The following is a 115,343-nucleotide window of genomic DNA, read 5'->3' as shown; positions in this document are numbered from 1 at the left end:
GAACGTATTAAATTCCTATCACTGCCTGTAGAAATGAAAGGTAAGAATAAGCGCAATACGTAACTAAAGAGGGTGCTTTAGATTTTTGAGTATCTTGGTGACTCGCAGTGGAAGGCGGTGACTCCGGGACGGTTAGCGACCGCCGTTCGGAAAGCATCTGCCTGAAACGGAGATACGCCAGATTTTCAAACTTTAACTTGCTTTTATCCACCACCTATTCTAAAATGACTCTTATCAAAACAATTAATATCTAAAGGCACTGACAGGGACACGAATCATTTACAGCTGATTATAAGAGAGAGAGGACCAGGCTGAAATCCTCTTATGAAGCGGAATGCATTTACCACCCTTGAGCCGTACGAGTGAACATTGCAGTAATTTGTACCGGATGCAGCCCGTTAGCTGAACCAGAGATTCTGAACAACTGTTCAGAAAGAAGGGTGGAACCGCGGGTTATCATAACTCCGTCCCTTTACCAGGGATGGGGTTTTTTATATGCAAAAATTTAATTGAAGGAGTGTTACCCATGGAAGAACAAATTAAAGTGACTTTTCCTGATGGAAACAGCAAGGAGTACCCTAAAGGCATTACAGTAGAAAAAATCGCTTCATCCATTTCTTCAGGACTGAAAAAGAAAGCAGTTGCCGGTAAAGTAAATGGACAGCTGCTTGATCTGCGTACACCGCTTGAGCAGGATGCAGAAGTAGCCATCCTGACACCTGATGATGAAGAATCACTTGACATTATGCGTCACAGTACAGCCCACCTGATGGCACAGGCAGTAAAACGTCTTTACCCGGATGCGAAATTTGGCGTTGGCCCTGTAATTGAAGGTGGCTTCTACTACGATATTGATACTGAATCTTCTATTTCAACAGAAGATCTTCCGAGAATTGAAAAAGAGATGAAAAAAATCACTGGTGACAATATTAACGTAGAGCGTGAAGTTGTCAGCCGCGATGAAGCCGTAAGCCGTTTTAAAGAGATCAATGATCCTTATAAGCTCGAATTGATTGAGGCGATCCCATCAGAAGAAGATGTATCAATTTATAAACAAGGCGAGTTTTTTGACCTTTGCCGCGGCATTCATGTGCCATCAACAAAGCATATTAAAGAATTTAAGCTGTTAAGCGTTGCCGGTGCATACTGGAGAGGCGATAGTGATAATAAAATGCTTCAGCGTATCTATGGAACTGCCTTCTTTAATAAAGAAGACCTTCAGCACCACCTTGATATGCTTGAAGAGGCGAAGCAGCGTGACCACCGTAAGATCGGGAAAGAACTGGATCTGTTCACAAGTTCTCAGCTCGTAGGTCAGGGACTGCCAATCTGGCTGCCTAAAGGCGCGACAATCCGCCGCACAATCGAACGTTATATTGTAGATAAAGAAATATCGCTCGGCTATGATCATGTGTATACACCTGCACTCGGCAGCGCTGAGCTTTATAAAACGAGCGGTCACTGGGATCACTATGAAGAAGGTATGTTCCCTCCTATGGAGATGGATAATGAAACACTTGTTCTTCGCCCGATGAACTGCCCGCACCATATGATGGTGTATAAGCAGGATATTCACAGTTACCGTGAACTGCCGATCCGTATTGCAGAACTTGGTCTGATGCACCGCTATGAAATGTCAGGTGCACTATCAGGACTTCAGCGCGTACGTGCAATGACACTGAATGATGCACACATTTTTGCACGCCCTGATCAGATTAAAGAAGAATTCCAGCGCGTTGTGCGCCTGATTGAAGAAGTATATAAAGACTTTGGTTTACATGATTATAAGTTCCGTCTTTCTTACCGTGATCCTGAGGATACTGAGAAATACTTTGATGATAATGCAATGTGGGAAAAGGCGCAGGCCATGCTGAAAGAAGCGATGGACGATATGGGCCATGACTACTTTGAAGCTGAAGGTGAAGCGGCATTCTACGGCCCGAAACTTGATGTTCAGGTGAAAACAGCGATTGGTAAAGAGGAAACACTTTCTACAGTGCAGCTCGATTTCCTTCTTCCTGAACGGTTTGATCTGAACTATATCGGTGAAGATGGTAAGCAGCACCGGCCGGTTGTTATTCACCGCGGCGTCGTGTCTACAATGGAACGTTTTGTTGCATTCCTGATTGAAGAGCATAAAGGAGCACTTCCTGCTTGGCTTGCTCCGGTACAGGTACAGGTTATTCCGGTATCTCCATCGATTCACCTTGACTTTGCTAAAAAAGTACAGGATGAACTGCAGCTTGCAGGTGCACGTGTGGAAGTTGATACACGTGATGAAAAGATGGGTTATAAGATCCGTGAAGCACAGATGAAAAAGATTCCTTATATGCTTGTTGTAGGAGATAAGGAAATGGAAAACCAGGAAGTAAATATCCGTAAGTATGGTGAGCAGGATACTGATACTGCATCACTTTCTGAATTCGCACAGCAGTTAAAACAGGAAATCTCAAGATAATAAAAAAATCTGCCGGAGCTCCCGGCAGATTTTTTATTCTCCTCTTTTATATTCTTTTTCAGTTCCATCACTGTACTTAACCTCAATTTCAATTGACTGAAAGCCATCTTCAACTTCAAATCCTTCGATGATGCTGTCGATCACTTCCTCATCAGGTGTATCAATTGTAAAATCGAATTCACTTAATACAGGCTGAATCTCCTGGTACGCATCATCACCGGACATCGTCAGCATATCGCGTTCATTTTCATAGGCAGACTCTATTTCACTGCCTTCACTGTCATAGGAGATTTCAAAATCGTTATCATTTCCTTCATAGTCAGCGTCCATTTCAAATGATAGAAAGGAAATACCGGTATCGTCCGGACCGGAAGCATTATCTGAATCAGGCTGTTCTTCCGCCTGATCAGCTGTTTCCTCAGGTGTAGGGTCTTCTACTGTTTCGCTTTCTTCACCGCAGGCAGCAAGCACTAGACTGAGGCTTGTCAGTGCAGCGAATGTATATCTTTTTTTCATCTTCATTCCTCCAGTGAAAGTTACGATTTGTTATCCATGCTATATCCTGTATACATTGCTTTAAAACATGAATACCTGTGAAATAAGTGAGTTTATGCGGAAATCTTTAAAAAAGTATTGCTTCCCTTTCATATATCTGATATCATCAGTTTTGTTGATTAAGAACTTGGATTGACATTCAACTCGGTATTTGCTACAATAGCAAGAGTGAATCGAATACGGATTTGTGTACAAGAAGAGGCACCCGCTTCTCACCTTCCCGGCCTTTAAGCTGGATGGTCACACGCATGTACCCCTAATAGGGCATTATGTGTATGGTAGCGGGAGACTTATGAAGTTTCCGGCTTTTTTTGTTGTCGAAAACACGTCACAATGGTATTCAAAATCAATCCGGAGGTGGATTACTATTAGCAAGGATAACACACAGATTAATGAAAGCATCCGTTCACGCGAGGTGCGTCTGATTGATCAAAACGGTGAACAGCTAGGTGTTAAATCAAAGAATGAAGCGCTTGATATCGCAGCGCGTGTCAACCTTGACCTCGTTCTGGTTGCGCCAAATGCTAAGCCGCCTGTTGCAAGAATTATGGACTATGGTAAGTACAAATTCGAACAGCAGAAAAAAGAAAAAGAAGCACGTAAAAATCAAAAAATCATCAATTTAAAAGAGGTTCGTCTGAGCCCTGGAATTGAAGAACATGATTTCAATACAAAGCTTCGTAATGCACGGAAGTTCCTTGAAAAAGGCGATAAAGTAAAAGCTTCAATCCGTTTCCGCGGACGTGCCATTACACATAAGGAAATCGGCCAGAGAGTGCTTGAGCGTTTTGCTGAAGAATGTAAAGATCTTTCTACAGTAGAAACAAAGCCGAAGATGGACGGCCGCAGCATGTTCCTTATGCTTGCACCAACGAACGAAAAGTAATGATTTAAGGAGGATACTACTCATGCCAAAAATGAAAACTCACCGTGGATCAGCTAAGCGTTTCAAGAAGACAGGTAAAGGGAAACTTAAGCGTTCACGTGCATTCACTAGTCACCTTTTCGCTAACAAGTCAACAAAAGCTAAGCGTAAACTGCGTAAAGGCTCACTTGTGTCTTCAGGCGATTACAAACGCATCAAAGATATGATCTAATTCTAAAAATAATGAACATGATTTATTAGGAGGTAATTTACTATGCCACGTGTTAAAGGTGGAATCGTTTCTCGTAAACGTAGAAAAAGAGTTCTTAAACTCGCTAAAGGTTATTATGGTTCAAAACACACGCTATACAAAGTAGCTAATCAGCAGGTAATGAAGTCAGGAAACTATGCTTTCCGTGACCGTCGTCAGAAAAAGCGTGATTTCCGTAAGCTATGGATCACTCGTATCAACGCAGCTGCACGCACAAACGGCCTTTCTTACAGCCGTCTAATGCACGGTCTTAAGCTTGCAGGTATCGAAGTAAACCGTAAAATGCTTGCAGATCTTGCTGTTGCAGATGAAAAAGCATTCGCACAACTTGCAGACGCTGCTAAAACTGAACTTAACAAGTAATAAACAAGGCTGTCCTTCACCGGGCAGTCTTTTTTAATGTCGTCAGGCAGATTGTGTTAAGATAGTTCCGTTCAACCGTAAATGCTTGAAAGAGGTGTAATGATGGATACGCTGTTTATTTTGTTTTACTTGATCATGACTGCAGCTGGATTCATATCGATGAGAAATGATAAAAAACGTGCGCAGAAAAATGAATACAGAATTGCTGAGAAGACGTTATGGACAATTGCAATAGCAGGAGGGTCTATGGGGTCATGGGTCGCCATGAGTGTTTATCGCCATAAAACGAAACATACGTCCTTCAGAATTGGAATGCCATTTATCGTCATTTTGCATAGCGCATTGATTATATGGGTGACTAGTTAATCCGGACGATCAGGCTGATGCTGAACTGAAGTGATTAGTGACAGAAATGAGCCTCCACAGCGTTATCTATGGAGGCTCATTTTTGTATAACGATCTATAAGGATGTAAACTTTACGCGTCTTCCTTTTCAAGCAGTTCCCGGATCGGACTCTTCCAGTCAATCTTTGCGTATGGGTAGTTGCTTTTGATTTCAGTCTCTATAAAACGGAAATCCTCCACTTTAAACCCCTGAAGATTAGCCGGATCATCCGGCCAGACGAATATACTCACCACGTCAAATGAACGGTCAGCTTCACCAAGGTATTTCTCCCCCTGGAACATAACGCCATTGTACGTAATGAAAAAGTTTTTTCTCGGATTGCGTGCATCATCATGGAAGTAATAGTCTTCTTTTTCATGAGCGAGCTCAAGTTTTCTTTTAGGATCAAACAAATATTTAATCCCTTTATATAGCAGATAGAGTATCAGTATAGTAATCAGTACCCTGAGCAGAATTAAGATCATGCGAAACCCCCTGTAACCTCTTTTACCCTTGTACGTATACAGGATCGTAAAAGTTTCAGTTTTTATATGATTTTTTGTTAAACTGAATCAGAAGGAGGGGATACGATGTTGAACTGGGATGAGCTGTATCACATGCAAAATGAATTGGATTCATTTATTGAAAGAGAAAATAACCTGACAGGTAAAGATCTGTTAAGAGATAAGCTGCTCGCTTTATCAGTGGAAGCAGGTGAGCTTGCGAATGAAACAAGATGTTTTAAATTCTGGAGCAGAAAAGGACCTTCTGAAAAAAGTATCATCCTCGAAGAATATGTGGATGGCATTCATTTTCTATTGTCTATTGGACTTGAAAAAGATTTCAGATTTTCGGGTAGCGCTGATGAAAAGGGAAGCCAATCGCTGACTGATTTGTTTATAGCATTTAACAGGTGTATCAGTGCGTTCGAACTGGATCAGACTAAAGATCATTATATTCAGATGTGGCATGTGTATTTAGCCATTGGTGAAAAGCTCAGCTTCAGTGCACAGGATACCATTCAGGCTTATATTCAAAAGAACAAAGTTAACGTAGAGCGTCAAAAGAAGGAGTACTAATTTTGTGAATACTCTGTCGAAGTGTTATAATGACTGTTGGAAATATGTTAGGGAGGCGAAGAAATGACAAAATATAATGAACAGCTGACAATGCTGAAAGATTTAACGGATGCAAAAGGAATTCCTGGTAATGAACGTGAGCCGAGAGAGGTTATGAAGAAATACATATCACCATTTGCTGATGAAGTGTCAACAGATGGTATCGGAAGCCTGATCGCTAAGAAATCAGGTGAAGAAGGCGGGCCGCGAGTAATGGTGGCAGGTCACCTGGATGAAGTCGGCTTTATGATCACACAGATTGATGATAAAGGCTTTCTGAAGTTCCAGACAGTCGGGGGCTGGTGGTCTCAGGTCATGCTGGCGCAGCGTGTAACGATCGTTACAAATAAAGGTGATATTACAGGTGTGATTGGTTCAAAGCCACCGCATATCCTGCCTCCGGAAGCGCGCAAAAAGCCGGTTGATATTAAAGATATGTTTATTGATATCGGTGCATCTTCTAAAGAAGAAGCGATGGAATGGGGCGTAACACCTGGTGATATGGCTGTTCCATATTTTGAGTTTACAGTGATGAACAATGATAAAATGCTTCTTGCAAAAGCCTGGGATAACCGTATCGGATGTGCGATTGCCATTGATGTGCTTAGACAGCTGAAAGATCAGCAGCACCCGAATGAAGTGTACGGTGTAGGGACAGTACAGGAAGAAGTCGGCCTGCGCGGCGCCCGTACAGCAGCTGCAACTGTAAAGCCTGATATCGGTATTGCAGTGGATGTTGGTATTGCCGGAGATACGCCTGGCGTGACGGCTAAAGAGGCAAGTTCAAAGATGGGTGATGGCCCTCAGATTATTCTTTATGATGCTTCGATGGTTGGTCATAAAGGTCTGAGAGATTTCATTACGAACATTGCTGATGAGCATGGCATTCCTTATCAGTTTGATGCGATTGCAGGCGGAGGAACAGACGCAGGTTCGATTCACTTATCAGCAACCGGCGCACCTTCTATTGCCATCACTGTTGCATCACGCTATATTCACTCACATGCAGCGATGATTCATAAGGATGATTATGAGAATGCTGTGAAGCTGATCGTGGAAGTCATTAAAAAGCTTGACCGCGACGCTGTTAATTCAATTACGTTTGATTAATGTGAAGGCTGGGGCAAATATGTCCCGGCCTTTCATTCTGTAAACGGTTCACTGCGCTGCAGGCGGTGCTTTCCAAGTGGATGGGCCGTTTTGTGGCCCCGGTGAGCCTCCTCGAGCTTCGCTCTGCGGGGTCTCACCTGTCCGTTTTATCCCGCTGGAGTCACCGTCTTCCGCTTCGTTCACCTCTGTATCAATATAAGAACCAAGCTTACTCTAAACTTTTAAGTTTAGTCCTAACAGGTTATCAAGTATGATAACTTTAACTACATTTAAAGGAGTCTATTATGCCAATTGTTGAATATGCGCTGTTGTTTCTGGCCGCTGCTACGCCGTGGCTTGAGATTGCGCTGGTTATACCGCTTGGGATTTTGAGAGGGTTGTCACCTTTTTGGGTAATGGTAACGGGGTTTGCAGGTAATCTGTTAACCGTATTTCTGCTGATTGTTTTATTTCAGAAAGTGAAGGAATACCTGGCAAAAAGAAAAGAAAAAAGTGAGGGTAAAAAAGAAGGGAAGCGACAGACGAGGGCGAGAAATATATGGAATAAATACGGTTTACCCGGCCTGTCACTTCTTGGTCCTATCCTGATCGGTACGCACATTGCTGCTTTTATCGCGCTGACATTAGGTGCTGATAAAACGCGCGTACTTATCTGGCAGGTGATCAGCATTGCGCTCTGGACACTTGCATTCGGCTATGCTGCAGTGTTTGGTGTGGACTTTTTAATTAATGCTTAAGTCCGCCTTCAAGCACCTGCAACATTTTTTGCTGTTCTGCTTCAGGACTTTCTTTCCAGATGATCTCAAACAGTACGCCAAGTCCAGGCAGGAGCTGTTCTTCCTCCCGTTGAATTGAATCAACAATCGTATCCTTCAGCTGCTCAACGTTGTTTTCTTTTACATTTTGCACGACGGTTTGTCTGATATTCAAATTCATCGTCAACCCTCCATTCAGAATGATAGTTTCTCCATCTTTACTTTATTTATTCACAAAACCAGGGCTATAATAAAGGAATCGATGAAACAGGGAGTTGTATACACGTGATTCAATCACTGCAAAATACAAAAGTGAAAGAGTGGAAAAAATTAACGACAAAAAAAGGTCGCGATAAGAGCGGATTATTTCTTGCTGAAGGATGGCATTTAACTGAAGAGGCAATAAAAGAGGGTGCGGCAGTTGAAGTGGTTATAAAAGAGGGAATAGAGCTGCCTGACTATCTTGAAGATGCTGCGATTCATTTTGTGACAGAAGAAATTGCACTCCTGCTTGCAGAGACTGAACATACTCAAGGTGTATTTACAGTCTGCAGACAGCCTTCTGCTGAATTCGAGACGATTAAGGCGACGAATATTCTGATGCTTGATGCTGTGCAGGATCCGGGTAACCTCGGAACGATGATCAGAACAGCTGATGCGGCTGGAATGGATGCCATAATATTAGGAAAAGGCACCGCGGATCCATATAATGCAAAAGTGCTCCGCTCCGCCCAGGGCAGTCATTTTCACCTGCCTTTGATCAGGCGTGACCTGTCATCAGCCATTGAAGCATGCAAAGAGTCAGGGATTCCTGTATATGGAACTTCTCTGCAGGATGCTGAGCCATATGGACATACTGCACCGCAGGAAAAGTTTGCATTGATTGTCGGTAATGAAGGCGCCGGTGTTAATCCTGAGTTCCTTGAACTGACAGATCAAAACCTTTATATTCCGATCTACGGAAAAAGCGAATCATTAAATGTGGCGATTGCTGCAGGGATCCTGCTTTATCATTTGAAAAAACAATGATTGTCTTTAAAATGAATTTCAAGTAGTATATACTTGTTGTGAAAAGAAATAAAAACGTTGACGGAGAAAAGTAATCTGGTCAATTTGTGTGACAGGGAAGGTGGGTCCTTGACTGAAAATCCGCCTGCACAAACCATGATGAAGTTCACCTCCAGAGTTGTCACCGGGACCGCATAATCGCGTAAAGGTGTACCGGCTAAACGCCGTTATCAGTCTAATGAGCGGATCTGTCTATTATGACGGATCAATCAGGGTGGTACCACGGAATCAAAGCACTTCGTCCCTTTTACCAGGGGTGAAGTGCTTTTTTATATTGATCCGGCTTTTTGGAGAATGTGAAATAAGCCGATGAACTAAAGGAGGAACGCATGTAATGGAACAACGATTACAGGAACTGAAGCAGGAAGCGCTTGAAAAAGTTCAGCATGCTGCTGACTTAAAAGAATTAAATGATGTCCGGGTTGCATATCTGGGCAAAAAAGGACCGATCACCGAAGTGCTGAAGGGAATGGGAAAGCTCTCAGCTGAAGAACGTCCAAAGATGGGTGCGCTTGCAAATGAAGTGCGTGACAATATTACAGGTGCGATCGAGGAAAAGCAGGAAGGACTTGAAAAGGAAGCAGTTGAAAAGCAGCTTGCAGAAGAGTCGATTGATGTTACACTGCCGGGACGTCCTGTACCTGCAGGTCACGCGCACCCGCTGACAACTGTGATTGAAGAAATTGAAGATCTGTTTATCTCGATGGGTTATACCGTGGAAGAGGGCCCTGAAGTTGAAAAGGATTATTACAACTTTGAAGCACTTAACCTGCCTAAAGGACACCCCGCAAGAGATATGCAGGATTCATTTTACATCACTGAAGACGTGTTGCTCAGAACACATACATCTCCTGTACAGGCCAGAACGATGGAGCGTCACGCAGGAAAAGGTCCTGTGAAAATTATCTGTCCGGGTAAAGTGTATCGCCGTGATAATGATGATGCAACGCACTCTCACCAGTTCATGCAGATCGAAGGCCTTGTAGTGGATGAAAATATCCGTATGAGTGATCTGAAAGGGACGTTGAATGTATTTGCGAAAAAGATGTTCGGTGAAGACCGTGAAATCAGACTGCGTCCAAGTTTCTTCCCGTTTACAGAACCGTCAGTTGAAATGGATATTTCATGTAAGATCTGTGGGGGAAAAGGCTGCAGCGTTTGTAAAGGAACAGGATGGATTGAGATTCTTGGAGCTGGAATGGTGCATCCAAACGTCTTGAGAATGGCTGGATTTGATCCTGAGAAATATTCAGGTTTTGCATTTGGAATGGGACCGGAGCGGATTGCCATGCTGAAATACGGAATTGATGATATCCGTCATTTCTACACGAATGATGACCGTTTCTTAAAACAATTCGCACGTAAGGAAATTCGCTAAGGAGGATCTGACATGTTTGTATCTTATAAATGGCTGGAAGAATATATTGACTTAACTGATGTAACCCCTGAAGAGCTCGCTGAGAAGATTACACGCTCAGGAATTGAGGTTGAAGGAGTAGAAGTACCTGCAGAAGGTATTAAAAACGTTGTCATCGGACACGTTGTCTCATGTGAAAAACACCCGGAAGCAGACAAGCTGAATATTTGTCAGGTGGATGTAGGTGAGGATGAGACCGTACAGATTATCTGCGGCGCGCCAAACGTTGGCCAGGGACAGAAAGTAGCTGTAGCAAAAGTTGGCGCAGTACTTCCCGGTAACTTTAAAATTAAAAAGGCGAAGCTGCGCGGTGAAGCTTCTCACGGGATGATCTGCTCACTTCAGGAGCTTGGCGTGGAAGCAAAGCTTGTTGAAAAGAAATATGCAGAAGGTATTTTTAACTTCCCTCAAAATGCAGAAGTCGGTGCAGATGCACTTGAAGCGCTGATGCTCGATGATGCAATTTTAGAACTTGGTCTTACACCGAACCGTGCTGATGCAATGAGTATGATTGGAGTGGCTTATGAGACAGGCGCTATCCTTGATCGCCCTGTAAAGCTTCCGGATCTGAGCTATGACACTGTCTTAGAAAAAGCGGAAGATGTGATTAAAGTAAGCGTGGAAGCAACGGAAGAAAACCCGATCTATCTTGCAAAAGTAGTGAAGGATGTAAAAGTTGGTGAATCTCCTCAGTGGATGAAAAACCGTCTCGTTGCTGCAGGCATCAGACCACACAACAATGTTGTTGATATTACGAACTATATTCTGATTGAATACGGGCAGCCGCTTCACGCATTTGACCTTGATCAGATTAAAACAGGCGAAATCGTCGTCCGTCTTGCCAAACAGGGTGAGAAGATTAAAACGCTTGATGAAGCTGAGAGAACATTAAGTGACAATCATCTGGTGATCACAAATGGAGAAGAGCCAATGGCGATTGCAGGTGTAATGGGCGGCTATGACAGTGAAGTGACTGATCAGACAGTCAATGTTGTCATTGAGTCTGCTTACTTTGCGCCGTCTTCAGTACGTCAGACGTCAAAAGAGATTGGCCTCCGCAGTGAAGCAAGCTCACGTTTTGAAAAAGGTGTGGATCCCAAGCGTGCAGCACTTGCAGCAGAACGCGCAGCCCAGCTGATGTCATTGTATGCAGATGGAAAAGTACTTTCCGGTACATCTGCTGCTGAGCATATGGACATCAAAGAAAAAGTGATCTCAATCAGCCTTGAGAAAATCAATCGTGTAACAGGTACAGATCTTTCTGAAGCTGATGTGCTCGATATTTTCCGCCGGCTTCAGATTGAAGCTGATTCACAGGACGGTTTGATTACAGTGTCAGCTCCAACGCGCCGCGGGGATCTTGAAATTGAAGAAGACCTGATTGAAGAGGTTGCACGACTGTACGGCTATGACAATATCCCAATGACACTTCCTGTTCATGAAACAAATCCGGGCGGACTGTCCCCAAGACAGCAAAAGCGTCGTCTGATCCGTCAGACAATGGAAGGCGCAGGACTTGTTCAGGCTGTCACGTATTCACTGACAAACCAGCAGAAAGTCACTGAGTTTGCGCTTGAGGTAAAGACACCTGTAGAACTTATGATGCCAATGAGTGAAGAGCGAAGCCAGCTTAGACAAAGCATTATCCCACAGTTGCTTGAAAGTGTTTCATACAACAGTGCGAGACAAAAAGATTCTTCTGCCTTCTATGAAACAGGATCAGTATTCCTGTCTGAAGGCGGCGAACTGCCGAACGAAGAAGAACATCTTGCAGGTGCGCTTACAGGGCTGTGGCAGCTGCATCCATGGCAGGGCGAGAAAAAGCCGGTTGACTTCTATGTAGCAAAAGGAATTCTGGATGCTCTTTGGGAGAAACTTGGCGTAGCTGAAGATATCCGCTATGAAGCTGCTCAGATGGATCATATGCACCCGGGCAGAACAGCTGCAGTTATTTATAAGGGTCAGCAGATCGGACTTGTTGGACAGGTTCACCCTGTCAAAGCAAAAGAGCTTGATCTCAAGGAAACGTATGTATTTGAAATCAAGCTTGAAGCGATTTATCAGGAAGAGTCTGTACCGCTTAAGTACAACGTCATTCCAAGATACCCTTCTATCTCGAGGGATATTGCGCTTGTAACAGATAGAACCGTTGCAGCAGGTACACTTGAAGCGATTATTAAACAGGCCGGCGGAACACTGCTGAAGCAGGTTCAGCTATTTGATCTATATCAGGGAGATAAAATGGAGGAAGGCAAGAAATCCCTTGCATTCTCACTGACGTATATGGATCCTGAACGTACGTTGACTGACGAAGAAGTCGTCAAAGCACATAACAAAGTGCTTGAAGCGGTTAAGCAGGAAACAGGCGCAGAGCTGCGTTCATAAGATAGTAAAAAAGCTGAGACAAAGTAAAATGTCTCAGCTTTTTTAAGTATTACACAAGCTTCTTCGCTTTCACCGTATTTGCAAAGTGTTCTTTCGTAAAATGATTCAGACTTTCTTCGCCTTTCAAGCGGATCAGCCTGGCAGCAGCCTGATCAACTTTTGAGCCTGCTCCTTTAGGAAGCGTGAATCCGGCTTCTTCACTCAATTGATCCATCGCTTTAATAAATGCATATCGTGCAATAATAGAGGCAGCTGCAACAGCCAGGTGAATGCCTTCAGCTTTCGTGCTGAAATATACTTTTTCTCTGTATATCGCTTTTTCTCCGCTGACATGGCGGAAGTACACCTTTTCCTCAGCAAACTGATCAATCAGGACACATTCCGGCCTGATAGGTGCGATTTTTTTATTCAGGTGTAAAATCGCCTGATTATGAAGAACTGCTTTGATTTTCCCCTGTGTCCAGCCCTGTTGCTGTTTTGCATTATATTTTTCGTTCGGAAGTGTGAGCAGACTGTAAGGAATTGTATGGATCAGGTTTTTCGCAATTTTAACGATGGTATCATCTGTTAAGTGTTTTGAATCTTTTACACCAAGTTCCTTAAGTAAAGGAATCTGATCTTTTGATACATAAGCAGCAACAACTGTGATCGGACCAAAATAATCGCCTGTTCCCACTTCATCAGTTCCGATAATCGACATATTTGCAATATTTCCCGGAAGAGCCTGGTCAGAAGGAGAAGACACCTTTTTTGCCTTTTGTTCAGACTTCCCCCATTTTGCAGCCTCCTGTTCGCCAGTCTGTCCCTGAAATAATACTTTACCGGATTTGTAAGCAGTAATCGCATAAGTAGGTCCTTTAGCTGAGAACAAAGCACCTGCGGGAGGATTTGGTTTTAAAAATTGCTGGTAGTGTAATTTCATTTCATTAATCTTTGAAATTGGTAAAGTCAGTACTGCGTTCGCCATATATTTCTCCTTTATACAGGTGGAATTTAATTCGTCAGCTTTTAATAGTGACGCTATTTGTAAATAAAATCAACTTTTCTTTTCATCTGTAAATTCTACATGTTATGATAGTGATTAGGATTCTTGAGAATGGGGGCAGCTGCGTTGTCTAACAATCATAAAAATCGCACAAGCGTTGACATCTATGGACAATCTTACTCCATCGTAGGCAGTGAGTCCACGTCTCATATCAGACTTGTTGCCTCAATGGTAGATGATAAAATGAGAGAGATCAGTTCGGTTAACCCCGCACTGGATACGTCAAAGCTTGCTGTGCTGACAGCTGTGAATGCAGTACATGATTATTTAAAGTTAAAAGAAGAAATGGAAGAACTCGAGAAAGAATTAAAAAAATTAAGGGATTGAATGCTGGATGCTAGATTTGGTGCTGTTTATTTTGCTTGTGGCCGGCTTCCTGATTGGATTGCGCCGGGGATTTATTTTACAATTGATTCATATGATCGGCTTTATTATTTCATTTTTCCTTGCTTACCGGTACTATGAGGAGCTGGCTCCAAAATTAGTACTATGGGTGCCTTATCCCGCATTTGACACTGATTCACAGCTTGCGCTGATTGCGGAAACTGTCAATCTTGAAGATGCTTACTACCGTATTATTGCTTTTGCTATCATCTTCTTTGCTGCTAAAATTGTGATGCAGCTGATCGGTTCAATGTTTGATTCCGTTGCCCAGTTCCCGATGCTGCGTCCGCTGAATGTGATTGGCGGAGGACTGCTCGGTTTTATTGAAATGTATATTGTTTTATTTGTACTTATTTATATTGCTGCGATGATCCCGATGGCAATCATCCAGAATACATTGGAAGGTTCCTGGATTGCGGCATTTATTCTTGAACATACACCCGTGTTTTCAGAGCAAGTAAAAGACTGGTGGCTGGAAACGCGTTCGTCATCATCTTAACCATTTAGAAAGCCCGGAATTCCAACACGCGGATTCCGGGTTTTTTAGCGAAAGGAAGCGGTCGTAGTGAATAAAAAAGATGTGATTAAATTACTGGAGAAAATTGCAGTTTACATGGAACTGAAAGGAGAAAATCCTTTTAAAATCAGTGCATTCAGAAAAGCTGCACAGGCAGTCGAAACAGACCAGAGAAGCTTATCACAAATCGATGATTTCACAGCACTGAAAGGTGTGGGGAAGGGAACGGCTGCAGTTATAAAAGAATATGTGGAAACCGGCGAATCAGAAACCCTTACTTCACTGAAAAAAGAAGTGCCTGAAGGATTAATACCGTTATTAAAACTGCCGGGGCTTGGCGGTAAAAAAATTGCCCGCCTCTATCAGGAGCTTGGTGTTGAATCAATTGAAGACCTGAAAGCTGCCTGTCAGGAAGGGAAAGTTCAGGCATTATCCGGTTTCGGTGCAAAGACTGAAGAAAAAATACTTGCAGCAGTTGAGAATGCAGGGAGCCGGCCGGAACGTCTGCCGATTGCAACTGTGCTGCCAATTGCCGAAGAAATGGAGCTGCTGCTTGGAGGCATCAGCGAAATCATCCGTTACTCAAGAGCAGGCAGCCTGAGAAGAACAGCTGAAACAGTCAAAGACTTAGATTATATTGCTTCAACTGAAGAACCTGAGAAAGTAAGAGATCAGATTCTTGGGATTCAAGGGTTAAAGGAAGTCATCTCAAGCGGCGATACGAAAGTTTCAATCGTGCTTGAGCGTGGAGTGGATATTTCCATTGATATCAGACTGATAGAAGATAAGGCTTTTCCGTCCACGCTGCATCATTTTACAGGATCTAAAGATCACAATGTCAGGCTCAGACAGATTGCAAAAGATCGTGGGGAAAAGATCAGTGAGTACGGTGTGGAAAACAATGATACAGGTAAAGTAAAAACGTTCGAAACGGAAGAAGATTTCTTCAGATACTTTGATCTTGAGTACCTGTCGCCTGAACTGCGTGAAAATGGACGTGAAATCGACAAGCACAAAGAAGCAGCATCACTGATTTCCCTTGAAGATATCAAAGGGGACCTTCATATGCACACGACCTGGAGTGACGGTGCTTATTCATTGGAGGAAATGATTGAAGCGTGTATTAAAAAAGGATACGATTACATGGCGATCACTGACCACTCCGCTTATTTGAAAGTGGCGAACGGTCTGTCAGCGGAACGTTTAAGAAAACAGATGCAGGAAATCAGGAAGCTTAATAAGAAGTATGCTGAAATTGAAGTACTTGCAGGGATCGAAATGGATATCCTGCCTGATGGCACACTTGATTATGAAGATGACCTGTTAGCAGAGCTCGATATTGTTATTGCTTCTATTCACTCATCATTTTCACAGTCCCAGGAAAAGATCATGGCGCGTCTTGAGACAGCACTGTTGAATCCGCACGTTGACTTTATTGCGCACCCCACAGGACGGATTGTCGGTGAGCGGAAAGGTTATGAACCGGATATCGATCAGCTGATTAAAAGGGCTGCAGAAACAAAGACAGGCCTTGAGCTGAATGCTAATCCATACCGGTTTGATTTGAATCATGAGCACGTGGCAAAAGCCCAGGAAATGGGTGTGCCGATTTTTATTAATACTGATGCCCATGACCAGGCTCATTTAGAGTTTATGGACCTTGGTGTAAAAGTGGGGCGTAAAGGTTGGTTGAAAAAAGAGTCAGTGATGAATGCACGGACCTTTGAAGAACTGTCAAAATTCCTAAAACGCCACGAGTAAGGAGAGAAAGCTGTTGAATAAATCAATTAAAACGCTTGAATTTAATAAAATTAAAAGCCTTGTGATGGAACACGCAGCATCATCACTTGGTTCAATGAGAATTGATAAAATGGAGCCTTCCTTTTCTCTTGAAGACGTAACAAGGCTTCAGGACGAAACGGATGAAGCGGCAACAATATTAAGGGTAAAGGGCGGGATGCCGCTTGGCGGAATTTTTGATATCAGGCCTCATATTAAACGTTCGCAAATCGGCGGTATGCTCAGTGCAGCAGAATTAATACAGGTTGCAAGTACGATCAGAGCCGGTAAGCATATCAGAAACTTTGTGGATGATATGCATGAAGAGCGGGAAATTTCAATTCCGATTATTACTGAAAAGAAAGAAATGCTCGCCATTTTAACACCCTTAGAACATCAGATATTTGATTCAATTGATGAGAGTGGAGAAGTTCTTGATTCAGCGAGCACTGAACTGCGTGCGATCCGCCAGAGAATCAGAACGAGTGAGAGCAGAGTGCGTGAAAAGCTTGAAAGTGCCATCCGCTCGAAAAATGCCGCAACGATGCTTTCAGATGCAGTCATTACAATCCGTAATGACCGCTACGTGATTCCGGTTAAACAGGAGTACAGAAGCCATTACGGCGGGATTGTACACGATCAGTCCTCTTCAGGTCAGACGTTATTTATTGAACCTGCTTCCATTGTTCAATTTAACAACCAGCTGCGTGAACAGCGGCTGAAAGAGCAGGAGGAAATTGAAAAAATTCTGATTGCCCTTTCACTCGAAGTACAGCAGGAAGCTGATAACCTGCTATTAACAGTGGATATTCTCGCTGATCTTGACTTTATGTTTGCTAAAGCCAAGTACGGACGGACAATTAAAGCAACAAAGCCTGAAGTAAATGACCAGGGAATCATTAAGCTGAATAAAGCGAGGCATCCTCTGCTGCCGATCGACGAAGCCGTAGCGAACGATATCTACCTTGGCGAAGAGTTCTCTACAATTGTGATCACCGGTCCTAACACCGGCGGTAAAACAGTCACATTAAAAACGATAGGTCTGTGTACGTTAATGGCACAGGCAGGCCTGCCGATTCCTGTTCTTGACGGCTCAAAAATTGCTGTGTTCCAGTCTGTACACGCAGATATAGGCGATGAGCAATCAATTGAACAGAGTCTGAGTACATTCTCTTCTCACATGGTGAATATTGTAGAGATTTTAAAACAGGCTGACAGCGAAAGTTTAGTGCTTTTTGATGAGCTTGGTGCGGGTACAGACCCTCAGGAAGGCGCCGCACTTGCGATTTCTATCTTGGATGAAGTACACGGAATCGGGGCGAGAGTTGTAGCAACGACACATTATCCTGAATTAAAAGCATATGGCTATAACCGTGATGGCGTGGTTAATGCAAGCGTTGAATTTGACGTGGAGACGCTCAGCCCGACTTACCGGTTACTGATCGGAGTCCCGGGACGCAGTAATGCATTTGATATCTCAAAAAGGCTTGGCCTGAGCGATCATGTGATTGAGCACGCGAAATCATTTGTCGGCACTGACAGTAAAGCTGTTGAAGCGATGATTGCTTCTCTTGAAACGAGCCGAAGAGGTGCCGAGACAGATTATGAGGAAGCGCAGGAACTGTTAAAGGATGCAGAGAAGATTCATCGCGATATGCAAAAGCAAATGGCGGAGTTCTACAGCAAAAAAGATGACATGATTGAAAAAGCTAAATTAAAAGCGCAGGAAATTGTTGAGAAGTCAAAAGCTGAAGCTGAACAGGTCATGTCAGAACTCCGACAGCTGAGATTCGAAAAACAGGCAGATGTAAAAGAACATGAATTAATTGATGCTAGAAAGAGACTCGATGATGCTGCACCAAAATCTTCAGCGAAGAAAAAGCAGCAAAAAACAAAGACTGAGAGAACGCTGCAGCCAGGCGATGAAGTGAATGTGTTGAGCTTCGGTCAAAAAGGTACGCTCATTAAGAAAACAGACGAAAAAGAATGGGCTGTCCAAATGGGTATCCTCAAGATGAAAGTAAATGAAAAAGATCTTGAATTTATTAAAGGCGAGAAAAAACCGGATCCTAAACCACTTGCAACTGTGAAAGGAAAGGATTTTCATGTCAGCCTTGAACTTGACCTAAGAGGAGAGCGTTTTGAAAATGCACTGCTGAGAGTGGACAAGTATATTGATGATGCCCTTCTGGCCGGATATCCACGGGTTTCAATTATTCACGGCAAAGGTACAGGTGCATTACGTTCCGGTGTCCAGGAAAAACTGAGAAATCACCGTTCAGTGAAAAAAGTAAGACTCGGAGAAGACGGTGAAGGAGGCAGCGGGGTAACCGTTGTGGAATTCAAATAATGGGGCAGAAGGTGAGCGGAATGGAAAGTTTCTGGCAGCATCCGCTAATTGAAACTGCGGGTTATTTCAGTGTGGTAGTTGTATGTATGATCGTGTTTTTATCCATTTTTGAACTTGTGACCAAGTATAAAAATTGGGAAGAAATTAAAAATGGGAATCTCTCTGTTGCGATGGCGACCGGCGGTAAAATATTCGGTATCGCAAATATTTTTCAAAGTTCTATCAGTCAGCATGACACATTGTTTACAATGATGGGCTGGGGAATATTCGGATTTATTCTTCTGCTGGTTGCTTATTTTGTCTTTGAATTTCTCACACCGGGATTTAAGGTGGATGAAGAAATCAAATCAGATAACAGAGCAGTTGGACTCATCTCAATGCTCATTTCAATTGGATTATCATTTGTTATTGGAGCCAGTATAAATTAAGGAGTAGAAACATGGAAAACTTAATCAAAATCCTCATCGTCTGCTGCGTTATCTTCATGATCATTGGGATTGTGTATTTAGTTACTTTATAGGATGTAATATATTGACTCAATTGAAATTGTGTTCTGATACACTTGGGAAGTACCTAATAAAGAAGACTTACTTATAAAAATTTCAAGGGTAACGAAGCGGAAGGCGGTGACTCCGGGACGATTAGCGGGATAGCTGAGACCCCGCAGAGCGAAGCTCAAGGAGGCTTGGGATGGGGCCAAAAAACGGCCCACGTCCGGAAAGCACCGCCTGCAGCACAGTGAATTGAGTCGAGAGCAGCTGAGTATTCATAGGTAATCATTTCAGTCATATATTTAAAAAGGCACGCTGTGTCTTTTTTCTTATAATAAAATTGTAACCGTTTTCTTTTTAGATTATAATAAAACCAGAAATGAGAATTTTCTAATTATTTTATTCTAAAGAAGGAGGTTTTACGATGACATCACAGCCGTGGCTGAAGCTTTACCCCGATTCAATTCCAACACATCTGGAATATGAACCGAAACCAGTACACGCATATTTAACAGAGGCTGCAAAAAATTATCCTGAGAAAATCGCCGTTCACTTTATGGGGAAGGAGTTTACATTTAAGGAAATGTACGACTCATCTCTTAAAATGGCAAAATACCTGCAGGACATAGGTATTCAAAAGGGTGATCGGGTAGCCATCATGCTGCCGAACATGCCTGCATCTGTCATTGCGTATTACGGAATTTTATATGCAGGTGCTGTAGTCGTTCAGACAAATCCGCTTTATACGGAGCGCGAGCTTGAGTACCAGATGAAGGACTCAGGCGCTAAAGCAATTATATCTATGGACATTTTATTCCCGCGCATTTCTAAAGTATTTAATGATACTGACCTTGAACACATTATTATCTCTGCTATTAAAGATTTTCTACCGTTTCCAAAGAACCTGATTTATCCTTATATCCAGAAAAAACAATATGGTTTAACAGTAAAAGTTGAGCATGCAGGAAGTAATCATCTGCTGACTGAAATACTGAAGACCGCTTCAACTGATCCTGATATTCCTCCGATAGATTTTGAAGATGATATTGCGATTCTGCAATATACAGGAGGGACAACCGGTTTTCCAAAAGGCGTGATGCTGACGCATAAAAACCTGATTGCCAACGCTTCCATGTGTGATGCGTGGCTGTATAAAAATAAAAAAGGTGAAGAGAGTATCCTCGGTATTCTGCCGTTTTTCCATGTGTACGGTATGACAACTGTGATGATTCTTTCAATTATGCAGGGATATAAAATGATACTGCTTCCAAAATTTGATGTGGAAACAGCACTTAAAACAATTCACAAGCAGAAGCCGACAATTTTCCCAGGTGCGCCAACCATTTATATTGGCATACTGAATCATCCGGATCTGAAAAAATATGATCTGACTTCAGTAGAGTCATGCCTGAGTGGTTCAGCACCGCTGCCTGTTGAAGTGCAGGAGGAATTTGAAAAAGTAACCGGTGGTAAGCTTGTTGAAGGGTACGGTCTGACAGAGTCTTCTCCTGTAACGCATTCGAACTTTATCTGGGATGCCAAACGGATCAAAGGAAGCATAGGGGTACCATGGCCGGATACTGAATCCAAAATTATCTCAATGGACAGTGGAGAAGAACTTCCTCCAGGTGAAGTTGGAGAGATTATTGTAAGAGGTCCTCAGGTAATGAAAGGTTACTGGCATCAGCCTGAAGAAACGGCCGCAATTTTAAAAGACGGCTGGCTGTATACTGGAGATCTTGGCTATATGGATGAAGAAGGTTATTTCTATGTAGTGGACCGTAAAAAAGATATGATCATTGCCGGAGGATTTAACATTTATCCGCGTGAGATTGAAGAAGTAATGTATGAACATCCTGCAGTACAGGAAGTAGTAGCTGTCGGTGTTCCTGATGCATACCGGGGAGAAACAGTAAAACTCTTTGTAGTATTAAAACAGAACCAGAAAGTAACTGAAGAAGAGCTTGATGAATTTGCTAGAAAGCATATGGCAGCTTATAAGGTGCCAAGAATCTATGAGTTCCGGGATGAGCTGCCAAAAACAGCTGTCGGTAAAATTCTGAGAAGAAAGCTTGTAGAGGAAGAAAGAGAAAAGCAGCAGCAAAAACATTCGTCATAAACCGGGTTTTTTCTTGACGAAGTAAGGTTTTCTTAGTAAGATGAAAATATGAATGACTATTCATTCATATTTTCGTCTTTTTTATATGTGATTGAAGGGTGATGACCGATGAAGAAAGATAAACCGAAATACAAATTAATTATTGATGCTGCCGTAGTGGTCATTGCTGAAAACGGCTACCATCATGCGCAAGTTTCCAAGATTGCCAAGCAGGCTGGCGTTGCAGACGGCACAATCTATTTATATTTTAAGAACAAAGAAGATATTCTCATTTCACTTTTTGAAGAAAAGATGGGGCAATTTGTTCAGAAAATCAGAAATAAGATGTCAGGTACAGATGACGCGGTGGATCAGCTGAAAGTACTGGTGGAAAGCCATTTTCAGATGCTTGCGGATGATCACCATTTAGCCATTGTAACACAGCTGGAGCTCAGGCAGTCCAATAAAGAAATCAGAATGAGAATTAATAAAGTACTGAAGGAATATCTGGTCCTTGTCGATGATGTTTTGCAGCACGGCGTTGATAGCGGTACGCTTTCTGAAGACCTCGATATAAGATTGGCAAGACAGATGGTATTTGGTACGATTGATGAGGTGGCAACAAGCTGGGTCATTAACGACCAGAAGTATTCAATTACTGAACTGTCACCAGGTGTACATAGGCTATTAGTTAAAGGATTATGCAAATGAAGGGGAGATCACGATGAGCTTCTTAAAATGGGAGAATGACCAGTATATATCTACTGCAGTCATTAACAGGCCGCCGGCAAATGCACTTGCAAGCGACTTAATCATGGAAGTGAACGGCTGGCTTGATGCAGTAGAGCATGATGAAAATGTACGTGTTCTGCTGATACACGGTGAAGGCCGCTTCTTCTCAGCAGGCGCAGATATTAAGGAATTCACTCAGGTTGAATCAGGTGCTGAGTTCTCAAAGCTTGCCGGAAGAGGTCAAAAAGTTTTCGAAAGAATGGAAGCGTTCTCAAAACCGATTATTGCTTCTATACATGGTGCAGCTCTTGGGGGCGGTCTGGAACTTGCGATGGGTTGTCATATCCGGTATGTAAGCGAGACTGCAAAACTTGGCCTTCCGGAACTGCAGCTCGGTCTTGTGCCAGGCTTTGCAGGATCACAGCGTCTTCCGCGTTTAGTCGGATTCGCTAAAGCAGCGGAAATGCTGCTGTCAAGTGACCCGATTACCGGTGAAGAAGCAGTTCAATGGGGACTGGCTAATAAAGCTTTTCCTGAGGATCAGGTGCTTGAAAAATCGAAAGCGCTTGCATCAAAACTTGCAGGTAAAAGCCCTGTATCTGTAAAAGCGGCACTTGAACTTCTTCAGTACTCAAAAACTGGAGATTTCCATGAAGGTGTGGCAAGGGAAGCTGACATATTTGGAGAAGTATTTGTTTCAGAAGATGCTAAAGAAGGAATCAGCGCATTTATTGAAAAAAGACAGCCTGAATTTAAGGGCCGTTAATCACTTAATAAACAGGAGGTAATATACATGAATATTTTTGTGCTAATGAAGAGAACGTTTGACACAGAGGAAAAGATTTCTGTCTCAGGTGGAAAAATTGCTGAGGATGGCGCAGAGTTCATCATCAACCCTTACGATGAGTACGCAATTGAAGAAGCAATTCAACTAAAAGACGCACACGGCGGTGAAGTCACTGTCGTATCGGTAGGCGATGAAGAGACAGAAAAACAGCTGCGTACAGCACTTGCAATGGGCGCTGATAAAGCAGTTTTAATTAACATTGAAGATGATGTTGATATGACAGATGAATTTTCTATTGCAAAAATCCTTTCTGAATATCTGAAGGATAAAGATGCGGATCTGATTATTGGAGGAAACGTTGCGATTGACGGCGGATCAGGACAGGTTGCACCACGTGTGGCTGATTACCTGAACATTCCTTACGTAACAACAATCACAAGCATTAAAGTAGATGGTGAAAAAGTAGAAATCGTGCGTGACGTAGAAGGTGATTCAGAAACAATTGAAACATCTCTTCCACTGCTCGTAACTGCACAGCAGGGGCTGAATGATCCCCGCTATCCTTCACTGCCTGGTATTATGAAAGCTAAGAAAAAGCCGCTTGATGAAATTGAGCTTGATGACCTTGATCTTGAAGAAGACGATGTCGAACCTAAAACAGAAACGGTTGAGATCTATCTGCCACCGGCAAAAGAAGCAGGTCGTATTCTTGAAGGTGAAGTGGATGATCAGGTAAAAGAACTTGTTCAACTTCTTCGTACTGAAGCAAAAGTAGTCTAACTCTATAACTATTCAGGAGGTATAACCGATGAGCAAAAAAGTACTTGTATTAGCAGAAACAAGAGAAGGTTCACTTAGAAATGTATCATTCGAAGCAATTGCAGCGGGTAAGATGATTGCTGACGGCGGAGAAGTGATCAGCGTACTGATCGGAAACGGAATCACAGACGTGGCAAATGAACTGGTAGCCTATGGCGCGGACCGTGTTATTACAGTTGAGGATGCAAAGCTTGAGCAATACTCTTCAGATGGCTTTTCTCAGGCACTCCTTGCAGTGATTGAACAGGAAAATCCTGAAGGAATTGTCATGGGACACACTTCATTAGGTAAAGATCTGTCACCAAAGCTTGCAAGCAGACTGAACAGTGGTCTTGTATCAGATGTAACTGCAATTGAAGCTGATGGAGATTCACCAAAGTTTATCCGCCCAATATATAGTGGTAAAGCTTTTGAGAAAAAAGTCATCAAGGATGGCCTTACTTTCATTACGATCCGTCCGAATAATATTCCGGCTCTTGAAAAAGAAGAAGGACGCTCAGGCGACGTTTCATCTGTAAGCGTTGACATTACAGACCTTCGCACAATCATTAAAGAAGTTGTCAGAAAAGCAACAGACGGTGTGGATCTGTCAGAAGCAAAAGTAATTGTTGCAGGCGGCCGCGGTGTGAAGAGTGAAGAAGGATTTGAGCCGTTAAAAGAACTTGCTGACCTGCTTGGCGGTGCAGTAGGTGCATCACGTGGTGCATGTGACGCAGATTACTGTGACTACTCACTTCAGATTGGACAGACTGGTAAAGTTGTAACACCTGACCTTTATATTGCATGCGGAATCTCAGGTGCGATTCAGCACATGGCAGGTATGTCTAACTCTAAGGTCATTGTTGCGATCAACAAAGACCCTGAAGCGAACATTTTTAAAGTAGCTGACTACGGAATTGTAGGAGATCTGTTTGACGTAGTACCGCTTCTGATTGAAGAATTCAAAAAAGTTAAAGTATCTTAATTTAACTTAAAAAATATTCCCTGAGAATTCAAAAGTGCAGCGGAACGTAAGGCGGCGACTCCGGGACGAATAGAGGGAAGCTGAGACCCCGCAGGCGCTTGCGCCGAGGAGGCTCAGCAACCTCCGTCCGGAAAGCGTCCGCCTGAAGTGAAGCGAAACGGTTGTAAGAGCCTGACACTTGTCTCAGGCTCTTTTCAATTCTCAGGCAAAAACGTGGAAATACAAAATACTCCCTGCTATACTTCAACTATATTCGTATTTAACAAGGAGGAATTTCACATGGCAATTGCACACGCAACTGATCAAACATTCGCTACTGAAACACAAGAAGGTTTAGTACTGGCAGACTTCTGGGCTACATGGTGCGGACCTTGTAAAATGATTGCACCTGTTCTTGAAGAGCTTGATACAGATATGGGTGACAAAGTTAAAATCGTTAAGCTTGATGTGGACGAAAACCAGGAAACAGCAAGCAAATACGGTGTAATGAGTATCCCAACACTTGTTGTCTTCAAAGATGGAGAGATTGTAGACAAGGTAGTAGGTTTCCAGCCTAAAGAAGCACTTGAAGAACTGCTTAACAAACACGCATAATGACAAAGCCGGGCCTTGTGCCCGGCTTTTATTTTGAATATGCTGGCTGATTGAGTAAAATAAAGGTAACATGCGTGCAGGAGGCTAATGACATGAATGATCTTTTGAAAAACAAACTTGCAGTCCTTCCTGACCAGCCCGGCTGTTATCTGATGAAGGATCGGCAGGGCACGATCATCTATGTGGGAAAAGCAAAGGTGTTAAAAAACAGGGTAAGATCTTATTTTACAGGTTCCCACGATGGAAAAACGCAGAGACTCGTCTCTGAAATTGAGGATTTTGAGTACATTGTAACCTCATCAAATATGGAAGCTCTCGTACTCGAACTGAACCTGATAAAAAAACATGATCCTAAATATAACGTGATGCTGAAAGATGATAAGCACTATCCTTTTATCAAGGTAACTGCTGAAAGACATCCGAGACTTTTAATTACAAGGAAAGTGAAGAAGGATAAAGGGAAATACTTCGGTCCCTATCCGAATGCCCAGGCTGCAAATGAAACAAAAAAACTGCTCGACAGAATGTACCCGTTAAGAAAATGCAGAACGATGCCTGATAAAGTCTGCCTTTACTATCATATGGGTCAATGTCTGGCTCCGTGTGAATTCAAAGTGGAGCAGAGCACATACCGGCAGATGACTGAAGATATTGCAAAGTTTCTAAACGGCGGCTTCAAAGAAGTGAAAAAAGATCTAAAGGTTAAAATGGAGCAGGCAGCAGAAAACCTTGAATTTGAAAGAGCCAAAGAGTTCCGTGACCAGATTACACATATTGAAGCAACAATGGAAAAGCAGAAGATGACGATGAATGACTTTACCAATCGTGATATATTCGGCTATGCCGTTGATAAAGGGTGGATGTGTGTACAGGTATTCTTCATCAGACAGGGGAAGCTTATTGAACGCGATGTGGCAATGTTCCCGATCTATGATGAAGCAGAAGGAGAGTTTCTGTCGTTTTTAGGACAGTTCTATATGAAGGCAAACCATTTCAAGCCAAAAGAAGTACTCATCCCGCTGACAATTGATCAATCAATGGCTGAAGAACTGTTGGAGACTAGAGTGCTGCAGCCTGTAAGAGGGCAGAAAAAAGATCTTGTGAACCTTGCAGCGAAAAATGCATCAATTGCTCTGACAGAAAAATTCGCATTGATTGAACGGGATGAAGAAAGAACGATCAAAGCTGCTGAAAATCTTGGTCGCGCGATGAACATCTATACACCTTACCGGATTGAAGCATTTGATAATTCAAATATTCAGGGGTCAGATGCAGTATCAGCGATGGTTGTTTTTATAGATGGAAAACCTGCGAGAAAAGAATACCGTAAATATAAAATTAAAACTGTCCAGGGCCCGGATGATTATGAGTCCATGCGAGAAGTGGTCAGAAGACGATATTCAAGAGTGTTGAAAGATGCACTGCCGCTGCCGGATTTAATTGTGATTGATGGCGGTAAAGGACAGATCGAAGCAGTAAAGGAAATTCTGCGTCATGAACTTGGACTCGATGTACCAGTGGCAGGTCTTGCGAAAGATGATCGTCACAATACATCCCAGCTGCTGTTTGGGGATCCGCTCGAAGTAGTCCCGCTTAACAGACGCAGTCAGGAGTTCTACTTTATGCAGCGGATTCAGGATGAAGTCCACCGCTTTGCAATTACATTCCATAGGCAGGTGCGTGCTAAAAATTCGATCCAGTCTGTACTTGATGATATTGAAGGGGTAGGACCGCAGCGTAAAAAGCAGCTATTAAAATATTTCGGTTCAGTGAAAAAGCTCCGTGAAGCATCACTTGAGGAAGTTGTAAAAGCGGGTGTGCCAGCTAAAACTGCAGAGAAAGTGATTGAGAAATTAAAGGAATAATATTGCCGGGGGGAAATCCCCGTGCTATAATGATCAACAATTAAACACTTTATTTAAAGTGGTGATAGAGGTGCGGACGTAAAAAGTACCGCTGCTTAGGATGATGAAATCCAGTGATGCAGTGTGAAAAGGTGCGGCCGCCGAAGCAGAAAATCCTTCATCAGATTTTCCGCTGGTTCTGCATTTAACAGATGCAGAGCTGTCAGAACTTGGATGTTCTGGAGAGCTATCTCACCTGTGCGATTCAGATGATATGTATGATCTGTCTAAAAGCAATGGGGAGACTTCTCCCTGTTGCTTTTTTTATGTCGTAAACAGTTGAGAAATATTGTAAGGGAAGAGGAAAATAAAGTGGGAATCGTTGTACAGAAATTCGGAGGGACTTCGGTCGGTTCAGTTGAGAAGATTCATCATGTGGCTAATAGAGTCATTCTTGAAAAAGAGAAAGGGAATGACGTCATTGTGGTTGTATCAGCAATGGGCAAAACGACGGATGAACTTGTCAGGTTAGCCGGGGAAATGACATCACGTCCTGAAAAAAGAGAAATGGATATGCTGCTGACAACAGGGGAACAGATGTCAATGTCACTCCTGGCGATGGCATTACACAACAGAGGTTATAACAGCACTTCCCTAACAGGGTGGCAGGCAGGCATACGGACAGAAGCCGTATTCAGTAATGCAAGAATTACAGAAGTTAAAACAAAGCGCGTGGAAAGTTTATTAGAAGAAGGCAGAGTCATTGTTGTAGCCGGATTTCAGGGAATGGATGAAAACGGAGAGATCACGACGCTTGGACGGGGCGGTTCTGATACAACTGCTGTTGCACTGGCTGCAGCAATGCAGGCTGACCGTTGTGACATTTATACAGATGTTGACGGTGTCTACTCAACCGATCCCCGCTATGTAAAAGCAGCAAGAAAATTAAACGGAATCTCTTATGACGAAATGCTTGAGCTTGCTAATCTTGGGGCCGGCGTACTTCATCCGAGAGCGGTCGAATTTGCAAAAAACTACGGCATTAAACTGACTGTCAGATCAAGTATGGAAGAAACAGAAGGAACGTTAATAGAGGAGGATGCACCGATGGAAGAGCATTTAGTTGTTAGAGGCGTAGCATTTGATAAGGATATTGTCAGGATGACAGTTGTAGGAATTGAAAACGAACTGACAGGATTTCCTGCAGTCTTCTCCATTCTGGCAAAGCATCACGTGGATGTAGATATCATTATTCAGAGTAAACTTGATACAGGCAGAGTAAATCTGTCATTTTCAATAAAGGAATCGGCACTCGATGAGACCCTTCAGATCCTCTCTGACTATAAAGAAGAAATCGGTTATCAGGAAATCGAACATGAAACCGGACTTTCGAAAGTATCGATTGTCGGTTCCGGCATGGTTTCAAACCCTGGTGTAGCTGCCCAGATGTTCAGTGTACTTGCAGATAAGAAAATCCAGGTTAAAATGGTCAGTACTTCTGAAATCAAAGTCTCAGCCGTAGTAGATACAGAGAACGTGATTAAAGCAGCTAATGTCATTCATGAAAGCTTTGGTCTGGATAAACCGGCAGTTCATATATAAAAAGCAGCAGGTTCCCGGTTCAGGAGCCTGCTGTCGTTTATTGTTTAGTTTTTCTCGAAGGAAGGTCATAGGGTTCTTTCAGATCCCATTTCAATTCGATTTGAACGCAGTTCTTCTTATTTCTGGTGTAGACAGCTTCCGTATGGTATTGCTTAATCATTGCGATCTGTTCAGCGGCAAAACCGGCTTCAAGTGTAAAAACGGGATCATGATGACTGAACCTTTCCTGAACGGACTGGCCCGTAAGTTCAAACAATATTTCATCACGCTTCTGTTTTATAATGGAAAGATTGCCCCACTCTGCGCGTTCGAAAAATGCAATCACTTCTCCTTCATTCTGACAGGGATAGTTTCGTGCCAGCTTTTTGCCGGCCCAATATAAAATATCTTTCGAATGATTTCCCAGGAGGTCCGGTATCAGTTCATCCCTGATCAGCCGGTAGCCAAATAAATCCCTGGGTGTATGTACATGTTCATTTTCACTCATTGCGTACCGTACCTCACTTTCAATCTCTTTATTATAAAATGAAAAAGGGCAAAGCGTAAGGTGAAATAGAGAATTAATTATTAAATCGTCAAAATGTCACACGTCTTATCAGTTTTATTAAAATAATAAATTGTGAAAAATGATTTTGTGAATAATTTGTGAAAATACAGTGGTTTTTGAGTTAACCTTCCTATATATCCTTATTAAAGATTACTGAAACATTTGAAAAGTTTTTATGTATACGTTTTCTTGACGCTCCTATGACAGAGGAGTACAATTAATTTGTCACATAAATGTTATACTGTGCGAAAATTTTGTTGAAAATGATCATTCTAGGGAATCGTTTTCAGCAGCTGTACTTATTCAAGAGGGGGTTACATTCGATGGCGGAAAATCGAGAGTTTTACTGGAGGAGGCTGCACTCTTTACTTGGTGTTATACCTGTAGGGATCTTCCTGATTCAACATTTAGTTGTTAACCATTTCGCTACTAGAGGCGAACAGGCTTTCAACGATGCAGCGCACTTTATGGAAAGTTTACCATTCAGAATCTTTTTAGAACTATTTATTATTTTTATCCCGCTATACTTCCACGCAATCTATGGAGTATACATTGCATTCACTGCTAAAAACAATACGAAACGTTACGGCACACTGCGTAATTACATGTTCATGCTGCAGCGTATATCAGGTGTGGTTACACTGATTTTCGTTACATGGCATGTATGGGAAACGCGTATTCAGGCAGCGCTTGGTACTGAAGTAAACTTTGGCATGATGGAAGAAATTCTTGCTAATCCATGGATGGTTGCTTTTTACATACTTGGAATAGTATCAACGACATTCCACTTTGCTAATGGTTTATGGTCATTTATGGTCAGCTGGGGAATCACGGTGAGCGCCCGCTCGCAAAAGATTTCAACATACGCGACGCTTGGCGTATTTATTGTGCTTACAGTGATCGGTATCCGTGCAATTCTTGCATTCGTTTAATCCATTAACTTTTTCAGCTGCAAAGAGCAGCTTTTGATATCAGTAAGGAGAGTGACAAAATGAGTAAAGGCAGAATTATCGTTGTAGGTGGCGGACTTGCCGGCCTGATGGCGACAATTAAAGCAGCTGAAGCAGGAATGTCAGTAGACCTCTTCTCGCTTGTACCTGTAAAACGTTCACACTCTGTTTGTGCACAAGGCGGTATAAACGGAGCTGTAAATACAAAGGGTGAAGGTGATTCTCCGTGGGAACACTTTGATGACACAGTATACGGGGGCGACTTCCTTGCGAATCAGCCACCTGTAAAAGCAATGTGTGATGCGGCACCGGGTATCATTCACCTGCTTGACCGTATGGGTGTTATGTTCAACAGAACACCTGAAGGACTACTTGACTTCCGCCGCTTTGGAGGAACGCAGCACCACCGTACTGCATTCGCCGGTGCAACTACTGGTCAGCAGTTGTTATATGCACTTGATGAGCAGGTGAGAAGACATGAAGTAGCCGGTCTTGTAACGAAATATGAAGGCTGGGAATTTCTTGGTTCAGTGCTTGATGACGACGGCGTGTGCCGTGGTGTTGTATCTCAGGATCTGAAGACAATGGAAATTCAGTCTTTCAAGGGGGACGCAGTCATTCTGGCTACAGGCGGACCTGGAATTATCTTCGGGAAATCAACAAACTCTGTCATCAATACTGGAGCAGCAGCTTCTGTTGCTTATCAGCAGGGCGTGTATTATTCAAATGGTGAGTTCATCCAAATCCACCCGACAGCGATCCCTGGTGACGATAAACTTCGTCTGATGAGTGAGTCTGCGCGTGGTGAAGGTGGCCGTGTATGGACGTATAAAGACGGTAAGCCATGGTACTTCTTAGAAGAAAAGTATCCGGCATACGGAAACCTCGTGCCGCGTGATATTGCAACACGGGAAATTTTCGATGTATGTGTGCGTCAGAAGCTTGGTATTAATGGCGAGAACATGGTTTATCTTGACCTTTCTCATAAAGACCCGAAAGAGCTTGATATTAAGCTTGGCGGAATTATCGAAATCTATGAGAAGTTCATGGGAGATGACCCGCGTAAAGTACCAATGAAGATTTTCCCTGCTGTTCATTACTCAATGGGTGGACTATGGGTAGATTTTGATCAGATGACAAATATCCCTGGTCTGTTCGCAGCTGGTGAATGTGATTATTCAATTCACGGTGCAAACCGTCTTGGTGCGAACTCACTTCTATCATCTATTTATGGTGGAATGGTCGCAGGACCAAACGCTGTAAAATATATCGAGGGACTTGAAAAGACGACAGAAGATATGCCTGAAGACATCTACACCCGCTTTGAAAAAGATAAACAGCAGGAGTGGGATGAAATCATGGCAATGGATGGCGACGAGAATGCATACGTTATTCATAAAGAGCTTGGAGAATGGATGACAGATAATGTAACAGTTGTCCGTCATAATGATAAGCTTCGTGAAACTGATGCAAAAATTCAGGAACTGCAGGAGCGCTTTAAGCGGATCAACATTAACGATACTGCTAAATGGAGTAACCAGGGAGCTGTGTTTACACGTCAGTTAAAAGGAATGCTTCACTTAGCACGCGTTGTTACAATCGGTGCGCTTAACCGTGATGAAAGCCGCGGCGCACACTATAAGCCTGACTTCCCTGAACGTAATGATGAGAAATTCCTGAAGACAACAATGGCTAAGTTTAATCCTGAAACAAATGCTCCGGAGTTCCATTATGAAGATGTTGATGTTTCACTGATTGAACCGCGTAAACGTGATTACTCTAAGAAGAAAGGAGCAAAATAATCATGGCAATAGCAACGGAAGAAAAAGTAATCAAATTTGAAATTCACCGCCAGGACGATGAGAATTCTGCACCTTATTTCGAAGAGTTTGAGATTCCATACCGCGCGAATATGAACGTTATTTCTGCGCTGATGGAAATCAGACGTAATCCATTTAATAAAAAAGGTGAAAAAACGACTCCGGTATCATGGGATATGGGCTGTCTTGAAGAAGTATGCGGAGCCTGCTCAATGGTGATCAATGGTAAGCCGCGTCAGTCATGTACTGCGCTTGTGGACCAGCTTGAACAGCCAATCCGTCTTGAGCCGATGAAAACATTCCCGGTTGTGCGTGACCTTCAGGTTGACCGCAGCCGCATGTTCGATTCTCTTAAGAGGGTAAAAGCATGGATTCCGATCGATGGTACGTATGATCTTGGACCTGGTCCGCGTATGCCGGAGAAAAAACGTCAGTGGGCATACGAACTGTCAAAATGTATGACTTGCGGTGTTTGTCTTGAAGCATGTCCGAATGTGAACAGCAAGTCAGACTTTATTGGACCTGCACCACTTTCACAGGTTCGTCTGTTCAACGCACATCCAACCGGTGCAATGAATAAAAATGAACGCCTTGAAGCCATTATGGGTGATGGGGGACTTTCAAACTGCGGTAACTCACAGAACTGTGTGGAAGCTTGCCCTAAAGGTATTCCGTTAACAACGTCAATCGCGGCACTTAACCGTGACACAAACCTTCAGATGTTCAGAAACTTCTTCGGAAGCGATAAAGAAGTTTAAGAACGTTTGAGTAATAAATGTTAATTTTATTAACGTGATATTCAGGTGAGCGTAGCGGGAAGTGGTGACTTCGGGCCAATTAGCGACCGCCGTCCGGAAAGCACCACACGCAGCGCAGCGAGCCCTTTTAAGAGACTTAGACAATATGTCTGAGTCTCTTTTTTCTGTTCAAAAGACCAGACTTCATGTAAAATAAAAATGAATGATCATTCATTTTACAAAAGGGGATGTCAAATTTGAAAATACCTTACATAAATAACTTTGAAGGCTGGAAAAAAGAATTTGAATTTTATTATCCGGTAAAAATCAGGTTCTCTGAAACAGACCTTTTTGGTCACATGAATAATACCGTACCTTTTATCTACTTTGAACAGGCCAGAATCGAGTTTTTCAAGCATCTTGGTTTTATGCAGAACTGGCTTGATCCGGCAAGTCAGGCCATACCTGTTGTTGCGAACCTCCAATGTGATTTTCTGAAACAGGCATTCTTTGATGAAAATCTGAAAGTCTATGTCAAAGCAGATTCTGTAGGGAATTCATCCGTTGATATCCACTATCTTGGGGTGAATGAAAAAGACATTCCTGTATTCTCTGGCCGGGGTACGATGGTGCAAATGGATAAGCAAACCGGCAAAGGACTTGCCTGGACTGAAGAACAAAAAGAATTATTCATCAGACCAGCTGTAAAAATGGACTGATGAACACTCACTTCTTTTCTGCCGGTTTCATACACTGAACAAACGGCGTAAATGGATAAGGGGGAAAAGGAGTGGCCCGGAGAAACTCAATACTAACAAAAAGGGAAAGAGAAGTGTTTTCTCTTTTATTGAAAGATTTGACGACTAAAGAAATTGCTTCTGCTTTATTTATAAGTGAAAAAACTGTCAGAAACCATATTTCTAATGTAATCCAGAAACTTGGTGTAAAAGGAAGAGCTCAGGCGATTGTCGAGTTATTAAGGCTTGGAGAACTGTCTCTGTAATTCAGAGGCAGTTTTTTTGTTTACGGCAGTTTGTTCAAATTTTCTTGATTATTATCATTAAAAAAGCGACAATATGTATACAACGAAACATAGGGAGTGTATATAACGATGGAAACGAAAAGTGTACAGGAGCTTCATCCAAGAGAGGTTGTAGCAGATATCGAAAAAGACCTCCGCTATATTTCCGGACTGATCAAACAAAAGGGTCGTGAAATCCTCAGTCAGTACACGATTACGCCACCGCAATTCGTGGCACTTCAGTGGCTGTTTGAAGCCGGAGACATGACGATTGGCGAACTATCAAATAAAATGTATCTTGCATGCAGCACAACAACAGACTTAATTGACCGGATGGAAAGAAGCAATCTGGTTGTCAGAGTAAAAGATGAACATGACCGCAGGGTGGTTAGAATTCATTTATTAGAAGAAGGCGAAAGAATTATTGAAGAAGTAATTAAAAAGCGTCAGCACGATCTAAGTGATGTACTATCCGGTTTTACAGAGGATGAAGTGACTTCACTCGCTAAAGCGCTGAATAAATTACATGGTGAAATGAAATAAGAGTGAGGCGTTTTTTTTGAGTAGAGCAATTGGTGTAATGGATTCCGGTGTAGGCGGCTTAACAGTTGCCAAAGAAATTATCTACCAGCTTCCAAATGAGCATATTATTTATTTAGGGGATACAGCACGCTGTCCATATGGCCCGAGACCTGAAGAAGAAGTAAGAAGGTATACGTGGGAAATGGCTGAGTTTTTATATAAGCAGGATATTAAAATGCTGGTGATCGCCTGTAATACTGCAACTGCAGCTGCGCTTGAAGAGATAAGAACTGCTTTTGATATTCCGGTAATCGGTGTCATCTCACCCGGAGCGCGCTCAGCGATTAAGTATACAAAGAATAATCATATCGGCATTCTTGGAACTGTCGGAACGATTAAAAGTGAAGCGTATGAACATGTGCTCCACAGCCTGAAAGAATCAATACAAACGTATCCGAAGGCATGCCCGAAATTTGTTCCGCTTGTAGAAAGTGGAGAGTACAACAGTTCAATGGCTAAAAAAATTGTCGCTGAAACACTCAGTGAGATGAGACAGTACCCGATTGACACATTGATTCTCGGCTGTACACACTATCCACTGCTTCAGCCGCTGATTGAGCAGTACGTCGGATCAAAAGTAAAAGTAATCAGTTCGGGTGATGAGACTGCAAGAGAGGTCAGTGCGATCCTATCTTATCGCGGTGAGCTTCATTCGCGTCATGAGAAGAAACAAAATGTATTTTATACAACTGGTTCACCTGTTATATTTGGACAAGTTGCACGAGAATGGATGAATGACGATTCCATTGTAGTAGAATCTGTGAAACTGCCGTGAGCTTATCACGGCTTTTGTCATGTACATCATTAAAAATGGAGTGAATATCTGTGAGAATCGATGGAAGAATTCCCTCTGAAATGAGAGAAGTAAAAATTGAAAAGAACTACCTGATGCATCCTGAAGGATCTGTACTTGTATCATTTGGGGATACGAAAGTAATCTGTACGGCAAGTATAGATGACAGGGTTCCGCCATTTTTGAGAGGTCAGGGTAAGGGCTGGATTACGGCAGAATACGCTATGCTGCCAAGGGCAACCGGTCAGCGGACGATCCGTGAATCTTCCAAAGGAAAGGTCAGCGGCCGTACAATGGAGATCCAGAGACTGATTGGCCGGGCATTGCGTTCAGTTGTTGATCTTGACGCACTGGGTGAGAGAACCGTATGGATAGACTGTGACGTGATTCAGGCTGATGGAGGTACACGGACTGCTTCGATTTCAGGTGCATTTGCAGCGATGGCACTGGCTATTGAGAAAATCGCTTCAGAAAAAGCACTGCCGGCCTTTCCTGTAAAAGATTTTCTTGCCGCAGTATCTGCAGGCATCAGTACAGAAGGTGAGCCAATTCTTGATTTGAATTATGCAGAAGACAGCACTGCTGAAGTTGATATGAATATCGTCATGACCGGGAAAGGGAATTTTGTTGAACTTCAGGGTACAGGTGAAGAGGCTGAATTCACACACGAACAGCTGCTTGACATGCTCAGTATCGGTAAGGCGGGAATTGAAAAGATTGTTGAGCACCAGAAAATGATTCTGGGCGAAGAAATAACAGCTAAAATTCTGGACGGTGTAACCGGATGAAAACGATGATTATTGCCACGCACAATCAAGGTAAAGCAAAAGATTTTGAAAAACTGCTTGCACCTTTTGGCTACAAAATCAAAACACTTTCAGACTACCCTTCAATAGAAGAAGTAGAGGAAACAGGTTCAACTTTTGCTGAAAATGCTACTTTAAAAGCAGAAGCGATTTCAAAACATTTTTACGAAATCGTTATTGCTGACGACAGCGGCTTAATCGTGGATGCCCTGAACGGTGAACCGGGTGTGTATTCAGCCCGTTACGCCGGTACAGAAAAAGATGATCAGAAAAATATTGAAAAAGTACTCGATAAGCTAAAAGGGGTGCCAAAGGAAAAAAGAACTGCACGATTTCATTGTACGCTGGCACTTGCAGAACCTGAAAAAGATACTGTTCTGTTTACAGGTGAATCGGAAGGGTATATAACTTCAAAGCCATCTGGTGAAAACGGATTTGGATACGATCCGATTTTTTATACTGAAGTGTTCGGGAAAACTTTTGCAGAACTGACACCGGAAGAGAAGAACCGGATCAGCCACCGTGCAAATGCACTCAGGAAATTGCAATTACAGTTTCAATGAGGTGATAGGATGAAATTACTGGTTGTGAGTGATAACCATGGAGACAGTAAAATTCTTTCAGAAGTAACTGAACGCTGGCGTGGCCATGTGGATTATATGTTTCATGCAGGTGATTCAGAACTGCCCTTTGAGTCTGACGTGATGAACCCGTTTGTAAAGGTGCGGGGGAATTGTGACTTTGATTCAGCGTATCCTGAAGATGAACTTGTTGATTGTGATGGGACAAAAGTTTTTATCACACACGGGCACTTGTACGGCATTAAATCTTCACTTGATCGAATTGGCTATAAGGGAGATGAACTTCAGGCTGATATCATTATTTTCGGACATTCCCACCAGCTGGGTGCTGAAATGATGGATGGCCGGCTGTTCCTGAATCCGGGCAGTATCAGATTGCCAAGGGACCGCAATGAGCCGACATATGCAATTGTTAACCTTCATGAGCGGCAGGTTGATATTGATTTTTATACAGATCAGCATGAGAAACTGTTATCATGGAATAAAGAGTTCAACGCGTGATTTCAGTACCCGTCCGCGACGGCTTTTAGAAGCGGACGGGACTGATTCTTATGCGGATTCAATCCGGTTGAAAATATTTTAAAATAATATTTTTAAAATCCGTTGACTTTTTATACGCTAGTTAATATAATAGTAATTGTCCTCAACAAGGACTACATAATGTCCCAGTAGCTCAGCTGGATAGAGCAACAGCCTTCTAAGCTGTCGGTCGGGCGTTCGAATCGCTCCTGGGACGCTACCTAAACCTGTCTGTTACGTCCGTAACAGACAGGTTTTCTTTTTGTGTAATCAGTTTGATTCTTGGCATTTTTGAGATGACAGTGCTACACTCAATTCACATATTATAACGGAAGGTGGTTCATCATATATGGATGAGCAGCAGAGCAGGCGTGTGATTCCGTTCCCGGGCTTAAAAGAGCGTCTCATAGAACGTGGATTAGACATGCTGCAAAATCAGGAAAATGTTGAAGCCATCAGCCTGCTTGAACAGGCGTATGACATGGATGAACACGACGCAGCTGCAGGCACCTCGCTGGCCGTTGCCTATTATGAAAACCGTCAGTGGAGGGAGTCAGCCGGACTGTGTGAAAAGATGCTTCATGAAGGTTCAGGTGAATATGAAGAACTGATAGAGCTTTACGTGATGAACCTGATCAAGCTGAGAAAGTTCAGTGAAATATCAGCTTTTATCAGTCCTCTTTTAGAAGAGAATGAATTGCCGCCTGAGAAGGCAGCACGTCTCAAAAGTCTGATTGACTTAGGACAGGAGCAGAAAGAGATCACTGAATCAGCTGACGAGTCTTTTGCCTCTTTTCAATTGCATAAAGATCTCGAGCAGCAGATGATTCAGTCGGCAGCGCTGGCTAAGCAGAATATCAGACCAATGAAAGACGATATTATCAGGGAAATCGAAAGTGGACAGACGCATCCGTTTATACAGACATTACTTCTGAATATTCTCAGAGAACAGGGGATTGAAGATGAAGTGATTGTCAGTAAGTGGGGGAAAGAAATTTCTGTTATTCCTGCCGAACTGCTCGAGCCTTTTGAACAGGAGATTTTTCAGCAGACGAAAGCGATGATTGAAGATCACAGTCAGGAACTGCAAACAGCAGAAATTGCACAGGAGCTCTTGCAAAAGCATGCATTCCTGCTGTACCCTTTCACTTGGAGAAATAATAATGCGGAACTGCTCTCAGAAGCGTATTTGAGACTTTCGAGAGAATATATGGGGCATGAAACTGCTTTTCAGCAATTCTCAGATGAAGACCTGCTCGATGAAATCAGGAGACTTGAGAAAGCGGAAATGGTCTAATGGTTTGCAGTTGAAACACAAACCGCGTATGTTATAATAAAATGGTTGCATAATGGGATTCTTAAATCGATAAATGAAAGAATCATTGATTTCATGATGTTCATGAAACCATTAACTTAATAGATGTTTTGGAGGGAATTATTTATGTCAGCAAAATGGGAAAAGCAAGAAGGTAATGAAGGTGTACTAACTGTACAGGTAGACGCTGAGACAGTAAACAAAGGATTGGACAGCGCGTTTAAAAAGGTCGTTAAGCAAATTAACGTACCCGGTTTCCGTAAAGGAAAAATGCCTCGCCAAATGTTTGAAAAGCGTTTTGGTGTAGAATCACTTTATCAGGATGCACTTGATGAAATCCTTCCTGAAGCTTACGCAAGCGCAGTAGACGAAGCAGGTATCGTACCTGTAGACCGTCCTGAAATTGATGTTGAACAGATGGAAAAAGGTAAAGAACTGATCTTCACTGCAAAAGTAACGGTTAAGCCGGAAGTTAAACTTGGTGAATACAAAGGGCTTGAAGTGGAAAAGCTTGATGCTGAAGTAACTGATGAAGATGTGGATGCTGAGCTTAAGCAGCTGCAGGAACGTCAGGCTGAGCTTGTTGTGAAAGAAGACGGAAAAGTTGAAGACGGCAATACTGTTGTTCTTGACTTTGAAGGCTTCGTTGATGGTGAGGCGTTTGAAGGCGGACAAGCTGAAAACTATTCACTTGAAATTGGTTCAGGTTCATTCATTCCAGGATTTGAAGAGCAGCTTGTAGGTCTTGCAGCTGGAGATGAAAAGGACGTTGAAGTTTCATTCCCTGAAGAGTATCATGCTGAAGAGCTTGCTGGTAAACCGGCAACTTTCAAAGTGAAAATTCATGAAATCAAAGCAAAGGAACTTCCTGAACTTGATGATGAATTCGCTAAAGATGCAGACGAAGAAGTTGAGTCTCTTTCTGAACTGAAAGAAAAAACGAAAACGCGTCTGACTGAAGAAAAGCAAAATGCTGCTGAGATGGCACTTCGCGATTCAGTTGTAGAAAAGGCAGCTGAAAATGCTGAAATCGATATTCCGGAATCAATGGTTAACACTGAAGTTGACCGCATGATGCAGGAATTCGAACAGCGTCTTAGCGCACAGGGTATGAACCTTGATCTTTACTTCCAGTTCAGCGGACAGGACGAAGAAACACTTCGCGGACAAATGCAGGAAGATGCAGCGAAGCGTGTTCGTACGAACCTTGTACTTGAAGCAATCGCTGATGCAGAAAACATCACTGTCACAGAAGAAGATGTTGAGTCAGAGCTTAGCAGCATGACTGAACAATTCAATATGTCAGTTGATCAGATCAAAGCTGCACTTGGCGGATCTACTGAAATTCTTGAAAATGATCTTCGTGTACAAAAAGCAATCGATTTTCTTGTGGAAAACAGTAAAACTGTTGCATAATAAGATTTAAGGGCAAGGCGCGATGATATCGTGCCTTGTTTTATAACATAAAAGCTTTAATCATTTCGTGCATACATAAGTGTTTAAAAGGAAAGCATATCGGGAAAATCGAGTTAGTTCCGTCTAATGATTCATTATGGTACAATTTTCTCTACAGAGTGAAGAAGAGCTGCTCTAGCTCAGGGCAAGACTGATAAAGGGGTGAATGGAATGTTTAAATTTAACGATGAAAAAGGACAATTGAAATGTTCTTTCTGCGGAAAGACCCAGGAACAGGTACGTAAGCTTGTTGCCGGGCCTGGCGTATATATTTGTGATGAGTGTATCGAACTCTGCACTGAAATTGTAGAAGAAGAGCTGGGCACTGAAGAAGAAGTAGAGTTCAAGGATGTTCCAAAACCAAAGGAAATCCTTTCAATTCTGGGTGATTACGTTATCGGACAGGAACGTGCAAAGAAGTCACTTTCTGTAGCTGTTTATAACCACTACAAACGTATTAAATCAAACAGTAAAGTTGACGATGTTGAACTTTCGAAAAGTAACATCTGCCTGATCGGTCCAACCGGATCAGGTAAAACGTTGCTGGCACAGACACTTGCAAGAATTCTGAATGTGCCATTTGCCATTGCGGATGCTACATCACTGACAGAAGCCGGTTATGTAGGGGAAGATGTTGAAAACATTCTTCTGAAACTGATTCAGGCTGCTGATTACGATGTTGAACGCGCTGAAAAGGGAATTATCTATATCGATGAAATCGATAAAGTAGCCCGTAAATCTGAAAACCCGTCAATTACACGTGACGTTTCAGGTGAAGGTGTTCAGCAGGCATTGCTGAAAATTCTTGAAGGTACGACTGCAAGTGTGCCTCCACAGGGTGGAAGGAAGCATCCACACCAGGAGTTTATTCAAATCGATACAACGAATATCCTGTTCATTGTTGGCGGGGCATTCGACGGTGTGGACCAGATTATCAAACGCCGACTTGGCCAGAAGGTAATCGGCTTCGGCTCTGGAGAATCAAAAGGTGACCTGACTGAACGTGAACTGCTTGCTAAGCTGGTACCTGAGGATCTACTGAAATTCGGTCTGATCCCTGAATTTATCGGCCGTCTGCCAGTGACAGCAACACTTGAAACGCTGGATGAAGAGGCGCTGATCTCAATTTTGACTCAGCCTAAAAACGCCTTAGTCAAACAATATCAGAAAATGCTTGAGCTTGATGATGTTGAACTTGAATTTGAGGAAGAAGCACTGCGTGAAATCTCTAAAAAAGCAATTGAACGAAAAACCGGTGCACGAGGACTTCGTTCTATTATTGAAAACCTGATGCTTGATGTCATGTTTGATCTTCCTTCCAGAGAAGAAATTAAAAAGTGCATTATCACACCTGGAGCTGTTGATCAGACGGAACGTCCTGTTCTGCTGAGAGAAGATGGTTCTGAAATTAATCTGGATGATGAAGAAAAGACATCTGCTTAAAGTCTAAGACAAAAGCTGGCTCATCATATAGAGTCAGCTTTTTTCTTCGCTTTGCCCGGATGTTTTGCTTGTTGAAAGGGTAAAGTATAACAGAAGCTAACAGATACAACCTGGAGGTGTTACATATGGCGAAATCAACTACACAAACCTTACCACTGCTGCCGCTGCGCGGTTTACTCGTGTATCCGACAATGGTACTTCATATTGACGTTGGCCGTGAAAGGTCTATTCAGGCGCTTGAAAAAGCAATGATGGAAGACCATATGATCTTTTTATCCACACAAAAAGATATGGCCATCGATCAGCCTGAGCAGGATGACCTGGCTGAAATGGGTACGCTGACAAAAGTAAAGCAAATGCTGAAACTTCCTAACGGTACAATCCGTGTACTTGTTGAAGGGATTGAGCGCGGAAGAATTACTTCTTTTGAAGAAAGTGAGCCTTTCTTTACAGTAACAGTTGAATCTCTGCCGGATGATCCTGAAAAAACCCCTGAATATGAAGCGCTGATGCGTACATTAACGGATTACTTTGAACAGTACATTGCGTTATCAAAGAAAGTTTCTAAAGAGACACTTAACACAGTACTTGATATCGAAGAACCCGGCCGTCTTGCAGATATTGTAGCTTCCCACCTGCCATTAAAGTTAAAAATGAAGCAGGAAGTACTTGATACAACTGATATCAAAAAACGTATGACACGACTGATCGAGACAATCAACAACGAAAAAGAAGTACTGAGTCTTGAAAAGAAGATCGGTCAGCGTGTGAAAAAGTCTATGGAAAGAACGCAAAAAGAATATTATCTGCGTGAACAGATGAAAGCGATTCAGAAAGAACTCGGGGATAAAGATGGAAAAACCGGTGAAATTTCTGACCTGGCAAAAAGAATTCGTCAGGCAAAGATGCCTGAATCTATAGAGAAGATTGCACGTAAAGAGCTTGACCGCTATGAAAAAGTACCTGCTACCTCAGCAGAAAGCTCAGTGATCCGCAATTACATCGAATGGCTTATTACCGTTCCGTGGAGCCAGTCAACTAAAGATGACCTGGATATTAAAAAGGCTGAAAAGATCCTTGATCGTGACCATTACGGACTTGAAAAAGTAAAAGAGCGTGTGCTTGAATATCTGGCCGTTCAACAGCTGACAAAGTCATTAAAGGGTCCGATTCTCTGTCTTGCCGGACCACCTGGAGTAGGTAAAACAAGCCTTGCACGTTCAATTGCTGAATCAGTCGGCAGAAAATTTGTCAGAGCATCACTTGGTGGTGTCAGAGATGAATCTGAAATCCGCGGACACCGTAGAACGTATGTGGGGGCAATGCCTGGGCGTATTATTCAGGGAATGAAAAAAGCGGGTACTGTGAACCCTGTGTTCCTTCTTGATGAAATTGATAAAATGTCTAATGACTTCAGAGGGGATCCATCTTCAGCAATGCTTGAAGTGCTTGACCCTGAACAGAACAACTCATTCAGTGATCACTTCATTGAAGAGCCATATGATCTGTCCAAAGTAATGTTCATTGCAACTGCCAATAACCTGGCAACGATCCCGGGTCCTCTGCGTGACCGTATGGAGATCATTACAATTGCTGGATACACAGAGATTGAAAAAATTAATATAGCCAAAAATCATCTGCTTCCAAAGCAAATCGAAGAAAATGGCTTATCGAAGTCCCAGGTTCAGGTGCGTGATGAAGCCATCAAGGATATTGTCCGCTACCACACGCGTGAAGCCGGTGTAAGAAGTCTTGAACGACAGCTTGCTACAGTATGCAGAAAAGCTGCCAAAATGATTGTTGGAGAAGAGAAGAAAAAGGTCATAGTTACGTCAAAAAGCCTTTCTGATCTTCTTGGCAAGAAGAAGTTCCGTTATGGACAGGCTGAAGTTGAAGATCAGATTGGCGTAGCAACTGGTCTTGCCTATACGACTGTTGGAGGAGATACACTTCAAATTGAGGTCTCACTATCTCCAGGTAAAGGGAAACTTGTGCTGACCGGTAAGCTTGGCGATGTGATGAAAGAATCTGCCCAGACTGCCTTTTCATTTGTCAGATCCCGTGCAGAACAGCTGAACTTAGAAGAAGACTTTCATGAAAAACATGATATTCATATCCACGTTCCTGAAGGTGCAGTGCCAAAAGATGGGCCGTCTGCCGGTATTACAATTGTAACTGCGCTTGTATCTGCACTGACGGACCGCAAAATCAAAAAAGAAGTCGGTATGACCGGTGAAGTGACACTAAGAGGAAGAGTACTGCCGATTGGCGGACTGAAAGAAAAATCCCTCAGTGCGCACAGAGCGGGACTGACAACCATTATTATTCCAAAAGAGAACGAGCGTGACATTGACGATATTCCGGAAAGCGTACGTAATGAACTGACGTTTATACCGGTGTCACATGTAGATGAAGTGCTTGAAGTTGCATTAGTAGGTGAGAAAGAATGAAAATTACACAATCAGAAATCGTGATCAGTGCTGTAAAGCCTGAACAATATCCTGAGGGGGGTCTGCCCGAGTTTGCATTAGCGGGCAGATCAAATGTCGGGAAATCATCATTTATTAATAAGATGATTAACAGGAAAGCACTGGCCCGCATTTCTTCAAAGCCTGGTAAGACCCAGACACTGAACTTTTATTTATTGAATGAAGCACTATACTTCGTGGATGTTCCGGGGTATGGATATGCCAAAGTATCTAAAACTGAACGTGCAGCCTGGGGTAAGATGATCGAAACATATATGACTGACAGAGCACCGCTGAAAGCTGTCATTATGATTGTCGATCTCAGACATCCCCCTACCAAAGATGATATCATGATGTACGACTTTCTTAAGCACTTTGATATTCCATGCTTAATCGTTGCCACCAAAGCTGATAAAATTCCTAAAGGCAAATGGCAAAAGCACTTAAGCGTTACACGAAAGGTGCTTGAAATCGCTGAAGGAGACGAACTTATCATGTTCTCCTCAGAAACAGGCCTCGGCAAAGACCAGGCATGGCATTTTATCGAAAGAAAAATGAAAGAATAGCAGAATGATAGACTTACCCAAAAGCACACTGATTTTGTCAGTGTGTTTTTTTAATTGTCTCTGTTAAAGATGGCTGTTGATTTCCGCTTTAGGGAGGGAACGCTTTCTGCAAATGTGCTATGAGTCTTAAAGGGTTCTCAACTGTTCAAATTCGTATCAACCTTAAGTTTACCAAACTGAGGGCAACGGAGCGGAAGGCGGTGACTCCGGGACGATTAGCGGGGTAGCCGAGACCCCGCAAGCGAAGCTGAGGAGGCTCGGCGACCGCCGTCCGGAAAGCACCGCCTGCAGCGTAGTGGACCGATTAGTCAAGCAACCGTTTTTAAAACAATCTTTTATTTTTAAGTTGGGTTTACCAACGACAAAAGTAGTGAAACATGTTATTAGTAAAACGTTTTCACAGAAGGTTCTGATATTGAGCGGAACTGTTGAAAACGCCCGGGTGGTTTGGTAACCTTAGTTCAGATGTAAACGTGATGCAGTGGTGCGAACTGGGACAACCAGTAACTGTGTCAGTACGTTTCAAGGGTTGTTCACATTTACCATTAGGCCATGTCCGCAAACATGTTATAATGGGAGTAATGATTAATTCGTGGGGGTGTCATTCAGCACATGCACATTTTAGTGGTAGGTTTGAATTACAAAACGGCCCCTGTAGAGATGAGAGAGCGTCTTTCTTTTCAGGAAGCGGATCTTAGTAAAGCAATGACAGAACTTCAGGGCAGAAAGAGCATTCTGGAGAATGTCATCGTTTCGACATGCAACCGTACTGAGATATATGCAGTAGTAGATCAGCTTCACACAGGTCGTTATTATATAAAACAATTTCTAGCTGACTGGTTCAATCTGGACAAGGACGAATTCAGTCCTTATCTATTCATGTATGAAAAAGACGGTGCAATGGAGCATCTGTTCAAAGTAAGCTGTGGCCTTGACTCAATGATTGTCGGGGAAACCCAGATCCTTGGACAGGTCCGGAAAAGCTTCTTTACAGGTCAGGAAAACGGTACGACAGGAACTGTTTTCAATGAGCTTTTCAAGCAGGCTGTTACATTAGCAAAGAAAGCACACTCTGAAACTGATATCGCATCAAATGCAGTATCAGTATCTTATGCAGCTGTTGAGCTTGCTAAGAAGATATTCGGAGATTTAAATAAAAAACATGTACTTATTCTCGGTGCCGGGAAAATGGGCGAATTGGCTATTCAGAACCTTCAGGGGAGCGGTGCTACTAAAGTAACCGTAATTAACCGTACTTTTGAAAAGGCTGAAGCACTTGCTGACAAGTTCTCAGGGAGCGCTAAAGAACTGAGAGAGCTTCAGTGTGCACTGATTGAAGCAGATATTCTGATTACATCAACAGGTGCTCAGGAAGCACTCATCAGTAAAGAGATGATGACAGATGTGGAAAGAATGCGCAAAGGCCGTCCTTTCTTCATGGTAGACATTGCAGTACCAAGAGATCTTGATCCTGCGATTAATGAACTTGATAACGTCTTTTTGTATGATATCGATGATCTTGAAGGCATTGTACAGGCTAATCTTGAAGAACGTAAACAGGCTGCAGAAGCAATTGGCCTGATGGTGGAAGAATCAATCGTTGCATTTAAAGAATGGCTGAATATGCTTGGTGTCGTACCGGTAATTTCAGAACTTCGTGAAAAGGCGCTTGCTATTCAGGCGGAAACGATGGAAAGCATTGAACGTAAAATGCCAAGCCTCACAGACCGTGAACGTAAAGTGCTGAATAAGCATACAAAGAGCATTATTAATCAACTATTAAAAGATCCGATTTTGCAGGCAAAAGAACTGGCAGCACTGCCGGATGGTGATGAAAAACTTGAACTGTTCAAACAGATTTTCAATCTGACACAGGAAACGGAACGTCAGGAAATAAAAACTGCTGAAACAGTGAATGTAAAGCCTCAGCTTTCTCTGCAAAGTTGATTGGGAGGATTACACATGTTTGAATTGTCAATGACACGGCTTCATGAAGTCATGATTATCCTCTATGCAATCAGCGTGCTATTATATTTTATGGATTATGTTCAAAAAGACCAGAAGGCGAACCGCGTTGCCTTCTGGCTTTTATCAATTGTTTGGGTTCTTCAAACAATTTTTTTATTTCTCTACATGTTCAGAACTGGAAGATTCCCGGTTTTAACGCTGTTTGAAGGCATTTATTTTTATGCCTGGGTATTACTGACTCTTTCTCTTGCACTTAACCGCTTAATGAGAGTGGATTTTACCGTTTTCTTTGTCAATGTGATCGGATTTACTTTTATGGCGATTCATACGTTTGCTCCGATACAGGCAAGCACAGAAGCAGCAGCTGAAAGGCTGATGTCCGAACTGCTGCTTGTTCACATTACAATGGCTATCGTATCCTATGCTGCTTTTTCTGTATCTGTTGTTTTCTCCATCTTGTATTTACTTCAATACAGGTTGTTAAAACAGAAAAAATGGGGTCAGAAGATTCAACGGATCACTGATTTGGCGAAGCTGGAAAAAGGATCAGTCATTTTGAACAGTATCGGTTTTCCGATGCTGTTACTCAGTTTAATTCTGGGTGTACAGTGGGCGATTGTGTCTCTGCCGACTGTGTTATGGTATGACATTAAGATTTCAGGGTCATTCCTGTTATTAGCCATATATGGTGTTTTTTTATACAGAAGATTTGGAAAGGGGCAGTCAGGGAAATCACTTGCACTGTTTAATGCAGTAGCTTTTGGCTGTCTGCTGATAAACTTCCTGCTTGGAAGCAGATTATCTTCTTTCCACTTCTGGTCAGTCTAAATAACGATTCAATGGAGGCTTTTGATAATGAGGAAATTTATTGTAGGATCACGTAGAAGTAAGCTTGCGATTACACAGACAAAATGGGTGATTGAGCAGCTTAAGGCGATTGAGCCGGGTACTGAATTTGAAATTAAGGAAATTGTCACAAAAGGTGATCAGATTCAGAATGTGAAGCTTTCTAAAGTGGGAGGCAAGGGTCTGTTTGTAAAAGAAATCGAACAGGCAATGATAGATGGAGAGATCGATATGGCTGTCCACAGCATGAAAGATATGCCGGCTGAACTGCCGGATGGACTTGTAATCGGCAGTATTCCTGAACGCGAAGATCCGAGAGATGCACTCATTTCAAAAAATAAAGAAACGCTTGCTGAGCTGCCTGCAGGGTCAATTGTTGGTACCAGCAGTCTGAGACGCGGTGCACAGATTCTTGCGGTGCGACCGGACTTGAAAGTGGAATGGATCCGCGGGAATATTGATACACGGTTAAAGAAACTTGAAACTGAAAACTTTGATGCCATTATTTTAGCAGCAGCCGGTCTTTCAAGAATGGGCTGGTCAAAGGATGTTGTATCTGAATTTCTTTCTCCGGAAGACTGCCTGCCTGCGATTGGTCAGGGCGCATTATCAATTGAGTGCCGTGAGAGTGACACAGAGCTGAGAGAACTGCTGAACCGCTTTACTGATCAGGAAACAGCACTGACTGTTACAGCTGAACGAACGTTCCTTCATAAAATGGAGGGTGGATGCCAGGTGCCGATTGCAGGGTTTGCAACACAGATTGAGGATGGCGTATCTCTGACTGCACTGGTTGCTTCACCTGATGGCAAGAAAGTATATAAAGAAGTAATTAATGGTAATGACCCTATAGAAGTAGGTCTGAAAGCAGCAGAAATCCTGACAGAGCAGGGTGCCAAAGCTTTAATTGATCAGGTTAAAGAAGAACAGGAAGGTCAGTGACATGACTTCCCTTAAAGGGATAAGGGTTGTGCTGACCAGAGATGAAGAATCCTCTGAGCAGGATCGTCTGTTGATCGAACAAAAAGGCGGCATTGCTGTCATCGCTCCTATGATTAAAATTGGCGCTTCAAACGTTCAGCTTGATGAATATAAAAAAGTCCAATTTGAGCAGGCAGACTGGATCATTTTCACTAGTAAAAATGGTGTTTACTACTTCTGCAGATTAATAGAGGATGCAGGTCTGACGCATATTCTGACTCGCAAAAATATTGCGGCAGTCGGTATAAAAACTGCTGAAGCATTGAAAAATGAGGGGATGCAGGTTCATTATATTCCTCCATTATATTCTGCTGCGAGCTTCAAAAGTGATTTTAACAAGCACGTCACAGGCCCTGTTCTTTTTCCACAGGGCAACCTTTCGCGCGGAGAGATCGCTAAATTCCTACGTGAGAAGGGACATGAATGCATCAGCTGGACGGTTTATGAAAATACTGTTCCTGAAAAATCTGAAGGTCTGATCGACAGTTTCAGAGGAGCTGATGTGATCACGCTGTTCTCTCCATCTGCTGCAGTACGTTTTTATGAAACTGTAAAAGCAGATCATCAGCTGATCTCAAGTATCAGGCAGGGACTCATTAAAATTGCCAGTATCGGACCGACAACGTCAGAGGCAGTAATAGAGATGTCTCTGCCTGTACATATAGAACCTTCAGAATATACAATGGAAGCGATGATTGAAGAAATTGCTATGACTCTAAAGTAATAAATATAAGTTTATAAGCAATCAGGAGGTAATAAATATGAAAGACTTATTATTTGACCGGCACCGCAGACTGAGAGGATCTGACGCGCTGCGTGCAATGGTTCGTGAAACATGGCTTCGTCCGGAAGATTTTATCTATCCGCTTTTTGTTGTGGAAGGAGAAAACATTCACCGTGAAGTTCCTTCAATGCCGGGTGTCTTCCACGTATCACTTGATGGTGTGATGGATGAGATTAATGAATGTCAATCTCTTGGTATCAAGTCTGTCATCCTTTTTGGTGTGCCAAAAGAGAAAGACGCAGTCGGCTCTCAGGCCTATGCAGAAGAAGGGATTGTACAGCAGGCGACCAGACTGATTAAAAAGGAAGCGTCTGAAATGGTTGTGGTAGCAGATACGTGTTTGTGCCAATATACTGACCACGGTCACTGCGGCGTAATTGAAGATGGTAAAGTGCTGAATGATCCTACACTTGATCTGCTTGCAAAAACGGCTGTCAGTCAGGCAAAAGCGGGGGCTGATATTATTGCACCATCAAATATGATGGATGGCTTTGTCGCTGCAATCCGCTATGGTCTTGATGAAGCAGGCTATCATGATGTGCCAATTATGAGTTATGCGGTTAAATATTCTTCAAGCTTTTACGGACCTTTCAGAGATGCAGCGCACAGCTCGCCTCAGTTTGGCGACCGTAAAACTTATCAGATGGATCCTGCCAACAGACTTGAGGCACTCCGTGAAGCAGACTCTGATGTAAATGAAGGAGCAGATTTCCTGATTGTAAAACCTGCACTTTCATACCTCGATATTATGAGAGAAGTCAAAGATCGTCACACACTTCCTGTTGTTGCTTATAACGTGAGTGGTGAATACTCAATGATAAAAGCAGCTGCAGCAAACGGCTGGATTAACGAGCAGGAAGTTATTCTTGAAAAACTGACAAGCATGAAGCGTGCCGGTGCAGATCTGATTATTACGTACCACGCGAAGGAAGCTTCACGCTGGCTGAAAGATCAATAAACACAAAGGAGCGATATCATGCGTTCATATGAAAAGTCACAGGAAGCATTTAAAACAGCATCTGAATTAATGCCAGGAGGAGTCAACAGTCCTGTCCGTGCATTTAAATCCGTGAATATGGATCCTATTTTTATGGAAAAAGGGAAAGGATCTAAGATTTACGATATTGACGGTAATGAATATATTGATTATGTCCTGTCATGGGGACCTCTTATTTTAGGGCATGCAGATGATCATGTCATTGAAGAAATTAAAAAGACTGCAGAAAGTGGCACGAGCTTCGGGGCACCAAGTCTTGCTGAGAATAAGCTGGCAGAGCTGGTCATCGAACGCGTACCATCGATTGAAAAAGTGAGAATGGTTTCTTCAGGTACAGAGGCAACCATGAGTGCGCTCAGACTGGCAAGAGGTTTCACGGGGCGTGACAAAATCGTTAAATTTGAAGGCTGCTATCACGGTCATGGCGACAGTCTTCTGATTAAAGCAGGTTCAGGTGTTGCAACACTTGGACTGCCTGATTCACCCGGCGTTCCTGCGAGTGTAGCACAAAATACGATTACGGTTCCTTATAATGACTTTGAATCCATTCAGTATGTATTTAAAGAATACGGCAGCGAAATTGCAGGTGTCATCGTTGAACCTGTTGCCGGTAATATGGGCGTTGTGCCACCGGTTGAAGGTTTTATGGAAGAACTGAGAAAACTGACGACTGATCACGGCTCACTGCTGATTTTTGATGAAGTAATGACAGGGTTCCGCGTAGGCTATCATTGCGCTCAGGGACACCTTGATGTAACACCCGACCTGACTTGTCTTGGAAAAGTGATCGGTGGCGGTCTTCCGGTTGGCGCATTTGGCGGTCGTAAGGATATTATGGAGCACATTGCACCGGCAGGGCCAATCTATCAGGCAGGGACACTTTCAGGTAACCCGCTCGCGATGGCTGCAGGCTATGCTACACTGTCCCAGCTGACTGAAGAAAGCTATCACGGATTTGTTGAATATGGAGATAAGCTTGAGGCCGGTTTTGCTGAACTTGCCAAAAAGTATGATATCCCTCACAGCGTGAACCGTGCAGGGTCAATGCTGGGCTTTTTCTTCACAAATGAGAAAGTAACAAACTTTGATAAAGCAAAAACGTCTGACCTTGAACTGTTCGGTGAGTTCTACAGACTGATGGCAGAAAACGGCGTCTTCCTTCCACCGTCACAGTTCGAAGGCTGGTTCCTCTCAACTGTGCATGGTGAAGCAGAGCTTGACCGTACACTAAAAGCAGTCGAAGCATCATTCAAAGAAATCGCATCAAAAAGATCATAATAATTTTGGCTATATTAAAGCCCAATGTTGTTTTAGCACAGCTGGTGATTGGAGCGGAAGGGGGACGACTCCAGCAGGAGAAGCGTGACAGGTGAGACCCCACAGGCGAAGCCGAGGAGGCTCACCGCACGCCCTGCGGAAAGCGTTCCCCCTGCAGCGGAAATCAACAGCCATCTTCAACAGAGCTATAATTTTAAAAAGCAGGGCAGTGGATTGTATATCTACTGTCCTGCTTTTTATATCATACAGGCCTCTTTTCATTCATAAGCTGTAAGAGCAATGATCTAAAGGAGGCACCAATGACAAAAAACACAGTATATCAACTTCAGGAGAACATCGTTTTTAAAGGGGAACATATTCTGAGTGAGCTGCGTACGCTCTCATTCGAACCGAGCGTGTCAATAACAGAACACGCTGATCAGGTCGTAGTGGAAGGAACCCTGCATTTAGCAGGCGAAGGCAGTTATTTAACAGTTGAAGGAACGCGCGACTATGAATATCCTGAAGTGCAGGAATCGACTGTTATGGAAGAGCTTGTGTTTTTTGAACATCACTTCCCATTATCGATCTCCATTTCTTCAGCAAGGGTGGAAAGAAAGCAGGATGTGGAAGTGTATATTGATCATGTTGACTATGAGCTTCCGGAACCAGGTGTGCTGCAGGTAACTGCAGATATTATGATTGAGGGGATATCTGAGCCGAAGCGAGAAGAAGCCAGATTGCTGCCGAACCAGCCTGAAGAATGGTCAGGAGAGGGTCTGACCGAACTAATGACAGAGGAACCGCAGGAAGCTGAAACCGAAGAGCCTGCCCTGACTGATGAAGAGGTACAGGAAGAAATAACTGAACTGCCGGATAAGCAGGAGGCAGTTGAGGCACGCGCGGAACCTGCAGCACAGGAGGAATCAGTGCCGGAAGAGACGGAACAGATAGAAGAACGTGAAGAAGAGGAAGATGATGAATATAAGAAACATGATGAAGATACGTTTGCCCGTTTCATTCAGACGCTTGAAGAAAATCGGACCATCATTAAAATACATATCGCCCAGCAGGATGAAACACCTGAAATGGTTGCTGAGCGCTATGGGGTACCGATGCTTCAGCTGATGAAAAGCAACCAGTTTGAATCGAGAAGGCCATTCAACAGAGGAGAACTGATCTGGATTCCCGCCCCTCAGATCCATTCAAAGTGAAGCACACAGGCAATGCCGATCAGAATTCCTAAGATCAGCACGTCGATCGTGGATGGTATTAGTAAAAGCAGGACAGCCTGAAAAATACAAATTGGAATAATAATTGTCTGCAAATAGCAGCGGCATTTTTTCCACCATGGCGGTTTGGGTTTTGGGAGCATTCTTTTACCCATAACAGACTCCTTTCATGTATGCGTACTGTTATCATATGCACAGTGGTGTTTTTTGCGATTTTTATTGACTAAACAGGCTGATTTTGATTATGATAGATGATATAAAACAGATGCATTGATCAGGAGTAGTACGCAGTTTGTCATTCTTCAGAGAAGAAATTCATTTGGTGAGAGAATTTCCAGAACAGACCCTGCAGAAGTCGCCTGTAAGCAGTACTGGTGAAATTTCAGTAGCCCGTGCCGGTTAGAAGCCGTTATCTTAATTAAGTGCACAGACACCAGTCTGTGTAAAAAGGTGGTACCGCGAATCAAATCCCTTCGTCCTTTTACGACGAGAGGGATTTTTTTGTTGTTAAAATTCCTATATATGGAGGTAATCATATGAATGAAACATCAATGCCGACAAAGTATGATCCGAAGGCGATAGAAGAAGGCCGCTACGAATGGTGGCTGAAAGAAAAAGTATTTGAAGCAACAAGCGATGAGAGCAAAGACCCTTATACCATCGTAATCCCGCCGCCAAACGTAACAGGTAAACTACATCTTGGACACGCGTGGGATACAGCACTGCAGGATATCCTGACACGTATGAAGAGGATGCAGGGCTATGACGTACTATGGCTGCCGGGTATGGACCACGCCGGAATTGCTACGCAGGCAAAAGTTGACCAGAAGCTGCGTGAACAGGGTAAATCCCGCTATGAAATGGGCCGCGAAGCCTTTCTTGAAGAATCATGGAAATGGAAAGAAGAGTACGCTGAACATATCAGAGAGCAATGGTCAAAGCTTGGACTCGGTCTTGATTACAGCCGTGAACGATTTACACTTGATGATGGTCTTTCAAAAGCTGTACAGAAAGTATTTATCGACCTTTATAATAAAGGGCTGATCTACCGCGGGGAGTATATCATTAACTGGGACCCTGCAACAAAAACAGCTTTATCAGATATTGAAGTGATTCATAAAGACGTGCAGGGTGCTTTTTATCATATGAGATATCCACTTACTGATGGCAGTGGACATATTGAAATTGCAACAACACGTCCTGAGACAATGCTCGGTGATACAGCAGTAGCTGTTCATCCTGACGATGAGCGTTATCAGCATCTGATCGGCAAAACGGTGAAGCTGCCAATCGTTGGCCGTGAAATCAAAATCGTTGCTGATGACTATGTTGATATGGAGTTTGGTTCAGGTGCTGTGAAGATTACACCTGCTCACGATCCAAATGACTTTGAAATCGGTAATCGTCACAATCTCGAACGCGTACTTGTGATGAATGAGGACGGTTCGATGAATGATAATGCAGATAAATATCAGGGTATGGACCGTTTTGAGTGCAGAAAGCAGATCGTCAAAGATCTTCAGGAAGACGGCGTACTGTTTGAAATTGAAGAACATCTTCACTCAGTTGGACATTCAGAGCGAAGCGGTGCGGTTGTAGAACCTTATTTATCAACACAGTGGTTTGTGAAAATGGAGCCGCTTGCGAAACAGGCAATGGATATTCAGGAAACTGAAGATAAAGTTAATTTTATTCCAAACCGCTTTGAAAATACGTATATGAGATGGATGGAAAATATCAGAGACTGGTGTATTTCAAGACAGCTCTGGTGGGGACACAGAATTCCAGCGTGGTACCATAAGGAAACCGGAGAGCTTTATGTTGGAGAAGAGGCACCTGAAGACATTGAGAACTGGAATCAGGATGAAGATGTACTCGATACATGGTTTTCTTCAGCGCTATGGCCGTTCTCAACAATGGGCTGGCCGGACGAGGCATCAGCTGACTTCAAACGTTATTATCCAACATCAGCACTTGTAACAGGGTACGATATCATTGCGTTCTGGGTGTCACGCATGATCTTCCAGGGTGTTGAATTTACAGGGCAGCGTCCATTTAAGGATGTATTAATTCATGGTCTTGTACGTGATGCAGAAGGTCGTAAGATGTCTAAGTCTCTCGGTAACGGGATTGACCCTATGGATGTGATTGAACAGTATGGGGCTGACTCACTGCGCTACGTCCTGACAACCGGTTCTTCACCTGGTCAGGATCTTCGTTTCTCAATGGAACGCGTTGAATCGATCTGGAACTTTGCTAATAAGATCTGGAATGCTTCAAGGTTTGCACTGATGAATATGGACGGTCTCACATATGAAGAGATTGATCTCAGCGGAAAGAAATCTGTTGCTGACAAATGGATTCTGACCCGTTTGAATGATACAGTTGAAAACGTCACGAGTCTCGCTGAGCGCTATGAATTCGGTGAAGTCGGCCGTACGCTGTATAACTTTATCTGGGATGATTTCTGCAGCTGGTATATTGAAATGGCGAAGCTGCCGCTAAATGGGGAAGACGCGGAAGCGAAGAAGACAACGCGCTCAATTCTTGCTCACGTTCTGGATCAGACAATGCGTCTGCTCCACCCATTCATGCCGTTTATTACTGAAGAGATCTGGCAGAACCTGCCTCACCAGGGCAAGTCTATTACAGAAGCAGCATGGCCTGAGGTGAATGAATCCCAAATTGACCGTGAAGCGGAAGAAGAGATGAAACTGCTCATAGAAATTATTCGTTCTGTACGTAATATCCGTGCTGAAGTAAATACGCCAATGAGTAAAAAAGTCAGCTTGCTGATCCGTGCAGCGAATGACCAGACAGCAGAGCGCCTACAGAAAAATGAAGCTTATCTTGATAAATTCTGTAATCCTGAAAACCTGACAATCGGAACAGAAGTAAAAGCGCCTGAAAAAGCGATGACTTCAGTTGTGACTAATGCAGAATTAATTTTGCCGCTTGAAGGTTTAATTAATATTGACGAAGAGATTGATCGTCTTGAAAAAGAACTTGATAAGTGGACAAAAGAAGTTGAAAGAGTGGAAAAGAAACTAGGCAACGAGCGCTTTGTAAGCAAGGCACCTGAAGCTGTTGTAGAAGAAGAACGAGCAAAACAAAAAGACTACCAGTCAAAACAGGATGCTGTAAAAGCGCGTATTGAAGAGCTGCGTACAGTATAACTATATCGGGCGGATAGACGTAACTGTCTGTCCGCTTTTTTAAGGAGTGAACTTGATATGATTGAGACTTTTGAAGAAGCAGTAAGCTGGATCCATGGAAGACTCAGACTTGGGATCAAGCCCGGACTTGAGCGGATGGAATGGATGATGGAGCGGCTTGGGAATCCACATTTGAACATTAATGCAGTTCATATAGGCGGAACAAACGGTAAAGGTTCAACGCTCAGTTTCTTAAGAAATATTTTAGAAGAGGCTGGATATACGGTTGGTACATTCACATCACCTTATTTTGAAGTATTTAACGAAAGGATTTCTGTTAATGGAAAGCCTGCTTCTGAAGAAGACTGGACTTCACTTGTAAATATAATCAAACCGCTCGCAGATGAACTTGAAGATCATGAGCTTGGCGGACCGACTGAATTTGAAGTGATTACAGCCATGATGTTTTATTACTTTGGCGAAGTGAAGCAGAAGGATTATGTGCTGATTGAGGTGGGGCTTGGCGGAAGGTTTGACTCTACAAATATCGTAAACCCGATTTGCACCTGCATTACATCAATCGGACTGGATCATGTTAATATTCTCGGACATTCTTATGAAGAGATTGCATTTGAAAAAGCAGGGATTATAAAAGCAGGGATTCCGCTGGTGTTTAACGTTAAGCATGATGGAGCCCGCGAAGTTATTTTAACTCAGGCTGAAATAATGAAGGCTCCTGTCTTTGAGCTCGGTGAACAGTTTCACGCAGTTCATGAAAAGACTGACAGTGAAGGTGAATTGTTCACATATAATGAATATCTTCACTTAAAAATATCGATGAGTGGTGCTCATCAGGTTGAAAATGCTTCTCTTGCTGTAGCGATTGCGAAGCTGGCAGAGCCGGAGCTCGAAGATAATATCATTCGTAAAGGTATTGAAAAGGCATACTGGCCGGGGCGGTTTGAGAAGGTCGGTGAAAACCCTCTTGTAATCATGGATGGCGCTCATAACCCTGAAGGCATCGACACGATGATGCAGACAATTCATGAAAAGTACCCTGAAAAATACGTGCATTTTATTTTTGCAGCTGTGTCAGATAAAGACCTGACAAATATGATTAGTAAACTCGATCAACACGCTGATCAGATTACCTTTACATCTTTTGATTTTCCAAGGGCAGCAAAGGCAGAGTCGCTTTATGAGTTGAGTAATCATCATAATAAACAGGCAGTTGAAAACGCCGATTGGATGACTGAGCTCAATCAATCAGAGGATGCACTTTATATGATTACGGGCTCGCTATACTTCTTATCCGGGATCTATAAAGACGTGAAACGCTTATTAAAAGCTGAGACTAAGAAGTAAACAATAATTAATAGAATATTTACATTTGTTAAATATTATGTGACGAGTTGAAAATAATTTGGTATGATTATTGCTGAATGAGTCTATTATCATACAAAAAAGAGGTGAGGTAAGATGAAAGAAGTGTCTATTTCTGTAAAATGGGCATTATGGATTATATGGCTGATTACGTTTCCAGCCGGTGTATATATGGCATTTCAGATTACTCCGCTTCCTGATCTAGACTGGCGGATTGTCGTATCTCTGATCCTGCTGGCAGTTATTTCAGGTTACCTCCCTTTTAAAGTAGATCACTCAACAATCTTTATTATTCACTGGATTAATCTTGCCGCATTTTTAACATATGGTTTATTTTATGAATTAATTTTAATGCAGATTGTACTGATTCCATTATTGATCAAATCACGGATTACTTATAAAACGGCTTATCGTTTTCCTTTGAATTCAACAATGTTTATGCTGATCAGTCTGCTGGCGGGACTTGTTTACAGGGTTACGGGAGTTACAACAGAAGACGGCTTCTGGCCACTGATGTTCGCAGCAGGTGCTTATATATTTATCCATATATTCGCTAATCATATTTACCTGTATATGTTTAACCGTTTAATCGGAAACAGATATCCATTTTTCAGCGGTGATATCAGAATGGACTATATCTCTACGATGCTCAGTATGCCATTTGGCCTCGCGCTTTATTATCTGCTGGCTGATATTGGATCAGCGGCAACGATTTTATTAGGGGTACCGTTTTTAGCTATAACTATTATTTTAAGACTTTATAATACATCTGAACGTGTTAATAATGACCTGGCGAAATCGGCAAAAATTGGTCATCAGCTTGCTGAACGCCTGAATGTAACTGAAGTACTGGATCTGTTTACTTCTAAGCTGGGTGAGCTGATGCCGACAGATTATACATATATACTTGATGTTAATACGAAAGAAGAAAATATGTCACTGCTGAGAAGAATTGAAAACGGTCAGGTGGAATCAAACAATTTGTCTCCAATCCGTAAAGGTGAAGGGATCTCAGGGAAAGTATGGGAAACCGGTGAAGCAAAGCTCTACAATAAAAAATCAGAATGGCTTGAGGAGATGGAAGGTTACATCCCTTCTGATATTGAGAGTATTATCTGTGTACCGATTCAAAGAAATAAAAAAACAGTAGCTGTTTTGCTTGCTGCTTCCAAAAAGAAAAATGCGTTTGGTACTCATTTGATTGCGATATTAGAGATTCTGTGTTCCTATCTTGCAATTGCCATGCAGAATGCAAGAAACTATCAGCGGAATGTGAAAAGAAGTGAGCGCTGTGCCTTAACAGGGTTATATAACTTCAGATATTTCAGTGAGCAGCTTGAAAAGGAATTCGGCAGCCTTGAAAAAGGGCACCTGAATGCACTCTCACTCATTTTGCTTGATATCGATCACTTTAAGAGAGTCAATGATACATACGGTCATGAGAGCGGGAATGATCTGCTGAAAGAACTGGCAGGTCTGTTAATTGAAACAGCTGGAAGGGACGCGCTGATTGCAAGATATGGCGGAGAAGAGTTCGTTCTTCTGCTCAGCGACAAAACAAAAGCCCAGGCGCAAAAGCTCGGTGAAAAAATCAGGATAGCCGTGGAGTCACATCTGTTTGAGATTCAGCATGATCTGAGCACATCGAGAGAGATCATTCATGTGAACCTGACCGTGAGTATCGGTGTTGCGTCTTCGCCGGAAGATACAGATTCTTCAAAGAACCTGCTGAGAAATGCAGACAGGGCACTTTATATCGGTGCAAAACAAAAAGGCCGGAATAAAGTAGCGGTCTATTCGAAGTAATAAATAATCAATATGCGGGGGATGTAAGTTAAAAGTAGGATTTTTAAAATAATGTGTTAAAATGATTATATAGTATTAGTTATAAAGGAGTGGGCTGTTGTGAGGAAACTGGGATATATCCTGTTAACGCTTGTATTAATATGGGTGCCTTACAGCGCCCACTTTTTGAATACGGTGAGTGCGGAGAGCAATTCTGCAAATGATCTGCTCTTTTTGGAGATTACGGTTGATGGTAATACTCAAAACCCTGATTTTAGTGGTGTAAATCAATACAACGTAAAAGTAGATACAATGTCTATGAAAAGATTTGTAGCAGATAGGAAAGCATTAGATGGTAAATATGATGGCATTATTATTGGCCAGGGCAATTATTCCACCCAGGGTGTAATGGGGCGTAACCATAATACCTCAGAAGTGCAAAATGATATCACAAATCTTAAAGCAGAGCAGATTATTAATCAGTTTATTAATAAAAATCAACCCGTTTTTATACATGAAATCAGCATGGATAATGGTGGGGTGCTTGAGCAGAAATTTAATAATATATCAGCTGATGCAGCAGTTTATTATGGTGGCGAAAGCCAGGTCGATTTAAGGGGATGTAATTGGTCTTGGTGGTACGGCTGGTATTGCCCGGAAACTATTACTGATGGACTGTCATTTAATAATGCTTACAAAACATTTATGAATGATAAGTTTTCTAAAAAACCTTCATTTGAAGTGACTTCTAAGCCTTCAGGTTGGAACTCATCTTATTCCAATGCGTATAAACCTGGTGATGAAATCAACTATAAAGTAAATATCCATAATCAGTCATTTAGCCGAATGAAACTCAGGTTATATATTGATCAGGACTTTAACGATCGTTTTGATGCAGAAGAGGTAGTAAAAGAAATAGATGTGAATAGTAAAAATCCTCAGCTGAATTATAAATTGCCATTCGGATTTTCAGGGCCTCGTATGTGGAAGCTTGAACTTGTTCAATCACACAATGACTATGTGCTGAGTAATTATGAAACAGGTGAGTTTTTATTCGAAGATAAGCCTGTTGAAATTAATGTCTTACAAGTTTACAGGAACAGTAACAGTTCTCTTCAAAAAGCAAACAATATGAAACAAAACTACTTAACCCAAAATGGCCAATATAACATTAATATCGATGTAACAGGATTTGATGTGTTTAATAGCAGCCGCGGTTCCTCTGGCCAAAATAATCAAAGTTCTCATGAAGTCATCAATGGCAAGTACGACATGGTTATATTTGGTTTTTCTGATACGTATAACTACGCTAATCTTAGCCAGGGCGCAGTAAATTCATTAAAAAGTTTTATAGAGTCTCAGCAAAGTGTAATGTTTACTCATGATACGATTTTTAACAATAATAATGTATGGGTTAATAACTTTATGGATGCTACTGGCCAGAAGGCGCCTGAGACAAACTTAGGAAACGGAGCTCCTAATACATCAAGAAGCACTAAAAAAGTAAATGAGGGATTAATGACTTCATTTCCATTCGATCTTCCGGAGAATGTAGCAATTGCTACTACACATAACCAGTATTACACGCTGGATCTTGAAGATGAAAATGTGATCCCATGGTATAACATTATTGGTAGTAATCGTGATGTGAATGACAGCTGGAACCACTACTACACATATTCAAAAGGAAATATTACGTATTCCGGTACAGGACATACATCAACTAATTTCCCGGATGCTGAACAGCGATTATTTGTTAATACAATGTACCGTGCGTTCTTTGGCGCTAACCACGCTCCTGAAATCACCGTCATTACACCGGAGAATGAAGAAGTATTCCCAATTAATCAGACAATCCCGGTAAGTTTTACAGTTGAGGACTATGACCTCTCTGCTAAAACCAATGATGTCAAAGTGTATGTAAATGATACACTTGTTCATCACAAAGAAAATTCAAGAAACGGTGAGACGATCAACCTTCAGCTCGAACATGGGATGGAAGAAGAAGGGGAAGTTGTCATCAGAATTGTCGCAACAGATGAAAAAGGTGCGGAAACAGTAGAAGAGCGAACTGTGAGTGTATTTGAAACTGAAAATCTGCTTGAACTATCCAGAACCATTCAACCTGTTAAACAGTTGTATGAAGTCAATAAAGATTTAATTCAGCTGAACTATACACTTGACCCTAAGCCGGTCAGAAGAAGCGAGCTTGCTGGAAAACAATCAATCAGCCTGGAAAATATAGCATTTAGAGAAGTATTTCCACCCAATGTTGAAATTAGTAATCTCCCTGAAGGTTTTACAAAGAGTGGAAGTCTTGAATCCGGTTATACAGTTACAGGGACAATTCCTGAAATCGCTTATACAAAAGATTTTGATGATGCCCAGAATGGTGGATGGCGTGGCGCGGATCCTGTAAGTTTTACAATCGGGATTATTGCAACCCGCGGGGGTAATTATTCCCTTGCTGATTCGTCATTAACTTATGATCAGGTTTACGGTAAAGAAAACAATGGAAATAACAAAAAAGAAAATTATGCCGGAACATTCACCGAAAACTTTAACAGAATTGATTTTGTTGCAGGTTATCCGCTATTGGAAGTGAACTTAACAGAATCAATGGCACTCGATAAAGGGCTGGAGAGAAATCTAGTTGCTTCAGGCGACTTCAGCTATGGACCTGAAGAAGCGGAAGTGGAAAGTATCGAATGGTCCACTTCAGATCCAGGGGTCATCACAGTTACACAGGACGGTATTATAAAAGCGATCGGTAACGGAGAAGCAGTGATTACAGTAACGGTGACAGACGTATTTGGAAATGTCATTACGAAAACATCTAACGTCGCTGTCAGAGTGCCGATTGAATCGATTGAACTCGAAAACGTGGAAGTTTATGTTGGCGAAACAGCTGAACTGCCGCTGACAGTAAATCCAGCTGATGCATCAGGAAGTATTGAGATCACACTTGAAAATAATGATGTCGCTTCAGTTAATACAGCGACACGCACCGTAACCGGACTACAGCCGGGTACGACAAAAGCTGTCGCGCGTGGCATTAACGCAAATGGCACTGAAGTAACAGCTGAAGCCATTATTCAGGTGAAGACCAAGGAAATCACTGCCCTGAATGTAGAGCCTGGTGAGATTACAATCGAAAAGTTTGATCAGTTCGATTCATTTACCGTATCAGTTGAACCTGAATATGCTGACGTTGAAACTCTTACATGGACTTCGGGGGATTCATCCATTGTTGAAGTCGTATCACCTGGTGTCATCAGAGGTGTTGGTGCAGGAACAGCCGTTATTTATATCCAGGCTCCAAATGGTGTGAGAGATGAAGTAACAGTCAATGTCACCTCTCCATTGACTGACGCAGCTTTTGGTAAAGATTCTGTAACGATTAATAAGGGTGACACTTATCCATTGTCTTCAGAACTCGAGCTTACACCTTCTGATGCAACGGATATAGCAAGTATTGTGTATTCAGACGTTACACCAGGAAATGCTAATCCATCTATTACGCTTTTTAACACTGGCGATGTTAAAGGTGAACGTACGGGCAGGAATAATATTGTCCGTGTAACAGTTACTACAGACAGTGGAGAGACTTTCACAGATACCATCAAGGTAATCGTCATCGATGGTGAAAATGTTGAAGATCTTGATGACGGAGACAGATATTAAAAGGCTGAGCAATCAGCCTTTTCTTTTTTATGACATGCAGGGGGTATGACAATGAAGAAAAAATGGACGATTGTGCTGGTTGTGATCCTGCTGATCGTTATGTTCATAACTGTTTATCTGATGAACAGGCCGGGAGAGGTTGACAGCGCAGCGTTATTTGAAGCTATTGCTGATGGTAACACGGAGTCGATTACTGATCTGATAGATGAAGGACAGGATGTGAATGTTCAGAGTGATCAGGGATTAACGGCATTACAGACTGCCATTACCTTCGTGCAGCCGGGAATTGCCCAGCTATTGCTGGCTGAAGGTGCTGATCCTGCACCGGATGACGCATGGCTGACCGCACGTTCCATGATTGATCCGGCAATCGATGAGTCGGGCATCAACGAACAAATGCTTTTACTCCTTCAGGATATGCATGATCGTGATGAAAGTTTGATATATGAACTGAATGATCAGGATGAGACACTCTTATTTGAAGCAGTGAGAATGCGGGACGAAAAACTATTTAACTGGCTGGCAGAGGAGGGCGTTGAGTCTGAAGTGATCAATATTTCAGGTGATACACTGTTTCATACAGCTGCAAGGTATCCATACGACGCTGTGTCATTTGTCACTGAAGCCACTTCTTATTCAGGAGGGAAAGTTAACTCGAATGGTGATAACCCGATGACTGTGGCAGTGAAATCAAACAATCCCGGTTGGATCAGATTTTTTGCAGAAACTGATAATATGAACTGGCAGAATGAAAACGGCTGGACGCCTCTTATGTTTGCAGTTGACTACGGTTTTACAGAAGCGGCTCAAGCCCTCCTTACAATTGGAGCAGACACAGACATTAAGAACAGTAATGGAGAAACAGCAGCAGATATTGCGGCCAATTATGATAACGAAGAAATTAATACATTACTAAATCAGTATTAAAAAAGCAGCGGAGCCTCCGCTGCTTTTACTATTCATTACTGCTCACTTTCCGATAAGCGTCTTCAATGACATCAAGCCTTTCAACTGCAGGAAGGGCCTGAAGCTTATCAAGGAATAACCTCTGATTATTTCTTACGTAAAGCCTGGATTTTTCAAAAGCATCACTATCTTCATTTGAAGCTGTAAAAATAATCTCATCAGCACCCTCAGCAGTATCCCCGCGGAAACTGTTAAATTCGAGTGACCCCTTACTGAATACGCCACCATCAATATATACATATGATCCCACTGAATAAATTTCAGCATTTTCATCAGTATATAAAAAAGCATTTAACTGATTAGGGAACTCCGTAAAATCAGCCGGGTTACTGAAAGAGTTCAGCAACGCAATATCAAGCTTTCCTCTGCTCATCAAAATGAGTTCTCCACCGCCTGGAGGTCTTTTAATATTCGCATTAAAAACAGTTGTATTTCCAAGTGCGTATACAACAGAATCCATCGCCAGATCTCCGCGCAGAATCACGTCTCCGAATACAATCATGTTTGAGCTGATATCTGCAATTTCTCCGGCTGCACTTTCTAATACAAGATCACCCATCACGACCACCCATTTATCAGGGTTAACAGAAAGCGATGACGTATTCAGGAAAGCATCTGAGATAAATAAATGATTTCTGTCAGGCTGCAGAGAAGTGATGACATTTTCTTCGTGTAATACTGTATCTGAAGAAAGTGCATTTTCATATTGCTCCGCATTATCATAGCCTCTAACTGTTAATACAGAACTCCCAGCTGCAACCGCTTCAGTGTCAGCATCGTCGAAAGAAGGATCCAATTCCTTCATTTTCGTTGTGACAGTAGGAATCAGTCTGACATCGATATAATCAGTGGCCTCTCCCTGAACAGGCGATTGATAGCTGAACGAGCCTGCCAGTAAATCCTCAAGAGAGCGCTGTTGCCAGTGCACAGATTTAGAAAACATTCCAGCATTCACATCGAAACATCCCGGTGCACTCCTGTGATCACAACTTGTTGCAATAGCAGTATCTTCTAGAATCAGACTTGACCGCTCCGAAACAGTCGGAAAGTCATTTTTCACAGTATTCAAGCTGCCTTCAAATATATATTTTGCCTCATTCGATATATTCAGTTGATTATTTGCATAAATATCACCGTCAATATACATCCCGCCGTGAAGACTTAATTCGTCGCGTGCGCCTGCTGCATATTTTAAGAAGCTGGGCATAGCGGTAATATAAACGAGTTTTGCATAGTCATCGTTATAACCGTTGCTTCTTATTTCATACACCCGTGTATAATCATTAGTGAGATTGATATCATAATCAGCTGACTTATCTGTAATACTGATATTCAATCCTTCTGAAGTAAGTGAACTGATCACATTATCAAGTTCACCTTGATAAATGGAGCCGGGAGATGAAAATTCATTGTTTTGTATCTGATATTTTAAAATAGCCGTCCCCTGCTCAATCGCTCTGATTGCATCAGAATCCTCTACAATCGTGTCCTCTCTCAGTTCAGTTCGCTGAGTGCTGCCAACTGTTACAGTCAGTAAAACAGCTCCAAGTGTCGTAAACACGAGCACGATCAGCATGACAGTCAACAGTGTATAGCCGGATTCATTCTTCACAATCTTCACCCCTTAATACCCAAAATCCGATCTCAACTGGATAGGTTCCATTTCTTCTGCTACCCGTGTGTTTGCAGGCAGGATAGACAGATTCAATTCAATAATTCCGGTTGGAAGTCCTTCCGGGCATGCGGTCTGGCACTTCATCCGGATAAAGCTGTCTGCCGGCTGTAACACAATTGATTCTCCTGTTAAGACCAGATCAGGTGAGTCGCCAGCGGCTGGACTGCCTGCAGCTTTCTCTCCGGCGGTTATCGTATCAAAAACGATTCTATTCTGTTCAATATAGATATAGGTGTCATCTGATGTGTCGGGCTGCTCAATCAGGTAGTTTTCAACTTCTTTTTCAGAAAAACGTGTCAGCATCACTCCGGATCTGCCATCTCCTTCAAACGGTCTGACAAAATCGGGCTTTTGAGTATACAATTCATTCATAATCATCGTCGCAATATAATCTGTTTCATCACGTGCCTGACCCAGTGATGACGTTTTTTCATAAAGGGAAAGTCCTGAAATAAATACCCCGTAGATCGACGCGCTGAAAATCGCAGCAACAGCAACGCCGGCTAACACTTCGATCATCGTCATGCCATCTTCATTCAATTTATTCACGGCGCAGTACACCCCTGACTGTCGCTTCATCATTTCTCTTTCGTTCCCATACAACCGTTGCTTCAATCTGGATCATTTCATTTTTTAATGCTTCTGTCTGTTGCACAGTATCAGCTGAGTAAAATGAAAGCTCCACCTCAGCAGTATACGACTGATTATTAATGACAGGTTCGAACACGGCAAGACATGCTTCAGTTTCTTCAAAAAGACTGTCGCCTGAAACCGTTGCGGTACAATCATCTGATGTCAATGTACGAGTATTCCCTGCTGCATTTAGGTAATCCTGAAACCGTAAAAAATCCTGACTTTCTATATAGGTAACAGTATTTCGTGCGACATTACTGCCGACTGTCTGATCCTGGTTCGCAAATGTATAGTTGTAGGAATTCAAAAAGAAAGTCAGAAGTGAAAAGATAATGATATTTAAAAGCGTGATAGAGGCTAAAACCTCAACTAAAGTAAATGCTTTTTTATTATGAAGTATGTAAAAAGACATGCTTTTTCACTTCTTTCAATTTAGATAGTTTTATTATACAATAAGAAACGTATATATCATATGTACTAATTCAAGTGATTAGGAGTGAAGTAATGGCAACTTACATTTTTGCCATCATTGGAATGCTGATCGTGATTCCAGTACTATATTTTCTCCCGCTCGGTTTCTCTACCCGGGGAACGTTTTTGATGGTGGGAATCGCATTCACAGCAGCATTACTCTTTATTTTACTTCAGAATGTGCTGGATATCTGGACAGCATTACTTGCAGGAATCGGATTAATATTGATTAGTACGATTATTTTGCAAAAGAAAGGTGAATCTTTTGTCCTTGAACCAGTTGAACCTGACGATGAAGATATTGAAGCCGAAAACACCAAAGACACATTACATAATGATGATATGACAGGTCAATCGGCTCAGGAAGAAATAGACGAATCATCCGATACAATTATACATACTGAACAGTGGATGGATGAAACAGAAGAGCCAATGCCTGATGAAGAAGCGGAAGATACACTTTCAGCAGATGAATTGACTGAAGTGTCTGAACAGGATATAAACACTGAAGCGTCAGACACACCAGAGGTACTCGAATCAGATGATGTGGAAGAACTGCTTGAATCACGCAATCATTTCATGCTCTCAGATGAGGAATTAGAAGAGTTACAGCCACCTGATGAAGACATCGATGACCCAGAAGAAGAATCGTCTGAGGCAGAAGAAGTGTTAGATATGGACCGGTCGTGGCTTGAAAGTGCTGCAGTATATGATACAGATATTGCAGCCCCTGAAAATGTAAAGGTTGAAAAGCCTGAAGAAAACAGCGATTTACATGACGATATACCAGAGCCGGAAGAATCAGAAGATGAAACGCCTCTTTTCAGTAATCTGACACTTGAAGATGATTCAGATGAAGATCAAGAGGACACTGAAGAAAAAACAACGGAAGAGAATACAGCTTTATCTGATCAACAAATTGATGCAGTAGACTTTGAGGAACTTCTGTTAGATGAAGATCTGGAGGAAGAAGAGCCTTCATCAGACGAAGAGCAAAAAGAAACTGAGGACTCTTTCACAGACGAAGAGCCTGATCCGGCAACTGTCATAGCGTCTGCTGATGTAATGGACTTCTCAATTCCGGAAGATCAATTCTCATCTGAATCGATTGAGGATGTTACAAGTGCGGCTGATGAAATTGAACTACCTGAGTCTCCTCAGCCGGCTGTGGTGGATGAACAGATCTTTAACCTCATCACATCAGAATTTGAATCCTATCACGGGTCGGATATAAAAACACTGGAAGATGAAATACGTGAAACGTTACACCTCACTGATGATCTTTCACAGCAATTCGCCCTTTACCGGATTTTAATTGAACAGATGATTCTCCAGGATCAGATTCCGGAAGTGCTGGCTTTAAGTAACGAAGTGACAGACAAATTTGATCACGAACTGATCAGAAGCGAAATGAACGAATTGCGACGGATGCTTTCTTAAATTATTTATTAAAGATAAATGCAGTTTCAGAACAGCTGCAGCGGAAATCAACAGCCAACTTTTACAAAGCTAAATGATAAAACTAAAAAAGAATAGGTGTGGGAAATGATGAAAAACAGTACAGAACTTATAGGCCTGCCGGTTATTTCAATTACAGACGGTACAGAGATTGGGACAGTAAAATCAATTGTTGTAAATCCTGAAAAAAGATCAGTGGATTTTATTGCGATCGAACACGAAGACTGGCAGACAAGTGTCAGAGCCATCCCTTTTAAAAAGATAATCGGCCTGGGCGGATATGCGATCACTGTTGAAAACAGCGGTGCTGTCATTGACCTGAATGAAATCCCGATTGCGAATCAGCTCCTGAATAGAAAAATTTCTGTAGCTGATACAAAAGCCATTACGAAAAAAGGGCAATTAGCCGGTGAAATTAAAGAGTATTATTTTAGTGAAGAATCAGGATCAATTGAAACACTTAATATTGATGCAACTGATCAAAGTGGTTTTATTGATGCTGAGTTCGTGATCACATACGGAAAAGATATTATCGTGCTTGAAGAAGAAGCACTGAACGCGATCAGAGATTCAATTGAAGTTGTAAACGCTGAACCTGAAGAAGAAACGTCAAAAGTTGACCAGTTAAAAGAAAAGCAGATGTCTATGCTAGTTGGAAAAACGTTAAAGAATGATGTGACTGATTACAGCGGTGAAAAAATACTCTCAGCAGGTGAAGTGCTGACTGAAGATCAGATTGAAATGACGAAACAAAGAGGGCCTTCTACATTTGCTAAGCTTGCAACTTCGGTTGAATAATGAAAGTTGGTGCATCCAATGAGTCAGAACGTGGCGTTAAAAATGCTGGCAGTTATGCTGCTATCATTTGTGATCATTGCCGGTGCCACGCAGGCAGGACCGGCACTTCTTCCGGGAACAACATCAGGTGAGGAAGTGTTCACTGAAGGGACAATGATTGGTAGAACAAATGTGGCGGGCCTCACAACTGAAGAGGCAGAAGCTGCTGTAATAGAAGATATACTGAACTGGAAGCAGCAGTCAGATCTGGCTGTGGCGTATGGTGATGAACAATCTGTTCTCAGCCCTGAATTAATAGAATTTTTTCCTTCAGAAGCTGTACAGACAGCAGAATCCGGATTATCGAATCCAGTACCGCTGAATGTGAAAATGGGGGATGTCATAACGCTGCTCAGCAGGGATTTCGGCTTACCTGAATCAGATGTGCTTGATCCGATAAAAGTACAGAGTGAGATAGAAAGCCGGATCGCTTACTTACAGCCAGCAGCAGATGACCCGATTGAACTTGAATCACTGCTGTCATCCGGAACAGGTGAAACGTTAATCGCTGAAGCAGCCGGAACATTCACAGTAACTGCAGGACAGCAGAACTATTTATTTGCCCATGAATCAGTCACGCTCTCACCCGGGCAGTATTATTCTGTACTGAATCTATCAAACCAGGTGATTGAATCAGTGGAAGATTACGAGATTACGGATGAAGAACTCTCAAAAATTGCAACTGTTGTCCATACTGCCGTACTTGATACGCCGCTAACCATTGCAGAGCGTCATATCAGTACGCGTCTGCCTGAATATGCGACAGAAGGTAAAGAGGCAAGAGTCACGTCAGCGAGCGGTAATGATTATAAAGTGATGAATGCCACTCAATCTGAATTTACAATCAGCGCTGAGTCCATTCAGGGAACACTCTATGTCAGAATTACAGGGCCTGAACAGCCGTTTACCTATCAGGCAGAGATCAGTGAAACGGATGTCCTGCCATTTAGAACAGTCCGTCAGTACAGTCCGTTTGTTGCTGATGGAGCAGTTGAAGTAACTGAAAATGGCGTGGACGGTCAACTGATTCCTGTAGAGCGGGTGACGTTTGATGCTGATTCCTATGAATTAGAGAGAGAATTTCTCTATGAAGATTTTTATCCGCCGGTTCACCGCGTAGAAGTCAGCAGTCTTGAAACGCCTGAACAGCTGGCAGAAGATGACCAGTCTGAAGATGGAAGCAACCCGGCTGGTAATGACGATCAGGGTTCAAATGGAACTGATGATAACGATAATAACGGAAACAATTCAGGAAATAACTCTGGTGAAAGCAGCTCTGACGGATCCGGTTCAAATGAAACTGGCTCTTCAGGTGGAAATGCTGAAGGTGACAACTCAGAAGGAAATGACTCGTCCGGCGAAAACAATTCTGGTAGTGACGGACAGTCCGGCAGAAAAGAAAATGATCAAAATGAAACTGAAAAAGGGGAACAAAACCCTAAGTAATAGCAAGGGGGAAGGCTGATGGCAGTTCAACCAAAAAAGCGGCTGGGTGATATGCTGATTGAGGCAGGTGTCCTGTCCCAGGAACAGCTGGAGAAAACACTGGCTGAAAAACAACAGCATTTAAAACTTGGTGATGCACTTCTTGAAAGAGGGTATATCACTGAACAGCAGCTGATCGAAGTACTTGAAGTACAGCTTGGTATAGAGCGGGTCAGCCTTTACAGATATCCGTTTGATACAAATCTTTTTACGCTGATTCCAAAAGACGAGGCACAGCGCAAGCTCATTATCCCTTTGAAAAAAGAAGGAGATAAGCTGTACGTTGCAATGAATGATCCGATGGACTTTTATACAATTGAAGATCTGAGATTATCAACCGGCTTTGATATAAGGCCGGTTATTTCTACAAAAGATGATATTATCCGTTCAATTAATAAGTATTACGAGACAGAAGAAGGCTTTGAAGAGCTCAAAATTGAGGAGACACAGGAAGTTTCTGCTCAGGAACTAACCGATATGGAGTCTCCAATTATCAGGCTTGTTAATCAGCTTTTATCAGCTGCCTCTTCTCAGCGGGCGAGTGATATCCATATTGATCCCCAGGAAACGAAAGTGCTGGTCAGAATCCGTGTAGACGGCGTTCTACGTACTGAACGTGTGCTGCCAAAGCATATCCAGGCGATGCTGACAGCCCGTATTAAAATTCTGGCCAATATTGATATCACAGAACAACGGATTCCGCAGGATGGCAGAATTAAGATTAATGTTGATTACAAACCAATTGACTTGCGTGTCTCAACGCTTCCAACCGTTTACGGTGAAAAAATCGTGCTGCGTATTCTTGATCTGAGCAGTTCGCTGAATGATATCCAGACGCTTGGATTTAACAGGTTGAACCTGCAGCGTTTTCAGTCGATGATTGAAAAGCCGACAGGGATTGTACTGATTACCGGGCCTACGGGTTCAGGTAAATCATCAACACTGTATGCAGCATTAAACAAGCTGAACAGTGAAGACGTGAATATTATTACCGTTGAAGATCCGGTTGAGTATCAGCTTGAAGGAATTAACCAGATTCAGGTGAATTCAAACGTCGGACTTACTTTTGCCAAAGGACTGAGAGCGATCCTCCGTCAGGATCCGAACATTATCATGGTCGGGGAAATCCGTGACCAGGAAACGGCTGAAGTTGCGATCAGGGCATCGTTGACCGGACACCTCGTCCTCAGTACCATCCACACGAATGATTCACTTAGTACGGTGACAAGGCTGTTTGATATGGGGGTAGAACCATTCCTGATTGCATCTTCATTAAGCGGTGTAGTGGCCCAGCGTCTCGTGCGGAAAGTGTGCCGTGACTGTGCGGAAAAACACGAAGCATCAGTCAGTGAAAAAGAGATTTTTGCAAAGCGTGGTATTAAAATTGAAACTGTTTATAAAGGCCGTGGATGTACGTCCTGCAATATGACCGGATATAAAGGACGGATTGCCATTCATGAGGTGCTTATGATTGATGAAACAATGAGAAATATTATCTTAAACCGTGAATCTTTTGCGAAGCTTAGAGAAGTGGCGATTAAAAACAAAACGATCTTTTTAATTGATGACGGACTGCTGAAAGTTAAGCAGGGCATCACAACAACAGAAGAGATAATGCGTGTGGCAATAGAATAGGAGCTGTACACATGAAAGAGGAAATTCACTATTTACTGAAAACCGCATTCGAACTCGGCGCGTCTGATATGCACCTGTCAGTCGGATCGCCGCCAGTACTCAGAATTGACGGCAGTCTGAAGAGGCTTGGTAAAGATAAGCTAAAAATGAATCATACTGAGAAAATGGCAGAAGCAATTATTCCTGAAGGGAAATGGGATCATTTAAGAGAGAAAGGTGAACTTGATTTCTCTTATGGTCTGCCAGGGGTGTCTAGATTCCGTGTGAATGTGTATCATCAGCGGAATTGTATGTCACTTGCAATCAGGGTGATCCCAACATCTATTCCATCATTGAAAAGCCTGCAGCTTCCACCTGTGCTTGAAGAGATTTCCCATTACCATCAGGGACTGGTTCTTGTGACAGGCCCTACCGGAAGCGGTAAATCAACAACACTCGCGTCAATGATTCAGCATATTAATCAGACAGAGAAAAAACATATTATCACGCTTGAGGACCCGATTGAATATCTGCACAGCCACGATGGCTGTATCATTGACCAGCGGGAAGTCGGCTATGATACAAAAACATTCGCCAATGGACTCAGAAGTGCACTAAGACAGGACCCGGATATTATCCTCGTTGGTGAAATGAGAGACCTGGAAACGATTCAGACAGCAATCACAGCTGCTGAAACCGGACACCTTGTCTTTGCAACGCTTCATACGTCAAGCGCTGCATCAACTGTTGAGCGGATCATTGATGTATTTCCGCCTGAACAGCAGCCGCAGATCAGACTGCAGCTTGCAAGCGTCTTAAAAGGCGTGATCTCACAGCGCCTGCTGCCTTTAAAAGATAAAAAGGGGCGTGTTGCAGCTGTAGAGATTATGACAAATAACCCGGCTGTTGCAAACCTGATCAGAACTGAAAAAGTTCACCAGCTGCCATCAGTGATCCAGACGTCCATGGCACAGGGTATGCAGCTGATTCAGTCAGCAGTCAGGGAACTGTACGATAAAAATATGATTTCGCAGGAAACAGCGAAGCCTTATATGTAAGGAGAGTCTGTCATGGCACGGTATAAATATGAGGGCAGAACGAAAAGCGGTTTAAAAAAAGGTATCATCTCTGCTGTGACGAGAAAAGAAGCGATCCAGCAGCTTGCCTCTGACGGTATCCGCGTCACAGATATCGAAGAGCAGCAGGAAACCCTGTTAACAAAAGATATCGCAATCGGGAATCCTGTTAAGCTTCAGCATCTGGTTATTTTTGTGCGCCAGTTTTCAACACTGCTGAAAGCCGGCGTAACAGTGGTCGACTCAACAGCTGTACTGGCTAAACAGACAGAAAGTAAAGCGCTGCGAAAAGCACTGATGTCCGTTGAGGCGGAACTGCGTGAAGGTAATACACTGTCAGAATCACTTGCAAAATTTAACCGGATATTCGAACCGTTCTTTATCAATATGCTGAGGTCCGGGGAAGCGACAGGAAATCTGGATGAGACACTCGAGCGGCTTGGGGACCATTATGAGAAGCAGTACAGCACGCGACAGAAAATCAGGTCTGCATTGTCTTATCCGATTGTCGTTGCAATTGTTGCTTTTGGAGTAGTGGTGTTTCTATTAACGTCTGTTGTTCCGACTTTTGTGAATATGTTCGCTGATTTTGGCGGTGAGTTGCCGCTCATCACACAATTTGTTCTAAATGCCAGTGACTTTATGGTGGACTGGTGGTACATCGTCATTCTTATGCTGGCTGCAGTCTTCGCTGGACTTGTAGCACTGAAAAAGCATCCGAAAACAAAATATCAGTTTGATTATGTTGTGCTGAAGATTCCTTTGTTCGGAAAAATGATTCAAAAAGCGATACTCGCAAGAATGACAAGAACGTTAAGTTCGCTATTTTCAAGTTCAGTGCCGATTCTGCAGGCAATGGCGATTTCAGAGACAATTGTTGAAAATGAAGTCATCGCAAAAGTGATAAGGGAATCGAGAGAATCACTTGAACGGGGAAATTCACTGACTGAACCGATGAAAAATCACTGGGCCTTTCCTCCTCTGATTTCACAAATGATACAAATTGGTGAACAGACTGGTTCATTAGACTCTATGTTAGGGAAAGTAGCTGATTTCTATGAAAAAGAAGTTGATCATGCAACAGAACAGCTGAAATCTTTGATAGAACCACTGATGATCGTGTTTCTTGCAGCGATTGTTGGAACAATCGTAACTGCAATCATGGTACCAATGTTTGAAATCTTTAATGACGTACAGCAATATTAAGCACATTTTAGTTATTTTATACTGTATTTTTCATACAGTTATGTAGTAGTATAAAAGACAGGAATAATCTTATTATTAAATGGGGGTACAAACATGTTCAGAAAATTAAAGTCTATCGTAAAAAATGAGCGCGGTCTTACACTGATCGAATTGCTCGCAGTCGTTGTAATCCTGGGAATCATCGCTGCTATTGCGATTCCAGCGATTGGCGGGATTATTGATAATACTCGACAAGACGCTCATGTTGCGAATGCGCAACAGATGATTAGTTCAGCGAAGATTGCTGTAGCTGGTGACAATAATCTGGTTCCGGATTCAGGTAATACTGTTACGATTTCACTTGATGATTTGGAAACAGATGGTTATATTGAAACATTAGAAGATCCGGATGGCGATAATACTACTTATGATAGAGATACTTCTTCAGTAATAGTGGCAGCGGATAATGGTAATCAGCTAACCTATACAGTCTATTTAGACGGTGATGAAAGAGACGTTGAAGATCCGGCTGATGGAGCTGCTGCAGATAGCCATGTAGCTGAAACAGCATTAAATCGTGATGCAGTAGTAAATGACTAAAAAACAAGCCCCCGGGCTTGTTTTTTTACTATCCAAAAGTTCTGAATACGTTATAATAGGATTATCCTATTTTTACATAGGCCAATACTCATTGATTGCTGAGCGCAGCTAGGAAAGGGTTAGTTGAATGATACAGTCTTTATTAAGCCGTTCGAACCAAATTATACATATTGTGTTTTCAGAAGAAGCGATCCGCATGGTGGAGTTGAAATCACTTGAGCCGCTTGATATCAGACAGGTTCAGTATTATGAGCTGCCTGAAGGTGTTATAGAGCGGGGCAGGATTGAAGACCTTGAAACGCTTGAAGCGATTATGGAACAGTGTGTGCGTGACTGGAAGATTAAAGGTAAAAAAGTTCAGTTCACCGTTCCTGATCCATATGTCATTGTCAGACAGGTTGAATTAAAAGAAGCGCTTTCTGATCAGGAAATTCACGGTTATTTATATATGGAACTTGGCAGCAGGATTCAGATTCCGTTTGAGGATCCTGTCTTTGATTTTGTTAAATTGCCTTCGGAGGATGCGAAGCAGATTGTTATTTTTGCATCACCGGTTGATATTGTCAGCAGCTACAGGGATTTGCTTGAAAAAGTGCATCTTGAACCATTAACTGCTGATATTACACCGCTTGCCCTTTATAGATATTACAGCTACACAGGCAACCTTGACGAAACAGATCATTTAATGTTTTTACATATGGAACAGAATCAGCTGACGATTTCTGTTTTCCACGAAGGGTTTCCTTTATTTATGAGGCCGATCGCACTAGAAGAGATTGAGTTTGAGGAGCTTTACAGCGAAATCGAAAAGATTATGAGGTTTTACCGTTATTCTGTTTTGCAGGATGACGGTGAGATCGGCAAAGTGTACTTAAGCGGTGATCATCCCCAAATCGAAACATTCCATCAGGGACTTTCAGATGTCGTGTCATTAAAAATTGAAAAGCCAGCAAAAACGAGAGAATTTGAGCATCTGCTGGAAACAGGTACTGAAGGGTTTGAAGTGGCAATTGGACTTGCGTTAAAAGAGGGACTGCGATGAATCAGATTTCAATTAACTTACTGCCAAAAAAACAAAAAAAGCAGCGTTTCCGCAAAGTATTTATCCTGCCAATTTTAGCAGCATTTATATTGCTCACCGCTTCAATTTTTGTTATTCAATGGTCAAAGAATGAAGAACTTGCCCGAATTGAATCACAGCTTGAGCAGGCTGAACAGGAAAAGCTGCTGCTTGAACAGCAGAATATGAATAATCAGTCTACAGGGGATATAGACCGACTTGAATCAGCTATTGCTTTTATGGAAGAGTATCCGATACCAACAGTTGAGGTGCTGAATCATTTTACGGAATTACTTCCTGAGAGAGGATTTTTCGAATCTTTTCAGTATACAGATACAGGTTTAATTACACTTACTGTACAGTTTGATATGAGCAGAGAGGCAGCTTTTTATCTTCATCAGCTCGAGCAGTCAGAAAAAGTGTCGGAAGTTTCACTGCAAAGTATTGTAGCTGAAGAGGTGGATGCACTTGAAGAAGCTTCAGAGAATCTGCTGCCAAGATACATTGCGCAATACACAATTATGCTGAACCAGCAGTTAGTAAGAGAGGAGAATGAGGTTGAATAACAGATTAAACAGAACGTCGATCGTGACGATTGTTTTAGGTGTGGCAGCAGTGATGCTTCCCGTACTGCTATATTTTTCACTCATTTATCCCCTGAATGCTGAGGTGGAGCTGAAAGAGCAGCAGCTTGAAACAGAGGAGCAACTAATTGAAGCAATGCTGCTCAGCAGAAATGACCAGCCGGATGTTTCACTTGAAACAAGTGCAGAGCTTCAAAAGCAGATTCCTGTGAAGCCGCTTGTTGATCAGCTGATACTTGAGCTTGAAAAAGCAGAACTTGTATCAGGAAGCCTGATTGGTTCTGTGTCTATTACAGAAGCTGAAGTGACGTCGTTAAATGAAGTGGAGGAAGCACCGGAGCAGATGGAAAATCCGCTTGACACACCTTCAGAAGGAAATGCTGCAGTGAATGAAGGAACTGAAGAAGTTGTCGTTGAAACTGACCCGGTCCCTGCAGATATCCAGGCACCGTCTGGTCTTTATAAAGTATTGATGAATTTATCAGTCACATCAGACAGTTACTTTGAAATGCAGCAGTTCTTAGACGTATTAGAGGAATCAAACCGGATTATGGAAGTCGAACAGGTCAGCTTTTCAGATGACAGTGAGCAGATCTCAGTGAACGATTTGTCCGAGCCGCTCGTCTATACGCTGTCTGTCGCAGCATTTTATTATCCTGAATTAGAAGAACTGATCAGAGAATTGCCGCTTATCAGTGCACCGCCGCCAGCTGATAAAAATAACCCGCTTTCTCAATTTCCTGATCTTGATGAGGAAGATGAAGAGTGAAACGGTCTAAGGGTGAGCGCGGATTTACAATGATTGAGCTGCTTGCTGTACTCGTTATTCTCGGGATACTGCTGTCGATCGGAGTGCTGATGATGCAGACGACGATTTCAAAAGCGAAGCAGGATGCTTTTATAGCGAGTGCCTATACAATGAAAGAAGCAGCGAGAAAATACGCACTTTATCATCGTATTGATGAGACGCCTGTTGATCAGGTGACGTATCAGGAGCTTTTGAATAAAGGTCTCGTTGAAAAAATGCAGGATCCTTTTACCGGTAATATGTTTTCTGAAGAAAACCTTAGTTACATTGTGTTCTCCGGGATAGAACCGGTCTCAGTTTGTCTGTACGCTGAAAATTACAAAATCTGCGGTACTGGTGATGCAGAAGAACCGTCATCTTTTGATCAGTTATCAAGGGATAGCATTACGCCATATTAAAAGGAGTCTATTTTCATGTCCATGTTTTTCACAGGTTTATTTGTGTTATACGGATCTATTTTCGGTTCTTTTTATAATGTGGTGGGGCTGCGGGTTCCTGAAAAAAAGTCAATTGTCTCTCCGGGGTCTGCCTGTCCAAAGTGCGGACACAGGTTGAAGTGGAGTGAGCTGATTCCTGTTTTGTCATATTTTCTATTAAAAGGAAAATGTAAAAGCTGCGGTCTTAAAATCCCTGTAGTCTATCCGGTCATTGAAGCGGCAACAGGTCTGCTATTCGGATTAAGTTTTTACATATTTGGTTTTTCAGGCGAATTAATCATCAGCCTGATTTTTGTCTCACTATTAATCACTGTTACTGTGTCAGATATTGAATATATGATTATACCCGACAGAATTCTGTTGTTTTTTGGAGCGATTCTGATTCCTTTACGGATTTTTGTTCCGCTTAACCCCTGGTGGGATGCAATCCTCGGCGCAGCTGCGGGCTTTGTGCTGCTTCTCTTAATTGCCATCGTATCAAGAGGTGGAATGGGTGGAGGGGATATTAAACTTTATGCAGTCATCGGACTCGTACTCGGTGTAAAGCTGACGTTATTATCTTTTTTTATCGCCACCTTTATCGGAACTGCAGCAGGTCTTATTGCGATTTATGTTAAAAAGAAATCCAGAAAAGAACCGATCCCATTCGGTCCCTCAATCGCAGCCGGCGCCCTGATTGCCTACTTCTGGGGTGACCAACTGATCAATGCGTATCTGAGTGTGTTTTTTTGACCATAATATTACATACCCTTATTTTTTAACTGCAATAGGTGATTGGAGCGGAAGGGGGTGACTCCAGCAGGAGAAGCGTGACAGCTGAGACCCCGCAAGGCGAAGCCTGAGGAGGGCTGATTGAACCGGAGCCAAAAGACGGCTCATGCGGAAAGCGTCCCCCTGCAGCGGAAATCACCTACTCTTTATTAAGTACACAAATCATGATTAATATGTCAGAATATCCCGTGAACAGGACGACAAATGTCTTGTTCTTTTTTTTCTGTCTCATGCTAGTCTCAAACTATCCAACAGATAGAAGGAGCTGCTGAAATGAAACAGGAGACGGCCACGAAGAATAAAGACGGAAGAGTAGTTCAATTTCCCGTTAAATATGATCAGAAGCACCCGGGAAGGCTGATTTTACTTCCTGTGTTATCAGGCGTGATCTGTGCAATCCTGTTCGGGTTCATCCTGAACTTATTTATCGAAAAACCCACTAAGCCGCTGCTCGCTGAACCGTCTGAAGAGACAAGCCCTTTTACAATCGAACCGATGACTTTCTGGGTTCAGCAGGCAGGGGCGTTCAGTACAAAGGAAGCGGCTGACAGTTTCATCTCAACTCTTCCTGCAGGCACTCCGCATGTACTGGTTTCACAGGATGAAATGAATCAGCTGTGGATTGGTGCTGCAGCGTCTGAAGCAGCAGCAAAAGAGCAGGGAAGCTCCTCACCGGTTGATGTATACGTCAAATCAGTTTCAACAGAGCCGGTTGAAATCACTTTAAGCGAAAAAGATCAGCAGTGGTTTAAGGCTCTACTCACATCTATTGAAACAAAACTACAAGAGTCCGGATCTGACTTTAACCTGCCGGAAGTTGAGCCTGAAAACGACTCGCTAAAAGGTTTTTATCAGGAAATCATTGAATCTGACAAGGACACAGCTTTTTTAGAAAGTCTTGTATTGCTTATGCAGATAAAAAATAACTCGCCCTCCACCTGACAAACCTCATTGATAATAGGGAAGATATGTTATACTGTAACAGTCTCCCTATTATCATTTTACTGAGGTGTAAATCATGACTATTATTCTTGCTTCACAATCTCCGCGTCGAAAAGAACTGATGAATATGCTTCCATACCCTTTTACTGTCCATCCTTCCACATTTGATGAATCCACCATTACTGATCAGAATCCTGAAACAGCTGTCCTGAAAATTGCAGAAGGGAAAGCGGCAGAAGTTGCGAAGCAATTACCTGATTCAATTGTGATCGGCAGCGATACAGTTGTGTTTTATGAACAGATTTTAGGTAAACCGAAATCAGCTGAGGAAGCACGGGACATGCTCAGCCGTTTATCCGGGAAAACCCATACGGTTTATACAGGGGTCGTGCTGATAAAAAACAGTGTAAAAACTTCTTTTGTTGAAAAAACAGACGTGACGTTCTGGGAGCTTTCAGAAAAAGAAATCAGCGACTATATTGGGACTGCTGACCCGTTTGATAAAGCAGGGGCTTACGGTATTCAGTCAGGCGGATCGCTTTTTGTTAAAAGCATCACCGGTGATTATTATGCTGTAGTCGGCCTGCCGTTATCCCGTCTAAATAGAGAACTTGCCCTGCTGACTTAGCTGTTTTTCGACTTATAAGGAGGAGAACGATGCTGATTCCGCAAAAAACATTGATGATCAGAGATTACCATGATGAGGATAGACCGAGGGAACGGTTTATTAAGCAGGGCCCTCAGAGTCTATCCAATCAGGAATTGATTGCTATTTTACTTCGCACAGGTTCAAAAGATGAATCTGTCATTAACCTCGCGAACAAATTGCTCCAGGAATTTAATGGACTGAGATCTTTAAAAGAAGCCTCTTATGATGAACTGACCTCTATCAAGGGAATTGGTGATGCAAAAGCAGTTCAGGTGCTCGCTGCTGTGGAAGTGGGACGACGGATTGCAAACATTACTTTTGAAGACAGGTTCACAATTCGTTCACCGGAAGACGGAGCCTCTTTTTTAATGGATGAACTCCGTTTTCTCACTCAGGAACATTTCGTTGCCCTCTACCTCAACACCAAGAATCAGATTATCCACCAGCAGACCATTTTTATCGGGTCATTAAATTCTTCAATCGTGCATCCCAGAGAGGTTTTCAAGGAGGCTTTTAAGCGCTCTGCCGCATCCATTATCTGTGCTCATAACCACCCGAGCGGGGACCCTGCGCCTTCAAAAGAAGATATTGATGTGACAAGAAGATTAGTAGAGTGCGGGAAGATGATCGGGATCGAAGTGCTTGATCATTTAATCATTGGTGAGAAGAAGTATGTAAGTTTGAAGGAAAAAGGGTATATGTAACGTTGTTAAAACAGACGCGTGTAAGCTATAATTAAAGCTATGGTTTTTGACCGGCCTGAAAAAGGTTATTAGTGGAATGAGAAAGGGAGATACTCCATGTTTGGAACGAAAGATATAGGAATTGATTTGGGAACTGCTAACACACTTGTTTACATAAAAGGGAAGGGGATCGTTGTCAGAGAACCTTCAGTTGTAGCACTCAGACAGGATACAAGAGATATTGTGGCAGTCGGTAATGAAGCGAGAAATATGATCGGCAGAACGCCTGGGAACATTGTAGCGCTCCGTCCTATGAAAGACGGTGTGATTGCTGACTTTGAAACAACGTCAACTATGATGAAGTATTATATGAATCAGGCACTGAAGACAGGATCATTTTCGAGAAAACCTTACGTGATGGTTTGTGTGCCATCAGGAATTACGTCAGTTGAAAGACGTGCAGTGATTGATGCAGCAAGACAGGCAGGCGCTAAAGATGCGTTTCCGATTGAAGAGCCGTTTGCAGCAGCGATCGGTGCAGGTCTTCCGGTTTGGGAGCCTACTGGCAGTATGGTTGTTGATATTGGCGGAGGCACAACTGAAGTTGCTGTCATTTCACTTGGAGGCATTGTGACAAGCCAGTCGATCCGCGTTGCCGGTGATGAAATGGATGACGCAATCGTTTCGTATATCAGAAAACAATACAATCTGATGATTGGTGAACGTACTGCTGAAGCAGTAAAGATGGAAATCGGGTCAGCTGTTGCAGCTGATACTGATGTGAAAATGGAGATCAGAGGACGGGATTTGTTAACCGGACTACCTAAAACGATCGAGATTACTCAAAAAGAAATTCAGATCGCGTTGGCTGATACCGTAGCTAACATTATTGAATCAGTAAAGAGTACGCTTGAACATACCCCGCCGGAACTGTCAGCAGATATTATGGACCGTGGTATCGTTTTAACAGGTGGAGGTGCACTGCTTCAGGGACTTGATCAACTGATGACAGCTGAAACATCGATGCCTGTTCATATTGCAGAAGAACCGCTTGATTGTGTAGCAATTGGTACAGGTAAAGCTTTAGATAATATTGATTACTTTAAGAAACAGAAATAACCGGAAAAACAGGTAATTGGAGTGTGCAGAAAATGCCTTCATTTTTTAGGAATAAAAGGCTGATTGTGCTGCTCGTCAGTATTATACTGCTTGTTGCATTAATTGGTTTTTCACTGAGGGAAAGAGATAATATTTCTCTTCCGGAACAGTTTATTAAAGATATTGTCGGTTTTGGACAAAACATAGCTTCAAAGCCTGCGAGTTTTGTTCAGGGCGGTTTTGACAGTGTGCAGGATCTTTTGAATACGTACAATGAAAATAAAAAGCTGAAGACCAGACTTGAAGAACTGGCACTGTTGCAAACGCAGGTGACTGATCTGACAAGAGATAATGAAGCCTTAAGAGAACAGACGAATGTTGAAGGGGACATCCGGGATTACAGTACAACCAACGCGACTGTTATTGCCCGTAACCCTGAACAGTGGCAGGATACGATTATCATTGATAAGGGTCAGGTTAATGGGATTGAGGCTGATATGGCTGTTCAGACAGCAGGTGGAATGATTGGCAGAGTAAAAGATACAGGCCAGTTCACCTCAACAGTTGAATTGCTGAGTGCCAGAAATTCTGTAAACAGAGTCTCAGCACTTTTCCAGGCAGAAGAAGAGAATATTTATGGGCTCGTAGAAGGTTATGATACAGAGCGTGGAGAACTGATGGTGAAGAAAATCCCGTTTGATGTTCCGATAGAAGTCGGCTCCAAAGTGATTACATCAGGGCTTGGCGGCGTTTTTCCCAAGGGTCTGTTAATTGGGGAAGTAACTGAAGTATCTTCAGATGAATACGGATTGACCCAGACGGCATATGTGGATCCGGCTGCGAACCTTTATGATATTGAACATGTGATGGTACTTGAAAGAACCGCTGTCGGAGCTGATGAGATTGAAGCGGAAGCTGAGGAGGATGAAGAATGATCCGATTCGTTCTTCCGTTAATCGGCATCGTCGTCTTTTACAGTGAAAGTATTTTTGCCACATTTTCACCCTTAGAAGTAGCCGGTGATACAAGGCTGCTGGTTCCGCACTTTCTGGTGGTATTCCTGCTGTTTTTGAGTTTTTATTATAATCGGAATACCTCCTATATATACGCTTTTGTATTCGGGTTAATGTATGATGTTTTCTTTACAGGTGTTTTGGGGATTTATATGTTTTTGTTTCCACTGTTAATTTATATTTCAGCATTGATATTCAGGCTGATCTACCAGAATATCGTCATCAACGGTCTCGTGACACTGATTATGATTGCGCTGGTAGAGTGGATTGTTTACCAGTTTTATCTCCTGATTGGCATTGCAGATATGAATGTACAGACATTTTTAAACCATAGACTGTATTCAACTTTATTATTTAATGCTGCTTTTATTCTGATCGCTGCCTATCCTTTTAAGCAATGGATGTCAGCAGTCAGATTCAGACAGCTGGAGGATTAATACGCAAAGGTTTGGGGTGAAATACGTGGTTGCGCAAAACGTAATGATTAAAGGAACAAAAGACGGCTTCATTCTTAAACTGAATGACCAGTGCGGTTATGAGGAACTGAAAGAAGAGCTGATTGAAAAACTTTCAGTTCAGTATAAGGCTCCTGCTGACGGACAGGCGGTAAAGGCAAGAATTGAAGCGGGAAACCGTTTTTTAACTGAAGATCAAAAAGAAGAAGTCAGACAGATTGTTCATCAGCAGAAGAGCCTTCTTGTCGATGAAATAACGAGTAATGTGATCACGGTTGAAGATGCTGAGCAGAGAATAAGAGAAAAAGAGATGTCTTCAATGACCGGTATTGTCAGATCCGGACAGGTGATTGAAGTTGAAGGTGATTTCCTGCTTGTTGGAGATGTGAATCCCGGCGGCATGATTATGGCCGGAGGAAACATTTATATTTTAGGCACGCTAAGAGGCATTGCGCATGCAGGCTGTTACGGTAAAGAAGAGGCAGTCATTGTTGCCTCCCAGATGCTGCCGGCACAGCTTCGTATTGCCTCAAAACTGAATCGTGCACCGGATCATGATGACGATCCTCATGAAATGGAATGTGCTTACATAGACAGCAGCAATCAGATTGTTGTTGACCGCTTGCAGGTTTTAAGAAGAATCCGTCCAAGCATAACGAAGATTGAAGGAGGAAGGTAGCAGTGGGCGAAGCAATTGTCATTACATCGGGTAAAGGCGGAGTCGGGAAGACCACGACAACCGCTAATCTAGGTACAGCAATCGCGATGCAGGGGAAAAAAGTATGCTTAATCGATACTGATATCGGCCTGCGTAACCTGGATGTGATTCTCGGTTTGGATAACAGAATTATTTATGATCTTGTGGATGTAGTAGAAGGAAGATGTAAACCGAATCAGGCACTTGTGAAAGACAAGCGTTTTGAAGGCCTGTTGTATCTGCTCCCGGCAGCTCAGACCAGTGACAAGTCAGCAGTCAATCCTGAACAGATGAAAGAGCTTGTGGGACAGCTGAAACAGGACTACGATTACATATTGATTGACTGTCCAGCAGGAATTGAGCAGGGGTATAAAAATGCTATTGCAGGGGCGGACCGTGCAATCGTCGTCACTACGCCTGAACGATCTGCGGTACGTGATGCAGACAGAATCGTCGGGCTGCTTGAGCAGGAAACGGATGAGCCGCCTGTATTGATCATCAACCGGATCAGAAATCATCTGATGGAATCAGGAGACATGCTTGACATTGATGAAGTAACCACTCATCTTTCAATTGATCTTCTTGGTATTGTCATTGATGATGACCTGGTCATTACTGCCTCTAATAAAGGGGAACCGATCACGATGAATCCGGACAGTAAGGCTTCTATTGCTTACCGGAACATCGCAAGAAGAATTCTTGGTGAGTCGATTCCGCTGATGTCTCTATCAGATGAGAAACCTTCACTGATGAAGAAAATATTTAAAATTCTCGGCAAGAAGTAAAACAGCCGGCAGTGCATGAGCTGCCGGTTTTTTTCATACAATGAATAAAACTGAATGAGGGAGTGTACAGGCATGACCCTGTTCAAGAAACCGAGTACCGTCAGCCGGCTATCAGAAAAGCTCTTAGTGAAATCCATTCTTGCGGGTCTGCTGATTATCTGTTTCACCGCAAGTGAAGATGATTTATGGTCACTTGAACAACTTGTTGATCTGCAGCGGACGATCCATACATCGTTTGAATTCGCCTCCCATTATGACGCATTTGGCACGCAGCTTGGATTTGTGAGCGGGATCGAAACAGATGATAAAACTGTTGTGCCTGTGTCTGCCAACTTTACTCAGGAAGCACTTGAAGGGACAGAAACAGCTATTTTATCAGTTGCAGGCGAACCTATATTTGCCCCGAGGAGTGGCATCGTGTTATTTGCCGGTCAGACTGATGGGGAGAATATGATCGTACTTCAGCACCCTGACCGCAAAAAAACTGTCTATCGGTCTGTTGTCGCTGATCAGGTAAAAACGTTTGATCTGGTGAATGCAGGTGAACAGATCGGGTATGTGCCGGGGAAGAGTTACCGGTTTATGCTGAAGCCTGAGGACACACCATTTAATTTGAAAGCTTTTTCCCGTGAAATGAATGATGCTGATTAAAGGCAAGGTGGCCATCCATCCATTTTTCTGGATAATGGCGGCAGCTTCTTTTATATCCGGTCAATTTCATTCATTTTTTATACTTTTCATACTGGTACTTGCCCATGAAGCCGCTCATGGAATAGCGGCTGTTTTTTTCAAATGGCAGGTGAAAAGTCTTACGCTGCTGCCTTTTGGCGGGCATCTTGAAGTAAAAGGGATATTGAACAAGCCTGTAACTGAAGAAGCAGTCGTTGCGCTGAGTGGTCCATTTTTTCATCTGCTGGTGCATATTTGTCTAATATACAGCCATCTGCCATTTGCCTATACAGAAGAGCTGATTCACCTCAACCTGCAGCTTCTATTCTTCAATCTGCTACCAGTCTGGCCGCTTGACGGCGGAAGAATACTCAGCTGTATCATCAATCTGTTTTTTCCTTTTAAAAAGAGCCTCTATTTACTTATCACCTTCAGTACATGTACACTCCTTACACTTATGATAGCGAGTGTCTGGCAGCTTCAATTGCAATGGCTGCTGCTGCTTGTTTATGCAGGGTTCAGTACGTGGCAATTATATGCAACCCGGCATTTTCTTTTTAAACAGTTCCTACTTGAAAAATGGAAAGTGCAGCATTCAGAAAGGAAAATTGAGTATGCCCCTGCAACGGATTCACTCCATTCACTGGTCAACAGAATGGTAAAAGGAAAAAAACAGCAGTTTCTCATTACAGAAAACGAAAAGGTGATTGGAACGCTCAGTGATGATATGATAATAAAACGATACTTTTCCGCACATGACTAACTGCGGACAAATAAGAAGGTGCACAATTGAAACGAATGATTATCAGTTATAAAACACGTGAAAAAAAGTGGGCAATCCTGACTGATCAGGGAATCGACAGGATTGAACTGTACCCACCGTTTGCAGAAACGAAAGTAGGCAACATTTACAGCGGAACCATTGCCAGTATCAAACCATCACTGCAGGCAGCTTTTGTTCAGTTCGATCATGGTCCAAAAGGGTATCTGCCGTTAAAATCGATTCCGGCGCAATACGGGAATGTTCATCAGGGGATGAGAATGCCTGTGCAGGTGAAAAAAGATGAAGAAGCGTCCAAGGGACCTGTACTTACTGCTGATCTTGAGTTTCAGGGTAAGTATATGGTCTATTTTCCATTCACCAATATACTCAGGCTTTCCAAAAAAATAAGCAGTCATCAGAAAAGCAGGCTTCAGCAATGGGGAGAAAGGGCTGCCGGCAGCGCAGAAGGTCTACTGATTAGAACAGATGCTGCATCTGCAAGTGATGAAGACCTCTCAGAAGAATTGCATGACCTGCAGCAAAACTTCCAACAGCTCAATCAGTCTTTTCACAAGCGTAAAGGTCAGTACCTGTTAAAAAGTGCTGAACCATTTACAGAAGAAGTGAAAGAAGCCATTGTCAACCAGACACCTGATGAGATCGTGACAGACACAGCTGACATGTCAGCCGACCTTAAAAATTTCGCCTCAGCTTTAAAACTGGACGTGAGTGTGACCCTTCATCATGGTGATGAGGATCTATTCAGATTCTATATAAAAGAAGACATTCATCATATCATGACCAGAAAGTCTGTATGGCTTGACGGAGGAAGTCAGATTGTTATAGATTCACTTGAGGCGCTGACAGTGATTGATGTTAATTCTTCAAAGCAGGCAGGTGCCAAACAGCATCAGGCTGCAGCAAAAGATATTAATATGAAAGCAGCTGCTGAATCTCTCAGACAAATGAGAATCAGAGACTTACACGGCATTATTTTAATTGATTTTATCAATATGACGAATCCGACAGACCGCGTCGATATAGACCGGCTGATCAGACAGGAAGCAAAACTCGATCAAAAGCATGTTCATCCTGCAGGCTTTACTGAACTTGGACTCTATCAGTTAACGAGAAAGAAAACGAAGGCCTCTTATGAAGCTGCTTATACTGTTCCATGTCCGGTATGTGCAGGGAAAGGACATGTTCTCTCACCTGAAAGCAGGCTGCTTGAACTTGAAAAAGACCTGCTTGAAAAAAGAAGAAGTCTGCAGCGCGCTGAGATCGGTATGACAAAAGATCTTCACGAACTGATCAGGCAGGATCCTGCATTTATTAAATGGATTGAAGACGAATTGAAGATTCCAATCACATTAATTGAAATTGACCACCCGCATTCTTATTATCAAATCAGATAATATATAGAATGTCATTGACACTGATAATCTCTGTGTGATAACATTCATATGTTACTGTTTGTAGCACCCGTGCTACAACCGCTCATAACAGGTTATTAAGCACTGAAAAGTCACCTGGTATATGGCGAGTCTGAGTGAAATTGAGGAGGTGCATTGGAATGTACGCAATTATTGAAACAGGCGGAAAGCAGATGAAAGTAGTTGAAGGCCAGGAGGTCTACATCGAAAAGCTTAACGCTGAAGCAGGCGAAGAAATTACGTTTGACAAAGTTCTTTTCGTAGGCGGAGATAATGTAAAGGTAGGCAGCCCGTTAGTAGACGGCGCTACAGTTACAGGTAAAGTTGAAAAACAGGGTCGCGCTAAAAAGATCACTGTATTCAAATACAAGCCGAAGAAGAATCAACACCGTAAGCTTGGTCACCGTCAGCCTTACACTAAAGTTGTAATCGGCAAGATCAACGCTTAATAGGAACTATTTTATGATACAGGTTATCATCGAAAAAGAGCCGAACGGTTTGATAAGAGCTTTTCAGATGGAAGGGCACGCTGATTATGCAGAGCATGGCAAAGACTTAGTCTGTGCCGGTGCATCAGCCGTTTCCTTTGGCGCAGTAAACGCTGTTCTTTCTCTTACTGAGACAGAGCCGGTTATTGACCAGGGAGATGATGGCGGATATCTCAGAGTTGAGTTTCCGGCTGACGCTGGTGAAGCAGGCAGCCGTACCCAGTTGATTATGGAAAGCATGATTGTCTCTTTGCAGACAATTGAACAGGAATACGGGCAATACATTAAAATAACCTTCAAAAAGTAGGAGGTGGAAAACCATGCTAAGATTAGATCTTCAATTTTTCGCTTCGAAAAAGGGAGTAGGTTCAACTAAGAACGGTCGTGATTCAATCTCTAAGCGTCTAGGCGCTAAGCGTGCGGATGGCCAGTTCGTTACAGGCGGATCAATCCTTTACCGTCAGCGTGGAACTAAGATTTATCCTGGAGAAAACGTAGGCCGCGGTGGAGATGATACTCTATTCGCAAAAGCTGACGGCGTAGTACGCTTTGAGCGTATGGGCCGTGACAAGAAAAAGGTCAGCGTATACCCAGCTGCACAAGAAGCTTAATTTCTTAAGAAACTCTGGTTATAAACAGCCAGAGTTTCTTTTTATGTTCAGCATAAGCGCGCTCTTTGATATACTAGAGGGTAAGTGAAACTCTTTAGGAGGGGCCTATGATAGAATCAAAACTGAAGCTCGAATTGCTGCAGCACTGCAGACATGACTGGATGAACAAACTGCAGATGATCAAAGGCAATCTTGAGCTGTCTAATATAGAAAGAGCAGCACAGATGATTGATGAAATGGTGATTGAGTCAAGACAGGAAGCACTACTTACTTCACTTGGTACACCAAGTTTCTCTGAATGGCTGCTGACTTATAACTGGTATCGCCCCGGGCCATTAAAGCTCGGTTATGAGTTTACAGAACGTATGAAGATTCCGGAAGCATATGATTCACTGCTCCTTAACTGGGCAAGAAAAACTGCTGCTGTGGTGGATAAAGCATTAAATACACCATCAGATCAGGAGCTGTACTTTTTATTTGAACAGCATGATGAAAGCTTTTCAATTGTTGTTGAATATGAAGGAGAGCCTCTCCAGTCATCTCCGGAAGATATTATACAGGAACCAAAAGAAGCACTCGTTGAATGGACTTGTGATTCAAGCGCATCCTTTTCAATAAAGCTGACTTTTGATTATCCTGTACCAAGGGTGAAAGTTTAACAATAGGAGGATCCACAATTATGTTTGTAGATCAGGTCAAGATATATGTAAAAGGCGGAGATGGCGGAGATGGTATGGTCGCTTTCCGCAGAGAAAAATATGTACCAAAAGGCGGACCTGCCGGCGGAGACGGCGGTCAGGGTGCCAATGTTATTTTCCTGGTAGAAGAAGGATTAAGAACGCTGATGGATTTCCGCTATCAGCGTCACTTTAAAGCGCCTAAAGGTGAAAACGGTATGTCAAAAAACCAGCACGGCCGTGGCGCTTCAGATATGATTGTAAAAGTACCGCCTGGCACCGTTGTGAAAGATGAAGCATCAGGGGAAATTATTGCAGACCTGACTGAACACGGTCAGCAGGCAGTAATCGCTAAAGGCGGACGCGGAGGCAGAGGAAACTCACGCTTTGCTACCCCTGCAAACCCTGCACCGGAATTATCTGAAAAAGGGGAGCCGGGTCAGGAAAAAAATATCATTATGGAATTAAAGCTGCTTGCTGATGTAGGACTTGTCGGATTCCCAAGTGTAGGGAAATCAACGCTTCTTTCAGTTGTATCAGCTGCAAAACCAAAGATCGCTGAATACCACTTCACAACAATCGCGCCAAACCTTGGAATGGTTGAAACAGAAGATAACAGAACTTTTGTTATGGCTGACCTTCCGGGACTGATTGAAGGGGCTCATGAAGGTGTAGGACTTGGCCATCAGTTCCTTAGACATATTGAACGTACTCGTGTCATTGTACACGTTGTGGATATGTCTGCACTCGAAGGCCGTGATCCTTATGAGGATTACCTTACAATCAATAATGAACTGAAGGAATACAATCTGCGTCTGACAGAGCGTCCTCAGGTCGTTGTTGCAAACAAGATGGATATGCCGGATTCGGAAGAGAATCTGAAAAAGTTCAAAGAGCAGGTTGGGGATGACGTAAAGGTGTTCCCTGTATCAGCTATTTCAAGACAGGGTCTGAAGGAACTGCTTTATACAGTTGCTGATCTTGTAGAATCTACACCTGAATTCCCGCTGAATGAAGCTGAAAAAGATGAAACGGTTAACCGTGTACTTTATAAGCACGAAGAAGCAGAGAAGTTCGAGATCACTCGTGATCCGGATGGCAGTTTTGTGATCACGGGTGATTCACTTGAAAGACTCTTCAAGATGACTGACTTCAGCCGTGAAGAATCAATCAGACGTTTTGCACGTCAGATGCGTGCAATGGGTATTGATGAGGCACTTCGTCAAAAAGGTGCGAAAAACGGTGATACAGTGAAGATAATTGAATTTGAATTTGATTTCGTAGAGTAAAGCGGGAGGGTATAAGGTGCCAAAAAAGGATCTAAATGAGAAATTCTATCTGGTAAGAGAAGATGTGCTTCCTGAAGCGATGCAAAAAACGCTTGAAGCGAAGCAGCTGCTTGAAAGAGGACATGCAGGATCAGTCTGGGAAGCTGTGCGTTCCGTTGACTTAAGCCGAAGTGCATTTTACAAATACAGAGATACTGTATTCCCATTTCATACAGTTGTGAAAGAAAAAATCATCACACTCTTTTTCCACCTCGAAGACCGCTCAGGCACCTTATCCCAGCTGCTTGGGCTGGTGGCTTCCTGTGGAGGCAACATTCTGACGATTCATCAGACAATCCCCCTGCAGGGACGCGCAAATGTCACGTTATCATTAAATGTGACTGATATGAACGTGCCACTCGATGAAATGCTCAACAGATTTAAAAAACTTGAGTTTGTTGAAAAAGTCGAAGTACTGGGCTCTGGTGCCTGATTAAATAAAGAAGGTGAGTAAATGAAAATCGGTTATCTGGGACCGGAAGCTTCCTTCACCCATCATGCGGTGAAGAGTATATTTAATAATGAAGAATATATTGCATTTCCGACAATTCCTGATTGTCTGGAAGCGCTCGCTGAAAACAAAGTGGAGCGTGCAGTTGTTCCCTTGGAAAATGCACTTGAGGGTTCTGTACCTATTACCATTGATTATTTATTTCATGATGTCGACCTTCACATTACTGCCGAATTAATTTCACCGATTGAGCAGCATCTTATGGTCCATCCGGAAAACGCTGCACGTTTTCAGGATGTCGAAAAAATTATGTCTCACTCCCATGCACTTGCACAGTGCCACAAATATTTATACTACCGCTTCAGAGGCGTGACGCTTGAACCTTCGACGTCAACTTCTGCCGCGGCAAAATATACGAGTGAGCATCCGGAAGAAAATATCGCTGCAATCGGCAATGCGCTGGCTGCTGATACATATGGTTTAACTGTAGTCGAAAAGAATATTCATGATTTTCATTTTAACCATACGAGATTCGTTGTGTTAACGAGTGAAAAAGACACAGAACTGCTGCCATTTGAACGTGACGCTGAGAAATCCACTCTGATGATCACACTGCCATCTGATGACAGAGCCGGGGCACTTCACCAGGTGCTATCTGCTTTCTCATGGCGTCAGCTCAGCCTGAGTAAAATTGAATCAAGACCGCTTAAAACAGGTCTTGGCAATTACTTTTTTATTATCGATGTGGAAAAACCGGTTGAAGGGGTACTCATGCAGGGTGCCATAGAAGAACTCGAAGCACTCGGCTGTACCGTAAAAATACTCGGCAGCTATAAGAAACATTTGCTTGAACCTGCACAATAAAGTTATGAAGATTGTTGGTGCTAAGTAAATTTGAGGGTAACGGAGCGGAAAGCGCCCCCTGCAGCGCAGTGAACCGTTTACCAAAGAAAAAGGCCGAGACGAAAATTCGTCTCAGCCTCTTTTATTCCTGATACAAAATCCCGGCCTGCTTCAATTCCTCTACAATACGATCTAACACAGCATTATGTTCAGCTTCCACCTCATGCATATGAACCCCATCAGTCAGCACTGAAAGAAGAGTCGAATCAGAAGAAGAAAGCTCATTGATAAATCGTCTGACCTCAGTTGCGTTATGCAGCATCAGTGAGGCAGTCATTTCCCCGTACACAGGGTGTTCGATCATCACATTTTTTACGATTCCGCCGTGTTTGACAATCAGTAATAATTCTTCTTCTGTCTGTTCGGCTGTATGTCTGCATACCATTAACCTTGAAACTCTGCTCGCTGGCTGTGCAGGCATATATAAATAGCCCTGGCTCGTTGCCAGGATCGGCTCATTACCAGCTTTCAGTAAGTTGATATCACTGACAATTACCTGTCTGCTCACATTCATCTCTGCAGCGAGCGCACGGCCCGTAATTGGTCCAACAGATTGTCTGAGTGTATGTAAAATTTTTTCTCTTCTCGCTTCTCCGATTTTCTGGCGGTCACTTGGCATAGATTACCCTTCTTTCATCGATCATTCTGAAAGTATTGTATCATAAATCCATTTACTTCATAGGATATATAGAATGAATGATGGAGGTGGCAAGATGAAAATTCACGTAGTGCAAAAAGGTGATACCCTCTGGACAATTGCGAAAAATTACCAGGTGTCTTTTGAGGAACTGAAGGCAGTGAATACACAATTAGCAGATCCTGATATGATCATGCCCGGCATGAAAATTAAAATACCAGCCGGCAAAGCAGTTGAAAAAGAAGAATACATGCACCCATATGCCAATAATAAACCTGCTTATCCGCTTCTCCCGGAAGATTTTGAAATGCCTTATAAGAACATGGTCATGCCAAAAGCTGTTAAAATGCCGGAAATACCAAAAATGCCTGAAATGCCAAAAATGCAGGAAGTACCTAAAATGCAGACAGCACCAAAAATGGAGGAGCCCCCAAAAATGCCTAAAGCAGAACCCATTAAAATGTGGAAAGAACCTGAACAAAAATATTGCACCTGTAAAAAAACACCTCCTGCTCAGCAGGTAATGCCACAAATGAATTTTATGCCGCATATGCAGCAAATGCCTCAAATGCAACAGATGTACCCGATGCCTCAAATGCAGCAAATGCCGCAAATGATGATGCCGGCTCCGGAACATCATATGATGGAGCCGTGGTGTCACCCGATGCCCCACTGCTGCTGCCCGTGTCATCAGCCACACCCTTACCGAGGACCGTTCTAAAGACGAATAAAAATAGTTATTAATCAAATCCTAACCTTAATAAGCGATTAAGGAGAGGATCGAATGGTTAAAACATTGTTCATCTTATTCATTTTTACCCTGTCTGCATGCTTTACCACTCAAGCATCAGCGCTCACACTGACATTATCAATAGAGACCGTCTACGGAGATGGTGAAAAATCATTTGAAAAAAGAAAAGAGTCGTACGAAGCAATGGAAGACTTCTTTTCACAATACCGTGACTGGCAAATCATTGATATGAATAAAGAAGAAATCACTCTCAGAACCAGAACCGAAAAACTGTCTCCACTTTTAGAATGGAGCGGATATGCAGAAGTTCAGTAAACAGCCTGTGCGGCTGTTTTTTTCTTTTGCTGAAATACCACAGGCTACATGATAAAATAGAACAGATGTTTCATATAACCAACCGCACATCAGGACCCGGTGTTGTAAAAATGTCAGACACTAGATCCGCTGAAACTGTGTTACAATGAAGGTTGCATTGAAAGGAAGAGTTCAATATGTATGAATATATAAAAGGTGAAATTACATATATTTCAACAGAGTATATCGTTTCTGATCATCACGGGTTAGGCTATAAAATTTTTATGCCTAATCCTTTTGTGATGTCTTCAAAACAGGGTGAAACTGTGCAGGTTTTTACGTATCAGCACGTCAGGGAAGACCAGCTCACACTGTTCGGCTTTCCCTCTATGGAAGAGAAATTGCTGTTTACGAAACTTTTAAATGTGTCAGGAATCGGTCCTAAAGGGGCACTTGCCATCCTTGCGTCCGGTGCACCTGAACAGGTCATCCAGGCGATTGAAGAAGAGAATGAGACACTGCTTGTAAAGTTCCCTGGAGTAGGAAAAAAAACAGCCAGACAAATTATTCTTGACCTGAAAGGAAAACTGCAGGATGTGGTGCCGGATTATTTCCCTAACCTTTTCACAGATCCCGCAAAAGAAAAGGGACTGGATGATTCAGCGCTTGATGAAGCAGTTATGGCACTGCAGGCGCTGGGGTATTCAGAGCGTGAAGTGAAAAAAATCAGACCTGTCTTACAAAAAGAATCGTTAACGACAGATCAGTATATTAAAAAAGGTCTTCAGCTGATGCTGAAGCTGAAGTAAGGAGGGATTAGATGGAAGAGCGGATATTATCAGGGGAAGCAAATATAGAAGATGAGTCACTGGAACAGACGATCAGACCTCAGCTGTTAGAGACGTATATCGGTCAGGATCAAGTGAAAAAGAATTTATCAATCTATATTGAAGCAGCTAAAAACCGTCAGGAGACCCTTGACCATGTTCTTCTGTATGGTCCCCCTGGTCTGGGTAAGACGACGCTTGCTGCCGTCATTGCAAATGAAATGGGTGTTAACCTCAGAACAACAGCAGGGCCTGCGATTGAAAGAGCAGGTGATCTTGCCGCGATTCTGACAGCACTCGAGCCGGGTGATGTACTGTTTATTGATGAAATTCACCGTCTGCCAAGAGCGATTGAAGAAGTTTTATATCCTGCAATGGAGGATTTCTGTCTTGATATTGTGATCGGGACCGGCCCTAGTGCAAGGTCAGTAAGACTTGACCTGCCTCCGTTCACTTTAGTAGGAGCGACTACCCGTGCAGGCGCAATCTCAGCTCCATTAAGAGACAGGTTCGGCGTGCTTAGCAGACTGGAGTATTATAATATAGAACAGCTGCAGGAGATTGTTAACCGTTCAGCTGATATATTCAATACAGAAATTGATGATTCAGGAGCTGCTGAAATCGCACGCAGATCAAGGGGAACACCGCGTATCGCAAACCGCCTGCTGAGAAGAGTGCGAGATTATGCACAGGTGAAAGGAAATGGGGACATTACCCTTCCGATCGCGCAGGCTTCACTTGAATTGCTGCAGGTTGATCAGCTTGGTCTTGACCATATAGATCATAAGCTGTTAAGAGGAATTATCGAACGCTTCAGAGGAGGTCCTGTTGGTCTTGATACCATTGCAGCAAGTATTGGGGAAGAATCATCTACAATAGAGGATGTCTATGAACCCTATCTCCTGCAAATTGGATTTTTACAGCGTACTCCGCGCGGAAGAATTGCCACACACCTTGTTTATGAACATTTTAATCTGGAGGTACCGGAATGACGCTGCCAAAAATGCTGATGATTGCAGGGGCTGCATTGCTGGTAGCTGGATTTCTACTGCAGTTTATAAAAGCTGGCAGGCTGCCGGGAGATATAGTGATTAAAAAAGAAAATATGACATTTTATTTTCCAATCGTCACATCGATTTTAATCAGTTTAATTTTGACAGGGATCTTCTTTTTAATCGGAAGGTTCAGGTAAGGAGTTGCAGACAGATGAATATTAATGATTTTGATTTTGAACTTCCTGAGGAACTGATCGCTCAGGTTCCGCTTGAAGATCGTACATCAAGCAGACTGATGGTGCTTGATAAAAAAACGGGTAAAGTGGAGCATCAATCGTTTACCCATATACTTGATTATCTCCATGAAAGAGACTGCCTTGTACTTAATGACACAAAAGTACTGCCGGCAAGACTGATTGGGGAAAAAACAGAAACAGGTGCAGCCATTGAGGTTCTTTTACTGAAGCAGATTGAAGGGGATACATGGGAAACTCTCGTTAAGCCTGCAAAGAGAATAAAGCCTGGAACAGTCATTACGTTTGGTGACGGTCTGCTGACGGCTGAATGTATTGAAACAGGCGATCAGGGTGCACGTATTCTTGAATTTAAATATGATGGCATCTTTTATGAGCTGCTTGATCAGCTTGGAGATATGCCGCTCCCTCCTTATATCAAGGAGAAACTTGACGATAAAGACCGCTATCAGACTGTATTTGCCAAAGAACGTGGCTCAGCAGCAGCACCGACTGCCGGTCTGCATTTTACAGAGGAAATTCTTGATGAGATCAGATCAAGAGGTGTTAACATTGCTTTTATCACGCTGCACGTAGGACTTGGTACATTCAGACCTGTTTCTGTGGATTCTATTGAAGAGCATGATATGCATAGCGAATATTATCAGCTGTCTCAAGAAAATGCGGAGCTGTTGAATCGTACGCGTGAAAACGGGGGACGGATCATCACAGTCGGCACAACGTCAACAAGGACACTTGAGACGATCGCTGATGAACAAGGAACTTTTAAACCTCAGTCAGGCTGGACAGATATTTTTATTTACCCGGGATACACATTTAAAGCGTCAGATGTGCTGCTGACAAACTTCCATTTGCCAAAGTCCACGCTGATCATGCTTGTCAGTGCCATGGCAGGCAGGGAAAACACGCTTGCTGCTTACCGTGCAGCAGTAGAGGAAAAGTACAGGTTTTTCAGCTTTGGCGATGCCATGCTGATCAAATAGAGAGGGGAAACATCTTTGAGTGCAATCAGATATGAACATATAAAAACATGTAAACAAACAGGAGCGAGACTTGGGATTGTCCATACACCGCACGGGTCATTTGAGACACCGACATTTATGCCTGTTGGTACGATGGCTACAGTAAAAACAATGTCTCCTGAAGATCTGAAGGAACTAAATGCAGGGATCATCCTGAGTAATACGTATCATCTGTGGCTTCGCCCGGGTCACGATATTATTAAAGAAGCAGGCGGCCTGCATAAATTTATGAACTGGGACCGTCCAATCTTAACAGATTCAGGCGGCTTTCAGGTGTTTTCATTAAGTAAGTTCCGTAACATCCAGGAAGAAGGCGTTCATTTCAGGAATCATATTAATGGGGACAAGCTGTTTTTAAGTCCTGAAAAAGCGATGGAGATCCAGAATGCGCTTGGTTCTGATATTATGATGGCGTTTGATGAGTGTCCGCCTTATCCTGCTGAAGAAAAGTATATGAAAGATTCAGTTGAACGTACGACCAGATGGGCAGAGCGCTGCCTGCAAGCTCATAATCGTCCTGAGGACCAGGGACTTTTTGGGATCGTTCAGGGTGGAGAGTATGAACACCTGCGCCGTCAGAGTGCCAAAGATCTTGTTTCAATGGACTTTCCGGGTTATGCGGTTGGAGGTCTGTCAGTAGGTGAGCCTAAAGATGTTATGAACCGCGTGCTGGAATTCACAACACCGTGGCTGCCAGAAGACAAACCGCGTTATTTAATGGGCGTCGGATCGCCTGACTCACTGATTGACGGTGCGATGCGCGGTATTGATATGTTCGACTGCGTACTGCCTACACGTATTGCAAGAAACGGTACACTGATGACGAGCGAAGGAAGACTCGTTGTGAAAAATGCGAAATATGCGCGTGATTTTTCACCGATTGATCCTAACTGTGATTGCCATGTCTGTAAGAATTATTCAAGAGCGTATATCAGACACCTGATTAAATGTGAAGAAACGTTCGGAATTAGACTTACGACTTATCATAACCTGCATTTTCTGATAAACTTAATGGGGAATGTCCGCCAGGCAATTAAAGAAGACAGACTGGGAGACTTTCGTGAAGAGTTTTTTGAACAGTACGGTTTCAACCAGCCGAATGCAAAAAACTTTTAATAGATATATGAAAGAAAGGGGGAGTTTAGCGTTATGGATATGATCGTAACTTTACTGCCACTGATTCTGATGTTCGGTTTAATGTACCTTTTCTTAATCCGTCCTCAGCAGAAGCGTCAGAAAAAAGTAATGGAAATGCAAAGCAGCTTAAGTAAAGGTGATAAAATCGTCACGATTGGCGGTCTTCACGGAATTATTGATGCACTTGATGAAGGTCAGGTTGTCGTTAAGTGTGGAGATGGAAGCCGGTTGACTTATGACCGAAATGCAGTCCGTGAAGTAGTGGAAAAAGATTCAGCAATGTAATAGTCAATAAAAAAAGCTGCAGCCGCAGCTTTTTTATTTTTCTCTTGCACCTCTGAAATTTACTCCGATAATCCCTCCTGTAAGACCACATGCTAGAAAGAGTCCATAATGGATCAGCTGTGACCACTCAAAGGGTGTATGATTAAACAATAGAGAGATGGAAATAACGATTCCGGCAGTCAGACATCCAATGTACATTCCTTTTTGACCTGCATAGGCGCTTCCGGCCATACTGCCAATTAAAACAGCGGCTGCTCCGGTCATTCCGTTCCACTTTTCCATTGAAAGCTCAGACAGATCAGTAAAATGCAGCAGAGTTGCTGCAACAGCCGAATAAACAGCGGCAATTAAAAAAAAAATGACGACAGCTGCTGCAATCCCTCCTGCAGTTTTTTTCCACACAATCATAAAAGATCCCCTCCATATAAATCTTGAGTAATTGAAATCATTTTTTCGCACACACTATTTGAGTGAAGGTGGTGTGCACATGTTAGAGATGTACAGTCTGATTGGCTTCAGGGCTGTTACCCTGTATTTGCTGATCCTGGTCATATTCCGTGTTATGGGTAAAAGGGAGATTGGAGAACTGAGCCTTCTTGACCTGATAGTCTTTATGATGATTGCAGAAATGGCTGCTTTTGCAATAGAAGACACGGAACTAAGCTTGATGCAGGCTATATTCCCGATGATTTTATTAATGCTTCTGCAGATACTTTTATCCTGGTTCTCACTGAAATCGAAAAAATTCAGGGATCTGATGGACGGAAGGCCCTCCATACTCATTCACAATGGGGAAATAGTCATCAATGAAATGAGAAAAAACCGCTATAATATGGATGATCTGATGCAGCAGCTGAGAGAGAAGGAAGTGTTCGACATTCAGGAGGTTTCATTTGCAATCCTCGAACCATCCGGCACTTTATCCGTACTTAGAAAAGAGCGCAGTGCCGGACAACTGTCACTCCCTCTGGTCATGGACGGAAGAATTCAGAGCAGGCACCTTGCACTAATAGGTAAAGATGAAAATTGGCTGAGAAGTGAAATGAAAAAGCAGGGCTATGAACAATTAAAAACAATATTCTTCTGTACGTATGAAGACGGAGAATGGTATATCAGTTCTTCTTAAACGTGTTTAAGAACGACCAGTCTTCACGTTGTATTAGCTGAACCCTGGATGCCAGGAACATATAAATGATGATGATAATCAAAATTCTGACCGGCGCATCCATCGTTGCAATACCGGTATGTATCAGCCAGCAGCACGCTGTAACAAGACATATTGCCGCATATTGACCGACTGGAAGCTTCATATGACACAATTTCCTGACTGTGTGAAAATGCATAAAAGTGACAGCAGCTGTGCCGATCACAAGTCCAATTGCTGCGCCAGTAATACTCTCCAGATAAAGCATCAGACCTGCCATTGCTGACAGCTTGATAACAGATCCAGTGATACTGTTCAACATTGCTTTGCCTGCAGCTTCAAAAGCCTGTAGTACCGCATGAAGGGGTCCCTGGTAATAATAAAAGATGAAAAACAGCGACATCAGTTTCAGTAACTCAATACCTTTGTCTGAACCGTATAACAGAACTAAAATTGTTTTTCCTTCTAGAAATAGCAGCAGGCAGCACAAAGTTCCTGTAACCGCTGAAAGCCGTAGCGCCTGTTTGATTCTGTATAGCACGATTCGATCCTGAGACAACGCTCTGGCTTCACTGATTGAAGGAACCAGTGCCATACTGAGAGACACTGTTATAAAAGAAGGCAGCAGCAGCACAGGGAGTATAAAGCCCGTCAGCAGACCATAATCTGCAGTAACAGCAGTCGCTGCCATCCCGGTAAAAACCAGACATTTCATAACGATAACAGGTTCAAGAAACCATGCGACAGAACCAGCAAATCTGCTTCCGGCGCTTGGCAGCGCAATATTAAGAAGTTTTCCTGCAGTATAACGGAATGACTGGTCAGCTTTTTTAACATTTTTTTGATTTCTTATTTTAAACATGACAAGTAAAAAAAGAAGTGAACATAATTCCCCTGCAACAGCTGCAAGCATCGCGCCGCCTGCTGCATATGCCGCTCCTTTTGAACTCAAAAAGCCGATAGCTGCCATCAGCAGCACAATTCTGACTGCCTGTTCTAAAACCGAACCGACAGCAGTAACCCCCATCTGCTGCCTCCCCATAAAATATCCGCGGACAACCGCTGAAAATGCGGCAATTGGTATGACAGGAAGTACAGCAATAAACGGAATAAGCGTTCTTTCATCATTTAAAAGAGAAGTCGATATATATGGTGCTGAAAAAAACAGGATTGGTGTAAGGATCATCGCTAAAGTACCCGTGATCCAGAGTGATACAGATAAAATGTTACGGATCTCACGTTCATTCCGGTTGGCAGTAGCTTCAGAAACATATTTTGAAATCGCAATCGGGAGTCCGATCTGGGTCACCGTAATGGCGAGTACGAGCGCAGGGAAAGTCATCATATAAAGTCCTACGCCTTCTTCACCGGCAAGGTCTGCCAGTATAATCCTATGTACAAAGCCTAGAATTTTGGTCACTAACGCAGCAGCCATCAGCAGTAAAGTACCTTTAATCAGCTTAGACACTTAATCCTCCATCTTCTCAAACACGCTTATTTTAGATACAATCAATCATATGCATGAACAAAGTGCCGCTATGCCATTAAATTCGAAAGGGGTGTAAGAATGAACCAGCATACCAGTTATGAAGAAGCTTTTCCTGTGGTCGGCCCTGCTTTGATTAGCAAGGCGCAGGAACTCAGGCTCTATGGATACGACACTGCAACGCCTGAAAACATATGGCGTTACCTGACTCGGAAAAAATGGAAAAGAGAAACCGAAAGCTTCAGACTCCACAAAGTTGTACAGGAGATTCTCCAGGTGAAAGCAGGAGACTATATGAATTTTATGACTAATGAAGAGTATAAGCTGACAGCCGGCAGAACAGGATTAGAAGATGAAGAATTAAATCTGCTGCTTCACGGAAACCCGAATGATGAACATTAACTGACAATATCAGAGAGTGCGTTGACACCAATAGGGAAGTAATACATAATAAGTCTGTTGCTGAAATTTCAGTACAATTACAGACCTGTTACAACACACGGGAAGTTTATATATAGTTTTTTACATCTTGAAACTATATATATGAGGAGGATTTTTACATAATGATTAAACGCAGCAGGATTGTCGCATTTTTTCTATTAGTCATTCTAATAGGCGGCACGATTGGACTGACATCCAATACGATTTTAAATAACATCAAACTTGGTCTGGATCTTCAAGGCGGATTTGAAGTTCTATACGAAGTAAACCGGGCTGAAGAAGGTCAGGAGATCACTCCGGAAGTAGTCTCAGATACAGCTGAAGCACTTGACCGCCGAGTGAACGTACTCGGTGTAAGTGAGCCTGTCATTCAGGTTGAAGACGGGAACAGAATCCGTGTCCAGCTCGCAGGCGTTGAAGATCAGAATCAGGCAAGAGAGATTCTTTCAACTGAAGCAAATCTGACATTCCGTGATGTGAATGATGAAATAAAAATGACAGGAGCTGACCTGGTTGAGGGCGGAGCTACACAGACGTTTGACCCTGATACCAATGCGCCAATTGTCCAGGTTCAACTGAAGGACGCAGATCAGTTTGGACAGATTACTGAAGAAATTCTCGCGATGGCTCCTCAAAATCAGCTGGTGATCTGGCTTGATTATGAAGAAGGAGATTCTTACGCAGAGGAAGTAACAAAAGAAGATCCGAAATTTATCTCTGCGCCAAATGTCAGTCAGGTATTGAATACTGATACTGTAACCATTACAGGTAATTTCACACTTGAAGAAGCAAACAACCTTGCTAACCTGTTAAATGCAGGTTCATTGCCGGTTGAACTTGAAGAGGTTTACTCCACTTCAGTTGGTGCCTCATTCGGTCTGATGGCAATGGAACAGACGATTTTAGCAGGTATTGTCGGCGTCGCGCTGATCTTCCTGTTTATGATTGCCTACTACCGCTTCCCTGGATTCATCGGGGTTGTTACGCTTTCAGTATATATTTATCTGATTCTGCTGATTTTTGACTGGCTGAATGGTGTGCTGACACTCCCTGGTATTGCAGCACTTATTCTTGGTGTTGGTATGGCGATTGACGCCAATATCATCACTTATGAGCGGATGAAAGAGGAATTAAGAGTCGGCAGATCAGTTCGTGAAGCCTGGAAAAAAGGAAGCAGTTCATCACTGCTGACAATTGTGGATGCGAACGTTACCACTATGCTTGCCGGTATTGTCCTATTTACTTTTGGAACAAGTTCTGTAAAAGGCTTTGCAACAATGCTCTTAATCAGTATTGTGACAAGCTTCATTACAGCCGTATTTGGTACAAGACTCTTTATGAGCCTGTGGGTGAGAAGTAAATTCCTTGATCAGCGTAAAGGATGGTTTGGCGTTAAGAAATCCGAGATCCTGGAATATAACGAGGAGGAAGAACCTGATTCACTCGATCTTCCTACAAAATTTGACCGCTTTGACTTTGTGAAAATCCGGAAGAAATTCTTTATTCTTTCAGCAATTTTACTCGTTGCAGGACTTGCAGTACTGCTGACGTTCAGATTGAATCTCGGCATTGATTTTACAGCCGGTACCCGAATGGAAGTGCTTTCTGATACACCGCTGACAAATGAATCGTTTGCCGACGATCTTGAAGAAGCAGGTTACGAAGCTTCCAACGTAGTAATCTCCGGTGAAAATCAGGAAATCGGGGTTGCACGTTTTGCGGAGCCGCTTAGTCAGGATGAAATTGCTGAATTAAGAACTTACTTTTCAGAAGAATACGGATCGGATCCTAATATATCTACTGTAAATCCGGTTATTGGTGAAGAGCTTGCTGAAAATGCCATGAAGGCTCTTGCCATTGCATCGATCGGTATTATTCTCTATGTTGCACTAAGATTCGAATGGCAAATGGCTGCTGCATCAATTGTGGCACTTGTCCATGATGCGTTCTTTATTATTGCGATCTTCAGTCTTACAAGACTTGAAGTTGATATTACATTTATCGCAGCAGTTCTAACAGTCGTGGGTTACTCCATAAATGATACAATCGTAACGTTTGACCGGATCAGGGAAAATATGCGTAAAATGAAGCGGATTGAGACGAAGGAAGAGCTTGCGCTGATTGTGAATAAATCACTCAGACAAACGCTTGGTCGTTCAATTAATACAGTGCTGACTGTTGTACTTGTAGTAGTTGCACTGATTATATTCGGTGCAACTTCTATCCTGAACTTCTCGATTGCCCTTCTTGTCGGCCTAATCGCAGGAACGTACTCATCAGTATTTATCGCAGCACAACTGTGGTATGTGCTGAAAAAGCGCCAGCTGAAAAAGAAAGGCGTATTAATTACGTATAAAGAGAAAAAAGAATGGACTGACGAACCAGTCGTATAATGTGAGAACCGGAACAGGTAATGCTGTTCCGTTTTTTTTAATGGCTTTGTTAAATTTGGCTGTTGATTTCCGCTTCAGGGGGACGCTTGCCGCGGACGAACGCTCAAGCCTCCTCAGGCAGAAAACCGCTGCCTTCCGGGGTCTTTCACGATCGTTTTTCCGCAGGAGTCGCCCCCTTATGCTCCAATCATCAGCTGTGCCAAAACAACACTAAACTTTAACATAGCTTTTTTAATAGTGATGATAATTTCACCTCTGTCCCCACTGTGTACACCCACGAAGGAGTAAACCTCCGTTAAAAAGGGTAAACCCATTAAAAAAGGAGGTCACACAGGTGAAATTTCAATGGACATTAATTTTAGGAATTGTTTTTGCACTTATTGTAGCGATTTTTGCGGTGATCAATGTTGATCCTGTAACAGTGAATTTCGGATTCTCTGAAGCAGAGCTGCCGCTGATTCTTGTGATACTGGGATCAGTTTTAATGGGTGGTATCATTATGGGATCTGTCGGTTTGTTCCGGTTATTTATTGCTCAGAGAAAAGTAAAGCAGCTTGAAGCAGAAAATAAGCAGTTGAATGAGCAGTTGACTGAAGCTCAGAAAGCAAATACAGGTGAATTGCCAAGCAGGCAGGAATACCGTAAAACTGCACCTGATTCATCAGGTGATTCCGCAGCTGAATAAATCACCATCACCTTTTTGGTTCATTGAATCATGACACTTGCTCATGTATAATGAAAACATCTGAAGAGGTGAAATTATGTTAACGTCTAAAACAAGATGGAATGTTAGGGAAAGCAGCGCGGCTGAAAATGAAAAGCTTGCAGCTGAACTTAACATTCCGCTTTTTATTGCAAAATTACTCGTACAAAGAGGCATGACCAGTGCTGAAGAAGCAGCTGATTTTTTACATACAGGCAAAAAAGAATTCCACGATCCATTTCTTTTCGACGATATGGAAAAGGCTGTGGAGCGGATTAGCCGCGCTGTAAATAACCGTGAATCCATTCTGATTTATGGCGATTACGATGCTGACGGAGTTACCAGTACATCAGTGATGTTAAGTGCACTTCAGGCAATGGGTGCAGAATCTGATTTTTATATACCGAACCGTTTTACTGAAGGCTACGGCCCAAACAAAGAAGCTTTTCAAAAAGCTGCTGAAAAAGGGTACAGTCTGATCATCACAGTGGATAATGGTATTTCAGGTGTCAGTGAAGCTGGATTACTCAAGGAACTGGGAGTAGACCTGATTATTACTGACCACCATGAAGCCGGACCGGAACTTCCCGATGCATACGCGATTATACATCCTAATTTAGAGAACGGAACTTATCCGTTCAGAGAGCTTGCCGGAGTAGGGGTGGCATTCAAACTCGCACACGCGCTTTTAAAAGAGGTTCCTGAAGAGCTGCTTGACCTTGTAGCGATTGGTACGATTGCTGACCTGGTGCCATTAACTGGTGAAAACCGGCTGCTCGTTCAAAAAGGACTGAAACAGCTTCGTGCAACTGAACGTAAAGGTCTTCACGCCCTGCTTAAAAAATCAGGTGCTACACTCAGTGAAGCGGATGAAGAGACAGTCGGCTTTGCGATTGGTCCCCGCTTAAATGCAGTAGGCAGGCTTTCTGATGCTGCTCCGGCAGTTGATCTGCTCATGACAGATGACACGCAGGCAGCAGAGGGGCTTGCGGTTGAAATCGATGCGCTGAATAAAGAGCGCCAGGCAATTGTTGCGGATATTGCAAAAGAAGCCATGGAGATTGCACAATCGCAATATAAAAATGATCGGGTACTGATCATCTCAAAAACCGGCTGGAATCCTGGTGTCGTGGGCATTGTGGCATCAAAGCTTGTAGAAAAGTTCTACAGACCGGTTATCATTCTGTGTGAAGATCCGGAAAAGGGGACTGCAAAAGGATCTGCGAGAAGCATTGAAGGGTTTAATATGTTCAAAGAACTATCAGAAAACCGCGAAATACTTCCGCACTTTGGTGGACACCCGATGGCAGCAGGGATGACACTTCAAATTGATGATATTAATGAATTAAGAGCGAACCTGAATCAGCAGGCTGAAAAAATGAAAGATGAAGACTTTATACCGGTGACAGGAATTGATGTGAAGGCGTCGATCGAGGAGATTGATCTGGATGCAATTATGCAGCTGCAAATGCTTGCACCGTTTGGCATGAAAAACCCTAAACCAAAAGTGTTGATTGAGCAGACTGATATTGCTTCAATCAGAAAAATCGGTTCAGGACAAAATCATCTTAAGCTGTCAGTAAAACATGGTGACCAGACCCTTGATGCGATTGCATTTGGAATGGGAGAAATAGCAGATCAGATTTCACCAATTGCCAAACTTGATTTAATAGGTGAACTTTCGATCAATGAATGGAATAACATCAAAAAACCGCAGTTATTCGTCCGTGACTTCAGGGTCAAGGAATGGCAGCTTTTTGACATTCGTGGTATCGCACAACCGGCAAGGTGGGTGCCTACGATCCCGGCAGATTCAATTGTGGTCGCATATCAGGAAAAGGCATTTGAACGGTTTAACCAGGTGCTGAGTGCGCATGATGTAAAACTGATCAGTACAGTAGAGGAAGCAAATGAGTTAAATACTGATGGCAGATCTGTGGTGCTGCTGGACCTTCCTGAGGATGCAAAGTTGCTTGAAGCATTACTGAAGGATGCTGCCCCATCCAGAATATATGCCCACTTTTATCTGGAGGACCCGCAATTCTTCAGTTCAATTCCCAAGCGTGAGGATTTTGCATGGTTCTTTGCTTTTTTGAAAAAAAGAAAAACATTTCATATGGCACAGCATGGACAGGCACTTGCATCTCACAAAGGTTGGTCATTAGACACAATTAATTTTATGACAAAGGTGTTTTTTGAGCTTGATTTTGTTACAATAAACGATGGATTCATTTCGCTTAATGAGCAATTACAGAAACGTGACCTGTCAGAGTCCCCTGCCTATGAAGCGAAAAAGCGGCTTGCTGAGCTTGAGCAGGAATTATTATATTCATCATTTCATGAATTGAAAAAATGGTTTGAAGAGCGTTCCGGTTGGGCGCAACCTGAGGAGGAAAAGGTATGGATTTAAAGCAATACGTGACAATTGTAGAAGACTGGCCGAAAGAAGGCGTGCGTTTTAAGGATATCACGACATTAATGGATAATGGTGAAGCTTACAGCTACGCTACAGATCAAATTGTAGAATATGCTAAGGAAAAGCACATTGACCTGGTCGTGGGACCTGAGGCGCGCGGATTTATTATCGGCTGTCCGGTTGCTTATGCACTGAAAGTAGGATTTGCTCCAGTAAGAAAAGAAGGTAAACTTCCGCGTGAAACGGTTAAAGTTGATTATGGATTAGAATATGGTAAAGATGTTCTGACGATTCATAAAGATGCAATTAAGCCGGGACAGCGCGTACTGATTACTGATGACCTGCTTGCTACAGGCGGTACGATTGAAGCGACAATCAAGCTTGTAGAAGAGCTTGGCGGCGTTGTAGCAGGGTGTGCATTCCTGATCGAACTCTCATATTTAGACGGCCGTGAGAAGCTGAATGGATATGACATGCTGCGCCTGATGGAATTTTAATGTATAATTGCTTAAAGAGTCCTTGATACAGGGCTCTTTTTCATATATTTCTTTCTGAATGAATGAATTATCGCTAATGGCTTTACATAAATTGATTTTTTATTAATAATAGAAACAATACTCAAAACTACTAAACATGATAAAGGTGATAAATCGTATGGCAAATGATCGGGTGCTTACCGTTGAAGAAGTGTTCGGGATTACCGCAAGTTATATGAATAAAAGTCAGGTGGATTTTGTGAAGAAAGCCTACCAGCTGGCTGAAGAAGCTCATAAAGAACAGTTCCGAAAATCAGGTGAGCCTTATATCATCCACCCTGTCCAGGTTGCAGGCATTCTGGCTGAACTTCAAATGGACCCGTCAACCGTTGCAGCAGGGTTTCTTCATGATGTAATTGAAGATACAATTTTTACTTATGAAGATCTGACAGAAAAGTTCAATGAAGAAGTTGCCATGCTGGTGGACGGCGTCACAAAGCTCGGTAAAATTAAATATAAATCCAAGGAAGAGCAGCAGGCTGAAAACCATCGTAAAATGTTTATCGCAATGGCGCAGGATATCAGAGTGATCCTGATCAAGCTTGCTGACCGCCTTCATAATATGAGAACTTTGAAGCATATGCCAGTAGAAAAACAAATCCGGATTTCAAATGAAACGCTGGAGATTTTCGCTCCACTCGCACACAGACTCGGTATATCAACCATTAAATGGGAACTTGAAGATACATCACTTAGGTACCTGAATCCGCAGCAATACTACCGGATCGTTAACCTGATGAAAAAAAAGCGTAATGAACGTGAAGAATATGTGGATGAGGTTATTACAGAAATCCAGCAGCAGGTAAAAGATGTTGGGATTGATGTAGATATTGTTGGCAGACCAAAGCATATTTATTCGATTTATAAAAAAATGGCTGTTCAGAATAAACAGTTTAATGAGATCTATGATCTGCTTGCTGTGCGCGTAATCGTGGACAGTATTAAAGATTGCTACGCGGTGCTTGGCATTATTCATACATGCTGGAAGCCGATGCCAGGTAGATTCAAAGATTATATCGCAATGCCAAAACCGAACATGTACCAGTCTCTTCACACAACTGTTATCGGCCCTAAAGGGGATCCGCTTGAAGTTCAGATCAGAACTGCTGACATGCACCGTATTGCTGAATATGGTGTAGCTGCACACTGGGCTTATAAAGAAGGGACAGTCATTAATGAAGACAGCAAACAGACGATTGAAAAGAAGCTGACCTGGTTCAGGGAAATCCTTGAGTTCCAGCAGGATTCTTCAGATGCAGAAGAATTTATGGATGCACTTAAATTCGATCTGTTTTCTGATATGGTATATGTTTTTACGCCTAAAGGTGATGTGATGGAGCTGCCGGCAGGTTCAGTGCCGATTGATTTTGCCTATCGCGTTCACTCAGAGATCGGAAACAAAACCATTGGTGCAAAAGTGAATGGGAAAATGGTACCGCTCGACTCGCCGCTGAAAACGGGCGATATTATTGAAATTATGACATCCAAGCACTCATATGGTCCCAGTCAGGACTGGCTGAAGCTTGCTCAGACATCACAGGCGAAAAATAAAATTAAAGCGTTTTTCAAAAAGCAGAGACGTGATGAAAATGTTGATAAGGGCAGGGAGTCTGTAGACAGAGAAATCCGAGCGCTTGATTTCTCTCCAAAAGACGTACTGACTGAAGAAAATATGAAGCGGGTTTATGAAAAGTATAACTTCTCAAGTGAGGATGATTTATACGCTGCAGTCGGCTACGGCGGCATTACCGGCGCACAGATCGCAAACCGTCTGACTGACAGACTGAGAAAGCTTCGCGATGAGGAAGACACGCTTGAAAAAGCGATGGCTGACATTAAGCCGCCTTCTGTTAAAAAGAAAAAAGATGCGGGCGTAACGGTCAAGGGCATTGATAATTTATTAGTCAGACTGTCTAAATGCTGCAGCCCCGTACCGGGTGATGAAATCATCGGTTTTATTACAAGAGGGCGCGGTGTATCTGTTCACAGAAGCGACTGCCCTAATATACAGGGTGATTCTGAAGCCAGACTCATTCCGGTTGAATGGGAAGGCACAACTGAAAATAAGAAAGAATATAACGTTGATATAGAAATTTCCGGTTATGACAGAAGAGGCCTTCTGAATGAAGTGCTCCAGGCAGTCAATGAGACGAAAACAAATATCTCAGCTGTCAGCGGGAGAAGTGACCGCAATAAAATGGCAACGATCAATATGTCAATTATGATTCAGAATGTGACTCACCTTCAAAGGGTTGTAGACCGGATTAAGCAGATTCCTGACATTTACGCTGTACAGAGAATTGTAAACTAGCCAGGGAGGATCATCACTTTGAAAGTAGTTGTTCAGCGAAGTAAAGAAGCAAAAGTAACGGTAGAAGGCCAGGTTGAAGGAGAAATCAGCAGCGGGCTGGTGCTGTTAGTAGGCATCAGTCAGGACGATCATGAATCTGACTGCGAATATGTTGCTGAGAAAATTGCCAATCTGCGTATCTTTGAAGATAGCGACGGGAAAATGAATCATTCTGTTCTCGATCAGGGAGGAGAAATTTTATCCATCTCCCAATTTACCCTTTATGGCGATACAAAAAAAGGCAGAAGACCAAACTTCATGAACGCAGCAAAACCTGACTACGCAGAGCCGCTGTATGAAAAGTTCAATGATTTATTAAAAGATAAAGGTCTGAAGGTGGAAACGGGCGTGTTTGGCGCGATGATGGACGTTTCACTTGTCAATGACGGTCCGGTCACGCTGATCGTAGAAACCTGAAAAATCCGGGACATCTGAAAAAGATGTCCCGGATTTTTTAATTCCCGCCAGAAAAATAGTCAGTCAGTCCGTTATAAATACCGGTCGCTGCGATTTCTCTGAAACGCTCATTATTTACTGATGCTTCTTCTGAAGGGTTACTGATAAAGCCTAATTCAATCAGTACTGAAGGAGCAGAATTATCTCTTAACACAAGAAAGTTTCCGTGATGCATTCCGCGGTTTTTAATCGTCATGCTGTCACTAAGCCCGCTGTGAACAGAATCGGCGAGTGCCTCATCCGGTCCTCCGTAAAAATAAGTAGTAAATCCTTTCACGCTCCGGTCATTGATCGCATCATAATGCAGTGAGATAAATGCGTCAGCACCATGGTCTTTGGATACAGCAACCCGGCTGTGAAGGTCTACATGACGGTCGTCTTCACGGGTCATAATGACGTTCGCGCCAGTACTTGATAGCATATGATACAGGGCTTCGGCAGTTCTGATGGTTAGTGATTTCTCAAGTGTGCCTGCTGCACCGATTGCACCACCGTCACGTCCGCCATGCCCTGCATCGATTACAATTGTAGCATCTGAAATCGATTCAACCGGTTCATCATTTAATTCTTCTTCAGGCGAGGTTCCATCTTCTGCTGACACAATCCAATTAGCAATATAACCGCGTTCACCGCCAGGTATCAGGACTTCATACCAGTCTCCGGTTTCTCCTGTAACCTCAAGTGATTCACCTGCTCCTGCTTTGTAGAGCACAGCTGCATCGGTAGAGGGTTCCATCCTTATATTTGAACCGTTGTATAGAATTGTGACTTGTCCATCCAGGTCACCGGAACCCGCGCTGCCCGGATGTAAGCCGCGTTCAGTAAACCATTCTGCAATCCAACCGGTCTGACCATCTTCAAATTCAATCATCAGCCAGCCTTCAGATTCTTCTTCGACAGTAAAAGAATCGTATAAATTTACAGTACCGATAATCTCACCGTTTCGATCAGGTTCAGCACGCACCTGCAAACCATTTACTGTAATATGTATGTCGTCAGTCAGTGTATCTGAGGACTCAACTGCGGAAAAAATATTATATTCCACATAATCGGAGCTGACCCATCCGGTTAAAGTACCAGTCGAGATATTCAGCCAGCCATACTTTTCATCACTGATTGTGACCTGATCTCCGGTGTTTAATGTGCCGATCACATTACCTTCAGAAGAAAAATCATCTCTGACGTTTAACCTATCCACTAAAATCGTCCCATTATTGTTATCAGATGCGGGTTCAGCAGCGCTTTCGCTATCAGAAGGTTCGGTTGAAGTTTCAGTTTCTGTCAAAAGCCAGTCAGCAATCCAGCCTGATCCTTCTGCAAGAGAAACTTGAACCCATCCGCTGACACGCTGTAGTTCTGTGAACCGGTCCCCTTCATCTGCTGAAGTAACAGCAGGGTAGGACAGTCCGGGACCTTCCCTGATCAGCGTATTGTCGTGAGCAGTTTCGACAATTCCTTCTGCATGCACCTGTGCTTCAGGCAGCAGGGCAGTTACTAAAAATATTGATATTATCACTGGCAGCAGTTTCAATCAAATCACCCCAACATATTCTTACTAACATCATATAGTAAAAACCATTCCACCGTCATTAGTAATTTTGAATTGCTTGTTATGTGAAAGTGATTGATGATTTTGGTTCACGTGATAATTGGAGCGGAAATGAACAGCCCGCTTTAACAGATAGCAATTCATTTTTACCGTCCTCTTGACAAGTCCGCCTCTGGTGATTATGATTGATTACATTATATGAACGAATACCGATGATAGAGAACAGTAAACAGGATCACGAATGCACAGAGAGAGTCTGCCCCAGGCTGAAAGCAGACTTACAGATCGCCCTGTTGAATGAACACTCTGTAGGTTTTTTCCTGAAACACGAGTAGGGAAAAACGTCAGCAGGCGTTAACTGCTTAAAGTGGAAGCTTAAGGCTTCAATTAGGGTGGCACCGCGGAAAATCCCGTCCCTTGTTTTCGAACAAGGGACGGGATTTTTTTGCTGTCTAATTTTAGCAGCTGCGTCGGATTCGAGTTGAGTTGAAGGAGGAGTAATCGTGACAATTAATATACCAAGAGGCACACAGGATATTTTACCCGGGGTATCTGAACACTGGCAGTTTATCGAGCAGACAGCTGCTGAGTTGTGCCGGCAGTATCAGTACAAGGAAATCCGGACACCTGTATTTGAACACACTGAACTGTTTGAAAGAGGCGTAGGCGATACAACGGATATTGTGCAAAAAGAAATGTACACATTTAAAGACCGTGGTGACAGAAATCTGACACTCCGCCCTGAAGGAACAGCAAGCGTTGTTCGCTCATATGTTCAGCATAAGATGCACGGTCAGGCGATCCAGCCGGTAAAACTTTTTTACACAGGGCCGATGTTCCGCTATGAAAGACCGCAGGCTGGCAGATTCCGTCAGTTCGTTCAGTTTGGTGTAGAAGCGATTGGCAGTGATGACCCTGCGATTGATGCAGAAGTGATCTCACTGGCAATGGAGCTGTACAGCCGTCTTGGATTAAAGAAAGTTAAGCTGGTACTGAACAGCCTTGGTGATACTGAGAGCCGGATCGCTCACAAAAATGCTTTAATCGAGCATTTCAGTCCAAGAATTGATGAGTTCTGTTCTGATTGTCAGGTCCGTCTGGATAAGAACCCGCTCAGAATCCTTGACTGTAAGAAAGACAGAGGACACGAACTGATTGAAAGCGCGCCTTCACTGAAGGATTATCTGAATGAAGAATCAAAGAACTACTTTGATAAAGTGAAGCGTTACCTTGATGTGATGGGCATCAGCTATGAACTTGATCCTAATCTGGTTCGCGGTCTTGATTACTATAACCACACTGCTTTTGAAATCATGAGTGATGCTGAAGGCTTTGGGGCCATCACAACACTTTGCGGGGGCGGCCGTTATAACGGGCTGACTGAAGAGATCGGTGGACCTGCATCACCGGGTATCGGTTTTGCGCTCAGTATTGAAAGACTGATGGCGGCGCTTGAAGCTGAAGGTGTCTCATTGCCGATTAATGAGAAAGTTGACTGTTACTTCGTAGCAATGGGAGAAGCTGCAAAAGAAAAGGCAGTCTCTCTGACATATGAAGCACGCAAAAAGGGTCTGAGTGCTGAACTTGATTATCTGAACCGTAAAATGAAGGGGCAGTTTAAAGCCGCTGACCGGATTCATGCTGCTAATGTTGTCATCATCGGTGAAGATGAGCTTACTGCAGGTAAGGCATCAGTGAAAAACATGGATAGCGGTTCACAGGAAGAAGTACCATTTGAAGACATTATTAAATATATAGAGAAAGCTTAGGGAGGAATTCATATGTTTGGACGTTCATTTTACTGCGGTGAAGTACCGGAAGCCGCAATCGGAGAGAAAATTACTTTAAAAGGCTGGGTTCAGAAAAGACGTGACCTTGGTGGGTTGATTTTTGTTGATCTGCGTGACCGATCAGGCATTGTTCAGGTTGTCTTCAGTCCTGACACATCAAAAGAGGCGCTTGAAACAGCAGAAGCGATTCGCAGTGAATATGTATTAAGTATCGAAGGAACAGTGCAGGCAAGAGGAGAAGGAACTGTTAACCCGAACCTTGCGACTGGATCAATTGAAGTGCAGGCTGAAGCAGTGACTGTACTGAGCAGTGCAAAAACACCGCCGTTTGCAATTGAAGACAAAGCGGAGACAGCAGAAGAGATCCGCCTGAAGCACCGTTATCTTGACCTGCGCCGTCCTGTAATGGCGAATACATTCAAAATGCGTCACAGCATTACAAAGTCTGTCCGCCGTTTCCTTGATGACGAGCAGTTCATTGAAGTTGAAACACCAATGCTGACAAAGAGTACGCCAGAAGGTGCCCGTGACTACCTTGTGCCGAGCCGTGTACATGAAGGTGAATTTTACGCCCTTCCTCAGTCACCACAGCTTTTCAAACAGCTGTTAATGGTTGGCGGGTTTGACCGCTATTATCAGATTGCGCGCTGTTTCCGTGATGAGGACCTTCGTGCTGACAGACAGCCTGAGTTCACTCAGATTGATATTGAGACAAGCTTTATGAGCCAGGAAGAGATTATGACAATGAACGAGCAGATGCTATATCAGATGATGAAGGATGTAAAGGGACTTGAAATTCAGCTGCCGATCCCGCGTATGACGTACACTGATGCAATGGAGCGCTTTGGCTCAGATAAGCCTGATACACGTTTTGGCATGGAATTGACTGACGTATCTGCTATCGTTGAAAACTCAGGCTTTAAAGTATTCAGTGGTGCAGTTGCAGGTGGCGGCCAGGTGAAACTGATTAACGCAAAACAGGCGGCAGATCAGTACTCTCGTAAAGATATTGACGCACTTGGAGAGTTTGCCGGACGCTACGGTGCAAAAGGGCTTGCGTGGCTGAAGGTAACTGAAGAAGGCTTTGCCGGACCAATTGCGAAATTCTTCAATGAAGAAGAACAGGCACAATTAACTGAAGCTGCAGGTTCTGAGGCAGGAGACTTACTACTTTTTGTAGCTGATAAAAAATCAGTTGTCGCTGATGCGCTGGGTGCGCTCCGTTCAAAGCTTGGTAAGGAGCTTGATCTGATTGATGAATCAGCATTTAACTTCCTTTGGGTGACTGACTGGCCGCTGCTTGAGTATGATGAAGAAGAAGGCCGTTATTTCGCAGCACACCATCCGTTTACAATGCCTGTGAGAGAAGATCTGCCCCTTCTTGAAACAGACCCGGGTGCTGTCAGAGCGCAGGCGTATGACATCGTACTGAATGGTTATGAGCTTGGCGGTGGATCACTCCGTATTTTCGAGCGCGAGATTCAGGAAAAGATGTTTGAAGTTCTCGGTTTTTCAAAAGAAGAGGCAATTGATCAGTTTGGCTTCCTTCTAGAAGCATTTGAGTACGGTACGCCTCCACACGGCGGAATTGCACTTGGGCTTGACCGTCTTGTGATGCTGCTTGCAGGCAGCACGAACCTTCGTGACACGATTGCATTCCCTAAAACAGCGAGTGCGAGCTGTGTGCTGACTGATGCACCTGGAGAAGTAAGTGAAGCACAATTGAATGAATTGAAGCTATCACTGAATCTTCAGAAAAATCTATAATTTTTCATCTAAATAATTGTTTTTTGATTTTCCGTATGCTATGATGATTTCACAAGGTAAGTCCTGATGTGTACGTTTTAATATCCATCAGTTTTGACCGAACACTTCAATATCCGGGAGTTCACGTTTTTCAACCGCTTGCACGCCCTTTGCGGGGAAGCATAAAGTTGAAAATAGGACACCCACCTGCTGAGAGCGGGTTCAAAACGATAGATTCCTACATCGAACGGCACAATTGGGATTTACCACATCTTACATACGGAACAGGTCCGGTGCATATGATATGCTCCCCTCTAAGTAGACAGATTAAAAACAAAAATCTGTTTGCCTAGGGGGGAGCTTTTCTATGTCTTATAAACGTTATTCTCTTGAGT

Annotated in this window: 113 protein-coding genes, 1 tRNA gene, 1 other RNA gene, 1 riboswitch and 5 other annotated features (1 of these 121 running past the window's edge); of the genes, 102 read left to right on the top strand and 13 right to left on the bottom strand. The window is 42.8% G+C overall.

What is annotated here, in order from left to right; genetic code table 11:
* Both dnaI and thrS read left to right on the top strand, forming a co-directional pair.
* Positions 1-63, top strand: partial view of a primosomal protein DnaI gene (gene dnaI / locus JOD21_RS07745; protein WP_204729058.1) — the 3' end only. Its footprint begins 876 nt before the window's first position; 63 of the gene's 939 nt are visible here — the last part of the coding sequence; its start codon lies beyond the left edge, outside the window; it ends in the stop codon at positions 61-63.
* A gap of 187 nt (positions 64-250) precedes the next feature.
* Positions 251-475: a binding site (T-box leader), on the top strand.
* A 51-nt stretch (positions 476-526) separates the two neighbouring features.
* Positions 527-2,458: a threonine--tRNA ligase gene (gene thrS, locus JOD21_RS07740; RefSeq protein WP_204729057.1), complete on the top strand. Its 1,932-nt coding sequence runs from the start codon at positions 527-529 to the stop codon at positions 2,456-2,458.
* 33 nt (positions 2,459-2,491) lie between these two features.
* On the opposite strand, the gene JOD21_RS07735 is transcribed toward thrS, so the two are convergent.
* Positions 2,492-2,974 carry a YusW family protein gene (locus JOD21_RS07735; protein ID WP_204729056.1) on the bottom strand — a complete coding sequence of 161 codons (483 nt, stop codon included), beginning with the start codon at positions 2,972-2,974 and terminating at the stop codon, positions 2,492-2,494.
* A gap of 331 nt (positions 2,975-3,305) precedes the next feature.
* Here JOD21_RS07735 and infC point away from each other — a divergent pair, with 331 nt between their 5' ends.
* The 4 genes from infC to JOD21_RS07715 all read left to right on the top strand — a co-directional run bounded on the left by infC (position 3,306) and on the right by JOD21_RS07715 (position 4,878).
* Entirely contained in the window at positions 3,306-3,899 is a 594-nt protein-coding gene (infC, locus tag JOD21_RS07730) for a translation initiation factor IF-3 (protein ID WP_084218545.1), read from the top strand.
* 22 nt (positions 3,900-3,921) lie between these two features.
* Positions 3,922-4,110: a 50S ribosomal protein L35 gene (gene rpmI / locus JOD21_RS07725; RefSeq protein WP_039810275.1), complete on the top strand. Its 189-nt coding sequence runs from the start codon at positions 3,922-3,924 to the stop codon at positions 4,108-4,110.
* Between the two features lie 42 nt (positions 4,111-4,152).
* On the top strand, positions 4,153-4,512 hold the full coding sequence (gene rplT / locus JOD21_RS07720) for a 50S ribosomal protein L20 (RefSeq protein ID WP_204729055.1): 360 nt from the start codon (positions 4,153-4,155) through the stop codon (positions 4,510-4,512).
* 102 nt (positions 4,513-4,614) lie between these two features.
* On the top strand, positions 4,615-4,878 hold the full coding sequence (locus tag JOD21_RS07715) for a DUF1294 domain-containing protein (protein WP_239581484.1): 264 nt from the start codon (positions 4,615-4,617) through the stop codon (positions 4,876-4,878).
* 111 nt (positions 4,879-4,989) lie between these two features.
* Here the strand turns inward: JOD21_RS07715 and JOD21_RS07710 are convergent, their stop codons facing one another.
* Entirely contained in the window at positions 4,990-5,382 is a 393-nt protein-coding gene (locus JOD21_RS07710) for a sigma-w pathway protein ysdB (protein ID WP_204729054.1), read from the bottom strand.
* A 105-nt stretch (positions 5,383-5,487) separates the two neighbouring features.
* Between JOD21_RS07710 and JOD21_RS07705 the strand changes: the two genes are divergently transcribed.
* The 3 genes from JOD21_RS07705 (at position 5,488) to JOD21_RS07695 (ending at position 7,862) form a co-directional block, all read left to right on the top strand.
* Complete coding sequence (locus JOD21_RS07705; protein WP_239581483.1) at positions 5,488-5,976, top strand: dUTP diphosphatase; 489 nt, start codon at positions 5,488-5,490, stop codon at positions 5,974-5,976.
* A gap of 63 nt (positions 5,977-6,039) precedes the next feature.
* Positions 6,040-7,125: a M42 family metallopeptidase gene (locus tag JOD21_RS07700; RefSeq protein WP_204729053.1), complete on the top strand. Its 1,086-nt coding sequence runs from the start codon at positions 6,040-6,042 to the stop codon at positions 7,123-7,125.
* A 284-nt stretch (positions 7,126-7,409) separates the two neighbouring features.
* Positions 7,410-7,862, top strand: a complete 453-nt coding sequence (locus tag JOD21_RS07695; protein ID WP_239581482.1) for a small multi-drug export protein — start codon at positions 7,410-7,412, stop codon at positions 7,860-7,862.
* Here JOD21_RS07695 and sspI read toward each other — a convergent pair.
* The gene (gene sspI, locus JOD21_RS07690) at positions 7,852-8,061 is read right to left on the bottom strand and encodes a small acid-soluble spore protein SspI (RefSeq protein ID WP_204729052.1); all 210 of its coding nucleotides are present in this window, start codon (positions 8,059-8,061) and stop codon (positions 7,852-7,854) included. The genes JOD21_RS07695 and sspI overlap by 11 nt on opposite strands.
* A gap of 98 nt (positions 8,062-8,159) precedes the next feature.
* Between sspI and JOD21_RS07685 the strand changes: the two genes are divergently transcribed.
* The 3 genes from JOD21_RS07685 to pheT all read left to right on the top strand — a co-directional run bounded on the left by JOD21_RS07685 (position 8,160) and on the right by pheT (position 12,750).
* Positions 8,160-8,909 (top strand): TrmH family RNA methyltransferase, encoded by a 750-nt coding sequence (locus tag JOD21_RS07685; protein ID WP_204729156.1) that lies wholly within the window; start codon positions 8,160-8,162, stop codon positions 8,907-8,909.
* Positions 8,910-8,957: 48 nt separating this feature from the next.
* Positions 8,958-9,197: a binding site (T-box leader), on the top strand.
* Between the two features lie 85 nt (positions 9,198-9,282).
* Entirely contained in the window at positions 9,283-10,326 is a 1,044-nt protein-coding gene (gene pheS / locus JOD21_RS07680; protein WP_204729051.1) for a phenylalanine--tRNA ligase subunit alpha, read from the top strand.
* Positions 10,327-10,338: 12 nt separating this feature from the next.
* A complete protein-coding gene (pheT, locus tag JOD21_RS07675; protein ID WP_204729050.1) occupies positions 10,339-12,750 on the top strand; it encodes a phenylalanine--tRNA ligase subunit beta in 2,412 nt (803 codons plus the stop codon).
* A 49-nt stretch (positions 12,751-12,799) separates the two neighbouring features.
* Here pheT and rnhC read toward each other — a convergent pair whose 3' ends face one another.
* Positions 12,800-13,717, bottom strand: coding sequence for a ribonuclease HIII (gene rnhC / locus JOD21_RS07670; RefSeq protein WP_204729049.1), 918 nt, complete (start codon positions 13,715-13,717; stop codon positions 12,800-12,802).
* Between the two features lie 144 nt (positions 13,718-13,861).
* On the opposite strand from rnhC, the gene zapA reads away from it, so the two are divergent.
* The 13 genes from zapA (at position 13,862) to JOD21_RS07605 (ending at position 28,756) form a co-directional block, all read left to right on the top strand.
* Complete coding sequence (gene zapA, locus JOD21_RS07665; protein WP_041121199.1) at positions 13,862-14,122, top strand: cell division protein ZapA; 261 nt, start codon at positions 13,862-13,864, stop codon at positions 14,120-14,122.
* A gap of 7 nt (positions 14,123-14,129) precedes the next feature.
* Positions 14,130-14,678 carry a CvpA family protein gene (locus tag JOD21_RS07660; RefSeq protein WP_204729048.1) on the top strand — a complete coding sequence of 183 codons (549 nt, stop codon included), beginning with the start codon at positions 14,130-14,132 and terminating at the stop codon, positions 14,676-14,678.
* A 66-nt stretch (positions 14,679-14,744) separates the two neighbouring features.
* Positions 14,745-16,457: a DNA polymerase/3'-5' exonuclease PolX gene (gene polX, locus JOD21_RS07655; RefSeq protein ID WP_204729047.1), complete on the top strand. Its 1,713-nt coding sequence runs from the start codon at positions 14,745-14,747 to the stop codon at positions 16,455-16,457.
* A gap of 10 nt (positions 16,458-16,467) precedes the next feature.
* A complete protein-coding gene (locus tag JOD21_RS07650) occupies positions 16,468-18,825 on the top strand; it encodes an endonuclease MutS2 (protein WP_204729155.1) in 2,358 nt (785 codons plus the stop codon).
* 20 nt (positions 18,826-18,845) lie between these two features.
* Complete coding sequence (locus JOD21_RS07645; RefSeq protein WP_204729046.1) at positions 18,846-19,253, top strand: DUF350 domain-containing protein; 408 nt, start codon at positions 18,846-18,848, stop codon at positions 19,251-19,253.
* Positions 19,254-19,740: 487 nt separating this feature from the next.
* On the top strand, positions 19,741-21,435 hold the full coding sequence (locus JOD21_RS07640; protein ID WP_204729045.1) for a long-chain-fatty-acid--CoA ligase: 1,695 nt from the start codon (positions 19,741-19,743) through the stop codon (positions 21,433-21,435).
* Positions 21,436-21,543: 108 nt separating this feature from the next.
* Positions 21,544-22,125, top strand: coding sequence for a TetR/AcrR family transcriptional regulator (locus JOD21_RS07635; RefSeq protein WP_204729044.1), 582 nt, complete (start codon positions 21,544-21,546; stop codon positions 22,123-22,125).
* A 13-nt stretch (positions 22,126-22,138) separates the two neighbouring features.
* Positions 22,139-22,912: an enoyl-CoA hydratase gene (locus JOD21_RS07630; RefSeq protein ID WP_204729043.1), complete on the top strand. Its 774-nt coding sequence runs from the start codon at positions 22,139-22,141 to the stop codon at positions 22,910-22,912.
* A 27-nt stretch (positions 22,913-22,939) separates the two neighbouring features.
* Positions 22,940-23,713 carry an electron transfer flavoprotein subunit beta/FixA family protein gene (locus tag JOD21_RS07625; RefSeq protein ID WP_204729042.1) on the top strand — a complete coding sequence of 258 codons (774 nt, stop codon included), beginning with the start codon at positions 22,940-22,942 and terminating at the stop codon, positions 23,711-23,713.
* A 28-nt stretch (positions 23,714-23,741) separates the two neighbouring features.
* A complete protein-coding gene (locus JOD21_RS07620; protein WP_204729041.1) occupies positions 23,742-24,716 on the top strand; it encodes an electron transfer flavoprotein subunit alpha/FixB family protein in 975 nt (324 codons plus the stop codon).
* A 279-nt stretch (positions 24,717-24,995) separates the two neighbouring features.
* Positions 24,996-25,310, top strand: a complete 315-nt coding sequence (trxA, locus tag JOD21_RS07615; protein ID WP_041120966.1) for a thioredoxin — start codon at positions 24,996-24,998, stop codon at positions 25,308-25,310.
* Between the two features lie 92 nt (positions 25,311-25,402).
* Entirely contained in the window at positions 25,403-27,175 is a 1,773-nt protein-coding gene (gene uvrC, locus JOD21_RS07610; RefSeq protein WP_204729040.1) for an excinuclease ABC subunit UvrC, read from the top strand.
* 57 nt (positions 27,176-27,232) lie between these two features.
* A riboswitch (Lysine riboswitch) is annotated at positions 27,233-27,412 on the top strand.
* 114 nt (positions 27,413-27,526) lie between these two features.
* Positions 27,527-28,756: an aspartate kinase gene (locus tag JOD21_RS07605; RefSeq protein ID WP_204729039.1), complete on the top strand. Its 1,230-nt coding sequence runs from the start codon at positions 27,527-27,529 to the stop codon at positions 28,754-28,756.
* A gap of 37 nt (positions 28,757-28,793) precedes the next feature.
* Here JOD21_RS07605 and JOD21_RS07600 read toward each other — a convergent pair whose 3' ends face one another.
* Positions 28,794-29,243, bottom strand: a complete 450-nt coding sequence (locus JOD21_RS07600; RefSeq protein WP_204729038.1) for a YslB family protein — start codon at positions 29,241-29,243, stop codon at positions 28,794-28,796.
* 383 nt (positions 29,244-29,626) lie between these two features.
* Between JOD21_RS07600 and JOD21_RS07595 the strand changes: the two genes are divergently transcribed.
* The 23 genes from JOD21_RS07595 (at position 29,627) to JOD21_RS07485 (ending at position 52,406) form a co-directional block, all read left to right on the top strand.
* Entirely contained in the window at positions 29,627-30,235 is a 609-nt protein-coding gene (locus JOD21_RS07595) for a succinate dehydrogenase cytochrome b558 subunit (RefSeq protein ID WP_204729037.1), read from the top strand.
* Between the two features lie 59 nt (positions 30,236-30,294).
* Positions 30,295-32,055, top strand: coding sequence for a succinate dehydrogenase flavoprotein subunit (gene sdhA / locus JOD21_RS07590; RefSeq protein ID WP_204729036.1), 1,761 nt, complete (start codon positions 30,295-30,297; stop codon positions 32,053-32,055).
* A gap of 2 nt (positions 32,056-32,057) precedes the next feature.
* Positions 32,058-32,831: a succinate dehydrogenase iron-sulfur subunit gene (gene sdhB / locus JOD21_RS07585; protein WP_204729035.1), complete on the top strand. Its 774-nt coding sequence runs from the start codon at positions 32,058-32,060 to the stop codon at positions 32,829-32,831.
* Positions 32,832-33,058: 227 nt separating this feature from the next.
* Positions 33,059-33,529 carry an acyl-CoA thioesterase gene (locus JOD21_RS07580; RefSeq protein ID WP_204729034.1) on the top strand — a complete coding sequence of 157 codons (471 nt, stop codon included), beginning with the start codon at positions 33,059-33,061 and terminating at the stop codon, positions 33,527-33,529.
* A 71-nt stretch (positions 33,530-33,600) separates the two neighbouring features.
* A complete protein-coding gene (locus JOD21_RS07575; RefSeq protein ID WP_041120973.1) occupies positions 33,601-33,813 on the top strand; it encodes a helix-turn-helix domain-containing protein in 213 nt (70 codons plus the stop codon).
* A gap of 108 nt (positions 33,814-33,921) precedes the next feature.
* Positions 33,922-34,374, top strand: a complete 453-nt coding sequence (locus tag JOD21_RS07570) for a MarR family winged helix-turn-helix transcriptional regulator (RefSeq protein ID WP_204729033.1) — start codon at positions 33,922-33,924, stop codon at positions 34,372-34,374.
* 16 nt (positions 34,375-34,390) lie between these two features.
* On the top strand, positions 34,391-35,188 hold the full coding sequence (gene racE, locus JOD21_RS07565; protein ID WP_204729032.1) for a glutamate racemase: 798 nt from the start codon (positions 34,391-34,393) through the stop codon (positions 35,186-35,188).
* A 50-nt stretch (positions 35,189-35,238) separates the two neighbouring features.
* Positions 35,239-35,994 (top strand): ribonuclease PH, encoded by a 756-nt coding sequence (gene rph / locus JOD21_RS07560; RefSeq protein WP_204729031.1) that lies wholly within the window; start codon positions 35,239-35,241, stop codon positions 35,992-35,994.
* Positions 35,991-36,575 carry an XTP/dITP diphosphatase gene (locus JOD21_RS07555; RefSeq protein ID WP_204729030.1) on the top strand — a complete coding sequence of 195 codons (585 nt, stop codon included), beginning with the start codon at positions 35,991-35,993 and terminating at the stop codon, positions 36,573-36,575. The genes rph and JOD21_RS07555 overlap by 4 nt, the downstream gene beginning before the upstream one ends.
* 9 nt (positions 36,576-36,584) lie before the next feature.
* Entirely contained in the window at positions 36,585-37,094 is a 510-nt protein-coding gene (locus tag JOD21_RS07550; RefSeq protein ID WP_204729029.1) for a metallophosphoesterase, read from the top strand.
* Positions 37,095-37,255: 161 nt separating this feature from the next.
* Positions 37,256-37,329, top strand: a tRNA-Arg gene (locus JOD21_RS07545).
* A 132-nt stretch (positions 37,330-37,461) separates the two neighbouring features.
* Positions 37,462-38,409: a tetratricopeptide repeat protein gene (locus JOD21_RS07540; RefSeq protein ID WP_204729028.1), complete on the top strand. Its 948-nt coding sequence runs from the start codon at positions 37,462-37,464 to the stop codon at positions 38,407-38,409.
* Positions 38,410-38,553: 144 nt separating this feature from the next.
* Positions 38,554-39,843: a trigger factor gene (gene tig, locus JOD21_RS07535; protein ID WP_204729027.1), complete on the top strand. Its 1,290-nt coding sequence runs from the start codon at positions 38,554-38,556 to the stop codon at positions 39,841-39,843.
* Positions 39,844-40,053: 210 nt separating this feature from the next.
* Entirely contained in the window at positions 40,054-41,325 is a 1,272-nt protein-coding gene (gene clpX, locus JOD21_RS07530; protein ID WP_204729026.1) for an ATP-dependent protease ATP-binding subunit ClpX, read from the top strand.
* Between the two features lie 125 nt (positions 41,326-41,450).
* On the top strand, positions 41,451-43,775 hold the full coding sequence (gene lon / locus JOD21_RS07525) for an endopeptidase La (protein WP_204729025.1): 2,325 nt from the start codon (positions 41,451-41,453) through the stop codon (positions 43,773-43,775).
* Positions 43,772-44,359, top strand: coding sequence for a ribosome biogenesis GTP-binding protein YihA/YsxC (gene yihA, locus JOD21_RS07520; protein ID WP_041120983.1), 588 nt, complete (start codon positions 43,772-43,774; stop codon positions 44,357-44,359). Before lon ends, yihA begins: the two co-directional genes overlap by 4 nt.
* Positions 44,360-44,971: 612 nt before the next feature.
* Entirely contained in the window at positions 44,972-46,306 is a 1,335-nt protein-coding gene (hemA, locus tag JOD21_RS07515; protein WP_204729024.1) for a glutamyl-tRNA reductase, read from the top strand.
* Positions 46,307-46,321: 15 nt separating this feature from the next.
* Positions 46,322-47,155 carry a cytochrome c biogenesis protein gene (locus JOD21_RS07510; protein ID WP_204729023.1) on the top strand — a complete coding sequence of 278 codons (834 nt, stop codon included), beginning with the start codon at positions 46,322-46,324 and terminating at the stop codon, positions 47,153-47,155.
* 27 nt (positions 47,156-47,182) lie between these two features.
* Positions 47,183-48,115, top strand: a complete 933-nt coding sequence (gene hemC / locus JOD21_RS07505; protein ID WP_204729022.1) for a hydroxymethylbilane synthase — start codon at positions 47,183-47,185, stop codon at positions 48,113-48,115.
* A 1-nt stretch (position 48,116) separates the two neighbouring features.
* Complete coding sequence (locus tag JOD21_RS07500) at positions 48,117-48,878, top strand: uroporphyrinogen-III synthase (protein ID WP_204729021.1); 762 nt, start codon at positions 48,117-48,119, stop codon at positions 48,876-48,878.
* A gap of 37 nt (positions 48,879-48,915) precedes the next feature.
* Entirely contained in the window at positions 48,916-49,896 is a 981-nt protein-coding gene (hemB, locus tag JOD21_RS07495) for a porphobilinogen synthase (RefSeq protein ID WP_204729020.1), read from the top strand.
* Between the two features lie 18 nt (positions 49,897-49,914).
* Positions 49,915-51,213 (top strand): glutamate-1-semialdehyde 2,1-aminomutase, encoded by a 1,299-nt coding sequence (gene hemL, locus JOD21_RS07490; protein ID WP_204729019.1) that lies wholly within the window; start codon positions 49,915-49,917, stop codon positions 51,211-51,213.
* A gap of 299 nt (positions 51,214-51,512) precedes the next feature.
* The gene (locus JOD21_RS07485; protein ID WP_204729018.1) at positions 51,513-52,406 is read left to right on the top strand and encodes a hypothetical protein; all 894 of its coding nucleotides are present in this window, start codon (positions 51,513-51,515) and stop codon (positions 52,404-52,406) included.
* On the opposite strand, the gene JOD21_RS07480 is transcribed toward JOD21_RS07485, so the two are convergent.
* Positions 52,388-52,579, bottom strand: coding sequence for a hypothetical protein (locus JOD21_RS07480; RefSeq protein WP_204729017.1), 192 nt, complete (start codon positions 52,577-52,579; stop codon positions 52,388-52,390). The two genes, JOD21_RS07485 and JOD21_RS07480, sit on opposite strands and share 19 nt — an antisense overlap.
* Positions 52,580-52,685: 106 nt before the next feature.
* Positions 52,686-52,908, top strand: a binding site (T-box leader).
* Positions 52,909-52,960: 52 nt separating this feature from the next.
* Between JOD21_RS07480 and JOD21_RS07475 the strand changes: the two genes are divergently transcribed.
* From JOD21_RS07475 to JOD21_RS07455, 5 genes are all read left to right on the top strand, one after another.
* Complete coding sequence (locus JOD21_RS07475) at positions 52,961-55,600, top strand: valine--tRNA ligase (RefSeq protein ID WP_204729016.1); 2,640 nt, start codon at positions 52,961-52,963, stop codon at positions 55,598-55,600.
* Between the two features lie 57 nt (positions 55,601-55,657).
* The gene (locus JOD21_RS07470; RefSeq protein ID WP_204729015.1) at positions 55,658-56,944 is read left to right on the top strand and encodes a bifunctional folylpolyglutamate synthase/dihydrofolate synthase; all 1,287 of its coding nucleotides are present in this window, start codon (positions 55,658-55,660) and stop codon (positions 56,942-56,944) included.
* 114 nt (positions 56,945-57,058) lie between these two features.
* A complete protein-coding gene (locus tag JOD21_RS07465) occupies positions 57,059-58,768 on the top strand; it encodes a sensor domain-containing diguanylate cyclase (RefSeq protein ID WP_204729014.1) in 1,710 nt (569 codons plus the stop codon).
* Positions 58,769-58,867: 99 nt separating this feature from the next.
* Positions 58,868-62,431, top strand: a complete 3,564-nt coding sequence (locus JOD21_RS07460) for an Ig-like domain-containing protein (RefSeq protein ID WP_204729013.1) — start codon at positions 58,868-58,870, stop codon at positions 62,429-62,431.
* 51 nt (positions 62,432-62,482) lie between these two features.
* Complete coding sequence (locus JOD21_RS07455; protein WP_204729012.1) at positions 62,483-63,358, top strand: ankyrin repeat domain-containing protein; 876 nt, start codon at positions 62,483-62,485, stop codon at positions 63,356-63,358.
* 28 nt (positions 63,359-63,386) lie between these two features.
* On the opposite strand, the gene JOD21_RS07450 is transcribed toward JOD21_RS07455, so the two are convergent.
* The 3 genes from JOD21_RS07450 to JOD21_RS07440 are packed head-to-tail and all read right to left on the bottom strand — an operon-like array spanning position 63,387 to position 66,117.
* Positions 63,387-65,009 (bottom strand): type II secretion system GspH family protein, encoded by a 1,623-nt coding sequence (locus JOD21_RS07450; protein ID WP_204729011.1) that lies wholly within the window; start codon positions 65,007-65,009, stop codon positions 63,387-63,389.
* 12 nt (positions 65,010-65,021) lie between these two features.
* Positions 65,022-65,621, bottom strand: coding sequence for a prepilin-type N-terminal cleavage/methylation domain-containing protein (locus JOD21_RS07445; protein WP_204729010.1), 600 nt, complete (start codon positions 65,619-65,621; stop codon positions 65,022-65,024).
* The gene (locus tag JOD21_RS07440; protein WP_204729009.1) at positions 65,614-66,117 is read right to left on the bottom strand and encodes a prepilin-type N-terminal cleavage/methylation domain-containing protein; all 504 of its coding nucleotides are present in this window, start codon (positions 66,115-66,117) and stop codon (positions 65,614-65,616) included. The genes JOD21_RS07445 and JOD21_RS07440 overlap by 8 nt, the downstream gene beginning before the upstream one ends.
* A 92-nt stretch (positions 66,118-66,209) precedes the next feature.
* Here JOD21_RS07440 and JOD21_RS07435 point away from each other — a divergent pair, with 92 nt between their 5' ends.
* From JOD21_RS07435 to pheA, 30 genes are all read left to right on the top strand, one after another.
* Positions 66,210-67,616 carry a phage holin family protein gene (locus JOD21_RS07435; protein WP_204729008.1) on the top strand — a complete coding sequence of 469 codons (1,407 nt, stop codon included), beginning with the start codon at positions 66,210-66,212 and terminating at the stop codon, positions 67,614-67,616.
* A 108-nt stretch (positions 67,617-67,724) separates the two neighbouring features.
* The gene (locus JOD21_RS07430; RefSeq protein ID WP_204729007.1) at positions 67,725-68,432 is read left to right on the top strand and encodes a PRC-barrel domain-containing protein; all 708 of its coding nucleotides are present in this window, start codon (positions 67,725-67,727) and stop codon (positions 68,430-68,432) included.
* An 18-nt stretch (positions 68,433-68,450) separates the two neighbouring features.
* Positions 68,451-69,917, top strand: a complete 1,467-nt coding sequence (locus tag JOD21_RS07425; protein WP_204729006.1) for a VanW family protein — start codon at positions 68,451-68,453, stop codon at positions 69,915-69,917.
* 18 nt (positions 69,918-69,935) lie between these two features.
* A complete protein-coding gene (locus tag JOD21_RS07420) occupies positions 69,936-71,591 on the top strand; it encodes a GspE/PulE family protein (protein WP_204729005.1) in 1,656 nt (551 codons plus the stop codon).
* 11 nt (positions 71,592-71,602) lie between these two features.
* Positions 71,603-72,628 (top strand): type IV pilus twitching motility protein PilT, encoded by a 1,026-nt coding sequence (locus JOD21_RS07415; RefSeq protein WP_204729004.1) that lies wholly within the window; start codon positions 71,603-71,605, stop codon positions 72,626-72,628.
* A 12-nt stretch (positions 72,629-72,640) separates the two neighbouring features.
* Positions 72,641-73,852, top strand: coding sequence for a type II secretion system F family protein (locus JOD21_RS07410; protein WP_204729003.1), 1,212 nt, complete (start codon positions 72,641-72,643; stop codon positions 73,850-73,852).
* A 93-nt stretch (positions 73,853-73,945) separates the two neighbouring features.
* Positions 73,946-74,431 (top strand): prepilin-type N-terminal cleavage/methylation domain-containing protein, encoded by a 486-nt coding sequence (locus JOD21_RS07405; protein WP_204729002.1) that lies wholly within the window; start codon positions 73,946-73,948, stop codon positions 74,429-74,431.
* A 127-nt stretch (positions 74,432-74,558) separates the two neighbouring features.
* Complete coding sequence (pilM, locus tag JOD21_RS07400) at positions 74,559-75,473, top strand: type IV pilus biogenesis protein PilM (protein WP_204729001.1); 915 nt, start codon at positions 74,559-74,561, stop codon at positions 75,471-75,473.
* Positions 75,470-76,057: a PilN domain-containing protein gene (locus JOD21_RS07395; RefSeq protein WP_204729000.1), complete on the top strand. Its 588-nt coding sequence runs from the start codon at positions 75,470-75,472 to the stop codon at positions 76,055-76,057. The genes pilM and JOD21_RS07395 overlap by 4 nt, the downstream gene beginning before the upstream one ends.
* Complete coding sequence (locus JOD21_RS07390) at positions 76,050-76,844, top strand: hypothetical protein (protein ID WP_204728999.1); 795 nt, start codon at positions 76,050-76,052, stop codon at positions 76,842-76,844. Before JOD21_RS07395 ends, JOD21_RS07390 begins: the two co-directional genes overlap by 8 nt.
* Positions 76,841-77,281, top strand: coding sequence for a prepilin-type N-terminal cleavage/methylation domain-containing protein (locus JOD21_RS07385; protein WP_204728998.1), 441 nt, complete (start codon positions 76,841-76,843; stop codon positions 77,279-77,281). The genes JOD21_RS07390 and JOD21_RS07385 overlap by 4 nt, the downstream gene beginning before the upstream one ends.
* Before the next feature lie 15 nt (positions 77,282-77,296).
* Complete coding sequence (locus tag JOD21_RS07380; protein ID WP_204728997.1) at positions 77,297-78,052, top strand: prepilin peptidase; 756 nt, start codon at positions 77,297-77,299, stop codon at positions 78,050-78,052.
* Between the two features lie 312 nt (positions 78,053-78,364).
* Entirely contained in the window at positions 78,365-79,033 is a 669-nt protein-coding gene (locus JOD21_RS07375; RefSeq protein WP_204728996.1) for a hypothetical protein, read from the top strand.
* Positions 79,034-79,109: 76 nt separating this feature from the next.
* The gene (locus JOD21_RS07370) at positions 79,110-79,661 is read left to right on the top strand and encodes a Maf family protein (RefSeq protein WP_204728995.1); all 552 of its coding nucleotides are present in this window, start codon (positions 79,110-79,112) and stop codon (positions 79,659-79,661) included.
* Positions 79,662-79,690: 29 nt separating this feature from the next.
* Positions 79,691-80,386 carry a RadC family protein gene (gene radC, locus JOD21_RS07365; RefSeq protein WP_239581481.1) on the top strand — a complete coding sequence of 232 codons (696 nt, stop codon included), beginning with the start codon at positions 79,691-79,693 and terminating at the stop codon, positions 80,384-80,386.
* Positions 80,387-80,482: 96 nt separating this feature from the next.
* The gene (locus JOD21_RS07360; RefSeq protein WP_204728994.1) at positions 80,483-81,484 is read left to right on the top strand and encodes a rod shape-determining protein; all 1,002 of its coding nucleotides are present in this window, start codon (positions 80,483-80,485) and stop codon (positions 81,482-81,484) included.
* A 32-nt stretch (positions 81,485-81,516) separates the two neighbouring features.
* Positions 81,517-82,398, top strand: a complete 882-nt coding sequence (mreC, locus tag JOD21_RS07355) for a rod shape-determining protein MreC (RefSeq protein ID WP_204728993.1) — start codon at positions 81,517-81,519, stop codon at positions 82,396-82,398.
* Positions 82,395-82,913, top strand: a complete 519-nt coding sequence (gene mreD, locus JOD21_RS07350; RefSeq protein ID WP_204728992.1) for a rod shape-determining protein MreD — start codon at positions 82,395-82,397, stop codon at positions 82,911-82,913. Before mreC ends, mreD begins: the two co-directional genes overlap by 4 nt.
* A gap of 43 nt (positions 82,914-82,956) precedes the next feature.
* A complete protein-coding gene (minC, locus tag JOD21_RS07345) occupies positions 82,957-83,610 on the top strand; it encodes a septum site-determining protein MinC (protein ID WP_204729153.1) in 654 nt (217 codons plus the stop codon).
* A 2-nt stretch (positions 83,611-83,612) separates the two neighbouring features.
* Positions 83,613-84,413: a septum site-determining protein MinD gene (gene minD, locus JOD21_RS07340; RefSeq protein WP_204728991.1), complete on the top strand. Its 801-nt coding sequence runs from the start codon at positions 83,613-83,615 to the stop codon at positions 84,411-84,413.
* A gap of 72 nt (positions 84,414-84,485) precedes the next feature.
* Complete coding sequence (locus JOD21_RS07335; protein WP_204728990.1) at positions 84,486-85,064, top strand: M23 family metallopeptidase; 579 nt, start codon at positions 84,486-84,488, stop codon at positions 85,062-85,064.
* A complete protein-coding gene (locus JOD21_RS07330; RefSeq protein ID WP_204728989.1) occupies positions 85,051-85,845 on the top strand; it encodes a site-2 protease family protein in 795 nt (264 codons plus the stop codon). The genes JOD21_RS07335 and JOD21_RS07330 overlap by 14 nt, the downstream gene beginning before the upstream one ends.
* A 35-nt stretch (positions 85,846-85,880) precedes the next feature.
* On the top strand, positions 85,881-87,260 hold the full coding sequence (locus JOD21_RS07325) for a ribonuclease E/G (protein WP_239581488.1): 1,380 nt from the start codon (positions 85,881-85,883) through the stop codon (positions 87,258-87,260).
* 66 nt (positions 87,261-87,326) lie between these two features.
* Positions 87,327-87,402 (top strand) — a sequence feature (ribosomal protein L21 leader region).
* 16 nt (positions 87,403-87,418) lie between these two features.
* Positions 87,419-87,727 (top strand): 50S ribosomal protein L21, encoded by a 309-nt coding sequence (gene rplU, locus JOD21_RS07320; RefSeq protein ID WP_041121017.1) that lies wholly within the window; start codon positions 87,419-87,421, stop codon positions 87,725-87,727.
* Positions 87,728-87,740: 13 nt separating this feature from the next.
* Positions 87,741-88,073: a ribosomal-processing cysteine protease Prp gene (locus tag JOD21_RS07315; protein ID WP_204728987.1), complete on the top strand. Its 333-nt coding sequence runs from the start codon at positions 87,741-87,743 to the stop codon at positions 88,071-88,073.
* Positions 88,074-88,086: 13 nt separating this feature from the next.
* Entirely contained in the window at positions 88,087-88,377 is a 291-nt protein-coding gene (rpmA, locus tag JOD21_RS07310; RefSeq protein ID WP_039810086.1) for a 50S ribosomal protein L27, read from the top strand.
* Positions 88,378-88,484: 107 nt separating this feature from the next.
* Complete coding sequence (locus tag JOD21_RS07305) at positions 88,485-89,036, top strand: Spo0B domain-containing protein (protein WP_204728986.1); 552 nt, start codon at positions 88,485-88,487, stop codon at positions 89,034-89,036.
* 20 nt (positions 89,037-89,056) lie between these two features.
* On the top strand, positions 89,057-90,343 hold the full coding sequence (gene obgE, locus JOD21_RS07300) for a GTPase ObgE (RefSeq protein ID WP_204728985.1): 1,287 nt from the start codon (positions 89,057-89,059) through the stop codon (positions 90,341-90,343).
* A 16-nt stretch (positions 90,344-90,359) separates the two neighbouring features.
* Positions 90,360-90,815 (top strand): ACT domain-containing protein, encoded by a 456-nt coding sequence (locus tag JOD21_RS07295; RefSeq protein ID WP_204728984.1) that lies wholly within the window; start codon positions 90,360-90,362, stop codon positions 90,813-90,815.
* Positions 90,816-90,836: 21 nt separating this feature from the next.
* A complete protein-coding gene (gene pheA / locus JOD21_RS07290) occupies positions 90,837-91,697 on the top strand; it encodes a prephenate dehydratase (RefSeq protein WP_204728983.1) in 861 nt (286 codons plus the stop codon).
* A gap of 121 nt (positions 91,698-91,818) precedes the next feature.
* On the opposite strand, the gene JOD21_RS07285 is transcribed toward pheA, so the two are convergent.
* On the bottom strand, positions 91,819-92,355 hold the full coding sequence (locus JOD21_RS07285) for a transcription repressor NadR (RefSeq protein WP_204728982.1): 537 nt from the start codon (positions 92,353-92,355) through the stop codon (positions 91,819-91,821).
* A gap of 94 nt (positions 92,356-92,449) precedes the next feature.
* Between JOD21_RS07285 and safA the strand changes: the two genes are divergently transcribed.
* The 8 genes from safA to yajC all read left to right on the top strand — a co-directional run bounded on the left by safA (position 92,450) and on the right by yajC (position 97,938).
* Positions 92,450-93,094, top strand: coding sequence for a SafA/ExsA family spore coat assembly protein (safA, locus tag JOD21_RS19440; RefSeq protein WP_204728981.1), 645 nt, complete (start codon positions 92,450-92,452; stop codon positions 93,092-93,094).
* A 63-nt stretch (positions 93,095-93,157) separates the two neighbouring features.
* A complete protein-coding gene (locus tag JOD21_RS07275; protein WP_204728980.1) occupies positions 93,158-93,439 on the top strand; it encodes a BofC N-terminal domain-containing protein in 282 nt (93 codons plus the stop codon).
* Between the two features lie 176 nt (positions 93,440-93,615).
* Positions 93,616-94,227, top strand: coding sequence for a Holliday junction branch migration protein RuvA (gene ruvA, locus JOD21_RS07270; protein ID WP_204728979.1), 612 nt, complete (start codon positions 93,616-93,618; stop codon positions 94,225-94,227).
* A gap of 11 nt (positions 94,228-94,238) precedes the next feature.
* Positions 94,239-95,237, top strand: coding sequence for a Holliday junction branch migration DNA helicase RuvB (gene ruvB / locus JOD21_RS07265; protein ID WP_041121024.1), 999 nt, complete (start codon positions 94,239-94,241; stop codon positions 95,235-95,237).
* Positions 95,234-95,437, top strand: a complete 204-nt coding sequence (locus JOD21_RS07260; protein ID WP_041121025.1) for a DUF2905 domain-containing protein — start codon at positions 95,234-95,236, stop codon at positions 95,435-95,437. The genes ruvB and JOD21_RS07260 overlap by 4 nt, the downstream gene beginning before the upstream one ends.
* A 14-nt stretch (positions 95,438-95,451) precedes the next feature.
* A complete protein-coding gene (queA, locus tag JOD21_RS07255) occupies positions 95,452-96,477 on the top strand; it encodes a tRNA preQ1(34) S-adenosylmethionine ribosyltransferase-isomerase QueA (protein ID WP_204728978.1) in 1,026 nt (341 codons plus the stop codon).
* Positions 96,478-96,492: 15 nt separating this feature from the next.
* Complete coding sequence (tgt, locus tag JOD21_RS07250) at positions 96,493-97,632, top strand: tRNA guanosine(34) transglycosylase Tgt (RefSeq protein ID WP_041121027.1); 1,140 nt, start codon at positions 96,493-96,495, stop codon at positions 97,630-97,632.
* A gap of 33 nt (positions 97,633-97,665) precedes the next feature.
* On the top strand, positions 97,666-97,938 hold the full coding sequence (gene yajC, locus JOD21_RS07245) for a preprotein translocase subunit YajC (protein WP_041121028.1): 273 nt from the start codon (positions 97,666-97,668) through the stop codon (positions 97,936-97,938).
* A gap of 33 nt (positions 97,939-97,971) precedes the next feature.
* Here the strand turns inward: yajC and JOD21_RS07240 are convergent, their stop codons facing one another.
* The gene (locus tag JOD21_RS07240) at positions 97,972-98,346 is read right to left on the bottom strand and encodes a TIGR04086 family membrane protein (RefSeq protein WP_204728977.1); all 375 of its coding nucleotides are present in this window, start codon (positions 98,344-98,346) and stop codon (positions 97,972-97,974) included.
* A 79-nt stretch (positions 98,347-98,425) separates the two neighbouring features.
* Here JOD21_RS07240 and JOD21_RS07235 point away from each other — a divergent pair, with 79 nt between their 5' ends.
* Positions 98,426-99,064 (top strand): DUF421 domain-containing protein, encoded by a 639-nt coding sequence (locus tag JOD21_RS07235; RefSeq protein ID WP_204728976.1) that lies wholly within the window; start codon positions 98,426-98,428, stop codon positions 99,062-99,064.
* On the opposite strand, the gene spoVB is transcribed toward JOD21_RS07235, so the two are convergent.
* Positions 99,051-100,550, bottom strand: coding sequence for a stage V sporulation protein B (gene spoVB, locus JOD21_RS07230; RefSeq protein WP_204728975.1), 1,500 nt, complete (start codon positions 100,548-100,550; stop codon positions 99,051-99,053). The genes JOD21_RS07235 and spoVB overlap by 14 nt on opposite strands.
* Positions 100,551-100,649: 99 nt before the next feature.
* Between spoVB and JOD21_RS07225 the strand changes: the two genes are divergently transcribed.
* From JOD21_RS07225 to dtd, 7 genes are all read left to right on the top strand, one after another.
* Positions 100,650-100,970, top strand: coding sequence for a post-transcriptional regulator (locus JOD21_RS07225; RefSeq protein ID WP_204728974.1), 321 nt, complete (start codon positions 100,650-100,652; stop codon positions 100,968-100,970).
* Positions 100,971-101,131: 161 nt separating this feature from the next.
* Positions 101,132-103,402, top strand: coding sequence for a protein translocase subunit SecDF (gene secDF / locus JOD21_RS07220; protein WP_204728973.1), 2,271 nt, complete (start codon positions 101,132-101,134; stop codon positions 103,400-103,402).
* 334 nt (positions 103,403-103,736) lie between these two features.
* Positions 103,737-104,087: a lipopolysaccharide assembly protein LapA domain-containing protein gene (locus tag JOD21_RS07215; protein WP_204728972.1), complete on the top strand. Its 351-nt coding sequence runs from the start codon at positions 103,737-103,739 to the stop codon at positions 104,085-104,087.
* A 76-nt stretch (positions 104,088-104,163) separates the two neighbouring features.
* On the top strand, positions 104,164-106,515 hold the full coding sequence (gene recJ, locus JOD21_RS07210; RefSeq protein ID WP_204728971.1) for a single-stranded-DNA-specific exonuclease RecJ: 2,352 nt from the start codon (positions 104,164-104,166) through the stop codon (positions 106,513-106,515).
* On the top strand, positions 106,506-107,018 hold the full coding sequence (locus JOD21_RS07205) for an adenine phosphoribosyltransferase (RefSeq protein WP_041121035.1): 513 nt from the start codon (positions 106,506-106,508) through the stop codon (positions 107,016-107,018). Before recJ ends, JOD21_RS07205 begins: the two co-directional genes overlap by 10 nt.
* Positions 107,019-107,175: 157 nt before the next feature.
* The gene (locus JOD21_RS07200; protein ID WP_204728970.1) at positions 107,176-109,368 is read left to right on the top strand and encodes a RelA/SpoT family protein; all 2,193 of its coding nucleotides are present in this window, start codon (positions 107,176-107,178) and stop codon (positions 109,366-109,368) included.
* An 18-nt stretch (positions 109,369-109,386) separates the two neighbouring features.
* Positions 109,387-109,824, top strand: coding sequence for a D-aminoacyl-tRNA deacylase (dtd, locus tag JOD21_RS07195; RefSeq protein WP_204728969.1), 438 nt, complete (start codon positions 109,387-109,389; stop codon positions 109,822-109,824).
* Positions 109,825-109,861: 37 nt separating this feature from the next.
* Here the strand turns inward: dtd and JOD21_RS07190 are convergent, their stop codons facing one another.
* The gene (locus tag JOD21_RS07190; RefSeq protein ID WP_204728968.1) at positions 109,862-111,394 is read right to left on the bottom strand and encodes an N-acetylmuramoyl-L-alanine amidase family protein; all 1,533 of its coding nucleotides are present in this window, start codon (positions 111,392-111,394) and stop codon (positions 109,862-109,864) included.
* A 221-nt stretch (positions 111,395-111,615) separates the two neighbouring features.
* Positions 111,616-111,833 (top strand) — a binding site (T-box leader).
* 82 nt (positions 111,834-111,915) lie between these two features.
* On the opposite strand from JOD21_RS07190, the gene hisS reads away from it, so the two are divergent.
* The 3 genes from hisS (at position 111,916) to ssrS (ending at position 115,215) form a co-directional block, all read left to right on the top strand.
* Positions 111,916-113,181 carry a histidine--tRNA ligase gene (hisS, locus tag JOD21_RS07185; protein WP_204728967.1) on the top strand — a complete coding sequence of 422 codons (1,266 nt, stop codon included), beginning with the start codon at positions 111,916-111,918 and terminating at the stop codon, positions 113,179-113,181.
* Positions 113,182-113,193: 12 nt separating this feature from the next.
* Entirely contained in the window at positions 113,194-114,969 is a 1,776-nt protein-coding gene (gene aspS, locus JOD21_RS07180; protein ID WP_204728966.1) for an aspartate--tRNA ligase, read from the top strand.
* A gap of 57 nt (positions 114,970-115,026) precedes the next feature.
* Positions 115,027-115,215: non-coding RNA, 6S RNA (gene ssrS, locus JOD21_RS07175), on the top strand.
* Positions 115,216-115,343 lie beyond the last annotated feature (128 nt).

Source organism: Jeotgalibacillus terrae (assembly GCF_016908195.1).
Classification (GTDB): Bacteria; Bacillota; Bacilli; order Bacillales; family Jeotgalibacillaceae; genus Jeotgalibacillus; species Jeotgalibacillus terrae.
Note: the sequence above shows the minus strand (reverse complement) of the source record. Positions and strands in the feature narration are given on the sequence as shown.

Coding starts and splice junctions, on each gene's coding strand:
- hemB (WP_204729020.1), top strand. CDS start 48,916: ATGAAAGACTTATTATTTGACCGGCACCGCAGACTGAGAGGATCTGAC.
- JOD21_RS07225 (WP_204728974.1), top strand. CDS start 100,650: ATGAACCAGCATACCAGTTATGAAGAAGCTTTTCCTGTGGTCGGCCCT.
- safA (WP_204728981.1), top strand. CDS start 92,450: ATGAAAATTCACGTAGTGCAAAAAGGTGATACCCTCTGGACAATTGCG.
- sspI (WP_204729052.1), bottom strand. CDS start 8,061: ATGAATTTGAATATCAGACAAACCGTCGTGCAAAATGTAAAAGAAAAC.
- uvrC (WP_204729040.1), top strand. CDS start 25,403: ATGAATGATCTTTTGAAAAACAAACTTGCAGTCCTTCCTGACCAGCCC.
- JOD21_RS07620 (WP_204729041.1), top strand. CDS start 23,742: ATGAGCAAAAAAGTACTTGTATTAGCAGAAACAAGAGAAGGTTCACTT.
- ruvA (WP_204728979.1), top strand. CDS start 93,616: ATGTATGAATATATAAAAGGTGAAATTACATATATTTCAACAGAGTAT.
- mreC (WP_204728993.1), top strand. CDS start 81,517: ATGCCTTCATTTTTTAGGAATAAAAGGCTGATTGTGCTGCTCGTCAGT.
- JOD21_RS07595 (WP_204729037.1), top strand. CDS start 29,627: ATGGCGGAAAATCGAGAGTTTTACTGGAGGAGGCTGCACTCTTTACTT.
- sdhB (WP_204729035.1), top strand. CDS start 32,058: ATGGCAATAGCAACGGAAGAAAAAGTAATCAAATTTGAAATTCACCGC.
- JOD21_RS07440 (WP_204729009.1), bottom strand. CDS start 66,117: ATGTCTTTTTACATACTTCATAATAAAAAAGCATTTACTTTAGTTGAG.
- JOD21_RS07625 (WP_204729042.1), top strand. CDS start 22,940: ATGAATATTTTTGTGCTAATGAAGAGAACGTTTGACACAGAGGAAAAG.
- JOD21_RS07325 (WP_239581488.1), top strand. CDS start 85,881: ATGATTATCAGTTATAAAACACGTGAAAAAAAGTGGGCAATCCTGACT.
- pheA (WP_204728983.1), top strand. CDS start 90,837: ATGAAAATCGGTTATCTGGGACCGGAAGCTTCCTTCACCCATCATGCG.
- JOD21_RS07600 (WP_204729038.1), bottom strand. CDS start 29,243: ATGAGTGAAAATGAACATGTACATACACCCAGGGATTTATTTGGCTAC.
- JOD21_RS07710 (WP_204729054.1), bottom strand. CDS start 5,382: ATGATCTTAATTCTGCTCAGGGTACTGATTACTATACTGATACTCTAT.
- hemC (WP_204729022.1), top strand. CDS start 47,183: ATGAGGAAATTTATTGTAGGATCACGTAGAAGTAAGCTTGCGATTACA.
- JOD21_RS07570 (WP_204729033.1), top strand. CDS start 33,922: ATGGAAACGAAAAGTGTACAGGAGCTTCATCCAAGAGAGGTTGTAGCA.
- JOD21_RS07485 (WP_204729018.1), top strand. CDS start 51,513: ATGACAAAAAACACAGTATATCAACTTCAGGAGAACATCGTTTTTAAA.
- JOD21_RS07480 (WP_204729017.1), bottom strand. CDS start 52,579: ATGGGTAAAAGAATGCTCCCAAAACCCAAACCGCCATGGTGGAAAAAA.
- JOD21_RS07305 (WP_204728986.1), top strand. CDS start 88,485: ATGATAGAATCAAAACTGAAGCTCGAATTGCTGCAGCACTGCAGACAT.
- JOD21_RS07260 (WP_041121025.1), top strand. CDS start 95,234: ATGACGCTGCCAAAAATGCTGATGATTGCAGGGGCTGCATTGCTGGTA.
- JOD21_RS07465 (WP_204729014.1), top strand. CDS start 57,059: ATGAAAGAAGTGTCTATTTCTGTAAAATGGGCATTATGGATTATATGG.
- JOD21_RS07630 (WP_204729043.1), top strand. CDS start 22,139: ATGAGCTTCTTAAAATGGGAGAATGACCAGTATATATCTACTGCAGTC.
- JOD21_RS07240 (WP_204728977.1), bottom strand. CDS start 98,346: ATGATTGTGTGGAAAAAAACTGCAGGAGGGATTGCAGCAGCTGTCGTC.
- rplU (WP_041121017.1), top strand. CDS start 87,419: ATGTACGCAATTATTGAAACAGGCGGAAAGCAGATGAAAGTAGTTGAA.
- JOD21_RS07695 (WP_239581482.1), top strand. CDS start 7,410: ATGCCAATTGTTGAATATGCGCTGTTGTTTCTGGCCGCTGCTACGCCG.
- JOD21_RS07510 (WP_204729023.1), top strand. CDS start 46,322: ATGTTTGAATTGTCAATGACACGGCTTCATGAAGTCATGATTATCCTC.
- JOD21_RS07425 (WP_204729006.1), top strand. CDS start 68,451: ATGAGTCAGAACGTGGCGTTAAAAATGCTGGCAGTTATGCTGCTATCA.
- queA (WP_204728978.1), top strand. CDS start 95,452: ATGAATATTAATGATTTTGATTTTGAACTTCCTGAGGAACTGATCGCT.
- JOD21_RS07500 (WP_204729021.1), top strand. CDS start 48,117: ATGACTTCCCTTAAAGGGATAAGGGTTGTGCTGACCAGAGATGAAGAA.
- rplT (WP_204729055.1), top strand. CDS start 4,153: ATGCCACGTGTTAAAGGTGGAATCGTTTCTCGTAAACGTAGAAAAAGA.
- rnhC (WP_204729049.1), bottom strand. CDS start 13,717: ATGGCGAACGCAGTACTGACTTTACCAATTTCAAAGATTAATGAAATG.
- JOD21_RS07700 (WP_204729053.1), top strand. CDS start 6,040: ATGACAAAATATAATGAACAGCTGACAATGCTGAAAGATTTAACGGAT.
- JOD21_RS07470 (WP_204729015.1), top strand. CDS start 55,658: ATGATTGAGACTTTTGAAGAAGCAGTAAGCTGGATCCATGGAAGACTC.
- JOD21_RS07635 (WP_204729044.1), top strand. CDS start 21,544: ATGAAGAAAGATAAACCGAAATACAAATTAATTATTGATGCTGCCGTA.
- thrS (WP_204729057.1), top strand. CDS start 527: ATGGAAGAACAAATTAAAGTGACTTTTCCTGATGGAAACAGCAAGGAG.
- JOD21_RS07475 (WP_204729016.1), top strand. CDS start 52,961: ATGAATGAAACATCAATGCCGACAAAGTATGATCCGAAGGCGATAGAA.
- JOD21_RS07410 (WP_204729003.1), top strand. CDS start 72,641: ATGGCACGGTATAAATATGAGGGCAGAACGAAAAGCGGTTTAAAAAAA.
- pheS (WP_204729051.1), top strand. CDS start 9,283: ATGGAACAACGATTACAGGAACTGAAGCAGGAAGCGCTTGAAAAAGTT.
- obgE (WP_204728985.1), top strand. CDS start 89,057: ATGTTTGTAGATCAGGTCAAGATATATGTAAAAGGCGGAGATGGCGGA.
- JOD21_RS07315 (WP_204728987.1), top strand. CDS start 87,741: ATGATACAGGTTATCATCGAAAAAGAGCCGAACGGTTTGATAAGAGCT.
- JOD21_RS07580 (WP_204729034.1), top strand. CDS start 33,059: ATGTCAAATTTGAAAATACCTTACATAAATAACTTTGAAGGCTGGAAA.
- tig (WP_204729027.1), top strand. CDS start 38,554: ATGTCAGCAAAATGGGAAAAGCAAGAAGGTAATGAAGGTGTACTAACT.
- ruvB (WP_041121024.1), top strand. CDS start 94,239: ATGGAAGAGCGGATATTATCAGGGGAAGCAAATATAGAAGATGAGTCA.
- secDF (WP_204728973.1), top strand. CDS start 101,132: ATGATTAAACGCAGCAGGATTGTCGCATTTTTTCTATTAGTCATTCTA.
- JOD21_RS07660 (WP_204729048.1), top strand. CDS start 14,130: ATGCTAGATTTGGTGCTGTTTATTTTGCTTGTGGCCGGCTTCCTGATT.
- JOD21_RS07415 (WP_204729004.1), top strand. CDS start 71,603: ATGAAAGAGGAAATTCACTATTTACTGAAAACCGCATTCGAACTCGGC.
- JOD21_RS07645 (WP_204729046.1), top strand. CDS start 18,846: ATGGAAAGTTTCTGGCAGCATCCGCTAATTGAAACTGCGGGTTATTTC.
- JOD21_RS07455 (WP_204729012.1), top strand. CDS start 62,483: ATGAAGAAAAAATGGACGATTGTGCTGGTTGTGATCCTGCTGATCGTT.
- JOD21_RS07380 (WP_204728997.1), top strand. CDS start 77,297: ATGTCCATGTTTTTCACAGGTTTATTTGTGTTATACGGATCTATTTTC.
- hemA (WP_204729024.1), top strand. CDS start 44,972: ATGCACATTTTAGTGGTAGGTTTGAATTACAAAACGGCCCCTGTAGAG.
- pilM (WP_204729001.1), top strand. CDS start 74,559: ATGATACAGTCTTTATTAAGCCGTTCGAACCAAATTATACATATTGTG.
- JOD21_RS07430 (WP_204729007.1), top strand. CDS start 67,725: ATGAAAAACAGTACAGAACTTATAGGCCTGCCGGTTATTTCAATTACA.
- JOD21_RS07285 (WP_204728982.1), bottom strand. CDS start 92,355: ATGCCAAGTGACCGCCAGAAAATCGGAGAAGCGAGAAGAGAAAAAATT.
- JOD21_RS07335 (WP_204728990.1), top strand. CDS start 84,486: ATGACCCTGTTCAAGAAACCGAGTACCGTCAGCCGGCTATCAGAAAAG.
- trxA (WP_041120966.1), top strand. CDS start 24,996: ATGGCAATTGCACACGCAACTGATCAAACATTCGCTACTGAAACACAA.
- JOD21_RS07555 (WP_204729030.1), top strand. CDS start 35,991: ATGAAAACGATGATTATTGCCACGCACAATCAAGGTAAAGCAAAAGAT.
- infC (WP_084218545.1), top strand. CDS start 3,306: ATGAAGTTTCCGGCTTTTTTTGTTGTCGAAAACACGTCACAATGGTAT.
- JOD21_RS07360 (WP_204728994.1), top strand. CDS start 80,483: ATGTTTGGAACGAAAGATATAGGAATTGATTTGGGAACTGCTAACACA.
- JOD21_RS07420 (WP_204729005.1), top strand. CDS start 69,936: ATGGCAGTTCAACCAAAAAAGCGGCTGGGTGATATGCTGATTGAGGCA.
- hemL (WP_204729019.1), top strand. CDS start 49,915: ATGCGTTCATATGAAAAGTCACAGGAAGCATTTAAAACAGCATCTGAA.
- clpX (WP_204729026.1), top strand. CDS start 40,054: ATGTTTAAATTTAACGATGAAAAAGGACAATTGAAATGTTCTTTCTGC.
- rpmI (WP_039810275.1), top strand. CDS start 3,922: ATGCCAAAAATGAAAACTCACCGTGGATCAGCTAAGCGTTTCAAGAAG.
- sdhA (WP_204729036.1), top strand. CDS start 30,295: ATGAGTAAAGGCAGAATTATCGTTGTAGGTGGCGGACTTGCCGGCCTG.
- minC (WP_204729153.1), top strand. CDS start 82,957: ATGATTAAAGGAACAAAAGACGGCTTCATTCTTAAACTGAATGACCAG.
- JOD21_RS07330 (WP_204728989.1), top strand. CDS start 85,051: ATGATGCTGATTAAAGGCAAGGTGGCCATCCATCCATTTTTCTGGATA.
- aspS (WP_204728966.1), top strand. CDS start 113,194: ATGTTTGGACGTTCATTTTACTGCGGTGAAGTACCGGAAGCCGCAATC.
- JOD21_RS07275 (WP_204728980.1), top strand. CDS start 93,158: ATGGTTAAAACATTGTTCATCTTATTCATTTTTACCCTGTCTGCATGC.
- yihA (WP_041120983.1), top strand. CDS start 43,772: ATGAAAATTACACAATCAGAAATCGTGATCAGTGCTGTAAAGCCTGAA.
- JOD21_RS07540 (WP_204729028.1), top strand. CDS start 37,462: ATGGATGAGCAGCAGAGCAGGCGTGTGATTCCGTTCCCGGGCTTAAAA.
- JOD21_RS07375 (WP_204728996.1), top strand. CDS start 78,365: ATGAAACAGGAGACGGCCACGAAGAATAAAGACGGAAGAGTAGTTCAA.
- JOD21_RS07205 (WP_041121035.1), top strand. CDS start 106,506: ATGGATTTAAAGCAATACGTGACAATTGTAGAAGACTGGCCGAAAGAA.
- mreD (WP_204728992.1), top strand. CDS start 82,395: ATGATCCGATTCGTTCTTCCGTTAATCGGCATCGTCGTCTTTTACAGT.
- lon (WP_204729025.1), top strand. CDS start 41,451: ATGGCGAAATCAACTACACAAACCTTACCACTGCTGCCGCTGCGCGGT.
- JOD21_RS07550 (WP_204729029.1), top strand. CDS start 36,585: ATGAAATTACTGGTTGTGAGTGATAACCATGGAGACAGTAAAATTCTT.
- JOD21_RS07715 (WP_239581484.1), top strand. CDS start 4,615: ATGGATACGCTGTTTATTTTGTTTTACTTGATCATGACTGCAGCTGGA.
- JOD21_RS07735 (WP_204729056.1), bottom strand. CDS start 2,974: ATGAAAAAAAGATATACATTCGCTGCACTGACAAGCCTCAGTCTAGTG.
- JOD21_RS07235 (WP_204728976.1), top strand. CDS start 98,426: ATGTTAGAGATGTACAGTCTGATTGGCTTCAGGGCTGTTACCCTGTAT.
- JOD21_RS07370 (WP_204728995.1), top strand. CDS start 79,110: ATGACTATTATTCTTGCTTCACAATCTCCGCGTCGAAAAGAACTGATG.
- recJ (WP_204728971.1), top strand. CDS start 104,164: ATGTTAACGTCTAAAACAAGATGGAATGTTAGGGAAAGCAGCGCGGCT.
- yajC (WP_041121028.1), top strand. CDS start 97,666: ATGGATATGATCGTAACTTTACTGCCACTGATTCTGATGTTCGGTTTA.
- JOD21_RS07200 (WP_204728970.1), top strand. CDS start 107,176: ATGGCAAATGATCGGGTGCTTACCGTTGAAGAAGTGTTCGGGATTACC.
- JOD21_RS07435 (WP_204729008.1), top strand. CDS start 66,210: ATGGCAACTTACATTTTTGCCATCATTGGAATGCTGATCGTGATTCCA.
- JOD21_RS07640 (WP_204729045.1), top strand. CDS start 19,741: ATGACATCACAGCCGTGGCTGAAGCTTTACCCCGATTCAATTCCAACA.
- JOD21_RS07395 (WP_204729000.1), top strand. CDS start 75,470: ATGAATCAGATTTCAATTAACTTACTGCCAAAAAAACAAAAAAAGCAG.
- pheT (WP_204729050.1), top strand. CDS start 10,339: ATGTTTGTATCTTATAAATGGCTGGAAGAATATATTGACTTAACTGAT.
- radC (WP_239581481.1), top strand. CDS start 79,691: ATGCTGATTCCGCAAAAAACATTGATGATCAGAGATTACCATGATGAG.
- JOD21_RS07705 (WP_239581483.1), top strand. CDS start 5,488: ATGTTGAACTGGGATGAGCTGTATCACATGCAAAATGAATTGGATTCA.
- JOD21_RS07405 (WP_204729002.1), top strand. CDS start 73,946: ATGTTCAGAAAATTAAAGTCTATCGTAAAAAATGAGCGCGGTCTTACA.
- rpmA (WP_039810086.1), top strand. CDS start 88,087: ATGCTAAGATTAGATCTTCAATTTTTCGCTTCGAAAAAGGGAGTAGGT.